The sequence below is a fragment of the Gordonia neofelifaecis NRRL B-59395 genome (genome assembly GCF_000192435.1).
Taxonomy (GTDB): Bacteria; Actinomycetota; Actinomycetes; order Mycobacteriales; family Mycobacteriaceae; genus Gordonia; species Gordonia neofelifaecis.
In genome coordinates this window covers 57,672-171,008 of sequence record NZ_AEUD01000002.1, presented here as the reverse complement: position 1 = coordinate 171,008, position 113,337 = coordinate 57,672, and the positions used below count along the sequence as shown (strand labels likewise).

Genomic DNA, 113,337 nt, shown 5'->3' with positions numbered 1-113,337 from the left:
GGACTGCTGCGTCTTGCGGAGCACGTTCGACGCGTGCGTCTCCACGGTCTTCACCGAGATGAACAATTCCTCGGCGATCTCCCGATAGGTGTAGCCGCGGGCCAGCAGCCGCAGCACCTCCATCTCCCGGCGGGTCAGGGAATCGAGCTCCGGGTCGAGCTGCGGCTCCGGCACCGGCGACCGGCCGGTGAACGAATCGAGGACGAAGCCCGCCAGCCGCGGGCTGAAGACCGCATCGCCCTCCGCGACCCGCCGCACCGCATCGGCGAGCTCGCCGCCGTCGATGGTCTTGGTCACGTACCCGCGGGCGCCGGCTCGGATGGTCGCGATCACGTCGGTCGCCGCGTCGGAGACGCTCAGCGCCAGGAACACCGGCGCGTCCGAGCCGAGCGCGTCGGTGACACCGCGCAGCACCGCCACCCCGCCCCCGCCAGGCATGTGCACGTCGAGCAGCACCACGTCGGGCCGCAGTTCGACGATCCCCGCCACCGACTCCGGCACGTTGCCCGCATCACCGACCACCTCGAGTCCCGCCTCACCGGCGAGCTCGGCGCGCACGCCGGAGCGGAACACGCCGTGGTCGTCGACCAGGAACACCCGGTAGGTCTTGTCGGACATTATGAGAACTCCTGTGTCTGTTGTGATTGCGAGTCGAGTACCGGCGACGATCCGTGGCCCCGTCCGCGCGGCAGCATGAGCGCGACGTTGGTTCCCCGGCCGGGCGTCGAAGTGATCCGCACCGAACCGCCGACCCGCTCCATCCGCGCCCGGATCGACTTCGCGATACCCTGCCGGTCCTGGTCCACGGAGTCGGGGTCGAAGCCCTTCCCCCGATCGCGGACGAACACCTCCACGTGCTCGTCGTCCACCTCGCAGTAGACGTCGACCTTGTCCGCTCCGGAGTGCTTGGCCGCGTTGACCAGTGCTTCGCGCGCTGCGGCGACCACCGCCTGCAGACTGTTCGCCACCGCTTCGTCGCGAAGTTCGTCCGGCGCGATGTCGCCGACCGTGACGGTCTCGATCTCGACGCCGTACGTGTCCTCCACCTCGGCGGACACCGCGGACACCGCCGCCGCCAACGACTCTCGCCGTCGCGCCTGGTCGCCGAAGAGCCACTGTCGCAGCTCACGTTCCTGACGCCGGGCCAGCTGGGCGACGGTGTCGGGCTGGTCGGCCCGCTTCTGAATCAGCGCGAGCGTCTGCAGCACCGAGTCGTGCAGATGGGAGGCGATCTCCTCCCGCTCCTGGTTCCGGATGCGGGCCGCACGCTCGGCGTTCAGCGTCCGCCACATCCGCATCCACAGCGGGATCGTCAGCAGCAGTACCCCGAAGAGCGTGCCGAGTACGGCGAGAAGCGTCGGATTCATCCCGGCGAGTGCGGTATCCGGTGCCGCGACCAGCACCACCAGCCCGCCGACCACGAGGAACGCGCCCGCGGCCAACCGGAGCCAGGTGACCACCCCGCCGCGCGCCGAGACCCCCGTGACGTCGACCTCGCGCCACACCAGCGCCGCTCCGCCGAGCACCACCACCAGCGCCAGCAGCGTCGAGGCCGGTGCGCTCGACGCCGCGATTCCGTTGAGCAGCAACGCGACCACGCCGATCACCATCAGGCCCTGTGCCTGCCGTCGTTCGCGCGGAGCCGGCCGTTCGACGTCCGTCCCGGTCGGGCAGAAGAACCAGAGCAGGCCGTACGCCGCCACCCCGGCCCCCGCCAGCGCCGCCAGCACCACGAAGACCACGCGCACCCGGAACACGTCGACGCCCAAATGGTCGGCGATCCCGCCGCACACCCCGCCCAGCACCTTGCCACCGTTGCGGCGGCGCACACGGTCGAGTCGCGGAGGGTCGGTCACATGAGTCATTGATTCGATAGTGGCACGTCTGCCGGACGCACACATCAGGGACTTTCCTGGTTTCCGGGCAGCGGTCGCCGCCGCCCTGCGCACAGCATTGACCACTCAGTCGTCCCGACCTCGATTCTCGACCGTTTCGAGCGGAAACGGTCAATGCTGTGCGTGCGTCCGCAGACACTCTGGTGTCCGACCGTCCCGAACTCCGCGAGATCAGGGCGCATCTCAGGGTTTAACCCGATTCACACCGTGGCCGGCCCGACAATCATTGAACGCATGGACACCAAGACTCTGATCGACCTCTGGAACACCCGGCCGGTCCGCCGCCGGTCCGGTAAATCCATCGGCGGCGTCTGTACCGGCATCGGCATGCGGTATCGGATCGATCCGACCCTGGTGAAGGTGGCGTTCGTCGTCGCAGCGTTGTTCGGTGGCAGCGGAATCCTGCTGTACATCGCGGCTCTCGTCGCGTTTCCCGCCGAAGACGAGACCGCGCCCCGCCGGATCCACTTGCCGCATCGGTCGCATCGCCGGATCCGGCACGACATGCCGTGGTACTGGATCGTCGTCGCCGTCATCGCGGTCATCATTCTCGGGAACATGGGCTCCTCCTCACCGTTCTGGGGCACCAGCGGACTCCTCGGACTGATTCTCATGCTGGGAGCGTGGTGGCTGCTGTACCAGCGGACGCCGGAGGCTCCCGCAGGCACCAGCGCAGACCAGCTGCGCCCCGGCGATCAGCCGTCGTACGCCCCGCCGGTCGTGGGGGCGTCAACGGTCTCGATGCCCGCAGCGACCGTGGTGACCGGAGACGTCGTTCCCTCCAGCACGACCGCCGGTCCCGACGCCCAGACGATCCCGATGGCGGCGAATGAGCCTCCGGCTCCGCCCGCCGACCCCGATGCGCCGCCGGCCTGGGACCCGCTCGGCACCGCTCGCTTCGCGTGGGACCTCCCCGAGCCGACGCCCCCACCGCAGCCTCCGGTCGTGAAGCCGCCGCGGTCACCGTTGACGCCCGTCTTCGCCGGGCTGGCACTCATCGCCGCCACCATCGGCATCGCGGCGCGCGTGCTCGGCGGCGTCGACTGGTTCACCACCGGCCGGATCGCCGGACTGGCCCTCGCGGTCCTCGGCGTCGGCATGCTGATCGACGCCCTGCAACGACGACAGACCAACACTCGGGCCTCGGGTCTGGTGCCGCTCGCCATGATCGTCGGGGTCGTCGCCGTGGTCTCGACCATCTTCTCCGGAGACCGGCCCTCATTCGCCTCCGGTGGCATCGGCGACCGGTCGTGGCATCCGCAGAGCGTCTCGCAGCTCAGCGACACCTATCAGCTGAGTGTCGGCACGACGACCCTCGACCTGCGCGACGTCGGACCACTCGACCACGACCGCACTGTCGAGATCCGCCAGGGTATCGGCGACATGACGATCTGGCTGCCCGACGACGTCCGCGTCAAGACCGAGTGCAGCACCGTCGTCGGCGACCAGACCTGCCCCGAAGGAATCGTCAACCCCGACGCCAAGACACCGACCCTGACGGTGAAGGCGAACGTCAACCTCGGAACCGTGGAGATGAAGCAATGATCGACGAGACCCCCGACCAGGCCGGAACCGCCGAGCCCGAACGCCACCGCTCCTTCATGATGGGACTCTCGGCCGTCGTCACGCTGCTGGTCGCGGCGTGGTGCCTGGCCGACGGCCCCTTCCTGCTCGACACGTCGTACCTGCCGTGGGCGCTCCTCGCCGTCGGCATCGTGGTCGGCGTCGGCCTCATCGCGAGCGGCTTCCGCCGAAAGTAGGGCGTCAGGTCGATCGAGTAGACGCACCGCGAGCTTGCGAGCGACGAGTCGTGTCGAGATCCACTCAGGCCCAACACGACTCGCCTCGCCTACCTCGGCCGCAGAAACAGGAAGTACCCGCCGAGGAAGACGAGCACGATCGCAACGTTCACGATCAACCGCAGCCCGGTCTGGTCGCGGAGGAACGCGAAATCGACGCCGACGATCAGCGCGATCATGACCAGCAGGTAGATCGCCGTGACGAGTTGTCTGCTCACCTTCGAATCATCCCACCCGCCACCGACATCGACCGACCGTTCGGGTCCGCCCGGCCGCCGCTCAGTACTGATCGTGCGCCCCTACCAGGCTGATCGTCCAATCCCTGATCGCCGGCGAATACACGCAGTGCCGCCCGCATCGACTGCGGGCGGCACTGCGTGTGAGTCAGCGGGAGATCACTCCCATTCGATGGTCCCCGGCGGCTTGCTCGTCACGTCGAGCACCACGCGGTTCACGTCCTCCACCTCGTTGGTGATGCGCGTCGAGATGGTCTCCAGGACCTCGTAGGGCACCCGGGTCCAGTCCGCGGTCATGGCGTCTTCGCTCGAGACCGGACGCAGCACGATCGGGTGACCGTAGGTACGACCGTCGCCCTGGACGCCGACGCTGCGGACGTCGGCCAGCAGCACCACCGGGCACTGCCAGATCTGGCCGTCGAGTCCGGCCGACGTCAGCTCCTCGCGCGCGATCAGGTCGGCTTTGCGCAGCAGCTCCAGGCGTTCCTTGTTCACCGCTCCGACGATGCGAATCGCGAGGCCGGGCCCGGGGAACGGCTGTCGTGCGACGATCTCCTCGGGCAGACCGAGTTCACGTCCGACGGCGCGAACCTCGTCCTTGAACAGCAGCCGGAGCGGCTCGACGAGCTTGAACTCGAGGTCCTCAGGCAGCCCGCCGACGTTGTGATGGCTCTTGATGTTCGCCGTGCCGCTGCCGCCGCCCGACTCGACCACGTCCGGGTACAGAGTGCCCTGGACGAGGAAGTCGACCTTCTTGCCCGCGGCGGCCTGGTCGCCCAGTACCTCGGACACCGCGCCCTCGAACGACCGGATGAACTCGCGGCCGATGATCTTGCGCTTGGTCTCCGGATCCGACACGCCGTCGAGATGACCGAGGAACACGTCCTCGGCGTCGACGGTCACCAGTCGCGCGCCGGTCGCCGCGACGAAGTCGGTCTGCACCTGCTCGCGCTCACCCGCACGCAGCAGCCCGTGGTCGACGAACACGCAGGTCAGACGATCGCCGATCGCCCGCTGGACCAGGGCGGCCGCGACCGCCGAATCGACGCCGCCGGACAATCCGCAGATCGCCAGGCCGTCGTCGCCGACCTGGGCCCGGACGTCGGCGATCAGCGCCTCGGCGATGTTCGCCGCGGTCCACGTGGGCTTGAGGTTCGCGATCTCGTACAGGAAGCGGGTCAGCACTTCTTGGCCGTGCGGGCTGTGCAGCACCTCGGGGTGGTACTGAACGCCGGCCATGCCGCGCTCGACGCACTCGAAGGCGGCGACCGGTGCGCCCGGCGTCGACGCGGTGACCGTGAAGCCCTCGGGCGCGACCTGCACGGCGTCGTTGTGGCTCATCCAGACCGGCTGGGTGTCGGGCAAGCCGCGGTGCAGCGAGCCCTCGCCGTTCGGGGTCAGCGTGGTGCGACCGAACTCGCGTCCGCCGGTGTTGGCGACCGTGCCGCCGAGCGCCGTGGTCATCTTCTGGAATCCATAGCAGATGCCGAACACCGGAATCCCCAGGTCGAAGATGCCCTCGTCGACGGCCGGCGCGTCGTCGGCGTACACCGACGCCGGTCCGCCGGACAGGATCAGCGCTGCCGGGTTCTTGGCCTTGATCTCCTCGATGGTCGCGTCGTGCGCGACCACTTCCGAGTAGATACGAGCCTCGCGAACGCGGCGAGCGATCAGCTGCGCGTACTGGGCTCCGAAGTCGACGACGAGTACGGGACGCGGGTGGTCGGGGGAAGTTTCCGTCACGGATGCATTCTAACGTCCCGCAGACGTCGAGTCGCCGCTGGTCAGTCGGACTTGTCAGAGGGCGGTCGTAGAGTCCGAATCATGGATTGACCGAACCGCGCGGCGGAGAAAGCGAGGCTGCGATGTCGTTCATGGGCAGCGTGAACACTCCCGAGGTCTACTATCTCGAAGACTCCCGATCCGCCTACGTCCGAATCACGCTGACGGACGACGCGTTCGGACTCATCGGCCAGAGCTTCAGCGGCGGTAGCGAATACGAATGGGGCCGAACCTTCGACGTGGCCGGCACTCGTCAGCTGAGCGAAGTCCTCGGCCTTCCCCTCGACGACCACTTCCTCGAAGCTGTGGCCGACCGCTTCGGGCGGTCGTACCGGTCGGTGGAAGGGTTCATCGTCGAGAACGACCTGCCCCACAAGTTCTGGAGTTTCCACGACTGGGCGTACGACGAATGACACCCAACCTCCCACCCGACGGGACAGACTGAAACACGTTCCACTTGCCGGTCGTAACGTGACGGCCATGGCACAGCGCACCGCCGACCTGACTCCGCTCCTCGCACCCGGCCGCATCGGTCCGGTGCGGCTGGACAATCGAGTCCTGATGTCGGCCATGGACATGAATCTCTCCGTCGACGGCGTAATCGAGGCGGAGGACGTCGAACACTTCGTCTCCCGCGCGGCGGGCGGCACCGGCATGATCATCACCGGATGCTGTTCGGTCGGCTATCCGGCGGGCAGCACCAGCACCAAGGAACCCGGGCTCTCGTCCGACCACTTCATCCCCGGCCTCAGAGCGCTCGCGGACGGCGTGCACGACGCCGGGTCGAAACTGTGCGTGCAAATGGTCCACCATGGCAAGGTCGCCCGCATCGACACCGTCTCCGACCGCCCGCTGCAGGTGGCCTCGGCGCCGCAGAGTTCCTATGACATGAGCGCACTCGCCGACAACACCCCGGCCGAACTCGGCAGGATGGGGGCGGTCACCGGCGGCAAGACGCCGACGTACCACGAGGTGACGCTCGACGACATCGCCGAGATCACGCGGCAGTACGTCGCCGCGGCGCGCCGGGTCCGTGAGGCGGGAGCCGACGCCGTGGAAATCCACTGCGCGCACGGATATCTCCTGAGCGGGTTCCTGTCGCGCGCCGACAACCGCCGCACCGACGAGTACGGCGGCTCGCTGGAGAACCGTGCTCGCTTCGCCTGCGAGGTGATCGCTGCGGTGAAGGGCGCCGTCGGCGACGATCTGGCCGTCCTGGTGCGTGTATCGGGCCGGGAGTTCGGCGAGGCAGGCGGTCTCTCGACCGACGAGGCGGCGCGGGCGGCGCGGATGTTCGAGTCGGCGGGTGCCGACGCGATCGACGTGACCGGCTGGGGCCGTAACCCGTTCAGCAACTTCACCGACGGGCCGCTGCCGGACCGTCTGGGTGCGTTCGTCGACCTCGCGGCCGTGGTCAAGGAGTCGGTGTCGATCCCGGTGATCACCGTCGGGCGGGTGCTGCCGGAGGTCGGCGCCGCGGCGATCGCCGATGGCAAAGCCGACTTCGTCGCGATGGGCCGACAGCTGCTCGCCGATCCGGACCTGGTCAACAAGCTGCGTGCGGGCACTCCGGAGCGGGTCCGACCGTGCATCAACTGCTACGTCTGCGTCCAGGAGAACTTCTGGGACGACGTCCCGGTCTGCGCGGTCAACCCGGCACTCGGAAACGACGGGGCCGCACCGCTGACCCTCACGAAGGCCCCCGAGTCGAAGAAGGTCGTCGTGGTGGGCGCAGGCCCGGCCGGCCTGGAGACCGCGCGCATCGCCGCCCAGCGCGGACACCGCGTCACCGTGCTCGACAAGTCCGATCGGCTCGGCGGCACCCTGTGGTTCTCCGCGCTGACCACACCGGCGAACTACCCGCTGCTCGACTGGCTGCGCACCGAGACCGCTCGGCTCGGGGTCGAGATCCGGTTGAACACGGAGGCGACGCCGGCGGCGATCGCCGAGCTCGCACCGGACGCGGTCATCGTCGCCACCGGCGCGGTGCGCGATCGCCCGGCCATCCCCGGCGGGGACCTGCCGCACGTGCACACCGGCGACACCATGCGCGCGTTGATGACCGGCGTCGGAGACACCGCCGGTCAGACCTGGTATCTGCGCGTGGCCGGACGACTCGGCAAGCTGACCGGTCTCACCAAGACACCGGCGCGCATCGCCGCGCTGACCCGCAAGATCCTGCCGGTCGGCAAGGACGTCGTCGTGATCGGCGGATCCCTGGTCGGGCTCGAACTGGCCGAGTTCCTCGCCGAACGCGGCCGGAATGTGACGCTCCTGCACGACAACCAGCAGCTCGGACTGCCGATGGCACTGCCCCGACGGTGGACGGCGGTCCGCCGCGCCAAGGAGGCCGGTGTGACGATCCATCGCCACGCACGCCCGGTCCGGATCACCGCGAGCTCCGTCGAGTTCAAGGAGGCGATCACCGACAAACGCGGTCAGGTCGTCGACACGAAGTCGTCGAGCGTCCCGGCGTCGATGGTCATCATGGCAGCAGGCGTGTCGGCGGCCGCCCCGCTCGCGCAGCGGTTGGACGGTCTGGTTCCGGAAGTGCACGTGGTGGGCGACGCAGGCAGCGTCGACTACATCCAGGGCGCGATCCACAGCGCATGGCAGGTCGCTTCGGCGCTCTAGAATCGTGCGCCGGATCGCGGGCTACGCCAGTGCGTCCGCGATCTCGCGCGCCGTCGCCCGGCCGAGATCCACGAGGAACGGGATCCGCTCCGGGATCATCAGTTCGGTGCTCCCCCGGATGCCGAGCGCGAACGTGACCCGACCGTCGTCGGCGAAGATCGGCAGGCCGACGGTCCGGAAATCGGGCATCAATTCCTCGTCGTTGAAGCCGTAGCCGCGCTCGCGAGTGAGGGCCAGTTCCTTCTCCAGGGCCTCGGCGTCGGCGACGGCGCGGTCGGTGCCCGCCTCGTATGACAGGCGGGCGAGCTCGTCGATGCCGGCATCGGAGTACGCGAGCAGCACCTTGCCGAGGGCCGACGCGTGCAGTGGCAGCCGCATCCCCTGCAGCACCTCGCCGTCGGTCTCGCGCCAGCGGCTGGTGCCGAGCAGCACCACCTCGTTGCCGTACCGCTTCGCCACCGAGGCCGACGCGCCGGTGGTGACCGCGAGCCTTTCGAGGTGCGGCTCGGTCAGGTAGATCCGATGCTGGCGGTATGCGATCTGCCCGTACCGGGCGAGCGCACCGCCGAGCCGATAGCGGCCCGAGACCGCATCCTTCTCCAGGAAGTCCGCGGAGACCAGCGCAGACAGCAGCCGATGCGTGGTGCTGAGCGGAAGGCCCTGATCCCGCGCGTCGTGATCGGCGCCGGTGACCTGCGCGTCCCCGTGAGGACTGTGCGTGGACTATACGTCCATCAGATGCGATGACGGGGACGCGCAGGTCACCAGCGTCTCGCACGCCGACTTCTGTTCCGTGCCTCCCGCCAAATACCCTTGCAACTGTGACGAACGTTTCCTCCGACACCGGTGAGCGCCGGTCCCCATGGTCGCTCGACCTGTCCGACCTCGCACAGGCGGCCGTCTTCGCGGCCCTGATCGCGGTCCTCGGACTGCCCGGACAGATCAACCTCGCGGCCGGCGTGCCGATCACCCTGCAGACGCTCGGCGTCATGCTGGCGGGCGCGGTTCTCGGACCGAAGAAGGGGACGCTCGCGGTCCTCATCTTCATGGTGCTGGCCATCGCCGGCCTGCCGATTCTGGCGGGCGGGCGAACGGGCATGGTCGCCCTGAACTCACCGACCGCGGGCTACTTCGTCGGGTTCCTCCCCGCGGTGATCGTCATCGGTCTGCTGACCGCGCTGATGATGCCGAAGTACAACATCATCCTCGGCATCGTCATCAACCTGCTCGGCGGCGTGCTCATCATCTACACCTGCGGTGTCATCGGCCTGCTGCTCCGCACCGACATGTCCCTGACCGCGGCGATCACCACCAACGGCCCATTCGTGGCGGGCGACGTGATCAAGGCGGTGGTGGCCGCGCTGGTCGCCGCGCCGGTCCACCGCGGCCGTCCCGGCCTCATCGCTCCGCTTCGTCCGGGCGCCCGCCGTCGTGCCTGAGTCCGCGCCACCCGCGATCGTCTTCGACGGCGTCGAGCACGCCTTCGGCGACCGCGTCGTGTTGCGCGGAATCACCCTCGAGATCCCCGAGCGCCGAGTGGGCGTCATCGGCGCGAACGGCAGCGGCAAGTCGACGCTCGCGCGGATGATCAACGGCCTGGTCCTCCCCGCCGGCGGCACGGTGACCGTCAACGGGCTCGACGTCCGCAAGAACAAGCGCAAGGTGCGCCGCGACGTCGGCTTCATCTTCTCCGACCCCGACCGGCAGATCATCATGCCGACGGTCGCCGAGGACATCGAGCTGTCGTTGTCGCGCATCGTCTCCGACAAGGCACAGCGTCGGGCCCGGGCTCGCGAGGTACTCGCGGACTTCGGGCTCGACGGCCACGCCGATCAACCGGCACATCAACTGTCCGGCGGACAGAAGCAGTTGCTCGCACTGGCCGCGGTGATGGTCGTCGGACCGAGCATCCTGGTGGCCGACGAACCCACCACGATGCTCGATCTCCGCAACGCCCTCATGCTCCGTCGCGTGTTCGCCGGGCTCGACGAACAACTGGTGGTGCTCACGCACGACCTGCCGATGCTCGACGACTTCGACCGCGTCATCGTGCTCGACGACGGCCGCGTTGTCGCCGACGACGAACCGGCCCCGGCGATCGCGTTCTACCGGAACCTGATGAGCCGATGATCGGCGTCTACGTCCCGGGCCACTCACTGCTGCATCGCCTGCCCGCCGGGTTCAAGATCGTCGCGCTGATGGCGTCGATCATCACCGTCGCCGTGGTGGTCCGATCCCCGCTGGCGGCGGGCGTCGCGCTGGCCGCGACCGCAGCGACCTTCGCGCTGGCCTGGATTCCACCGCGCAACGCCTGGTCGCAGGTGAAGGGCGTCGTGTGGGTATTGGCCGCACTGTTCGTCTTTCAATGGATCATCACCGACGCCGCGCGCGCCTTCGTGGTCTGCGCCGTCCTGCTGGCCTCGGTCGGACTCGCCGCCGTCGTCACCCTGACCACCCGGACCGCCGACATGCTCGACGCGATCATCACCGGACTGAGCCCGCTGAAGCGCCTCGGTGTCCGCACAGATCTCATCGCGATGGCCTTCGCGCTCACCATCCGCAGCATTCCACTGATCGCCGAAGTCCTCGCCCAGGTGGACCAGGCCCGGCGCGCCCGCGGCCTCCGCGCCGGACCGCGAGTCCTGCTGGCCCCGACCGTCCTCGCGGCGCTCCAGACCGCCGACGGTTTCGCCGAGACGCTCGCGGCGCGAGGGATGGACTGAGCCGGGCGGGAGTTCCCCGGATCGTCCGACGCGACGGTCTGTTAGCCTTCATCACAGACGGCTTGACGACTTCTAGGAGGATGCGGTGGACCCCTTCCCGCACCTGTCGCGTGCCCTCTTCGCCCACTCGGTGTACTTCCTCACCGATCACTGTCAGTAGGGCTCATCGCATCGTGCCGTCCCGCCTTCGGGATCGGTGCAGCCGGCATCAATCAGCACCACCGGTCTCTTCTTCCGGACCCTTCACGGACCCATTTCGCAAAGGAAAGCCCATGTCTCCCACCATTTTCGACGACGTCACCGCCCTGATGGGCCGCACCCCGCTGGTCCGCCTCAACCGGATCACCGACGGCGCCGAGGCCACCGTTCTCGCCAAGCTGGAGTACTACAACCCGACCAACTCGGTGAAGGACCGCATCGGCGTCGCGATCGTCGACGCCGCCGAGGCGTCGGGCGATCTGCCCGCGGGCGGCACCATCATCGAGGCCACCAGCGGCAACACCGGCATCGCCCTCGCGATGGTCGGCGCGGCGCGCGGCTACAACGTCGTGCTGACGATGCCGGAGTCGATGTCGAAGGAGCGCCGCGCGCTGCTCCGCGCCTTCGGTGCCGAACTCGTCCTCACGCCGGCCGCCGAGGGCATGGCCGGTGCGGTCAACGCCGCGGAGAAGATCGCCTCGGAGCGCCGCGGCTCGGTGCTGGCCCGGCAGTTCGCCAACCAGGCCAACGCGGAGATCCACCGTCGCACCACGGCCGAGGAGATCTGGGCCGACACCGACGGCGCCGTGGACGCCGTGGTCGCGGGCATCGGCACCGGCGGCACGATCACCGGCGTCGGCCAGGTGCTCAAGGAGCGCAAGCCCGAGGTGAAGATCTTCGCGGTGGAGCCCGAGGAGTCGGCCATCCTCAACGGCGGAGCACCCGGCCCCCACAAGATCCAGGGCCTCGGCGCGAACTTCGTCCCCGAAGTGCTCGACACCACCGTCTACGACGAGGTCATCGACGTCAACGCGGAGACCGCGGTGAAGTGGGCCCGTCGCGCCGCCACCGAGGAGGGCCTGCTGGTCGGCATCTCGTCCGGTGCGGCGCTGGCCGCCGCGGTCCAGATCGCGGCTCGTCCGGAGTCGAAGGGCAAGACGATCGTCGTCGTGCTCCCCGACTTCGGAGAGCGCTACCTGTCGACGCCGCTGTTCGAGGGCCTGGTCGACTGATGTCCGATTCGGCTCCTCTCCTGCGCGTGCTGCGCGAAGACCTGCGGGCGGCGCAGGAGCGGGATCCGGCGGCGCGGTCGATGTTCGAGGTCGCGCTCGCGTACCCCGGCGTTCACGCGCTGTGGATCCACCGTGTCTCGCACCAGATGTGGACCCGCGGTGGACTGACCAGGATGCCTGCGCGGCTGCTCTCGCAATTCGCCAGGTTCCTGACCGGCATCGAGATCCATCCCGGTGCGGTGATCGGACGCCGGATGTTCATCGACCACGGCATGGGCGTGGTGATCGGCGAGACCGCGGAGATCGGCGAGGATGTCGTGATGTTCCACGGCTCCACCCTCGGCGGCGTCAGCATGTCGAAGGGCAAGCGTCATCCCACCGTCGGCGACCGCGTGCTGATCGGCGCAGGCGCCAAGGTACTCGGCCCCATCACTCTCGGTGACGACGCCAAGGTCGGGGCCAATGCCGTTGTGGTGCATGACGTTCCGGCCGGTTACGTGGCCGTCGGCGTCGCCGCCGCGACGCGGCCCGGCAACGTCGTGGCCCACGACCCCTACGCCGACCCGGCGATCTACATCTGAATCATCGGACGGGATTCCCCGCTCAATCGCCGTCATCGCCCTCAGCGGCGGTGCCGAGCCTGAGCGGGGATCCCCTCCGTTCGACGTCTCACTCGGCCGACGCGAACTGGATCCGAAGCTCCCGCTTCAGGATCTTTCCCGCACCGGACATCGGGAACTGCTCGACGACGGACATCGACCGCGGCACCTTGTATCCCGCGATGTGCTCGCGGACATGATCGGCCAGTTCGTCGAGCGTCAACGTCTGACCGGGCATCAGGCCGACGACGGCGTGCACCCGTTCGCCCCAGCGGTCGTCCGGAATCCCGATCACCGCGCACTGTGCGACCGCCGGGTGCTTCGCGATCGCGTTCTCGACCTCCACCGAGTACACGTTCTCGCCACCGGTGATGATCATGTCCTTGATCCGGTCCACGACGTAGACGTAGCCGTCCTCGTCCAGGTACCCGCCGTCGCCGGTGTGCATCCACCCGTCGCGCAGCGCGGCCGCCGTCTCCTCCGGACGATTCCAATAACCCAGCATCACGTGGTCTCCGGCGCACACGATCTCGCCGACCGAGCCGGTCGGCAGATCCGCACCGTCCGGGTCGACGACGCGGACCAGGGCATGAGGCGCCGCTTGTCCGGCCGACCGCCGTCGCACCGGATGGTCGTGGTCCTCGTCGCGCAGCAGCGTCGCCACCGGCGACAGCTCCGTCATCCCGTAGGCCTGGTTCAGAGCCGCGCTGGGAAACGCGGCGCGCGTTCTCGCGAGCAGTGCTTCGGAGATCGGCGATGCGCCGTACATGATGTTCGCGAGACAGTCCGTCGGATAGTCCTTGACGTGCGGATCATCGACGAGGATCTGCATCATCGTCGGCACGAGCAATGCGTCTGTGACCTGGTGCTCGCCGATGGTTCGGCACACCGTCTCGGGGTCGAAGGTCGGCAGCATCACATGAGATCCGCCGAGCAGCATGCAACCGACGACCGACGCGAGGTCGGCGAGGTGGAACATCGGAGCGACGTGCAGCATCCGGCCGCGCACACCCCATATTCCCGCCGCCGCAGACCCCAATGCCGACGTCAGCAGATTCCGATGGCTGAGCATCACGCCCTTCGGGGTGCCGGTGGTGCCACCGGTGTAGAAGATGCCCGCGAGGGCGTCGCCACGCCGATGCGCATCCGGAACCGGCTCGGTGCGCGCGATCAGGTCCTCGTACTCCTCCAGCCCCGCGGGCGACGCCTGGTCGCCGGCGTGAATCACGCTTCGGACACCGGGACACGCGGACCGGAGGTCATCGACCATTCCGCTGAACGCGTCGTCGACGACCAGGACGCCGGCCTCCGCATCGGCGAGGGAGAAGGCTATCTCGGCGACGCTCCAGCGGGTGTTGACCGGCACCATCACGGCGTCGGCCCACGCCGTCGCCATGAGGACCTCGAAGTATCTGTCGGAGTTGAGGGCCAGAATCGCGACGCGGTCGTCCGGCCGGACGCCGAGGGCACCGAGCGCAGCCGCGAACCGGGCGATCCGATTGATCGTCTGATTGTGCGTCCTGGTGCGATCCCCGCAGATCGTGGCGATCTGATCCGGCTGTGCCTGAACGTTCCGATGCAATGCCTGAGTGAGATACATGATGTCCCTTCCGGACTCGGCCGGCGAGCGGCTAGCGCCGACTGAATCCGTCGACAGCGGTCAAGTGATCGGCTGACGACAACCCGATGACCTGGGCGCGCAGCTCGGATTCGAGGTGTTCGCGGTAACCGGTGCCGCGAACCGAGGCGTCGAGCAGTTTCTTGGTGAGCTGCACCGCGAGCGCCGGTTGCGCCGCGATCTCCGCGGCCCGTGCCCGGGCCGCCGCCAGCGGATCATCGGCGATCTTCTGCACGAGACCGTGGGCCATGGCGTCGTCGGCGTCGAGCTCGCCGGCGGTGTAGAGCAGTTCCGCGGCGTCCCCGGACCCGATGAGACGCGGCAGCATCCAGCTGAGTCCGAGGTCTCCCGCACTGACGCCGAGTGCGACGAACGGCGCACCGAATCGGGCATCCGGCGAGCAGTATCGGAAGTCCGATGCCGCGGCGAGCGCGAAGCCCGCCCCGCCCGCCGCACCGCGAACGGCGGCGATCACCGGCTGCGGGATCTCCCGGAGCGCGATCACCGCGTCGACCACCTGACGCATCCCGGTGTACGCGCCGCGAACCGGGTCCGCGTCAACGACGCCGAGACCGTCGCGCAAGTCCAGGCCCGCGCAGAACGCCCGTCCGGCGCCGGTCAGCACCACCGCGCGGCAGTTCGGATCGTCACCCAGTTCGCGAACTCGCGCGGTGAGCTCTTTGACGGCGCTCGCCGTCACGGCGTTGAGTCGGTCCGGCCGGTTGAGAGTCAGGACGCCGACTCCGTCCGACCCGATCTCGGCGAGCGCCTCAGGCATCGGCCTGCATCCAATACGGCTCCTTCAGGCGACGCTTGAACAGCTTGCCGGTCTCCTCTCGTGGCAGCTTCTCCTCGAAGACCACCACGCGTGGCACCTTGTATGCGGCCAGGTGCGACCTCACCCAGTCGCGGACCTCGTCCGGGGTGGGCTGAATGCCCTCGTCCGCCTCCAGATGCGCCGCCAGCGCCTCGCCGAACTCAGCGTCCGGGATGCCGAACACTGCGGCGTCGAGAATGCCCGGCATCGCCAGGAGACAGGCCTCGATCTCGGCCGGATAGATGTTCACTCCGCCGGAGATGACCATGTCGTTGCGACGGTCGCTGAGGAAGAGGAAGCCGTCCTCGTCGAGGTGGCCGATGTCGCCGACGGTGACGAAACCGTCCCTCTCCATATCGCGGCGCTTGGCGTCGTTTCCGATGTAGGTGAAGTCCGGCCACGCCGAGAACGGTTTGAGATAGACGTCGCCCGTCTCCCCCGCGGGCAGTTCCTCATCGTCGGGCCCGAGGATCCTGACTTCGGCGTCGGCGAACGGTCTGCCGACGGTCCCTGGATGGTCCAACCACTCCAGAGCGGTGCAGTACACCGCCATGCCCGTCTCCGAACCGCCGTAGTACTCCTCGACGATCGGTCCGAAGAGTTCGATCGCGCGACGTTTGGTGTCCACCGGGCACGGCGCCGCGGCATGAACTATCGCTCGCAGCGACGACAGGTCGTACGCGCGCAGCTTTTCCTCGGGAAGGCGCAGCACACGCAGGAACATCGTCGGCACCGCCTGGATGTGCTCGATGCGTCGGTCCTGGATGAGACGAAGGAACTCCTCCTCGTCGAACCGCGGCATGATCTCGAGGTCCAGTCCGAGACCGATCGCGAACACCGCGTGGGTGTTCGGCGCCGTGTGATACAGCGGCGCCGGGATCATCGTCGACCTGGCGGCCCCGAGCCCGAGCCCGATCGCCCCGACGCGGAACAACTCCGCGCTCTGCTCCGGCGTCAGCGGACTGCGGAGAATTCCCTTCGGCAGACCCGTGGTCCCCGATGTGTAGATGACGCTCAACGGCGGTGTGGCCGAGGGGGACGGCGGCGTCGACGACGCGATCAGGCTCTCGGTGTCGGGATACCTCCCGGTCAGGTCCGGGACCGCGAATCCGTACGCGCCGGCGACGGCCGACGGTACCGGTGCCTCGATCACGGCGACGCCGTCGGGCACGACCGCCTCGACTGCGGAGAGCAGATCCGAGTGAACGATGACCGCGGTCGCCGCGCTGTCGATGAGCAGGTGTGCCAGGTCGTCGCCGGTCCAATGCCAGTTGACCGCTACCGGGACCGCGCCGAGGATCGATCCCGCGAGCGTGGCCTCGATGAACCCGATCTCGTTCCGCATGACGATCCCGTACCGATCGCCGTGCTCGAGCCCGACGGCGGCGAGACCGCCGGCGAGCCGTGCCGCACGCGCTCTGACCTCGTCGTGTGTCCGAATCTGATCACCGCATCGGACGACCGCGACTCGCTCGGCCGTGGCGGCTGCCTCCGCTGTCGACGTCATCCCACTACCCCACGAACCCGCCGCCGGTGATCATCATCTGGCCGCTGACGTAGTCCGCCTCGGGATACGTCAGCATCACCACCGATCCCGCGGCCTCGTCCGGAGTACCCGGCCGGCCGAGCGGAATCATCATCTTCATCGCCTCGAGCAGCTGCGGGTTGACGCCGACCTTGATCTCGCGGCCCTCGATGTCGATGGTCGCGTCACCGTCGGCCGCCGCCGTCGTCAGCCGCGTCTCGATGAAGCCGAAGGCCACCGCGTTCACGTTGACGTTGTACCGGCCCCACTCCTTGGCCAGGGTGCGCGTCATTCCGACGATGCCCGCCTTCGCCGAGGAGTAGTTCACCTGTCCGGCATTGCCGTAGATCCCCGCGACCGACGAGATGTTCACGACCTTTCGGTGGACCGGCGTCCCCGCCGCTCGTTCGGCCTTGGCCGCCCTGCTGATCACCGGCTGCGCGGCCCGGAGGATGTGGAACGGCGCCTTGAGATGAACGTCGAGGATCGCGTCCCACTGGTCGTCGCCCATCTTCTGAATCACCGAGTCCCAGGTGTATCCGGCGTTGTTGATGATGATGTCGAGTCCACCGAACTCGTCGACCGCGGTGCCGACGAACCGTTCGCCGAAGTCCGCGTCGGTGACGTTCCCCGGGCAGCCGACCGCCGTGCCGCCCGCGGCGACGATCTCATCGACCACGGCTTTCGCCGGCTCGGGGTCGAGATCGTTCACCACCACTCGAGCGCCTTCGGCGGCGAGCTTGAGTGCGATGGACCGACCGATGCCGCGTCCCGACCCGCTGACGATCGCGGACTTGCCTTCGAGCTTTCCCATGTATTCAGGTCCTGTCTGTGAAGTGAGCTGGGCTGTGTTGCGAGCTAGTCGATCGCCAGCACGGCGTCGCCGAGCAGGGTCACGGTGCCGTCGTCGAGCGCGACGGCAAGTTCGACGGTCGCCCGGCGTTCGCCGTCGACGTCGTCGATCGCGGTGACCGTTCCGGTGCATGTCGGACGGCCGTGGACCGGAGTGATCGCCGCGAACCGCACCCGGTACGAGCGGATGGCGTCTTGCGGGACGGCGTCGGTCAGCAGTCTCCCGAGGTAGGCCATCGAGAGCATGCCGTGGGCGAAGACGTCGTCGAGTCCGGCACCGCGCGCGACGTCGAGGTCGACGTGGATCGGATTGTGGTCGCCGGAGGCTCCGGCGAACAGGGCGAGCGTGGTCCGGGAGATCGGATCGATCGCCGGCGGTGGCAGTGTGGCGCCGACTTCCGGCTCGAAGGTGTGGATCGAGGTCATGACGCGGCCTGCTCTCTCCGGCCCTCGGCGACCGGATTCTGGACGACGATGGAGCTTCGCAAGGTGGCGACCCTCGCGCCGTCGGCGTCGGAGACCTCGGTCTCCCGGACGATGAAGTCGAGCAGCCCGCCCTTCTTGTCGTAGACGTCGACGATGGTGCTCCGGGCGGTGAGTTCCTCTCCCGCGAACGCCATCCGGTGGTACTCGAAGCTCTGCTCACCGTGCAGCACTCGCCGCAGGTCGACGCCGAGCTCGGCGAGGTAGGCGAACGGGTCCGGGGCCTCCAATTCGATGCCGAACAGGAAGGTCGGCGGCACCGGCAGATCGGGGTGGCCCGCCGCGTTCGCGGCCGCGACGTCCAGATACTCCGGGTCGCGCTGACCGGTGGCCTTCGCGAACGCGCGCAACCTGCTGCGAGTGATGAGCAGGGTCTGCGGAGGGGTGTGCGAGCCGATGACCGTTCGGTCGATGCTCATCGGGCGTCCACTTTCTGGAACAGGGTGACGACGCACGCCCCGCCGAGACCGAGGTTGTGCTGGAGTCCGAGCGTCGCGCCCTCCGCCTGGCGTGCGCCCGCCTGTCCGCGAAGCTGCCACACCAGTTCGGCGCACTGGGCCAGGCCGGTCGCGCCGAGCGGGTGTCCCTTGGAGAGCAGTCCGCCCGACGGGTTCGTCACCACCCGTCCGCCATAGGTGTTGTCCCCGTCCTTGATGAACTTCTCGGCGGTGCCGGTGGGTGTGAGGCCGAGTGCTTCATAGGTGAGGAACTCGTTGGTGGTGAAGCAGTCGTGCAATTCGACCACCGGAACATCCTCGGGCCCGATGCCCGCGGCCTCATAGACCGCGTTCGCGGCGTTCACCGCCATGTCGTAGCCGACGACCTTCCGCAGATCACCGGACTCGAAGGTGGCCGGGGTGTCGGTGACGAGGCTCTGGGCGCGGATGACGATCTCCGTCGACAGGCCGTGCTTCCGGGCGAACGCCGGCGAGCACACGACCGCGGCCGCCGCACCGCAGGTGGGCGGACAGCACTGGAGCCGGGTCAATGGGCCGTAGATGGTCGGCGACGCGAGCACCTGCTCGGCGGTCACCAGGTCGCGGAACACCGCGTTCGGGTTGTTCGCCGCGTGCTTGCGTGCCTTCACCGAGATCTCGGCGAAGACCGCCGGGTCGATGCCGAACTCGTCGACATACGCCTGGCCCGCACCTCCGAAGAACTGCGCGGCCATCGGCGACTGGTCATCGGCTCCGAGGATCGCGTCGCGCGCGGCCTCCTGACGTGCCATCGGCCCGGGGCGATCGGTGTAGACCGAGCTCAGAGCGCCCGGCACCATCTGTTCGAAACCGAGTGCCAGTGCGCAGTCGACGATTCCGGCCTGTACCGCCTGCCGTGCCAACCACAACGCCGACGAACCCGTGGAGCAGTTGTTGTTGACGTTGATCACCGGGATTCCGGTCTGTCCCAGTCCGTACAGGGCTGCCTGACCCGAGGTTGAATCTCCGTATACATAGCCGACGTAGGCCTGCTGCACCAGCGAGTAATCGATGCCCGCATCGGTGAGGGCCGCGCGTGCCGCCTGCTCCCCCATCTCAGAATAACTTGCGCTTTTTCCCGGCTTCGTGAAGGGAATCATTCCCACACCGGCGACATGAACATTGTTCGGCATCTTCGCCCTCCAACTCTTGGTGATGCCGATCACCTTAATTGATATTTACTTCTTTGGGAAGGGGTCAGCCGGACCGAGCCGTAGCCGCAGGTCAGGCGTGAAGCAGCACCGCGATCGCCATGGCTGCGAGATCGGATTCGAACGAACCGCTCTCCGCGAGGTGGTCGATCCGCGTGAGGATGTTGATCAGGCCGAGCGCCGTGTGCACCCGGAGCCGCGCACCGATCTCCGTGAGTTCGGGCCTGGACGCAACCACCAGACCCGTCCATTCGGCGACGTACTCCCGCTGCCGCGCCCGCACCGAGTCACTGTGACCGACGACGTCGGTTCCGAGCACCGGCGTCAGAATGGTCTTGTCCACGGCCAGCCGGGCATAGCTTCGCACCACGGCGGCCAGCGCACGCCGCGGCTCGTCGTTCTCGGCGAGCACGTCATGCAACGTCAGCCACAGTGCGGTGGTGCCCCGGTCCAAGCACACCTCCATGAGCTCGGACTTGCTCGCGAAGTAGCTGTAGGTGTTCGGTCCGGACACTCCGGCGGCCGCACCGATGTCGCTGAGCGAGGTCGCGTCGTAGCCGTTGCGCGCGAACAGTTCGATCGCATGCCCGAGCATCGCCTCGCGCTTGGACACCGGCGTGAGTCCGCCGCCCCGCCTTCGTCTCGACGCGTCGGCAGGCCCCGGCGTGACCGCACAGACTCGCAGGCAGGCACTCGTGAGCAGGTCGACGTAGTCGGCCGGAGGCAGCCGGGTCGCATGGAAGCCCGGCGACGCCAGAATCGCCTGGACACCCCAGGCCAATTCGCGCGAGGCTCTGTCATCGACGTCGCCGCGCTCCACCCGGATCAAGCGCGCATATCGCTGGTTCACCTCGCGCAGTCGTGCGGCGAGTTCGGCACGCAGGTCGTCGGGCAGGCTGCGCGACTCGCGCCACCACAACACGCCGACATCCGGCCGCGCCACTACGCTCCGGCACGCCGCCTCGACCACGTCCCTCAGTCGGTCGTCGTCCTGATCCACGGGCATGACGTCGTCGAAGCTGGTGCCGATCACCGCAGCGAGAAGCACCGCCTTGTTCGCGAAGTGCCGGTAGAGCGCCCCCGCGGTGATGCCGACCTCGTCCGCGATCTGCGCCATCGACACGTTCGCGTAGCCGTCCGACACCACAAGCGTCCGTGCGGCGTCGAGAATCTGTGCCTTCCGGTCCTTCGGACGTCGGGCGATCGGCTTCGTCATGGCTCCGTCTCGAGGCGAGTGAATGGTCATACGAGCCTAGCGCCGACGACTCATGCCGTTCTCCGTTACCCGATTCGGGTCGCGGAGAACGGCATGAGTCCGTGTTGCGGTTCGGTCAGGAGGCGTCGTCGACCTTCGTCACCGGCGTGATCGACAGCCGCAGTGCACCGGGCGCGTCCGCAGGAACGACCGGCGCATTCGGCGCCACCGGCGACAACCGCTGGTACGACTGCCCCTGCGCCGGTCGCATGTCGTTCTCACCCTTGTTGGGCCACAGCGAGATCGCCCGCTCGGCCTGCGCCGAGATCGACAGCGACGGATTGACGCCGAGGTTCGCGGTGATCGCGGCACCGTCGGTGATGTGCAGCGTCGGGTAGTTCCACACGCGGTGGTAGGGGTCGATGACACCGGTCGCCGGATCATCGGAGATGACGCATCCGCCGAGGTAGTGCGCGGTGAGCGGCATGTTGAAGACGTCGCCCCAGGTACCGCCCGACAGCCCGCCGGGGAGCTTGGCCGCGATCCGGCGGGTCGCCTCGTTGCCCTCCGGGATCCACGTCGGGTTGGGCTCACCGATGCCCTGCTTGCTGGTGATGTACTTGAGTGGTCCGCGCTTGCGGACGAACGTGGTCAGCGAATTGTTGTTGTTCTGCATCACGAGCGCGATCACCGTCCGCTCGCTCCACTTGCGAACGAGCAGCAGCCGAACGAGCATGAACGGGTTCTTGAGCACCTGCTTCAGGAATTGACCGAAGCGATTCGCGACGCTGCCGCCGTCGGTCAGCAGGGTCTGCAGGTACGCCATGGCGTTGCTGCCCTTGCCGTACCGGACGGGCTCGATATGGGTGTTCGACGTCGGATGGAACGACGAGGTGATCGCGACACCCTCGGTGAAGTCGCTGCTCGGGTCGTACGACCGCGCCTGCGCACCGAGGATCGACTCGGAGTTGGTACGAGTCAGGACGCCCATCGCGTCGGACACCTTCGGCAGCGTCGAACCCTTGGCGCGGTGCATGATCTTCTGTGTGTTGAAGGTGCCTGCGGCGACGATCACCTGGTCCGCGGTGAACTGACGGCGGCGGGCGCCGAACGGGCCCCACGACAACGAGCCGTGCGTCGACACCAGCCACGAGCCGTCGCCGCGCTGCTCCAGACGGTCGACGGTGGTGCGGTCGACGATGGTCGCGCCGTTGCGCTCGGCCAGACCGAGGTAGTTCTTCATCAGCGTGTTCTTCGCACCCACCCGGCAGCCGGTCATGCACGCGCCACACTCGGTGCACGCCGTCCGCTCGGGACCCGCACCACCGAAGAACGGGTCGGCGACCTTCTCGCCGGGTGCGCCCTGGCCGCCGGTCTTGGCACCGAAGAAGACGCCGACCGGAGTCGAGGTGAAGGTGTCGCCGACACCCATCTCGTCGGCGACCTCCTTCATGATCCGGTCGGAGTTGGTGAAGGTCGGGTTCGTGACGACGCCCAGCATGCGGCGAGCCTGCTCGTAGTGCGGCGTGAGCTCGGCCTCCCAGTCGGTGATGTGGTTCCACTGGGGATCGGTGAAGAACGGAGTCGGCGGCTTGTACAGCGTGTTCGCGTAGTTCAGTGAGCCACCACCGACGCCGGCGCCGGCCAGCACCATCACGTCCTTGAGCATGTGCACGCGCTGGATGCCCATCAGGCCGAACTTCGGTGCCCAGACGAACTTGTTGAGACGCCAGCTGGTCTTGGCGAACTGATCGTCCTCGAAACGCCGGCCGGCTTCGATCACCCCGACCCGGTACCCCTTCTCGACGAGGCGGAGCGCGCTGACGCTGCCACCGAAACCGGAACCGATGATGAGGACGTCGAAGTCAGTCTGCGCCATAGCGGATCATACTAATGATCATTGTCTCATTGGTGAAAGTAAGCACAGGCTAAGTTGTCGTCAGGCTCGCCAGCACACTCGGCGTGACGAAGGTCGCGATCATCGCGCGCTCGTCCGCAGGCGATCCTCCCGGCACCACGAGCAGTGAGACGATCACCCGGATCACCCATCGCGCCGCGTCCTGCCCAGGCCGCCCGCCGACGCTCAGGAAGGTCGTAGCCGCAGTCTCGACGAACTCCGACGACAACGCGAGTTCACTGGTGGACCCCGCACCGCCCGGGGTGAACCACGCGGCGAGCGCCGGCTCACGTCGAACCTGATCCAGCGCCACTACGACTGCCTCGGTCAACCGGACCGCCGGGTCGGCCTCACCCGCGACGGCGGCCTCGACCGCCGCCCCGATGCGCCGCGCGACCCGGCCGATGTACTCCAGCTGCAGTGTCCGGCGACCGTCGAAGTAGCGATACAGCGTCGCCCGCGAGCAACCGACCGCCGCGGCGATGTCGGCCATCGATGCGTCCGCACCGCGCTCGGCGAACACGTCGCCGGCGATCTCGACGATCCGATCCTGGACCGCCGACCGTCGGGTGTCGCGCATCCAGTCCGCACGCTGTGCGACGCCGCCGTTCTCCGTCATCGGTCGCATCCGGTCATACGGAGAACGGTACCGAGACCGGCCGCCGCACGTAGTTCCCGGTAGCCCATTCGATTCCGTCGACGTCGACCTCGAAACCGGGACACCGTGCGAGCAACTCTTCGAGCGCCACGCGCGCCTGCATCCGTGCCGCCGCCGCGCCAAGACAGTGGTGCGAGCCATGACTGAAGGTGAGGATGTTCGCCGGATCGCGTCGCACGTCCAATCGGTCGGCGTCCTCGCCGTACATCCGCTCGTCACGATTGGCGGAGGCATAGCAGAGCAGCACCTTCCGGCCCGCCGGAACCGTCACCCCCTCGATCTCGACGTCGCGCGTGGTGGTGCGCGTGAGCCCCTGGACCGGCGAGGTCAGTCGCAGCAGTTCGTTGACGGCGACGGCCAGCAGCTCGGGTTCACGCAGCAGGATCTCGCGCTGATCACGTTCGACGGTCAGCAGGGCCGACGACCCGCCGAGCATGCCGGTGGTCGTGTCGTTGCCGCCGGCGACCATCGTGAACGCGAACGCCAGCACCGAGAGCACACCGCCGGGGTTCCCCTCCGGATCGTCGGCCACACCGGCCGCCACCAGATGCGAGACGGTGTCGTCGCCCGGATTCCGTCGCCGGTACTCGATGAGCTCCGAGAAGTACGCCATCAGTCCGACCACGGCGTCGGCGGCGGTCGTCGCGGCCGCGGACAGATCGGCGCCCGGATTCGCGGCGACGATCGCGTCGGTCCATCCGTCGAACTGGCTGCGGTCCGAGTCGGGTACACCGAGATAGTGCGCGACCACCATGCTCGGCAGTGGTTTGAACAGCTCCGCCGCGATGTCGCCGCTGCCGCGCGCAACGAGGTCCTCGAGTCGCTCGACCACGAACTGCCGGACCTTCGGCTCCAGAGTCGTCACCTGACGCGGCGTGAACCCGCGGGCGACCAGCCGCCGGAAGTCGGTGTGCGCCGGCGGATCCTGCATGACCATCGGCGGATTGGCTTGCAGACCGATCTTCTCCAGTTCGCCGTACGCGACGGTCAATCCCTGCGCGGACGAGAACGTCTCCCAGTCGCGCGCCGCCGCCATGACGTCGGCGTGGCGACTGAGGACGTAGTAGTCGGAGCTGGGATCGCGTTCCGGTACCACGTGATGCACCGGATCGTATGCCCGCAGCTGTGCGTACATACCGAACGGGTCCCGCCACGTCGAGCCGGACCGAAGGGTGAACTCAGGTGACATAGTTTCCATCATGTCACGACTATGAGACAGATACCAGATATTGTCAACGGCGAGATGCTGGCCCGGACGTGCCCGGCACAGGCGGGCCGAGGCAGTCGAGGCCGGCCGACCCGACGACGAAGAGGAGGACCCGGCTTCCGCCGGGTCCTCCTCTTCTGCGTTCTATGTCAGGCGCGGACCGAGAGTCCGACCTTCTGAAACTCCTTGAGGTCGGAGTATCCGGCCTTCGCCATCGACCGACGGAGTCCGCCGACGATGTTCAGCAGACCGTCCGGGTCGTCCGACGGCCCGTTGAGGACGGTCTCCAGCGAGGGACGCCCCTCGTCGAGCGCCACTTGCAGCATGGTGCCGCGCGGGGTGTCGGGATGAGCCGCGGCCGACGGCCAGAACCAGCCGTGGCCGGGCGCGGTGTCGGCGGCAGCCAGCGGCGTGCCGAGCACAGCGGCGTCGGCGCCGCAGGCGATGGCCTTCGCCAGATCACCCGAGGTGTGGATGTCGCCGTCGGCGATGACGTGCACGTATCGACCGCCGGTCTCATCGAGGTAGTCGCGACGGGCCGCGGCGGCATCGGCGATCGCGGTCGCCATCGGCACGCCGATCCCGAGCACCTCACCGGTCGTGGTGGAGCCCTCGGTGGAGCCGTAGCCCACGATGACGCCCGCCGCGCCGGTGCGCATCAGGTGCAGCGCGGTGCGATGATCGTGCACGCCACCCGCGATCACCGGGATGTCGAGGTCGGAGATGAAGGTCTTCAGGTTCAGCGGCTCGGCCACCAGCCCGTCGTCCGTGCCTCGGTCGACCAGGACCACGTGCTCGGCCGAGATGATGGTGCCGTGCACCACGAGGATCTCGGCACCCGCCTTGATCAGCGCGGGCGTCAACTCCGGAGCGTGCTGCGGGCTCACGCGGACCGCAGTCGTCACACCGGCCTCGCGGACCTTCGCGACCGCCTGCGAGAGCAGGTCGATGTTGATCGGCGCGCGGTGCAGTTCCTGCAGTCGGCGGATCGCCGCCGACGGATCCGGATTGTTCTCGGCGATCTCCACCAGTTCGGCGATCTTGTCCTCGACCTGTTCGTGGCGGGCCCATAAACCTTCACCGTTCAGCACGCCGAGCGCACCCAGCCTGCCCATGGCGATGGCCGACTCGGGCGAGCCGAGCGCATCGGTCGGGTGGTTCAGGATCGGCGATTCGAAGCGGTACGCATCGATCTGCCAGGCGGTCGACACATTCTTCGACGACCGCGTCCGACGGGACGGGATGATCGAGATGTCTTCCAGTTCGTACGTTCGGCGGGCCGTCCGGCCCATGCCGAATTCGACGAGGTCACGCACCATTGCGCCTTTCTAGTGGACTCTCCGATGAACGGGCCGCGGCGAACGCGCCGCAAACCTGCTCAGCGTGCATAGTAGTTGGGCGCCTCGGCGGTGAGCGTGATGTCGTGCGGGTGCGACTCCTTCAGACCGGCCGCGGTGATCTGAACGAACTGCGCGTTCTGGAGGTCGGCGATCGTCTGCGACCCGGTGTAGCCCATCGCCGCGCGGAGGCCACCGGTGAGCTGATGGATCACCTGAGCGAGCGGTCCGCGGAACGGCACCCGTCCCTCGATGCCCTCGGGAACCAGCTTGTCCTCGGCGAGCACGTCGTCCTGGAAGTAGCGGTCCTTCGAGTAGGACTTGCCCTGGCCACGGCCCTGCATCGCACCGAGCGAGCCCATGCCGCGGTAGCTCTTGAACTGCTTTCCGTTCACCAGGATCAACTCGCCGGGCGATTCCGCGGTGCCTGCGAGCAACGATCCGAGCATCGCGGTCGACGCACCGGCGGCCAGCGCCTTGGCGACGTCGCCCGAGTACTGCAGTCCGCCGTCGGCGACCACCGGGACGTCGGCGGCCTTGCACGCCGCCACGGCTTCCAGGATCGCGGTGATCTGCGGCGCGCCGACACCGGCGACCACCCGGGTGGTGCAGATGGAGCCCGGTCCGACGCCGACCTTGACCGCGTCGACACCTGCGTCGATCAGCGCCTGGGCACCCGATCGCGTGGCGACGTTTCCGCCGATCAGCTGCACACGGTCGCCGATCTCCGCCTTGAGCTTCGCGATCATCTCGAGGACGCCGCGAGAATGGCCGTGCGCGCTGTCGACGACGAGCACGTCGACGCCCACCTCGGCCAGTGCGAGCGCACGGCTCCACGCCTCATCGCCTGCGCCGACCGCCGCACCGACGAGGAGACGGCCGTCGGCGTCCTTGGTGGCGAGCGGGTGCTGCTCGGTCTTGACGAAGTCCTTGACGGTGATCAGGCCGGTGAGCCTGCCGTTGCCGTCGACGATCGGCAGCTTCTCGATCTTGTGCCGGCGGAGCAGGCCGAGCGCGGCGTCGGCGGAGACGCCCTCCGACGCGGTGATCAGCGGAGCCGGGGTCATCACCTCGGAGACCGGCCGGCTCTGGTCGTGCTCGAAGCGCATGTCGCGGTTGGTGATGATGCCGACCAGATCGCCTGCGGCGTCCACCACCGGCAGTCCGGAGATCCGGTAACGCGCGCACATCGCGTCGACCTCGGCGAGGGTGTTGGTCGGCAGACAGGTGACCGGATTGGTGACCATGCCGGCCTCGGAGCGCTTCACCGTCTCGACGGCGGCCGCCTGGGCCTCGATCGAGAGGTTGCGGTGGAGCACACCCATGCCGCCGGCGCGCGCCATCGCGATGGCCATGCGGGCTTCGGTGACCGTGTCCATCGCCGAACTCACAAGGGGCACTCGGAGGGAGATCTCACGGGTCAGTCTGGACGACGTGTCCACGGCGTTGGGGACGACGTCGGAAGCCGCCGGCAGCAGCAGTACGTCGTCGAAGGTGAGGCCGAGCATTGCGACCTTGTTTGGATCATCTCCACCAGTGCGAACCTGCGTCATCTGCACATCGTATCCGCTGTGCGCGGAGTAGGCCTCCGAGGCCGGTTATCGGCTACGGTGGAACACGTGCATGACCACTTCCCCGGGCTCCCGCCGGACCCCTTCGCCGATGACCCGAACGACCCCGCGTCGGCACTGGACGCGCTCGACCCGGGAATCCCCCTTGACGAGGGAGAACGCACCGCCGTGGAGGAGGATCTGGCCGACCTCGACGTGTACGAACGCCTGCTGGCCCCTCGCGGGGTCCGCGGCCTCGTGGTGATGTGCGAGGACTGTCGTGAAGATCACTACCATGACTGGGACATGCTGCGCTCCAACCTGCGCCAACTGCTGGTCGACGGAAGCGTCCGACCGCACGAGCCCGCGGTCGATCCCGAGCCCGACGACTACGTCACCTGGGACTACTGCCGCGGTTACGCCGACGCGTCGCTGCGCTACCACGAGCGGTACTGAACGGCATCTCGACGCCGCACCGGGCAACGACGAAGGGACCGTGATCAGCGATCACGGTCCCTTCGTCGTATATACGGTCAGCCACGATAGGCGGCAGCGCTGTTCGCCGAGGACACTCGACCAACCCGCGGCAGCCCGACAGCCGGGCCGGCGTCAGCGCACGGTCGACGACGAGGGCGACGCGGTCGTCGTCGCCGATGCCGTCGACGACGAAGGCTTCTCGGTCTCTGACTTCGTGGTCGACGGCGTCGACTTGGTGGTCGACGGAGGAGTCTTGCTCGGCGTCGTCGTGGACGACGGCGGGGTCTCCATCAACACCGTCGGGTTCGGCGTGTCGGACGTGACGGGCGGGGTCGTCGACTCGGAAGGGTTCGGCAACGACGGCAGCGACGGGATCAGCCGGCTGGGATCCTGCTTCCGGATCTCATCGATCAGCCCGCGGAGTTGATCGACCTCGTTCTTGTCGCGGATCGGACCGATGTCCTTCTCCGCCTTGGCGATGAGTTCACGCGCCTTGACGGTGTCGCCCGCGGCGAGCGCCTTCTTCGCCTCGGCGATGTTCTCCTGCGCGTTCAGTCGCGACTGCGTCTGCTGAGCCTGGTCGGCGAACACGACCTGCTTCACCGACCAGAGCGGATCGCCCGGGTTCGACCCCTCGGAGAGCACCAGGACACCGGCGCCGACGACGGCCAGGATCGCGGCCGCACCGGACACGATCCGGAGCCTGCGCGACAGTCCGCCGCGGCGCTCGCGCTCGTTGGCGCGCACGATCGCCGTCTCGATGTCGGCGATCGTCGGCGTCTCGGGCACGGGCCCCGACAGCGACTCGGTGCGCCACTGCGCCAGCAGGCCGGCGAGTTGGTACTCGGCGGCGTCACCGACGTCGGCCGCACGACCGGCGGCCAGATCATCGATGAATGCGTCGTCGCGGCGTACCGCGCCCACGTCGATGGGACCGGTCGACATTCCGTCTTCGCTCATCGACGTTCACCTCCTGGGATCATGAGTTTCTTGAGCTTGGTGAGAGCTCTGTGCTGTGCCACTCGGACCGCACCCGGGCTGCTGCCGACCATCTCGGCCGTCTCCTCCGCGGACAGTCCGACGACCAGGCGCAGGACGAGGATCTCGCGCTGCTTCTCCGGAAGCGTGCTGAGCAGATCGCGCATCTGACGCGAGGCGTCCGATTCGAGCGCAGCCTGCTCCGGCCCGTTCCCGAAGTCGAGCGAGTCCGGAACGTCCTCGACCGGGTCAGATTTGACGCGAGCGGCCGAGCGCATCGCGTCGGCGACCTTGTGGGAGGCGATGCCGTAGACGAATGCCATGAAGGGACGCCCCTGGTCTTCATACCGGGGCAAAGCCGTCATAACCGCCATCAACACCTCCTGAGCCACGTCGTCCGCGGAGAACAAGTGTCGTTCTCCAGATCCGATTCGCCCTCGGCAGTAGCGCAGGACTGGTTCCCGCACGCTTTCGAGCACTGAGGTCAGCGCAGCACGGTCGCCATCAGCTGCCGAACGGACCGCCTGGCCCAACGCCTCACCTGTAAGTTTCATCGCCGCTTGGGTGCCTGAGTGTTACGCATCTGTGAAAGAACTGACCGCGGTGCGCCGTGCGGTTCGCCTAGATCAGCCATTGGTCAAGCGTACCGATCCGATGTCGTCGAGCCTGTCAAGGGCACGAAGGCCATGCCCCGGGAAGCAAGTTTCGCCTGGAGATCGGCTACTTTCCCGCTCTCCTCCGGATCGTCGCGCAGACCGGCCAGCATTGTCCGCGCGGCCCATTCCAGCGGCAGCAGTCCCGCGGCCTCGCAGGTGCCCGCGATCCGTGCTGCCTCGACGGCAGCGACTTCGCCGTCGCCGGACGCCGCGGTGGCGGCGGCCACGATCAACGACGTCTTGGTGCGGTGGCGCGACGACGGCGCGGACTCCGCACGTTCGGCGGCTTCCGCGGCGAGTCCGCCGGCGGTGGCGTCGCCCGAATAGAGCGCCAGTTCCGTCCGGACCCACGCCTCACGGAGCCCGAGCCGTCCGTCGACGACCCATTGCGGGCGGTCGGCGCCGCCCCGGCCCGTCCCCCGGCGGCGCAGTTCCGCCTCGGCCCGGTCGAGCAGGCGACGCGAGCCCCCGAAGTCGCCGATCCCGAGTGCGTCCGCAGCGAGGCCGATCAATGCATCGACGCGAGCCGCAGTGGTCCATTCGTCGTGCGCGCAGCGTGCGAGCACCGACAGTGCGGCACCGTCGTCGACGCGCGCGGACGCATGCCGCCCCGCCTGACGGGTCAGAGACGCCCGGGTCGCCAGCGCCAGCGACACCACCGACACCGCCGTGCGGCGGTCGTTCACGAGTTCATCGATGATCGTGCGTGCGGCAGCCGCCCGACCCCGCGCTCCCAGATCGACCGCCTGCGCCCACCGTCGTGCTCCCGTCGGTGCCGACGGCGGTGCCGCCACCCCGAATGCGTCCTCCCACGGTCCCGACACTCGCAACACACCTTTCCGCACTCCGCTCCGCCGCGGAATGAGACATTTCATTTCGACTAACAAACGATGATCAAGCGGAACCAGAATTGCCACATCCGACAACTCCCGTTAGCGCCGCCGTAACCTTCGTACGATCGCCATACATCATCGCACCGCACTCTCGGCCGCCGAGAATCAGCCCGGACCATCAAGGAAGCTCCGACTCTTCGCAGTTCAGAGACCATATTCGAGGCGAAGTGGCAACGAATCAGACAGACCGAAGTGGTCCCGATCACGACACCTTTCGTTCATCTGTCACCGTTTAAATTCCGGTGATTCAGACACCACGACGAGTTTGACTCGCTTTTCCAGGCACACATACCGTGAGCGTCGTAGGTAAGAGCGTTTCTCATTCAGGAGCGAGATTTGACCACCACGATCGACAGACTTCCCGGCCCCAATTCAGACTTCTGGGACTGGCAGATGGAAGGCAGATGCCGAGGACTCGAATCGGCGGTCTTCTTTCACCCCGAGGGTGAGCGCGGTCAGGCACGCATGCAGCGTGAGCGACGCGCCAAACAGGTGTGCGCCGAGTGCCCGGTGCTGATGCAGTGCCGATCGCACGCACTGGCGGTCGACGAGCCGTACGGGATCTGGGGCGGACTCACCGAGTCCGAGCGCAATCTCATGCGGCGACGCGGCTCGCGGCGCCTGGCCTGACGGCCGTCGGCCGTGTCGCGACACCTCCCGACACGGCCGGCGTCCGGCGAACACGAAACAGCCCCGGCCTGAATCTCAGGCCGGGGCTGTTTCGTGTCTGTCTGCCGACCGGTGTCAGCCGACCACTGCGAGGATGTCGCGTGCCGACAGGATCAGGTATTCCTGACCTGCGTACTTGATCTCGGTGCCGCCGTACTTGCTGTACACGACGACGTCGCCTTCCTTGACGTCGACCGGGATGCGGGTGCCCTGGTCGGTGACGCGGCCTTCGCCCACGGCGATGACCTTGCCCTCCTGGGGCTTCTCCTTGGCCGAGTCCGGGATGACCAGGCCGGAGGCGGTGGTGGTCTCAGCCTCGACGGCCTGAACGAGGATCTTGTCCTCAAGCGGCTTGATGTTCACGCCTGCCACGATGTCAGTCCTTCTCTTCATGTAACTGATTGAAAGTTCGCGGCACCGGTTTGCAGAACCACGTCGTCGCGGGTGCCGCGGCGCTGCGTTTCGGAGCCAACTAGCACTCTACCCATGGGAGTGCCAGCTCTCAAGAGGACCGTCACGAACCGCGTCGGTGATCGCTCAGAGCTTACTGATCTGCACGCTCATTCCGGGGTCGGTGGCCACGGTCAGCGGCGACGGCTGCGCACCGCCACCGATCACGTGCGCACCCAGCGTCGCAATCATCACGCCGTTGTCCGTGCACAGCCGCGGCTTCGGCACTCGCAGCTCGATTCCGGCCGCCTCGGTGCGTTCCGCGGCGAGCGATCGAATCCGGGAGTTCGCGGTGGCGCCGCCGCCGAGCACCAGCGTCTCGACCCCGCGATCACGGCAGGCCCGGATGGCCTTGGCGGTGAGCACGTCGGCGACCGCCTCCTGGAACGAGGCGGCGACATCGGGCACCGAGACCGACTGTCCCGACCGCACGCGGCCCTCCACGTATCGCGCGACGGCGGTCTTGAGTCCGCTGAAGGAGAAGTCGTAGGGGGCGTCGCGCGGGCCCGTCATGCCACGGGGGAACGCGATCGCCTCGGGATCGCCGCCTCGAGCGGCGGCGTCGAGGGCCGGCCCGCCCGGGTAACCGAGGTCGAGCAGCCGCGCGACCTTGTCGAAGGCCTCACCCGCCGCGTCGTCGACGGTGGTGCCGAGTTCGACGATCGGCTGCGACAGGTCCTGCACGCCGAGCAGGTGCGTGTGCCCGCCCGAGACGAGCAGGGCGACGGCGGGCGGCATGGGTCCGTGCTCCAGAGTGTCGACGGCGACGTGTCCGCCGAGGTGGTTCACCGCGAACAGCGGGACGTCCCAGGCCAGCGCGTACGCCTTCGCCGCGGCGACGCCCACCAGGAGGGCTCCGGCCAGTCCGGGCCCGATGGTGACGGCGATGGCGTCGGGCCGATCGATGCCCGCGGCCTCGCGTGCGCGCCGCATGGTCGGCACGATCGCCTGCAGGTGCGCGCGCGAGGCGACCTCGGGGACCACGCCGCCGTAGCGGGCGTGCTCGTCGACGCTGGACGCGACCTCGTCGGCCAACAACGTCGCCGTCGCACCGTCCCATTCGACGATGCCGACGCCGGTCTCGTCGCAGGAACTCTCGATGCCCATCACGATCATGAGTTCGTGTGCCCTTCCGCAAATTCGGTGCGCGCCGCGCGCACCATCGTGAAAGCGTCCGCGCCGGACGGCTGATAGTAGTTCCGCCGAATCCCGGTGACCTCGAATCCGTTGCTCTTGTACAGCCCGACGGCGGGATCGTTATCGGTGCGCACCTCCAGGAATACCGGCGCCTCGGACGCGTCGGCAACCCGCAGCAGGGCGTCCATCAACACGCGGCCGTAGCCGCGCCCCTGATACTCCGAGGCGACGGCGATCGTGTGGACCTCGCACTCGTGGTCGCCGGGCCGCCCGAGAACACTGATCCCGGCGTAACCGGCGACAGGTGCCCCCGCGACGGTCCGAACCGCGAAGTAGGTGGTGTGCGCGGCGTTCAGCTCGGAGACGAACCCGCTGAGCGGCCACGGTGAGTCCGCCGCGAACAGTTCCTGCTCGATCTCGGCGCAGCGGACGAGGTCGGCCGGCGTCAGTGGATCGACGACGGGCGCGCCCGGCTCAGTCATCGGTCGCCGCCGGCAGCAGCGACTTGCGCTTCTGATCCTTGAGTTCGACGGCGTCGGGACGCCGCAGGTACAACGGCGCGAGCGGCTCGGCGGGTGCCTTCGCCAGCACATCCGCGGCGGCCACCGCAGTCAGCGACGCCGCGGTCGGCGTCACCAGATCGGCACCGGCGAACCCGAATCGCTCGGTGAACCGGGACTCCCCCAGCACGTCGCTGAGCCCGCGATCGGCCACCTGCGCCACCAGGCTGTCGGGGGCGTCGACGCCGGGGCCCGACACCCGGACCCCCGCGTCGTAGATCGCCCAGTAGACCTCGCGGCGGCGCGCGTCGGTCAAGACCAGGCGAGCACCCGTGTCGGGGGCGGGGACAGTGCCGTCGATCGCGTCGAGGGTGCACACCCCGTACGCGGGGACGCCGAGCGCGTCGGCGTACGCGGCTCCGGTCGCCATGCCGACCCGCAGTCCGGTGAACGGACCGGGTCCGCAGCCGACGACGACGGCGTCCAGGTCGGCGCCGGCGATCCCGGCCTCGGCGAGCACGTCGCGCATCAGCGAGGTGAGTACCTCCGCATGCCTGCGCTGATCGGTCACCACCCGCTCGGCGAGCGTCGTGACACCGCCGTCCGCATTCAGCTCCACCACCCCGGTGACGACGGCGGAGGTCGCCGTGTCCACCGCCAGCACTCGAATCGGCGTCTGCGCGGTCATCGGTTCACCCACTCCCAGCTCGCGTGCCGGGTCTCCGAGTCGTCGTCTCGACGGAGCCGCACGATCAAGTATTCGTCGACCAGGCGTTCCACCACGCCCTCACCCCATTCGACCACGACGACGCTGTCCTCGAGGTCGGTGTCGAGGTCGAGGGCGTCGAGGTCGTCGAGCCCACCGAGTCGGTAGGCGTCGACGTGGATCAGGCCGGTCCCACCCGCGGTCCCGGGCGCGTGCTGCCGCGCGATGATGAACGTGGGCGACGACACGCGGCCCGCGACACCGAGCCCCGCGGCGAGGCCCCGCGTCAACGCCGTCTTACCCGCGCCGAGCGGGCCGTCGAGGATCACCAGATCACCCGGGCCCAGCGTTGCGGCGAGTTCTCGGCCGAGGTCTTCGGTGTCGGCCACCTCCGGCAGGTCGCGACTTCCTGCGTTGCGCTGTCGGTCAGCCACCGGCCCGCCTCCACGGCATCACCGGGCGCCCCAGGGCGAGCCGGGATCGGGACACCAGGTCGTCGATCGCATCGGTCACCAGATCGGGCTCCTCCATCGGCAGCATGTGTCCACAGCCTTCCGCAATGATCATTCGAGAGTCCCTGCCGAGTCGGCCGTACATGTTGAGCGAGTTCGGCAGCGGAGTCAGTCGGTCCTCATCGCCGCACGCGACGACGGTCGGCACCTGGGCGATCACGGGCAGCGCTGTCGCCTCGTCGTGGCTCTCGAGCACGTGCAGGAAGTTCACCATCGTCGCGATCGACGTGTTCTGAATCATCGACTCCACCGCGTGCCCCGCACTCGGACTGTAGAAGTCGTGCCCGAAGCTCGCCGCGACCAAGACCGGTTCCACGGCGCGGCGGGTGATCCCGCGTCCGGCCTGGACGGCGCGCGGGACGTATCTCACCGACAGCCGAAGGGCGTCCACGATCGGATTGTTGAGCCCCTCGCCGAGACCGGCCTCGGTGATGCCGCGCGCGGCCGTCGAGACCAGTGCGACCCCGGCGATGCGGCCACTGTGCGAGAAGAGGCGCGAGTGCCTGCGTGCCAGAGACATGATCGACATGCCGCCCATCGAATGCCCCACCAGCACCACCGGTCCGGTGGGCGCCATCGTCCGGATGACCGCCGCGAGGTCGTCACCGAGCTGGTCCATCGTCGAACTCTCGGCCGACGCCGGATCGCTGGCTCCGTGACCGCGCTGGTCGTAGAAGACCATCTTGATGTGACGATCCGCCCACCGCTCCGCCAAGGCGAACCGCTGGAAATGCCAGGACGCCATGCGGAGTGTGAAGCCATGGACGAAGACGACGGTCAGTTCGGGTGTCGCTGTGCGGCCCCACTTGCGCCGGCCGTCGTCGCCGGGAGCGCCGGTGGTCACGGTGCGAACCGCCAACGAGACGCCGTCGTCCGCAGTCACCGTGGCCATGTCGTCGTCGTAGATCGCCTTGAAGTCGACACCGACGTGCGGGTCGACGCGGCCTTCGACCTTGCGGTGACGGCGGCGGCGGAAGGCTCCGCCCGCCGTCACCGCGCCGAGGGAACCCGCCTCCGACAACCCCGAGCGCCAGGCAGGCTTACGCCGACGATCTCTGTCGCGTTCACGCTTCCGATCACTCATCCGATTCCCCCGCCGGATCGTTCACGTATCGGCGGACGGCACGAGACCCGACTCGCGAGATGATCTCGTAGTCGATGGTGCCCGTCGCGTCCGCCCAGTCTGTCGCCGTCGGCACCGGCTCGCCCGCCGACGCACATGCGGGACCGAAGAGGATCGCGCGGTCGCCCTCGGCGACGCCGCCGCCGTCGGGCCCGAGGTCGATCACCAGCTGGTCCATGCAGATCCGGCCGACGCTCGGAAAGACGCGCCCGTTCACGTGCACGCCGAGCCTGCCCGACAGTCCTCGGGGGACGCCGTCGGCGTAGCCCGCCGGAACGACGCCGAGGAAGGTGTTGCGGGGGGCGACCCACGTGTGGTTGTACGAGACGCCCTGACCGGCGGGGATCCTCTTGATCAGTGAGATCCGGGTCTCCAGCGTCATCGCCGGGATCAGTCCGAAGTCGCCGATCTCGGGCACCGGGGAGTACCCGTACACCGACAGTCCGGGTCGGACGGCGTCGCGCGCCAGATCGGGCCGGGTCAACGCCGCGGGCGAGTTCGCGATGTGGACCAGCTCGGGCGTCACCCCGCGACGTGTCAGATCGGCGACCGCCTCGTCCAGCCGCTCCCCCTGCAGCGAGTTCAGCGGATGCTCCGGGACGTCGCCGAACGCGAGGTGGCACATCGCGCCGTGCAAGCTGATCGCACCCTCCGCCGACGCCGCGGCTATCGCCTCGGCCGTCGCATCCCATTCGTCGGGGGCGACGCCGCTGCGTGCCAGTCCGGTGTCGAGTTTGACCGACACGGTCGCTGTGCGACCGAGCCCCCGCGCGGCCTGCACGACGGCGGCCAGCTGGCGCGGCGAGGAGACCGCGATATCGATGCCGTCGGTGATCGCGCCCGCGAAATCGGCGTCGGTGGTGTGCAGCCAGGCGATCAGATGGCCGTCGAGACCTGCGGCGCGAAGTGCGCGCGCCTCCCGGATCTGAGCGACGCCGAGCGCGATCGCCCCCGCGCGCAGGGCGGTGCGGCCGACCGGGACCGCGCCGTGGGCGTAGCCGTCGGCCTTGACCACCGCGATCACATCGGCACCCGAGCGATCGCGCAGCACACCCACGTTGTGGGCGATCGCGCCGAGATCGACGGTGGCATAGAGGTTTGCGTGCGAATCCATCGCTTCTATTCTCGCAAATCCGAAAGCTCGCGCAGCGCCGGAGCGACCGCGGCGCGCAACGCGGAGGCTCCGATCGGGGCTCCGCCACTCGCGCGGGCGGCGGCCAGCCCGTGGACGCGCGCTGCGGCGACTCCCGCCGCGCGCGCGGGCAGCCCCGCCGACAGCAGTGCACCGGCGATACCGGTGAGCACATCTCCGGCGCCGGCGGTCGCGGCCCACGACGACCCGGCGTCGTTCCCGCTGACCCGCCCGTCGGGGTCGGCGACCAGCGTGATCCGCCCCTTGAGCAGCACCGTCGCATTCATCCGCTCCGCCAGCGCGCGCACGGCGGTCAATCGGTCCGGTGTGGGATCGGCACCCGCGAGTCTGGCGAACTCCCCCGCGTGCGGAGTCAGCAGCGTCGGTGCGGCGCGGCCGGCGAGCAGTCCCGGATCGCGGGCCAGCACAGTCAGTCCGTCGGCGTCGATCAACGTCGGCAGGTCGGCGGCGAGCACATCTGCCAGCAGTTCGTGCGCTTGGTCACCTGTCCCGATTCCGGGTCCGATCGCCCACGCCTGCACGCGACCGGCGGCCCCGACGCCGGCAGCGGTGACGACCTCGGGACAGACGGCGAGAACCTGCTCGGCCGCGGGCCCGATGTATCGGGTCATGCCGGAGGTGGCCGCGACCGCCGCTGCGGTCGAGAGCACGGCCGCACCGGGGTACGTCGCGGATCCGGCCACGATCCCGACCACTCCCTGCGAGTACTTGTCGTCGTGCGGTCCGGGCAGCGGCCACCACTGCGCCACCTCGGTGTTCGACGGACTGTCCACCGACGACTCCGGGAGGTCGATGCCGATGTCGGCGACGACCACCTCCCCGCACTGCGGACCGGCCAGCAGATGAGCGAGGCGGGGTGCGCCGAACGTGACGCTGACGTCGGCACGCACCGATGGCTGATGAACGACGCCGGTGTCCGGGTCGATGCCGGACGGGAGATCCACCGCGACGACTGTCGCCCCGGTCTGCGCGATCACATCGAATACCGCGGCCGCCTGCGGCCGCAGCGGGCCGCGGCCCCCGAGTCCGACCACCGCGTCGACCGCCACGTCGAGTGTCTGCGGGACGCCGTCGGTGACCCGGCCGCCCACCCGTCGGAAAGCACTCAGACCGGCGCGGTGCGCGCGGTCCGGATCGAGCAGCAGCGCCTCGACGCGCACGCCCCGGCGAACCAGCGTCGCCCCGGCGAACAGGGCGTCGCCGCCGTTGTTGCCCGCGCCGACCACCAGCAGCACGCGCCGACCGTAGACGCCCGCGCCGCGCCGCCGCAGTCGTGCCAGCACCGTGCCCGCCACGGCATTCGCCGCCCGCACCATGAGCACGCCGCCGCTCAGCAGGTCACCGGTCGCCTCCTCGGCGGCCCGGATCTGGGCGGCGGTGTAGTAGCCGGTCACGGTGCCGCCCCGCTACTCGACGGTGACGGACTTCGCGAGGTTGCGCGGCTTGTCGACGTCGTAGCCGCGGGCCTGCGCGACCGTCGCCGCGAACACCTGCAGCGGAATCGTCGAGACCAGGGGCTGCAGCAGCGTCGCCGTGTGCGGAATCGGGATCAGGTGGTCGGCGACCTCGGCCGCCGCCGAGTCGGTCGCCTCGGCGATGACGATGGTCCGCGCACCGCGCGCCTGGATCTCGCGGATGTTGCTGATCATCTTGGAGTGCAGCAGCGCGCGACCCTCGGGCGACGGCATCACGATGATCACCGGGAGTCCGTCTTCGATCAGCGCGATCGGGCCGTGCTTGAGCTCACCGGCGGCGAAGCCCTCGGCGTGGATGTACGCGAGTTCCTTGAGCTTGAGAGCGCCCTCGAGTGCCACCGGGTATCCGACGTGACGGCCGAGGAAGAGGATCGTGTCGGCCGAGGCGAGACCGCGCGCGAGTTCCCGGACGGGCTCCATCTGCTCGAGGACCTCTTCGACCGCGGCGGGAATCCGCTCGAGGGCCTCGAACTCGCGGGTCACCTCGTCGGCGTACTTGGTGCCGACGGCCTGCGCGAGCGCGAGTCCGACCATGTAGGCCGCAGCGATCTGCGCGAGGAAGCACTTGGTGGACGCGACGCCGATCTCGGGTCCGGCATGCGTGTAGAGCACGGCGTCCGACTCGCGCGGGATCTGCGCGCCGTTGGTGTTGCAGATCGCGAGGACCCTGGCCTTCTGGTCCTTGGCGTGCCGGACCGCCTCCAGGGTGTCCGCGGTCTCGCCCGACTGGCTGATGGCGACCACCAGCGTTGAGCGGTCGAGCACCGGGTCGCGGTAGCGGAACTCGCTCGCGAGCTCCACTTCGACGGGCAGCCGCGTCCAGTGCTCGATCGCGTACTTGGCGATCATGCCCGCGTGGTAGGCGGTGCCGCAGGCGACGACGAAGACCTTGTCGACGTCGCGCAGGTCCTGGTCGGTGAGCCGCTGCTCGTCGAGCACGATACGGCCGTTCTGCAGATGCCCGAGGAGCGTGTCGGACAGCGCGGCCGGCTGCTCCGCGATCTCCTTGAGCATGAAGTAGTCGTAGCCGCCCTTCTCCGCCGCGGCCAGGTCCCAGTCGATGTGGAACGGCTTGCCGCCGGTCGCGTTGCCGTCGAAATCGGTGACCGCGTAACTGTCGGCGGTGATCACGACCACCTCGTCCTGACCGAGCTCGACGGCGTCGCGGGTGTGCTCGATGAACGCGGTCACATCCGACGCGACGAACATCTCGCCGTCGCCGACACCGACCACCAGCGGGGTGGAGCGCCGCGCCGCGACAATGGTGTCCGCATGGTCGGCATGCGTGAACACCAGGGTGAACGCGCCCTCGAGTCGGCGCAGGGTGGCGTAGGCGGATGCCACGAAGTCGCCTGCGTGCTCACCGGAGGCGTACTCGCGCTCCATCAGATGCACGGCCGTCTCGGTGTCGGTGTCCGAGGAGAACTCGATGCCGGAGTCCTCCAACTCGGCGCGCAGCGGCGCGTAGTTCTCGATGATGCCGTTGTGGACGACGGCGATCTTATGGTCGGTGCTCACGTGCGGGTGCGCGTTCCGGTCCGTCGGCTGACCGTGCGTCGCCCAGCGCGTGTGCCCCATGCCGGTGGTCCCGGCCAGCGACTCCGGCCCCACCTCGGCGATCTGCTTGTCGAGGTTCTCCAGCCGCCCCGCCTTCTTCTCGACGGCGAGGTGCCCGGCACCGTCCAGAATCGCCACACCCGCGGAGTCGTAGCCGCGGTATTCCATCCGGCGGAGGGCGTCCACGACGATGTCCAGCGCGTCGCGCTTGCCCACATATCCCACGATTCCACACATGGGTACCAAGAATAGCGTCAGGCGGAGCGCGGTTTAGCGCCGAGCAACTGCGAGACGTGGTCCAGTTCCGGACGCTCGACCGCCGGAACGTCGACGGCCAGGGCATCCCCCATGGTCACCTCGGGGTCGGAGAAGGCCGCGTACTTCTCGTCACCGGTCAACCGGTGCAGGAAGAACCCGGTGAGCTGTGCCCGGACCGCTTTGTGCACGGCACGATTCGCGCCGTTGAGGCCGACCAGCGATCGGATCGACGGCGTCTCGATGAGGTCCTGCGAGGTGGCTCCGGGCAGTGTGCGCAATGCCACATCGCCGCCCAGGTTCTCGGCGAGATCGAGCGCATTTCCGGTCATCGACGACAGGTGCTCGGAACCCGCCAGCACCAGCGACGGGGCGTCGACCGTCTCGGCCGTGGTGTTGAGGTCGGCCGTCGTCGGGGCCGGAAAAACGGTCGCCAGCGCCCGGACGGGCATCGGCGGCCGGCCCAGGAGGACCGCATCCGATGCGGCGCGTACCGCCGCCGCGGCTCCGAATCCGTGTCCGACGAGTCCGACGCGGTCGCGGTCGACGCTGATCGCGCCAGAACCGAGCTGCACGCTCCCGACCACCGTCGCCGCGGCCCGCAGGTCGGTGCCGAGATCGATGTCGGAGGGGAATGGACCCCGGCTGCCGTCCGGCGCCGCGACGACGATCCCCCACGACGCCAGATGGAACAGCAGATCGCGGTACCGGGCGCTCCCGACCAGCCATCCGTGCGCGAAGGCGACCGCAGGCAGTCCGCGCCCGGTGCGGGGCGCGAAGACCTGACCGGTCATGCCGACGATCCCGAGGTCGCCGCGATCGACCTTGTTGGGACCGCGGCGCGCGAGCTCTTTCATCAGCTTGTCGGGCGGCGGGGCCACGACTTTCTTGTTCCCGGACACGATCCCAGCCTAGTGTCGCGTTTCGTTAATTCCTAGCGTGTTGCCGTGGGTCCGGCGGACGGCCGGCAGGGCGGAGGAGAGAGGCATAGCGGTAGCTATGTCGACCGACGACAACGCAGCCAGATGTTCGCCGAGCCGCGGCAATCGCCAAGGAATCAACGAAACGCGACACTAGGACATCCGATGGACTGCGGAACCACACGCCGACGGATCGGCGGTGTGGCGATCATCGGTTGCGGGCGTCCGGCCGCGCGGCGTCGAGGCCCGCCGACAGCAGCAGCCGTCCGAGTACCGCCCCCGCGGCATCGGCGTCGGCCTCGAGGTGTGCGCGCAGGCGCCGGACTCGCGTCGGCTCGCGACGGTCGGCCGTCCCGCCGGCGGCGAGACGGTCTCGATATCGGCGTTCGGCGTCGTCGAATCGGGCGGCGGACTCGGTTGCCAACTGCTCCAGTCGTCCGGCTCGGGCATTCATCGCAGGTCCGCCAGTGCGAGGTCGCCGTCGGTCTCGGCGTCGGCGGACCAGGCCGACGCCACCTCGGCGAGTGCAACGGCGATCGCATCCGCGGCCACGGCACCGGCGGTCTCCGCGAAGTCCAGCCGGGCGTGCAGCTCGGCCCGGAGATCGCCGGCGTCGAGCGCTCCGGAGTTCAGGGCCGCCGGCACCGCATCGAGATCGACGCCGCCGAGCCGCGGCCGGGACACCGTCCGCAGCACGGCGGCGTGCCGACCCAGCACTGCCTCGAGGATCTCGGCGGCGTGCGAGGTCGCCGCCGCCCCCGTCGACAGGCGGCGTCGCAGTTGCGCCACGTCTCCGGTCACCACCGTCAACGCTCCGAGCGCGGCGCGGCCGGATCGGCCCGACCAGTCGGACGCCGGTGCCGCACGGGTGCCGGACATGGCCAGTCGTTCGGCCAGGCCCCGCAGGCGCGTGGCATCCGCGGCCAAGGCCGCCAAGCGGAACTCGTCGACCGGCGCATGTGGTCGCCGTACCTCGTCGTCGACCACTCCGGTCAGCCCGAGGTCTCGACAGGCGGCGATCACGCCCACGAAACCTTCGGCACACGAACGACTTTCGGGCTCCGCGTGGATCGACGCGGTCACTGCGACCGTCCGCGCACCGCGACGACCGCCGTCGCCTCCGCCTCCTCGAAATCTCGGTTGGCGCGACCGAGGTCGGCGGCCACCGCGTCGACGGCGATTCCGCAGCCGCGCAGCCTCGCGGCCAGATCGTGCAGGCACTCGAGAGTCGTGTCGGCGGCACGGCGCGGCGGTCCGACATCACCCCAGTCGCACAGGTCGCCGTCGTCGAGCGCTGACGCGCAGTCGGCGAGGGTCGAGACGACTTCCCGCTGCGCCACGGTCAGCCGGGCGAGGTCGTCGAGATCGAGCCGGATCGTCTCGTGCTGTGCAATGTCCATGCTTCTTGGACGCGCGCACCGGCCGCTCGGTTCCACGACACGCCGAACGGGCCGGAGACGCCGTCGTCCCCCGCCGGAGAGAACTCCGGAGGGGGACGACGGGGTTCGTGCGTCAGACTCCCGCGACCACCGCGGCCACCCGCTCGGCGATGCCGCGTGCGGACTCCGGGGTGGGAGCTTCAACCATCACCCGGACGAGCTGTTCGGTGCCCGAGGGACGGAGCAGGATCCGGCCCTGACCGTCGAGTTCGGACTCGGCGACCTTGACCGCGGTCAAGACCTCCTCGGCCACCGCGACGGCGTGCTTGTCGGACACCGGGACGTTGATCAACTCCTGCGGCAGCACGGTCATCACGGCGGCCAGGTCGGCCAGGCGCCGACCCGTCTGCGCTACGCGTGCGGCCAGCATCAGACCGGTGAGGACGCCGTCACCGGTGGTGCCGACGGCCGGGACCACGATGTGTCCGGACTGCTCGCCGCCGAGGGCGTAGCCGCCGGCCCGCAGTTCCTCCAGGACGTAGCGGTCACCGACGCCGGTCACCTTGAGTTCGATTCCCGCGCTCTTCATCGCGAGGTGGAGACCGAGGTTGCTCATCACGGTCGCCACCAGGACGCCGTCGGTGAGGTCGCCGGACTCGTGCATCGCGAGCGCCAGGATCGCCATGATCATGTCGCCGTCGACCACCGCACCGGTCGAGTCGACCGCGAGGCAGCGGTCGGCGTCGCCGTCGTGCGCCAGGCCGAGGTCGGCTCCGTGCTCCAGCACCGCCGCCTGCAGCTTGTCCATGTGTGTGGAACCGCAGCCGTCGTTGATGTTGAGTCCGTCGGGATCGGCGTGGATCGCGATCACCTTGGCACCCGCGGCCTCGTAGGCGCGCGGCCCGACGTGCGATGCGGCGCCGTGCGCACAGTCGACGACGAGGGTCAGCCCGTCGAGCGATCCGGAGACCGCGCCGGCGAGGTGCGCGAGGTATCGGTCCGCGGCGTCGGTCGCGTCCACGATCCGGCCGACGGCCGCACCGATGGGCCGGACCGGCTCCTCGTGCATCGCGGACTCGATCGCGTCCTCGACGTCGTCGGGGAGCTTGTGACCGCCCGCTGCGAAGAATTTGATGCCGTTGTCGGGCATGGGATTGTGCGACGCGGAGATCATCACGCCGAAGTCGGCCCGATAATCGGCGGTCAGGAAGGCGACGGCCGGAGTCGGGACGACGCCCACTCGGATCGCGTCGGCCCCCGCGGCGGCGAGACCGGCGCAGAGTGCGGCCTCGAGCAGTTCGCCGGAGGCACGCGGGTCGCGGCCGACCACGACCCGGGGACGGAGTTTCGCATGTGCACCGAGAACGCGAACGGCGGCCGAGGCCAGGTCCAACGCCAGCTCTGCAGTGAGCTGGTCGTTGGCCCGGCCTCGGACGCCGTCGGTACCGAAAAGGCGAGCCACAGTATGCGAAGCGATCAGCGCTTGCTGTACTGCGAAGCCTTGCGGGCCTTCTTCAGGCCGTACTTCTTACGCTCGACAGCACGCGCGTCGCGGGTCAGGAAGCCTGCCTTCTTGAGGGCCGGACGGTCCTCCGGGCTGACCTCGATCAGGCCGCGGGCGATGGCCAGACGCAGGGCGCCTGCCTGACCCGACGGGCCGCCGCCGACCAGGCGAGCGTGGATGTCGAAGGCGTCGGTGCGCTCGACGGTGACCAGCGGAGCCTTGATCAGCTGCTGGTGCACCTTGTTCGGGAAGTAGTCCTCGAGGGTGCGGCCGTTGAGGGTGAACTCACCGGTGCCGGGAACCAGGCGGACGCGGACGACGGCCTCCTTGCGGCGGCCGACGGTCTGGATCGGGCGGTCGAGCACGACCGGGCCGCGGGTGACGGCCTCGGTCTCGACGACCTCGACCGACTCGGTGGTGTAGCTGCCGTCCTCGCTCAGGGTCTCTTCTTCGATGACCTCGACGTCGACGTCGTTAACGTTCTCGTTGCTCACTGGGCCACCTGCTTGATGTCGTAGTTGACCGGCTTCTGCGCGGTGTGCGGGTGGTTCGGGCCCGCGTAGACCTTGAGCTTGCCTGCGATGGCGTTGCCCAGCTTGTTCTTGGGGAGCATGCCCTTGACGGCGCTCTCGACGACGCGCTCCGGCTTGGTGGCCAGCAGCTCACCGATGCTCTGGGACTTCAGGCCGCCCGGGTGACCCGAGTGGCGGTAGAGACGCTTGTCGGTCAGCTTGTTGCCGCTGACGGCGACCTTCTCGGCGTTGATGATGATGACGTAGTCGCCGCCGTCGACATGCGGGGCGAAGGTGGGCTTGCCCTTGCCGCGGAGCAGGTTGGCGCTCGCAACGGCGAGGCGGCCGAGCACCACGTCGGTGGCGTCGATGACGTACCACTCGTGGGTGATGTCACCGGCCTTCGGGGTGTAGGTAGGCACAGTAGTCCTCACTAGATCGTTAACTGCTGGTCAGGCACTTCTGCAGAGGACTCTCCCGGCGACCAGTGGGGACCCGGGAGCTCTGTTGACGCAGGGCACCAGCGATCTAGGCTACGCGGGGGCCGTGGCCCCGGTCAAAACGCGGCGGCCTCGAGAACCGTATCGTCGGTCACATGACACGTGTGATTGGGATCGGTCCCGACGACGGCGAGCTCACCCTCCGCACCGGGGTCGCCGGACGCGCCGCCCGGACCGGCCATGCTCTGACGATCGGTTTCGACGACTGGCACGGCGAAGTGACGTTCGACGACGAGACGCCCGTCGCCGTCTCACTGCGGGTCGACGTCGAATCGATGCAGGTGCGCTCCGGTGAGGGCGGTCTGACGCCGATGACCGCACCCGAGCGGCTCGTCGCTCGCACCAACGCGCTCAAATCGCTGAAGTCGTCGAAGTTCGGCGAGATCGTCTTCACTGCGGACACGGTCACCGCGGTCGACGGCGGCTACCGCCTCGCCGGAAGCCTGACCGTCTGCGGCACCGCACGGCCGCACACCGTCGAGGTGACCGCCGACGGCACCACCGTCTCCGGCGAGTCCACGGTGACCCAGACCGACTTCGGCGTGAAGCCGTACTCGCTGATGATGGGCGCGCTGAAGGTCGCCGACGACGTCGTCGTCGCGCTGCGGGCGACGGTTGCTCAGTGATCTCACGAAGGCGGAGCACCCGGACGGCGATGCCCGTCGCCGGGAAGGTATTCGTCGTGACGGGCGCGGGCAACGGGATCGGCAAGCAGGTCGCGCTGGAGCTGGTGGCGCAGGGCGCGACCGTTGCCGCCGTCGACATCAACGCCGCCGGCCTGCAGCGGACGGCCGACTCGGCATCGTCGCGACTCACGACGCACGTGCTCGACATCGCCGACGGCCGCGCGGTGGCTGCTTTCCCGCGGGAGGTCCTCGACGCACACGGCGTGGTCGACGGGCTGTTCAACATCGCCGGCATCGCCCAGCCCGTCGAGACCACCCTCGATGTCACGCCTGAGCGCATCGATCAGCTGATGACCGTCAACTTCCGCGGCACCGTCGCGATGACGCAGGCCTTCCTCCCCCACCTCCTGGCGCGTCCCGACGGCGGCCGGATCATGCTGACCTCCAGCCTGTCGGCGATCGTCCCGGTGCCCGGCGCCGCCGTGTACGGCGCCTCCAAGGCCGCCGTCGCCTACTTCGGGTTCGGCTTGGCGCAGGACCTTCGACGACTGTCGCCGGCGGTGACGGCGACAACGGTGATTCCGGGAACCATCTGGACCGACATCGTGCGCGGCAGCGCCGAGAGCATGGGCATCCCAGTCGGCGTCGCGAAGGCCTTCGCCATGTCGCCGGAGAAGGCGGCGAAGAAGATGATCAGGGTGACGATGAAGGGACGGGCGTCGTCGGTCATCGGCAAGGACGCACACGTCTACCGGGCGCTGGGCCGGGTCAGCTCGCCGCTCGCCGACCGGGTCTCGTACCTCCAGGTCGGCAGCTTCGCCTACCGCACGAAGGTGTAGCGCCGCACGACGGTGCCGGCCATTCGCTGGATGAACTATGTCCGAGTGCGCGGCGGGAGCCGTCATTCACGCGGCGTAATCCCGGCGAGTCGAGACATCCTCGCCGCCAGTCGGAGAATTCGTCATATCGGCTGGTAGATAGGCATTTCCCCCTCGGTCCGAGTGGCCCGAGCCGGGCAGTTCCCCAGTGCTACGTTCAGCGCGCTTTCAGCACACACAGGAACTTCGTCGGCGGATGCCGAGTTGGGGAGAAGATTTGATGCGCTCAGTTCGCATAGCGGTTCTCGCGGTCTTGATGACCGCGATACTGGCCCTCACGTCGGGCGTCATCGCCTGGTCGCCGGCCTCGGCGGCGCCGGCCGATTGCACCACCTTGCAGAGCGACATCCAGGCGTACAACGGCGACGCGAACAGCCTCGCGAGCCGCATCAGCGCGCACAATGCACGCCAGGGCTCGGTCAATACCCGCGACGTCGGTGCGGTGAATGCGTACAACGCGGAGGCCGACCAGCTCGATGGCGAGCGCAGCGCACTCAAGGCCCGGGCCGGAGTTCTGCGCTCACGGGCAGCGCAGTGCGGTTCGGGCGACCAGGTCCGGGACGTTCCGAGCATGGAGAAGCCGGGTCAGCCGAACCCGCAGCGGCCCCAGAATCAGCAGAACCCCAGGCCGAGCACTCCGGCAGTCCCGCAGACGCCGAAACTCGACGTCGAGAAGCGCAATGCGCCCATGCACGAGAAGGTCCAGGACGCGGCATACCGCCAGAAGTACTATCGGGCCCAGGACTCGAACGGTGTGATGTACCGGCGCAATGCCGGTGCGCGTGACGCCAACGGCGAGCCGATCCCGAGGATCTACGAGGACCGGAGCAATCCGGGAACGTTCAAGCTGGCGTCGAACCGTCCGGTGGAGCCCGCACAGTACAAGTCGGTCGAGCGTCCGACACCCGTCAGCCCGCGCGACACGCAGTCGGTGGCCTCGGCGCTGAAGAAGCGGCGGGATGCGAACGCGGACGTGAAGCGATTCCAGGCCGACGAGGCACGCGAGACCGCCAACGGCGGGAAGATCTCGAATACGACGGCGGACAAGCTGAGGGACGCCTATGCACGCCAGACCCGCCACGGCGAGGAGCTGGGCGAAGCCGCCGGACGTCAGTCGATCGCCCGCGACTTCCCGTCGTCCAAGTACGACGTCCGGGAGCTCACGAATCCGAATGCACGCGGTGGTCAGGGCACGTTCGACCAGGTCTACAGCGTCAAGCCCAAGGCCGGCGGCCCGGAACGCATCGTCATCAACGAAGCGAAGGGTCCGAGTGCGGGACTCGGACAGCGCCGAGGTTGGGACAGCAAGGACTACCAGCAGGGCACCAGGGGCTATCTGGAACTCGTGCTGCAAGACCTGTTGAAGACGAACTTTCCGCTGGCGACCCGCATCGGGATGGCGTTGAACAACGGCACCCTCGACTACCGCATGGTCCAGGCCGTGTTGACCAAGACGGGCGAATGGGGCGGCTTCACCGTGAAGGTGTTCCAGTACTGACTACGGTTTCTTGAATCCCATCACTGACAGGAGGGCGACACGGTGAGAGTCGTATCTCGGCACGACAGCGGCCGAACGGACATCGATCGAATGGTCGAGGAGAGCACGGGAACACTGTCGGTGATCCCTGAGCTGATCGAGACCGATCCGGGATCGTCGATGCAGTTCGCCGTGGCGATGGCGGAGACGACGCTGAAATTCCAACTGGTCGACGACCCACAGGCGGAGCGCGTCGAGACGCGTCGGACGGCGCGTCTGGCGGCGCAGTTGAACTCCGCGCTGTTCCAGCTCGCGGGCACCGCGTCCGGAACCGTGGAACCCGTCGGCTACGAGTCCGGAGTCCTCGATCTGCCGACCACCGGTCCGACGTCGTACACGCACCTGCGGGCGTGGCTCAACGCGTACTGGTGGTCGCAGATCACGCGCAACAGTGTCGCCGAGAACGTGCTCGCCGAGTTCCGCCTCGACGACCTGGCCGAGGACGGACAGTTCGACGACTACTGGTGCCGGATGTTCGAGGCCCTTCGCGGATTCGACTCCGGCGACCACGACTGGCCCGGGTCCGTCAGTGCCGCACTGGAATCGATCGACCATCCGACGATGAGCACCCGCGAGGAGTCGACGCTGCTCGCGCTCGATCTATTCGGCATGCTCTCCGCCATCGGCGATCAGGACGAGTTCTCGACCCAGCTCGAGAGGGCCCTCGAAAGCCACAGGGCGTACTGGTCCGCGACTGCCGAACGCCGGGCCGACCCGGTCGGCTTCGCGTCCCTGCCGATTCTCGGACTGACGGCCAAGGCCTCGTACGAAGGGATGCGGATCGAAGTCGAATCGGACTATCTTCCGCGCGGACTGCTCGAGAATCCCCGCTGGATGTTCGATCTGGCGTGAGCGGCGCAGGACGGTGCGGGCCGCCACTCACCCGACCCGCACCGATCCGACCGCCGCACGACAGGCGTCCTCGACCGAGTCCTCCCCCGTCCCGCCCTGACACCCGACACTCACCTGAGAACCGGCGTCGACGGTGACGTACCAGGCGATCGGCGCACCGGACGCCGGCGTCTCGCGGTAGCCGATGACACGACGGCCCGCGTAACTCAGGTCGGCGGCGAACCCGGCGACCACGTCGTCGCCACGCTGACCGATCCGGTTCCGCAGACTCTCCGCGACCGTCGCGGACGTCGAGCCCGTCCGTAATCGGGACACTACGACGATCAGCCGCCGACCGTCGTCCGGTGCCGCGAACACCGCCCGCGTTCCGCTCCCGGAATCGGTGAGGTCACTGCGATGCCACCGACCGGGCACGCTGAGCTCCGCCCGCCCCACCTGGACGGTCTGCCGGTCCGGCGGTGCCGCTCGCGGCCAGTGCATCCATCCCGCCGCAACAGCCACCGCGATCAACAGCACCGCGGCGACCACGCCGGGCGCACGCGCCGTCCGCCGAGCCCTGGACTGCGGCGGACGCGATAGCCCCGCCAGCAGATCGGCACCCGTCGCCAACCCGGTACGACCGCCGTGGCGCTCGAGGACAGCGCGGTCGACGGCCACGGTCCGCACGCCGAACGACTCCGCGATGCAGCGCTGCGCCCGTCGAATCGAGTCGTGGTCCGGCCCGTCGACGAAGACCGCGTCGGCGTCCTCGAGCAGGGCCGCCCAGCTCGGATCCACCGGAATCCGCCGGGGCTGCGTGACCGCGCCGCGCCCCAGCAGCCAGCGGCCGTCGACACGGCTGACCGCGTGCACGCTCCAATGTCCGCCGGTGGCGGGCAGCAGACACGTCTCGACCACCGCGCATCGGTTGACCGTGGCGTCCGCGTGCGACGCCGCGATCGCGACCGCCCGCGGTATCGGGCGCACCACTGCGCCGATCGCCGCGAACTCCCCGACCAGCGCGGCCGTGCGCACGTCGCCCCAGACTGTCGGAACAAGCACGGCCTCGCGCTCGGTCGCTCGACGGACCACCGCACCGAGACCGGGACGGGCGACGCCGCGCCGTTCGGCGCAGTCGATGTCCTCCAGCATCGGCAGGACGTCGACGGCGCCGCCCGGTCCGCGCACCGTGCCGTACGCCAGGTCCAGCACCGGCGCCGTCATTCGCGGTCTCCGACCGCCACCTGCACGATCTCCGGAGTCCTGCTGCGCGACACCAGCTCTCCCCTGCCCGCCGGCAGTCGTTGCAGACGGTGTCTGCCGACCACATAGCCCTCGTCGGGGTCCCCGTTCATCAGGAAGACGTCGCACGAGAGGTCGCGCATGCCCGCGATCACCGGGTCGAACAGGGCACGCCCCAGTCCTCCGGAACGTCGCGCCAGAATCATCCGGAACCCGATGTCGCGACCGTGACCGAGCAGTTCCACCAACGGCAGCAACGGGTTTCCCGACGCCGTCGCGACCAGGTCGTAGTCGTCGACCACCAGATACACGGTCGGGCCCGACCACCACGAGCGGTCGTGCAGGTCCTGCGGCGTGACGTCGTCGCCCGGCAGACGGGCCGCGAAGTACTCAGCGAGCTGCGCCATCATCGGCTGCGCCGTGCGTTCGGAACTCGCATACCCGCCGCGATACTCGTCGGGCACCACGCCGAGCAGTCCGCGGCGGTAGTCGACGAGCACGATCTTGACCTCGTCGGGCTCCCCTCCCGCGACAAGGCCCTCCACCAGCGTCCGCAGTGTCTCGGTCTTACCGGATTCGACGTCGGCGAACACGAGCAGGTGCGGCTGGAGATCGAAGTCCAGCACGCACGGGCCCAAATCCGTCTCCGACAGTCCCAGCGCGACCCGCCCCGGCCCGAACTCGGTTCGGCGCTCGGCCGCAATCGAACTCAGCTCGTCCCGGCCGATCACCCGCGCCAGGGTTCGGACGCCCGGCGCCCGTCGATCGCCGTAGATCTCGACGCAGTGGTCGACGAGCCGCGTGGTGCCGACCGACACGTCGGCCGCAGAGGCGACCCCGTCGACACGCGGCAGGGCGACCAGCAGGTGCTTCTCCTGAGCCGTCAGGCCGCGACCGGGCCGACCCTCCGGCACGCCTGCCGCGGCGCGTCGACTCATCTCCGAATCCAGCGCGTCGCCGAGCCGCAGTTCGACGCGGCCGCCCATCAGGTCCTTCATGGCCGGCCGGATCTCGCCCCATCGCGCGGCCGTCACCACCACGTGGACGCCGTACGAGAGCCCGGTCGAGACGAGTGCGTTCACCTTCTCCTCGAGCAGTTCGAACTCGGCCCGCAGCACACCCACTCCGTCGATCACCAGGAAGAGATCGCCGTACGGATCGTCGGCGTACTCGCCGCGGGCCCGAGCCGCACGGTACTCGCGCATCGACTCGATGCCGCGGTCGGCGAAGAGCGTCTCCCTGGTGGCGAGCACCGACTCGATCTCCGCCAGCGTGCGACGGATCCGGTCTGGCTGAGTCTTGGTCGCCACCGATCCGACGTGCGGCAGACCGGCCAGTGCCGACAGCGTGCCGCCGCCGAAGTCCAGACAGTAGAACTGCACCTGCTCGGGCGCATGAGTCAGCGCCGCACCACAGATCAGGGTGCGGAGCGTCGTCGACTTCCCCGACTGCGGGCCGCCGACCACCGCGACGTGCCCGGCCGCGCCGGACACGTCGAGCCACGCGGTGTCGCGGCGCTGCTCGAACGGCAGGGGAGCCACGCGGTGTCGCGGCGCTGCTCGAACGGCAGGTCGACCACCCCGTACGGGATCCGCAGCCCACCGGCCCCGGGTTCGTCGCAGCCGACGATCGCGTCGAGGGCGATGGCACCCTCCAGCGGCGGCAGCCACACCTGGTGCGGTGTCGAGCCGTGTCCGGCGAGCGCGCCGACCATCGTCTCCAGCACCGTCGACGACGGTCCCTCGTCGGCCTGCTCATCGGCGTCGGCGCCGGCCGACTCGACGATCGGGACCTCGGCGTTGGTGAACCGCAGCAGCGGTCGGACCCCCGAGACGCCCCGGCTCCCGGCATCGACGATCGTCGCCGGTGGGCGATATCGGTCGGAGACGAAGCAGGTGTTGAACCGGGTGGGCGCCGAAGAATCGCACTTGAGGTATGCCGCGCCGGGCGAACTCGGCAGGTGATAGGCATCCGGGACGCCGAGTACCGTCCGGGATTCGTTGGCGGAGAAGGTCTTCAACCCGATCCGATAGGAGAGGTGACTGTCGAGTCCGCGCAGCCGCCCCTCCTCCAATCGCTGCGACGCCAGGAGCAGGTGGATGTGCAACGACCGCCCCAGCCTGCCGATCGCGACGAACAGGTCGGCGAACTCCGGCTTCTGTGCGAGAAGCTCCGAGAACTCGTCGACGACGATGAACAACGCGGGCAGCGGGGCCAGCGGCGCACCGGCCCGTCGCGCTTGCTCGTAGTCGGTGACGTTGGCGAAGTTGCCCGCCGCCCGCAGCAGTTCCTGGCGACGGTTCAGTTCCCCGGACAGCGCGTCGCCCATCCGGTCCACCATCGCCAGCTCCTGCTCGAGGTTGGTGATCACCGCCGCGGTGTGATGCGCGCTCTCCAACCCGAGAAACGTTGCGCCGCCTTTGAAGTCGACGAGAACCAGGTTCAGCTCGTCGGGCGAGTGGGTGGCGATCAAGGCCAGCACCAGGGTCCGCAGCAGCTCGCTCTTGCCGCTGCCCGTGGCGCCGATACACAGCCCGTGCGGTCCCATGCCGCCGTGCGCACTCTCCTTGAGGTCGAGGTGCACGGGCGCCCCGTCGGGGGTGTAGCCGATCGGCACGCGCAGCCGATCGACGCCCGACCGGCCCCGCCACATGCTCACCGGGTCGAACATCGCCGCGTCCGATCTGCCCAGCAGTGCGGGCAGTCCGGGGTCGCCCGCGACGAACGGCGTGTCCACGTCGAGCATCGCATCGATCGACGCCGGCCGGAATCGGGCGAGCCTGCGCGCCAGCGCATCCGCGCCCGCCAGGGCGAGTCGGTCGACGACGGCGAACTCCTCGAGGCCGGCCGCGGTCTGCGCGGCGACCCGTCCTTCGGACACCACCAGCTGCAGTCCGCGGTGGACTGCCAACGGACTCGCCGCGCTGCCCAGTCCCACCACGGTCACCCCGTCGAGTCCGACACCGCTGATCAGCTCGTCGTCGACGTCCACCCGATCGGTGTCGACGACGATCACCAAGTGCGAAGTCGCGACCGACTCCGCGGCGCGGCTGAATCCCGCCCGGGCCGCCAGGTCGTCGGCGAGGTCGGCCGTCAGCGCTGGAAGCGTCGGATAGATCATCCGCACCGGTCCCAGCGCGTCGCGGCGCTGCGGATGCCCGGCATGCGGCAGCCATTTGATCCAATCCCATTCCGCGGCAAGGGGGTCGTCGGCGACGACCGCGATTCGCAGGTGATCCGGACCGTGCAGCACAACCGCCGAACACAGCATGGAGCGCAGCAGGGCGCGCACCTGAGCCGGGTCCCCCAGGAGACTCATCGCGGGGAATCCACGCAGCGAGACCGCGGTGGGCAAGTCGTCCACCGCAGCATGAGCCGCCGAGAATCGGCGCAGCGCCGCCGCCGAGACGGGTTCCAGGTCGTCGCCCGGCGGCGTCTCCGGCGGCACCAGCGCGGTCGCCAGCCGATGTGCGCCCCGGCCGACCCGCACGTGGCCGAAATCGTCGTCGCCGAAGCGGCGCTCCCACATCCGGCGGCCGCCGACCAGGCCGATCAGCGAGTCCGGCGACGGGTGCACCCATTCGGCCGACTTCCGTTGCAGCGCCGCGGTCTCGGCCACGTCGGAGCGCAGTTGGCCGAGGTGGCGGAGGTAGTCCTTTCGCGTCTCGTTGAGTTCTGCGGTCCGTTCGGGCCCACCGCGACCACCCGACGCGAGCATGCCGACCATCGACATCACCATCATCAGCGGGAACATCAGGAACATCGGGTTCGCCAGCGCACCGGCGCCGCCCGTCACGATCATCATCGCGACCATTCCGACCACGGCGACCACCATCACCACCGGCAGCAGACGGACCAGTAGATTCGGCGGCACCGCCCGCGACAGTTCCGGTGGCGGCGTCAGCTCCACATCGCCGTCCGACGGAGCGGGCACCGAGATTCGCGGTCGCCGAGCGAAACTGATTGTCGCACTGTTCATTCGAGCCCCCCAGCTCCAGTAGACGCGTCCGCGGACCGATGGGCGATTTCCCCGTTTCGCCGACCGTGACGGCATTGTCGTGGTTACCTCGACGCCATCCTCGCCTCGCGGGCGATGGATGAGGTTGTATCAGGAACCTTGGGGGAAGGTTTGCGGAATGACCGTGTTCGCTGAGCCGGACGTGATCCGGACATCGATTCTGGGCGGCAGCACTCAACTCGACGTCGGACTGCCCGCCGACATACCCGTCGTGGCACTGATTCCGGAGCTGCTCGCCGCGCTGCGAGTGCCCGTCGACGACGACGGCGTCGAGCCCACCGAGTGGACGCTCACCCGCCTGGGCGGCGAGCGGCTGCACCCCGAGCAGACCCTGGCGCAGGCCGGAGTCCTGGACGGCGATCTGCTCATGATCCGCGCCGACCGGCCCGACGGCGGCTCGATGCTGATCGACGACGTGGCCGACGGCGTGGCCTCGGCACTGCAGCGGGACCGCGTCGGCTGGTCCGCGGAGGCCGCCCGCTGGACCGGATATCTGATGTTCGTGCTCGCGGCGCTGGCCGCCGTTCCCGCCGGACGATGGGCCGCGGCGTCCGGGGCCCGGCCGGTGGTGCTCGCTGTCGCGGTGGCCGCGGCGGTCGTCGCGTCGGCTGCGGCACTGGGTGCGCAACGGCTGCGCCTGGACCCGCGCACCGGGGCGGCCCTGAGCATCGCCGGGACCGCGCCGGCCGCACTCGCCGCCTCGTTGACCGTCTCACCGGCCGGCGCGCAACTGGCACTGGCGGCGATCGCCGCGGGCGGCTTCGCGGTCGTCGGGTATCGCGGCACCGGAGAGGCGGCGGCGCTGCACGCGGCGATCATCGCCGTCGCACTTCCCGCCGCGGTCGCGGGCGTGCTGATCGCTGTGTGGTCGCCGGCAGCGACGGAGGTCGCGGCAGTGGTGGCGATCGTCGGGGTCGGCGAGGTGCTCCTCGCCCCGCGGCTGGCCATCGCCGCGGGCCGACTGCCGCTGCCGTCCGTACCGCACACCGCCCCGCCGCCGGACGACGTCGACCCGGGGACCGTCGACGGCGTGGACGCGATCAATCTGACCAGTCGTGATCCGATCGACGCGATCGCCGCTCTGGCGCTCGGCGACCTCGACTCTCTCGCCCGGCGAGCGGCCGTCAGCGCGTCTCTGCTGACCGGGGCGATCGCGGGCGCCACCCTCTCGACGGGTGCGGCGGTCGTCGCTCTGGCCGCGTGGGCCGACGGCTCCGCGGTCGTGCTCGCGTACTGCGGGTGTCTGCTGATCGCGCTCTCCGCTCGTGGGCGGACACACGCCGACCGCTTGCAATCGGCGATCCTGGTCGCCGGGTCGGGTGTCGCGGCGATCGTCGCCGCGCTCGCGACGATTCCCGGACCGGGCGGCCCGGACCCGGTCTGGGTCTTCCTGGCGATCGTTTCGGCGGCGGTCGGAGCGCTCGTGGCCGGGACCGCGGTCGCCGGTGGCGAATACTCTCCGCCAGCGGTCCGGACGGCGGAGATCGTCGAGTACACGGTGCTCGCCGCCCTGTTCCCGCTGCTCCTGTGGGTGCTGGATGCCTACCAGGCGGTGCGGACCAGGTGATCGTCCGGGCCGCGGCGGTCGTCGCGGCGGCGGCCGTGACCGCGGCGTCGAGCTGCGGTGCCGCCGTCGCGCTGCCGAGGCCGGTGGTCGTACGGGTGCCGGTGTCCGCCGCGCCCATCGCCCCGCTCGAGGAGACCGAACAACGAGCGAACTGCGCCGTCGGCGTGGACGCCGTGAGCCGCGAGGAACCGCTCGGGCATCGCCTCCTCGATGTGCGCGCCGCGCATCGCCTCAGTCGCGGTGCGGGAGTCAGGGTCGCCGTGATCGACACCGGTGTCGCGCCCCATGCACGACTGCCGCGGGTGGTCGCGGGCGGCGACTACGTCGGGACCGGCGACGGGCTGTCGGACTGCGACGCCCACGGAACGCTGGTCGCGGGGGTCATCGCGGGACAGCCGTCGGCGGACGACGACGTCGTCGGCGTGGCGCCGGAGTCGACGATCATCTCGATCAGGCAGTCCAGCGGCGCGTACGGCGCCAAACGGTCCGATCGAGACGCCACCGTGGTCGGTGCCGGATACGGACCGATCGCGACGCTCGCGCGAGCGGTGGTCCGCGCGGTCGATCTCGGGGCCCGGGTGATCAACATCTCCGAAGTCGCGTGCACCGATGCGGCGCGTCCGCCGGACGACGGCGTGCTCGGTTCCGCACTCGCGTTCGCGCGTGATCGCGACGTCGTCGTGGTCGCGGCGGCCGGGAATCTCACGGAGACCACCGCGTGCCGCGAGCAGAATCCGTCGGGCGCGGCGTCGACCGACCGGGGGTGGGCACAGGTCCGCACGCTCGTCACACCCGCACGGTTCGCGCCCCTCGTGCTGACCGTCGGCGCGGTGAAGGCAATCGATGGCACGCCTGCCGATTTCAGCCTTCGCGGCCCGTGGGTCGGCGTCGCGGCGCCGGGAACCGACGTCGTCGGTCTGGCGCCGGGGCCGCGCGGCCCGCGTCTGGTGGGCGGGCTGAACACCGTCGAGGGAACCGCGCCGCTGGCGGGCACCAGCTATGCGGCACCGTACGTCTCGGGGCTCGCAGCGCTCATCCGATCCCGGTACCCGCAGCTCACCGCGACGCAGGTGATCGACCGGATCGTGACGACCGCGCACGGCGGCGGGCACGACAGCGCCGTCGGGAGCGGCGTCGTCGACCCGGTCGCCGCACTCACCGACGACGACGATCCGTCGCCCGAGCCCATCTCGCGACCGCTGGCGCTGCCCGAGGACCGCCCGCAAACCGATTCCGGGACCGGCGCGATCGTCGTCGGACTCGGTGCCGCGGCGGTCGTGCTGGCGGGGGTCGCGCTCCAGCGACGACGCGACTGAGGTATCCGCGTGGTTCGCCGTCAGAAGCCGGGTTCTGAAGCCGGCTTCTGACGGCGGATTACGCGGATGCGCGGGTCAGCGCGGGTTGCGCGCCGGGCGGAGTTCGCGCGGGAGGGCGAACGTCAGGGTCTCCTCGGCGGTGGTGACGGTCTGCACGTCGCCGTAGCCGTGCTCGGCGAGCAGGTCGACGACGCCGCGGACCAGCACCTCGGGCACCGACGCGCCGGACGTCACGCCGACCGTGCTGACGCCGTCGAGCCAGGCCAGGTCGATGTCGCGGGCGTAGTCGACCAGGTACGACGCCTCGGCGCCGTTCTGCAGCGCGACCTCCACCAGACGCTGGGAGTTCGACGAGTTCTGCGAGCCCACGACGATCACCAGCTCGCACTGCGGGGCCATCGCCTTGACCGCCACCTGACGGTTCTGGGTGGCGTAGCAGATGTCATCCGACGGCGGATCGTTCAAGTCCGGGAACCGCTCGCGCAGGCGGCTGACGGTCTCCATGGTCTCGTCCACCGACAGGGTGGTCTGCGACAGCCAGATCACCCGCGACTCGTCGCGCACCTGGACGTCGTCGACCGCGTCGGGACCGTCGACCACCTGGATGTGCTCGGGGGCCTCACCCGCGGTGCCCTCGACCTCCTCGTGGCCCTCGTGACCGATGAGCACGATGTCGTAGTCGTCGCGGGCGAAGCGCTTGGCCTCCTGATGGACCTTCGTGACCAGCGGGCACGTCGCGTCGATGGTCTTGAGGCTGCGCTCGGCGGCCGTCTTATGGACCTCCGGCGAGACGCCGTGGGCGGAGAACACCACGATCGCGCCCTCGGGGACCTCATCGGTCTCGTCGACGAAGATCGCGCCCCGCTCGGTCAGCGTGTCGACCACGTGCCGGTTGTGCACGATCTCCTTGCGGACGTACACCGGGGCACCGTGCTTGTCGAGGGTCCGCTCGACAGTCTCCACGGCCCGATCGACGCCTGCACAATAACCACGGGGCGACGCGAGAAGGACGCGCTTACTATCAGCCATGAGCTCCAGGGTACGGCTGTGAGACAGTAAGTACATGAGCCGTCCTCCGTATCCCGCCCGCGTGGCCGCCGGTCTGGTCGTCGTGACCCTCGAGGAGACCCGTCGCCTGCCGACGCGCGTGATCACTCTGCCGATGAGCGCCGTGAGCCGCACCCTGCAGGCGGGCATGCGTCTGCAGCAGAACATCGCCGAGCTCGCCATCAAGGGCGACGAGTTCCTGGCACCGCTGTGCGACAAGTCCGAGGAGCAGCCCGAGTGGGCTCGCTTCGACGAGGACGAGGCCCCCGTCGACAGTGAGCCGCTGCGCGCCGATGCGCCCGGAACGATCCCGCAGGCGCCGGCTCGGATCGCGCCGGTCGCCACGAAGCCGGCGAAGAAGTCGCAGGTCACGAAGCCTGCGGAGGCGGCCGGCGAGGCACCGGTGAACGGCACCGTCGCCACCGGCCGGTTCGCGCTGTACAGCTCGGCTCCGGCCGACGTCGCGCCCGGCACCACCGCCGCGCCGGCCGACGCCGACGACTCCGGTGAGCCGCTGCCCGCGGCCGTCGAAGCGCTCGACTACCCCAATCTGACGCTCGCCCAGCTGCGCGCGAAGGTGCGTTCCCTGAGCACCGACGAGCTCGGCGAACTGCTCGCGTTCGAGAAGGCCGGCCGCAACCGGACCCCGTTCGTGACGATGCTCGACAACCGCATCGCCAGCCAGCAGAAGAAGTCCGAATCCGCCCAGTGATCGTGACCACAGCGGTCGTCGCGGCGGTCGCAGATCCGGGTGCCCGTCGACCATGACGGCACCTGATCAGGCGAACTCCGCGGAGAGTCCGTGGCCGGTCCGCACTCTCAGCTTCAAGATCGCCGACTGGATCCACCGGCTCGGCCAGGTGTGGGTGGAGGGCCAGCTCACGCAGATCAACGCGCGGCGCGGCACCCGCACCGCGTTCCTCACGCTGCGCGACCCCGCCGCCGACATCTCCATGTCGGTCACCTGCGACCCGGGACTCCTGCAGCGCAGCCCGGTGCCGCTCACCGAGGGCACCCGGGTGGTCGTCTACGGGCGGCCCAGCTTCTACGCCGGACGCGGCACGCTGTCGTTGCGGATCACCGACATCCGCCCGGTCGGCATCGGTGAACTGCTCGCCCGCATCGAGCGGGTCAAGGGACTGCTGGCCGCCGAAGGCCTCTTCGACGCGCGGCGCAAACGCCCGCTGCCGTTCCTGCCGCACACCATCGGCCTGATCTCCGGGCGGGCGAGCGCCGCCCAGCGCGACGTGCTCGCCGTCGCCGCCGCGCGGTGGGACGCGGTGAAGTTCGACGTCCGCGACTCCCCCGTGCAGGGGCCGACCGCCGTGCCGTCGATCATCGAACAGCTCGCGGCGCTCGACGCCGACCCACACGTCCAGGTGATCATCATCGCCCGCGGCGGCGGAAGCGTGGAGGACCTGCTCCCCTTCTCCGACGAGACGCTGCTGCGCGCCGTCGCCGCCTGCCGGACCCCGGTGGTGAGCGCGATCGGACACGAGCCGGACAGCCCACTGCTCGACCTGGTGGCCGACCTGCGCGCGGCGACACCCACCGACGCCGCCAAGCAGGTGGTCCCGGACGTCGCCGCCGAGCTCGACGGCATCGCCGAGCTCCGCAGGCGCAGCGCCCATGCCCTGCGGAACTGGGTGCACCGTGAACAACATGTGCTCGACGGTCTGCGCGCGCGGCCGGTTCTGGCGAATCCGCTGCGGATGGTGGACGATCGGCTCGACCGGGTCGACGGCGCCGTCCGCGACATCCGGCGCAGCGTGCGTCACCTGGTGACGGTCGAGGAACATCGGACCCAGCGACTCGCGTCGCAGCTGTCCACTCTGGGTCCTGCGCAGACGCTCGCCCGCGGTTACGCCGTGGTGCAGCGGACCGACGGCGACGACCGGCACGCCGTGCGATCGGTCGACGACCTCCCCGTCGGAGCCGCAGTCCGCATCCGCGTCGCGGACGGATCGGCGACGGCAGCCATCACCCCGACCACCGAGGAGAACGACCAGTGACCGAACCGGCCGACTTCACCCCCGTCGCCGAACTCGACTACGAGCAGGCACGCGACGAGCTCGCCGACGTGGTCACCACGCTCGAACGCGGCGGCCTGGGGCTCGACGCCTCGCTGTCACTGTGGGAGCGGGGCGAGGCGCTGGCGAAACGGTGCACCGAGCACCTCGAAGGCGCGCGTACCCGGATCGAGGCCGCGCTCAACTCCGATGAGGACGAGGACGACTGAACCGTCGGCCCGCGCGCCTGCCGACCGTCAGGGATGAGCCTTCGACGGCAGCGGCTGCGCGTCCGTCGTCGCCTTCGCCAGCGTCAACATGTCGTCGTCGGAGCCGCGGCTGACGACGGCGACACGCACGTCGCCCATGTCGGCGACCCACGCCTTGCGGTGGTCGTCCGCGGTGTACATGACCCAGTTCTGACCGTCGATGCTGCGCACGCCCTCACCGGTGGCGTCGTCGCCCAGCACCTTGCGGACCAGCTGTTCCTCGGTGGCGGCGGTCTGTGTGAGCTGGATGTAGACGCCGCTCGGCGTGATCCATCCGACGTTGCTGGACACCGAGCTGCCGATCTCCTGCGTCGACCCCGAATTCGCCTTCCAATCCGACGGCACCTGCGGCTCGCGGATCGGGAACGGCATCGAGTCGGCGTCGGCCTGCAGGCCCGCACCGACGTTGAAGCTCGGCACCTTCTCATCCGTCGCCGAGCTGCCGAAACCCCAGGAGCAGCTGCCGCTCACACCCGCGACGATCAGCGCGATCAGCAGCAGCGGAATGAGCGACCAGACGAGATCTCGTCCGTCTTGCAGGATCCGGGGTTTGGCGGCCATGGCTTCGATTATCGCAGTCGGGTACTGCCCCCAGCCAATCGCCGACCGTGCTCGTGAAAGAATTGAGGCCAAGACCTCATAAAAGGTGCGCAACGAAAGTGGAGTCCGCATGACCAAGCAAGCCCCCGATCGCAACCTGGCCATGGAGCTGGTCCGTGTCACCGAGGCCGCGGCGCTGGCCGCCGGACGCTGGGTCGGACGCGGCGACAAGAACTCCGGCGACGGTGCAGCCGTGGATGCGATGCGCGAGCTGCTGTCGACCGTCTCGATGCGCGGCACCGTCGTGATCGGCGAGGGCGAGAAGGACGAAGCGCCGATGCTGTACAACGGCGAGGTCGTCGGTAACGGCGAAGGCCCCGAGGTCGACGTCGCCGTCGACCCCATCGACGGCACCACCCTGATGGCCGAAGGCCGCCCGAACTCGATCGCCGTCATCGCGGTCTCCGAGCGCGGCACCATGTACGACCCGTCCGCGGTCTTCTACATGAACAAGATCGCCGTCGGCCCCGCCGCCAAGGGCGCGATCGACATCGAGCAGTCGGTGGAGTGGAACATCAACTCCGTCGCCGCGGCCAAAGGCATCGACGTCGCCGATCTCACCGTCGTCGTCCTCGACCGCCCGCGCCACGCGGACCTCATCCGGGAGATCCGCGAGGCCGGAGCCAAGATCCGCCTCATCTCCGACGGCGACGTCGCGGGCGCGATCGCCGCGGCGGGCGACTACAGCACCGTCGACATGCTGATGGGCATCGGCGGCACCCCCGAGGGCATCATCAGCGCCGTCGCCATGAAGTGCATGGGCGGCGAGATCCAGGGCAAGCTGGCCCCGAAGGACGACGCTGAGCGCCAGAAGGCGATCGACGCCGGTCTGGACCCCGACATGGTCCTCACCAACGACATCCTGGTCCGCGGCGAGAACTCCTTCTTCTGCGCCACCGGCGTCACCAACGGCGACATGCTGCGCGGTGTCACCTACCGTCCCAACGGCGCGACCACCCGGTCGCTGGTCATGCGGTCCAAGTCGGGCACCATCCGCACCATCGAAGCGGTTCACCAGACCTCGAAGCTGCGCGAGTACGCACGCCTCGACCTCTGATCGACGCCACCACGACGACTGTGCCCCTCGGATCGCGACGATCCGAGGGGCACAGTCGTTTCGCGCCGGAGTGCTCAGGACACGGCCGCGGCCTCGGCGACCAGCGCACCGTCCTTCATGTGCAGAACGGTGTCGGCGTCGCCCACCGTTCCGAGGTCGTGCGTGACGAGCAGCGACGCGACCTCGCGTTCGCGCGTGACCTCGCGCAGCAGGTCCATCACCTCCGCGCCTCGCCGCGAGTCGAGCGCCGACGTCGGCTCGTCGATCAGCAGCACGTCGGGCTCCATGATGAGGGCCCGGGCGATGTTCACGCGCTGCCGCATTCCGCCCGACAGCTGGCCGGGGAGCCTGCCGAACGCGCCGTCGAGGCCGACCGCGGCGAGCAGTTCCCTGGCCTGCCCGCGGTGCCGCGACGGTCGTCGCCCACCGACGTGCACCGCGAGAAGCACCTGCTCCTCGGCTGTGAGTCCGGGGACCAGATTGTCGTGCTGGAACACCAGCCCGACGTGTTCGCGGCGGACCGCGGCGAGTTCTTCGACGCTCAGGCCGTCGACGCGGATTCCGCCGATCTCGACGCGGCCCGAGTCCGGTCGGATCAGGGTGCCCGCCACCGCGAGCACGCTCGACTTGCCGCAGCCGGACGGACCGGTCAGCACCACCGTCGTGCCGCGCGGCACCTCGAGGCTGACGCCGTCGACCGCGCGCACCGCGGAGCCGTCTCCGTCGGTGTACGACAGGTGGACATCGCTCATGGAGAGACTCATCGTCGTCCTTTCATCGATTCAACGCACTGAGGGCGTCGACCTTCACCAGGGGCCGCAGCGCCAGTGCGACGCCGAGCAGACCCAACACACCCATGGCGCCGAGAACCACGGCCACCGCCGCCGGATCCACCGCGACCGGAACCGTCCCGTTCGCCAGCGCGACCACCGCCAGCCCCACCGAAGCTCCCACCGCGAGACCGCCGATCAGTACCAGGCCCGCCTGCGACAGACCGTCGCGGACCAGGTACCAGCGACCCGCGCCCATCGCTCGCACCACGGCCAGGGCCGGTGCTCGCTGACCGGTCCACACCGCGAAGAACGCGCAGACCACGACCGCGGAGATCACCAGGAGAAGCAACTGGATGAGCAGCAGGGACGAATGCTCGGACGAGTAGCCGGGGACGAGCGCCGCGGTCCCGGATCGCTCCACCCACCGGGTGCCCTCCACGCCCGACGGAGATCCGCTCGCGATCACGGCGTTGACGGTGTCGCGCCCCGCGGCGTCATGCCACAGCTCGAGCGGCATGTCGACCACCGGCTGGTGGGCGTAGTGTCCGACGTCGGCGATACGGTCGATCCGCACCGGCACACCGCCGATGCGCACGGTGTCGCCGACGGACGCGCCCAGTGACTCACCGATGTCCGGAGACATCGTGACGCCCTCCGCGCCTTCGCTGCCGAATGCCGCCACCGTCGTGTTGCGGTCACCGGCTCCGGCGCGCAGGGTCGCGACGCCGAGTTCGCGGGCGCCGCTGTCCGAGGCGCGCACGGCCTGCACCGTCTGCGCGTCGAGTTCGCTGTCGGACAGCAATGCGGGCGTCCCGCCGTCGTCCTGCACGACGAGTCCGTTGCCCGGCAGTCCCTCGACCGCGGACACCGATTGCAGTCGAAGCCCCTCGGTCAACGCCGACAGGCTCACGACCATGCACGCCATCAGCGCGACCACTCCGCCGACCAGCGCGAACCGTCCGATCGCAGAACGGATCTCACGCAATCCCAGATACACCTGCTACCTCCTCTGAGCCGATGTCTCCAGCCTTCCGAAATCGCGACGCCCGGGCATCGCACCGGATCGGGATCTCGGCATCCGCCGGACGATGACGTCGTATCCATCGAAAGTCGTAGACGGCGGGAGCCGACGCCCACACCGGTGATACTGGAGCGGTGAGCTCCGACCATCGCACCGATCGCTACGCCGAATGGGGCGGTCATGTCCTGTTCGTGACGCTGCTGGCGATCGGGCTGCGGCAGGCGCTGGCAGGTCAGGCGCCGATCGCCGTCGGCGGGGACGTCGCGGTGGTCGTGGGCACGGTGGTCGTCGGCGGTTGGTACCTGTTCGGGGCGATCACGGTGACGCGCCGGAAGCCGTCCGTCCGCGCAGGCTGGGTGCTGGCCCTGACCGCCGGCTGGGTCGCGCTCGTGCTCTTGTCCCCCGGATTCGTCTGGGTCGCCTTCGTGCTGGCGATGCTCTGCTGGCGTTTCCTGACGATCCCCCTGTCGGTCGTCGCGGAGATCGTCATCGCCGCGACGTCCGTGTCCGCGACTCTCCTGCACACCCCCGACATCGGCATCGGCGGGATCATCGGACCGGTCATCGGCATCTGCACCGCGGCCGCGGTCACCGAGGTGTACGGCCGGGTGTCGCGGATGGTCGACGAGCGCGATGACCTGATCGGCGACCTGATCGCCACCCGTGAGCGCCTCGCGCAACAGGAACGAGAGGCGGGAACCCTCGCCGAACGCGAGCGTCTCGGCGACGAGATCCACGACGGCACCGGTCAGGCGCTGGCCAGCATCGTGCTGCTTCTGCGCGCCGCGACCAGCCCGGACACGCCAGAAGACCAGCGCGGCCTCCAGATCGAGACCGCTCTCGACACCGCGCAGACCGCGCTCGCCGAGTCGCGACGCTTCCTGCGCGGTCTGCACGGTTCCGATCTCGAGCCCGATGGGCTCACCGACGCGCTGTCGCGCGCCGCGGCGCAGCAGTCGGTGGCCGGACTGCCGACCGTCTTCGAGGTCCACGGGACACCCCAGGAACTGCCCGCGCAGGCTCGGCACGCGCTGCTCCGGGTCGCCCAGGAGTCGCTGACCAACGTCGCCAAGCACGCCGAGGCCCGGCGCGCCGTGATCACCCTGACTCACCTGCCGGGCGAGATCTACCTCGACGTCTCCGATGACGGCCGCGGTTTCGATCCCGGCGCGGTCGACGCCGACGAGCACAGCGGATCCGGACGCGGCCTGCACACCATGCGACGTCGAATGTCCGAGGCCGGAGGTACGGTGACCGTCGAATCCCGGCCCGGCGACGGGGCGGTCGTGCACGCACGCATTCGACTGGACGAGGCGAAATGATCCGCATCATGCTGGTCGACGACCACCCCATCGTTCGCGCCGGACTGCGCGCCGTGCTCAGCACCGCACCCGATCTGGACGTCGTCGCCGAGGCGGGCACCGCCGCCGAGGCGATCGACCGCGCTGAGGCCGAGCGTCTCGACGTCGTGCTCATGGACCTCCGGCTGCACGGCACCGAGGCCCACGAGGCCGACGGCGTCTATGCCACGCAGGCCATCAGGGCTCTGGCCGATCCTCCGCGAGTGCTCATCCTGACCACCTACGAGTCCGACGCCGACATCGTGCGGGCCGTCAGCGCCGGCGCCATCGGCTACCTGTTGAAGGACGCCGCACCCGAAACTCTCATCGCCGCGATCCGGTCCGCGGCCGCCGGCGAGACCGTGCTCGGCCCGGCGGTAGCCGCCAAGCTCCTCACCCGAGTCACCGATACCCGTCCGTCACTGACCGCCCGTGAACTCGAGGTGGTCGTCCTCCTCGACGCCGGCCTGACCAATCGCGAGATCGCCAAGCGCCTCTTCATCTCGGAGGCCACCGTCAAATCGCATCTCGTCCACATCTTCGACAAGCTCGACGTCACCAGCCGCAGCAAGGTGGTCGCCACCGCGCGGCAGCGCGGGCTGATCGGGTGACGGGCGCGTCGGGAATCCGACGCCCGGCCCGCGTCCCGCGTACCGTGACCACCATGAGCCTCACGCCGTTCCCGACGGACTGGTCCACCGCCCTCGTTCGCGACCGAGCGTCGATCAACCTCGGACGCCACCCGACGCCCCCGAATACGGAAGGGCGGCCGCCGTCGCGCGGTGGACGTCGGAGGGGAAGCGCGTGGTGTACGGCCTCGCGACCAGCGGCGAGGTCGGCATCCAGGGGATGCCCGCAGCGGAGGCCGGTCCGCTCCGCGAGGGCGAGCAGGTCGCGTCGGCCGCGGTCGTCGGTGTGAACGAGGTCGAATTCTGGGGATTCCCGGACAGCGACCTGCACAACTCGCCTGAGCTACGCGCGAAGATCACCGAAGTGATCGAACGCGTCGCACCCGATCTGATCCTGGCGACGTACGGCGGCCCCGAGTGGGCGCCCGGATTCCCGAACCAGCGCGATCACATGGAGTTCGCCGCCGCGGTGATCGACGCCTACGACGAGCTGCCCGACCCGCCCGCGCAGCTGTTCTGGAACAGCCCGACCCGGACTCACGCCGTCGACGTCACCGGTTTCGTCGAGGCCGCGGTCGAGTCGCTGTCGTGCCATCGCGTCTACCTCGAGGTGCTGGACCCGGAGACCCCGGTCGTCGAACAGGCTCGCAAACAGGTCGACATGTTCACCGCACCCCTCGACGGCTTCGCCGCGACCAACGCCACCGGCTTCGAACTCGTCCGTCCCCGCTGACAGCACCGGAGCCGCACGCTGAACGCATACGGCTCCGGGATCATTCGATCAGGCTGTGATCACCTCAACGGGCTGCACCGTTCAGGATGTTCGGGATGAGCGCGGCCAGGTTGCCGAGGACTCCGCCGAGCAGGTCGGCGCCCGGCATCTTCTGCTCGGCCGGCGCATCCTTCGGGGCGTCGACGTTCACGCCGATGGTCATCTTCGGGTTCTTGGCCGGGTCGAGCCACTTCAGGATCTCGACCATCTTGTCGCGATCGATCGCCACGCAACCCTGAGTCGGCTCACCGTTGGTGACATGCAGGAAGATCGCCGACGCGTCACCCGGGGTGTTGGTCGGGTTGTGGTTGATGTTGACCGCGTAGTCGTACACCGGGCCGGCGTTGTACAGGTTCTCGCTGTCACCGCCGGGACTGGTCGACGACTTCACATGTGTGTTGTAGGTCGGCGACTTCTCGTTCGAGTCCCACCAGTCCTGCGTCGTCGTCTGGAAGTACGGCATCTTGGTGCCGGGGTTCTCCTGGCGGCCGAAAGCCTGGTTCAGCGGGAACGTGCCCTCCGGAGTCCGGTAGACGTTGTCCTGCGCCTTGCCCATGCCCTTCTCGCCGAGGAAGGCCTTGGTGGGGCCGATGACCGGCTTCCACTGTCCCGACGCGTCCTTCTCGAACGCCGTCAGGGTCGCGGTCTGCGACGACGCCACCGGCGCCGTCGCGACGATCATCTGGCTCGTCTCCTGCGCACCGGGCACGGCGGGGGTACCCGGATCCTTCAACCCCTTGAGCAGATTGTCGATCAACGTCGTGATGCTGTCGGATCCTGTCTGCGGAGATCCTGTCTGCGGCGCGGTCTGAGGGACCGCGGACGCTTGTCCGGCACCCACGACGAGTGCTCCGAGGAGCGCAGTCAGCGCAAACCCCACTTGCAACATTCGCCTCATCAGTAACTTCAGCACCACCACAGTCTGCCAGCCGTTCGGGCGACCCCGCCACCCGGCGAGACCATCGTCACCGTTCCGCAACTGTTCTGTGAGGCGGAGTCGGCACCCGATCCACGACCGCCGCGACCGCGAGCGAAGGCGCACCCCGAACGATCCATCAGGGCTTCTGCCAGTGCATACCTCGCCGGGGATCGGACTACCATCGGTGACCATGACACCTGCTCCCCGATGGATCACCGACACCGAACCCGGCCACAGCGAGTGGTACATCGAGCGCTTCCGCGAGATGGCCGCGAACGGCCAGGACCTGTTCGGCGAGGCACGCTTCATCGACGCGATGGTCGGTCGCGGATCGCGAATCCTCGACGCCGGCTGCGGCCCGGGGCGGGTCGGCGGCTACCTCCACACCGTCGGCCACGACGTCACGGGAGTCGACGTCGATCCGAAACTGATCGGCGCCGCCGAGGAGGACTATCCGGGACCGGATTGGCAGGTCGGCGATCTCGCCGACCTCGACCTCCGCGACGCCGACGGCAGCCGAACCGGCTTCGACGCGATCGTCTGTGCGGGCAATGTGTTGGCATTCGTCGCACCGAACACCGAGGCGGTCGTGCTGCAGCGCCTGTCCGACCATCTGCGGCCCGACGGCTTCGTCGCCGTCGGGTTCCATACGGCCAAACTGGCGGTCGAGACCTTCGACGCCGCTCTCGCCGAGACCGACCTGTCGCTCGACCTCCGGCTGTCGACCTGGGACGTCCGCCCGTGGCACGACGACGCCGACTTCGCCGTTTCGATACTGCGGCGCGCATGAGATCGACCGCTGAGCGGAGTCGGGCCGAATCAGCGACCTGACTCCGCTGAGCGGTCAATCCTGTGCGCCTGTGGACAAGGAGCAATCGATCCACAATCGCGCTCCCGCGCGGAGGAAACCCGGAACGCGGTTCCCGAGGTACGCATCATCTGCGCATGAACGCGATCAGATCCGGGGTGTACCCGTACCGAGAGATCGAGCGGATGATCGGCCGCGCTCGCTTGAACGAGCTGATCCGGCGCGGTCACGCCGAACAGCTCCGTCGGGGCTGGTACCGAATCGGCGAGGCGCGCGGTGACGACGTCGCCGCGGTCCGCCGCGGCGGTGTAGTGAGCTGTCTGTCGGCCCTCGAACGCCACGGCGTCTGGGTTCCCGCCGACGACCGGCTCCACGTCCGCGGCAACTCCTGGGCGGTGCAGCACCTTCGAGGACCGTTCTGCAGGCAGTTCGGGCGCCCCGTTCCGGAGGCCGGCGCCGTCGACGACCTCCCGACCGCACTGCGACACGCGGCTCGCTGCCTCGATGCGGAGGGATTCGTGGTCGTCTGCGATTCGGTGCTGAACCTGCGACTGATGCACGTAGAGGAGCTCGAGTACCTGTTCCGCGACGCTCCGAAGTCCGTCCGACTGCTGATCGATGAGTGCGATCCGAATGCCGAGTCCGGCCCGGAGTCGATGGCTCGCCGACGACTGCGTGCTCACCGCGTCCCGGTGCGAACACAGGTGACCATCGATGAAGTCGGCCGGGTCGACCTCCTCATCGGCGACTTTCTGATCATCGAGATCGACGGCTGGGAGATCCACGGCGATCGGCCCCACTTCCAGTCCGACCGGACGCGCGACGCGACCGCCTTCGACCTCGGCTATCACACGCTCCGCTTCACCTACGACGACATCGTGTTCAGATGGCGGGCGACCTTGGAGAAGATTCTCCGGGCCGTCCGCAACGGCACTCACATGCGTCCAGCGCAGCGCGCACAGCATTGACCGCTCACGCGCGTCGCCCGGGTTTCCCGGTCGGAATACGCCGGATCGGTCAATGCTGTGCGCGAGCCGCGAATTACACCCCGGCGCCCGGGGCGAACTCCTCGAGCATGTCGGTCACGAGTGCCGCGATCGGCGACCGCTCGCTGCGGGTCAGTGTGACGTGCGCGAAGAGCGGGTGCCCCTTGAGCTTCTCGATCACGGCGGCGACGCCGTCGTGTCGGCCGACGCGCAGATTGTCGCGCTGCGCGACATCGTGGGTCAGCACCACCCGGGATCCCGAACCGAGCCGCGAGAGCACCGTGAGCAGCACGTTCCGCTCCAACGACTGCGCCTCGTCGACGATCACGAACGAGTCGTGCAACGACCGTCCGCGGATATGGGTCAGCGGGAGCACCTCGAGCATTCCGCGGGAGAGGACTTCGTCGACCACCTCGGTGGAGACCAGACCCTCCAGCGTGTCGAACACGGCCTGCGCCCACGGCCCCATCTTCTCCGCCTCGCCGCCGGGAAGGTAGCCGAGTTGCTGACCGCCGACCGCGTACAGCGGCCGGAACACCACGACCTTCCGTTGCGTGCGGCGTTCGAGGACGGCTTCGAGGCCGGCGCAGAGCGCGAGGGCCGACTTGCCCGTGCCCGCCTTGCCGCCGAGTGAGACGATGCCGACCGAATCGTCGAGCAGGAGGTCGAGCGCCACCCGCTGTTCGGCCGATCGTCCGCGGAGGCCGAACGCCTCACGATCGCCGCGCACCAGCTGGACCTGCTTGTTCTCAGTGATCCGACCGAGCGCGCTCTGGCCGTTCCCGACCATCCGCAGACCGGTGTGACACGGCAGCTCGCGTGCCTCGTCGAGGTCGATCTGCCCGTCCGCGAACAGGGCGTCGATCGCGGTGTCGGCGACGTCGATCTCGTCCATTCCGGTCCAGCCCGACACCACGACGTCCTGGGCGTGGTACTCGTCGGCGGCCAGGCCGACAGCACCGGCCTTGACTCGCAACGGGGTGTCCTTCGAGACCAGCGTGACGTCGCGGCCCTCCGCGCGCAGGTTGAGCGCGCACGCGAGGATCCGCGAGTCGTTGGTGTCGTTGCGGAAGCCCGCGGGCAGCACGGTCGGATCGGTGTGGTTGAGCTCCACCTGCACGGTGCCGCCGTCGTCGCCGATGGCGATCGGCAGGTCGAGGCGCTCGTGCTTGACTCGCAGGTCGTCGAGCAGACGCAGGGCCTGCCGCGCGAACCAGCCGAGTTCACTGTGGTGGCGTTTGCCCTCGAGCTCGCTGATGACGACCAACGGCAGCACCACATCGTGCTCGGCGAAGCGGGTCACCGCCCATGGGTCGGACAACAGAACGGAGGTATCGAGGACGTAGGTGCGAACGGTCACGTCGGACTCCTAGTCGCCCGTGCGGCCCCGCACGGAACCAGTTGGTCTAGAGCAGCCGGTCGGCTCATGCCTGTCGGTCCTCCACTGGATCAGTGGTCAACCGAGCTCGACGAGAGCCGGGGCCGGCCCTCTCGTGACACCTGTGTCGTTCACGAATCGAACCTCCCGAACGAACCGCTTCCCCACGGCCCGTTACGGCTCAACGTACGCCGCGTCACATCGCCGACCGGCCAAGCGCAGTCGGCGCGTCGGTGAAGGTTGAGTTACCGAGAGGGAGACGAGCGGGCCTCACCAGAGCCGGATCGAGCGCTTTCGGGAAGCACGCGGCGGCTCGGCGCGCGAAGCCTTCCGGAACCGAGCGTCAGTGAATCGAGTCGGGCCCGGGATCACGAACTCCCGGGCCCGGTCTCGTGGTCTGCAGTGACTCAGTGTCCGGCAGCCTTTGCGAGGATGCGCTGACGTGCGGCTTCCGCGTCGGCGCTGAGCTCCTGCAGGCTGTCGAGCTTCAGCTCGTCGGCCAGCTTCTTGGCGATTGCGGCGTCGGTCGACGAGTCCTCGAAGTCCGAGATGAACGACCCCGGCACGTCGAAGTCGGCGATGTCCGAGCCGACGTGCTCGATCGTCGCGAGCGCCTTGTCGACGGCCAGCACGGTGGCCTCCTGGTCGGCGACGAGGCCGGCGATCAGGAAGGCCTGGAAGGTCGCGGCCTGCACGGCGTCGTCGGTGCGGACCTTGTTCAGGATCTGCGTGAGATGCTTGTCGTCGACGTAGCCGATCAGCTTGTCGATGAAGGTGACGCACTGGTTCTCGTGGACCGCCAGCAGTGCGAGCACGTCCATCGGACCGAGGTCGGCGACCGCCTCCTCGGTCTGCCGCCAGCCGGCGACGACGTGGATGCGACGACGGTTCTCCGCCTCCACCGGGTCCAGCGCGCGGGTGACCACGAGGTAGTCGCGCAGGACGATCGAGTGGCGGTTGTCCTCGGCGGTCCACACGCCGACCAGCTGACGCCAGTCGGAGAACGCCGGGAAGTGCATCGCCAGCACGCGGTGGAACGACGGCAGGTTGTCCTTGGTGAGCAGCAGCGCCTGCAGGCCTGCCGCGGCCGTCTCCGAGAGCTTCGACTCGGACGGGTCGTAGTCCGTCCCGCCGAGGAACGCGAAGTTCCGGCCCAGGTCCCAGGGAACCCAGTCCGACGGCGTCCACGAGATCGCGCCTTCGGCGTGCTCCTCGGCGATCTCCGGGAGCGCCTTCTCCAGCGCGTTGATCAAGTCGTCATTGCTCAGTACAGCCACGGCAACCACCCTAAACGACGGAGCTCCCCTCGCCCAACCAGCGAGGGGAGCTCATCCGACGAGACGAGAGCCCTTACGAGCTCATCAGGCCCCAGTCCTCCAGACCTTCGTACAGCGGCAGGTCGAGCGCGAGCTTGCTGACGCGGGCGCGGAGCGCCGAGACGTCGGCGCCCTTGCCAGCGGCGAGCGCGGTGCCGATGATGTCGGCGACCTCGGTGAACTCGGCGTCGCCGAAGCCGCGGGTGGCGAGCGCCGGGGTGCCGATGCGCAGACCGGAGGTGACCATCGGCGGGCGCGGATCGAACGGCACGGCGTTGCGGTTCACCGTGATCCCGACCTCGTGCAGCAGATCCTCGGCCTGCTGGCCGTCGAGGTCCGAGTTGCGCAGGTCGACGAGGACCAGGTGGACGTCGGTACCGCCGGTCAGAACCGACACGCCGGCCTTCGCGACGTCGTCGGCCATCAGCCGCTCGGCGAGGATCTTGGCGCCCGACAGCGTGCGGCGCTGACGCTCGGCGAACTCCTCGCTCGCCGCGATCTTCAGCGCGACGGCCTTGGCCGCGATCACGTGCATGAGCGGACCGCCCTGCTGCCCGGGGAACACCGCGGAGTTGAGCTTCTTGGCCCACTCCTGCTTGGCGAGGATCAGACCCGAACGCGGACCGCCGAGCGTCTTGTGGACGGTGGTCGAGACGACGTCGGCGTGCGGCACGGGGCTCGGGTGCAGGCCGGCGGCGACCAGGCCCGCGAAGTGCGCCATGTCGACCCACAGATGGGCGCCGACCTCGTCGGCGATCTCGCGGAACGCCGCGAAGTCGAGGGTGCGCGGGTACGCCGACCAGCCGGCGACGATCACCTTCGGCTTGGTGTCGAGGGCGATCTTGCGCACCTCGTCCATGTCGACCCGGAAGTCCTCCTTGCTGACCCCGTAGAAGGCGTTCTCGTAGAGCTTGCCCGAGAAGTTGAGCCGCATGCCGTGGGTGAGGTGACCGCCGTGCGCCAGGTCGAGGCCGAGCAGCGTCTCGCCCGGCTCCATCAGGGCCTGCAGCACCGCGGCGTTGGCCTGTGCACCCGCGTGCGGCTGAACGTTGGCGAAGTCGGCGCCGAAGAGCGCCTTGGCGCGGTCGCGAGCGATGTCTTCGACGACGTCGACGTGCTCACAGCCTCCGTAGTAGCGGCGACCCGGGTAGCCCTCGGCGTACTTGTTGGTCAGCACGCTGCCCTGCGCCTGCAGGACGGCGCGGGGAACGAAGTTCTCCGAGGCGATCATCTCGAGCGTGTCGCGCTGACGCGACAGCTCACCGCTCATGGCGGCGGCGACATCGGGATCCAGGTCGGCAAGGGACTGCGAAAACAGGCTCATGGCCTCCGATTCTACCTGCGCGCGTCCGGTCTACGGCGCGTCGGGTTGACCCGGTGATCGACGCCATGCCGCGCGGCGCGAGGCATGTCTCGCGCCGCCGGAACGACGGACCCGGAGGACACTCACTGGAGCTCTGCTCGCAATGTCGCAGGCGTCAGCGGCTCGTCGAGCAGGCGGCCGAACCGCGCGAGGCGCTCGGGACCCGCGGGGCCTGCGACGTCGAGCCACTCGCCGAGGAGCGCGTACCCCTCGACGTAGGTCGAGATGTAGGCGCGCCACAACGGCGAGGTGAGGAATCGCAGCATCTGCCGCGACCGGTCCGGTGCAACCAGCAACCAGCGCTGCAGGAACATCGCGACCTCGTCGGCATCGACGCCGCGGTCGTGCAGGGCGAGCGCGGCGTCCTGCCGGACGCGGATCAGTCCGGCGGCCGCGGTCGAGACGGCTCGGGCGCGCTCGGCATCGAACCGGAGCCCGAAGTCGGCGTAGATCTCCGCCGCCCACTCCTGCCACGCGGTGCCCATGGCCGCGGCGAGGGCGTGGTCGGCCAGTCCCTCGGCCATGAGGCACTGCGGCGTATTGACGAGGAAGATCGTGTGCTCGGCCTGGCCGGAGCCGACCAGCCCCTGCTCCTTGCGGCAGTGCTCGGTGTGATGCCCCGGATACGCCTCGTGCGCGATCAGCCCCGGCAGCGACGACATGTACTGCGGCAGGTCGGTGTTCACCGCCACCTTCGATCGGAAGTCGCCCAGGTAGTAGTTGAAGCCCGACCAGGGTTTGTCGCTGACCACCTCGAACTCGACGACTTCGGCGTCCGGCAACGGGAATTCGCGCCGGACCGTCTCCCGGAGGCTGCCCGCGAACTCGGCGATCAGCTGCGACACCAGATCGGCCGGGATCTCGTCGCCGTGCCGGTAGTCGGCATACGCCTCGCGCAGGCGATCGCCGGTGGCGCCGGGCGCGCCGAGTGCGTCGGCCATCCGCGCATGGGCATCGCGGTAGACGGCTTCGTCCCCCGGCTCGATCCGGACGTCGAAGTAGGCGCTGACCTCGTCGACGAAACCGATCTCCGCACCCGCGAACTTACGGGCGGAGCACTCGAGCGCGCGCAGATGCGATCCGACGAACTCCGCACGGTCGGCGGACAGCCCGCTCGGCAGTTCGTTGAGCAGCGCGCGGGCCCGCCGGGCCAGCTCCGCGGGTTCGGGCGCGGGTGCGTTCTCCACCTCGGTGCGCAACGCCGGATCACCGGTGTACGCGTCGACGAAGCCCTCCTCGATGCGGTCGAAGGCCAGTCCCAGGCGCAGATACTCGGTCACCGGGTCGGCAGCGGTGCCACGGATTGTCATGTGACTCACGCTACCGGCGTCCCCCGGCTATCGTCTCCGCGACATCGACGCCCCTGTAGCCTTACCGTCCATGGCGCGTCTACCCCACGACCGCGACCCCGGCCTGTACCTCGAACTCGACCGCAAGCAGTGGCGTGAACTGCGGCAGAAGATGCCGATGGTGCTGAACGAGTCAGAGCTCGACAAGCTCGTCGGCCTGGGCGAGCAGATCGACCTCAACGAGGTCGCCGAGGTCTACCTGCCGCTGTCGCGTCTGATCCATCTTCAGGTGGAGGCCCGACAGCGACTGTTCGCGGCGACGTCGACCTTCCTCGGCGAACGTCAGCGGAACCGGCAGGTGCCGTTCGTGATCGGCATCGCCGGCTCGGTCGCCGTCGGCAAGTCGACCACCGCGCGTGTGCTCGCGACGCTGCTGTCCCGCTGGGAGACGCACCCGAAGGTCGACCTCATCACCACCGACGGCTTCCTCCTGCCGACTGCGGAACTGGAGCGTCGGGGCATCATGCACCGCAAGGGTTTTCCCGAGTCGTACGACCGTCGCGCGTTGTTGCGCTTCGTCACCGAGGTGAAGTCCGGCACCCCCGAGGTCACCGCGCCCGTCTACGACCACGTCAGCTACGACATCGTCCCGGACGTGGTCCACTCGGTCCGCCAGCCGGACATCCTGATCGTCGAAGGTCTGAACGTGCTGCAGACCGGGCCGACGCTCACCGTCTCGGACCTGTTCGACTTCTCGATCTACGTCGACGCCAAGACCTCCGACATCGAGAAGTGGTACATCTCCCGGTTCCTGCAGATGCGGACCGGATCGTTCGCCGACCCGGAGTCGCACTTCCACTACTACTCGTCACTGACCGATGATCAGGCGACCATCGCCGCCCGTGACATCTGGACGTCGATCAACCGCCCGAACCTGATCGAGAACATCCTGCCGACCCGCCCGCGCGCGACCCTCGTGCTCCGCAAGGACGGCAATCACGCGATCAATCGCGTCCGACTGCGAAAGCTGTAGCCGGACGGGCCGGGCTAGGCGGTCACCTCGGCGACCACCGCATCGGTCGCCGCCACCAGGTCCGCGGGCGCCAGCCGGATCTCCAAACCGCGGCGACCGCCGCTGCACAGCACCGAATCCCATTCCAGCGCAGACACGTCGACGACGGTGGGCAGCACCGTCTTCTGCCCGAGCGGTGACACCCCGCCGAGCACGTAACCGGTGGCTCGGGTGACCTTCGCGGCCTGCGCCATCTCGGCCTTCGACGCGCCGAGCGCCTTGGCCGCCGACTTCAACGACAGCTTCGCGGGCACCGGGATCACGGCCACACCGAGTCGCCCGTCCCCCAGATCGACCACCAGGGTCTTGAGGATCTGGGCCGCTTCCACACCGAGGGTCGACATCGTCACGGCGACGGCCTCGTCGCCGTAGTCGTCGCGACGGCGGTCGTGCTTGTACTTGTGCACGTCGAACGGCAGACCGGCCTTCTCCAGCGCGGCGATCGCCGGGGTCGCAGCCGCCATCAGCGACCGGCCAGCCACTGCTCGAAGGTCGTCGAGGTGGTGACGTCGGGGTCGGCCGGCACCAGTCCACCGGACCGCAGCCCGGCTCCGCCGTAATTGACCCCGAGCACCCATCTCGGCGAACCACGATGCGCGGCAACGGCCTTTGCGACATCGGCCAGGTCCATCTCCGCCGGACCGGCCACGGTGACGCGGGACGGTCGTGCCGGATCGAGCACGACGTCGGCCATCGCCTCAGCGACGTCCTCGACCGCCGCGGGCCTACTGTGCATGTGGGGCGCCACGGCGATCGGGCCGAAGGTCGTCTGGCTCATGAACTTCTCCGGCAGGGAGTACCACTGCGTCGAGAGCAGCGCGGTGGCGTCGTCGCCGAGCATCTGCTCGTAGACCACCGCCTGCTCGGCCTTGCCGCGATAGTGGCCCATCTTCTTGTTCACCACGGGGTCGGACGCCCCGTAGATTCCGAGGTAGACCACCCTGGCGCCGGTGGCATCGGCGGCGGTCGAGATGTTCCGCGCCACCGCGCTGAAGAACGCGACGGATTCATCGGCGCTGCGGGACATGAGACTGGTCGCGTCGACGATCACGTCCGATCCCTCGCACGCCTCGGTCAGACCGTCGCCGGTGACCGCGTCGACGCCGGTCGCGCGATGAGCGCGCACCACGTCGACGCCCCGCCCTTCCAGTACGCGACTCAGGACCGAACCGAACTCTCCACTGGCACCGACCACGGTGACGCGCATCGACGAATCCCCCTCCCAGGTAGTCACTTTCCCGACAGTCACTTTCCGAAACGACGGTTCCGCGCCGCGAAGTCGCGCAGCGCACGCAGGAAGTCCACGCGGCGGAACTCAGGCCAGTAGGCGTCAGTGAACCAGATCTCCGAGTACGCGGACTGCCACAGCAGAAAACCGCTCAGCCGCTGTTCCCCGGACGTGCGGATCACCAGGTCGGGATCCGGCGTACCGCTGGTGTACAGATGCGAATCGATGCCTTCGACGCTGATCGCGCGGACCATCTCCTCGCGCGAGGCTCCGGCCTCCACCGCTTCGACGAGGAGCTGCTGCACCGCGTCGACGATCTCCTGCCGACCGCCGTAGCCGACCGCGACGTTGACCGTCATGTCGGCGGCACCCTCGGTGCGGCTCGACGCCTCGCGCAGTCGTTGCGCCACCGGCGCGGGCAGCTGATCGAGGTTGCCGACTATACGGACGCGCCAATCGGCGTCGACGTCGGAGATCTCGTCGACGATGTCGGGCACGATCTCCATCAGTGCGTCGAGCTCGTCGGACTCGCGCGTGAGGTTCTCGGTCGACAGCAGGTAGATGGTGACGGCCTCGATGCCCAGTTCCGAGCACCAGCCGAGCATGTCCGCGATGCGCTGCGCACCGACGCGATGCCCGTGGCTGACGTCTTCGAAGCCCGCCTCTCGCGCCCACCGCCGGTTGCCGTCGCAGATGATCGCCACGTGGCGCGGGATCCGCTCGGGGTCCATCAGCTGCACGAGTCGGTGTTCGTACACGCGCAGCATGCCGCCGCGAAGCCGATCTGGGAGCAGTTTCACAGCCGCGATCCTACTCCGCCGGTAAGTTACCGCGACGAAACTTACGGTACCGTAGGTTTCATGACGGAGCCCTCCCCCGCAGTCCGGATCGTCGAACCCGATCCCGAAGCCAGACCTGCGCTGCGCGGGGTGATTCACAAGTACTCGTCGTTCATCGCGGGCGCGGTCGGAATCGTGCTGATCGTCGGCACCGCCATGCACCAGAGCGCGGTCGCCGTGGCGTCGGTGGTCGTCTACGTGATCACGATCTGCGGGCTCTTCACCACCAGCACCGTGTATCACCGGATCAACTGGCGCAGTCCGAAGGCACGGATCGCGATGAAGCGGGCCGACCATTCGATGATCTTCGTCTTCATCGCGGGCACGTACAGCCCGTTCTGCGTGATGGGGCTCGACTCGCCGACGCGATGGTGGGTGCTCGGTCTGGTCTGGGCGGGTGCGATCGCCGGGGTGGCCCTGAAGGTGATCTGGCCGGGCTCCCCGCGATGGCTGGGCGTGGTGCTCTACATCGTTCTCGGATGGGTGATCGTCTGGGTCTCGCCGATGCTGGTGCACAACACCGGCGTGGCGGTGATCGTGCTGCTGGCCCTCGGCGGTGTCCTCTACAGCGTCGGCGGAGTCCTGTACGCCCTGCGGTGGCCCGAACCGTGGCCTGGCGTCTTCGGCCACCACGAGGTCTTCCACTCCTGCACCGCCGTCGCGGCACTCCTCCACTACATCGCCGTCTGGCTGGTCGTGATCGGCTGACCACGCCCGGCTAGTCTGACCTGGTGACCACGCCGACAACGCTCTCGCGCCTACGCGGCGCAGTCGTCGGCGGAACCTCGGCGGTCACCGGCGTGGCCGCCCACGCCGCGGCACAGGGCATGCTCCCCGACACCTCGGTGCTGGTCCTGGTCGCGGCGACCGCAGTCGTCCTCGGCCTGGGCGCCACCGCAGCACCGGGACTGGGCGCCCTGCCCGCGCTGATCGTCGGACAGGGGCTGGTCCACCTCCTGCTGGTGGTCACCTCCGGTCATCACCACGACATGCTCACCGCGCCGATGGCGGCCACGCACGCGGCGGGCACCGTCGCGGCACTGTTGTTCCTCTGCGGCGCCGAGATCCTCGTCCGGGCCGCCTCCGCCTTCGCGATCCGCGCGATCGCGCCGGCCTTCGCCCCGCGCGCGCCGGAGCTCGCCGCCGTCGTCGTCCGGACGCGGGTGGTCGTGCCTGCGTCGCTGCTCTTTCTCGGCGCCGTCGGACGCCGCGGTCCACCCCTGTCGGTCTAGCAATCTCGCTTATCTCATCGCACGCCGCGACGGCGTGCGATCACTGCTGCTTTGACCGAAAGGCACCTGTAGTGTCCACAACCGTCTCTTCGACGACCCCGAAATCCCCCGGCTCCCCGCCGGAACGACCGCCCGTCGGCGCGGCCGCGACCCGGGCGATCAAACGACTCCACTTCTACGCGGGACTCGCGATCGCGCCGTTCCTGCTGATCGCCGCCGTCACCGGCGCGCTGTACGCGATGTCGCCGACCGCCGAACAGCTGATCTACCGACAGCAACTGCACACCGATTCGACGGGGCCGGCCGCGTCGATCGCCGAACAGGTCCGCGCCGCCCAGGCCGTGCGGCCCGATCTGCCGGTCAGCGCCGTCCAGCCGGCCACCGACCCGGGCGACACCACCCGGGTCCTCTTCAACGACCCGACGCTCGGCGACTCCGAGCGGCTCGCCGTCTTCATCGACCCGGTGACCCGCGAATCGCTCGGGCAACTCGTCAGTTACGGATCCAGCGGCGCGCTGCCCGTCCGCACGTGGATCGACCGCCTGCATCGTGACCTGCATTTGGGCGAGCCCGGACGTGTCTACTCCGAACTCGCCGCCTCCTGGTTGTGGGTGGTCGCGTTGGGCGGCCTGGTGCTGTGGGTCGCGCAGGTCCGCAAGCGCCGTCGGGCCACCGACACCGGCTCACTTCTGCGCGGGCTGCCCGGAGCTCGCGGTCGAGGACGCACCGTCAGCAGGCACGGCGTGATCGGCACCTGGATCATCGTGGCCCTGCTGTTCCTGTCCGCAACCGGGCTGACCTGGTCGACCTATGCGGGCAAGCACGTCACCGACCTGCGGTCCGCGCTCAGTTGGACCACCCCCGCGGTCGACGCCTCGCTCACCGGCACCCCGCAGACCGCCGGCGGCGAGCACGCCGGGCACCAGATGTCGGGTCCGGCGGACATGGCCGCGCCCGAGGTCGACACCGTCGCCGGAGTCGACGGCGCCGTCGCCATCGCCCGGGCGAACGGGGTCGACGGTGCCGTCGAGGTCTCGATTCCGTCGGACGACGCGACCGCCTTCGTCGTCTCCCAACGACGCATCCCGTGGCGTGCGTCGACCAGTTCGATCGCCGTCGACCCGTCGCGCGACGCCGTGGTCGACGTGTCGAGGTTCGCCGACTGGCCGCTGGCCGCGAAACTGTCGGCGTGGGGCGTCCAGGTGCACATGGGCATCATGTTCGGGCTGCCGAATCAGCTTCTGCTGCTGGCGGTCATGATCGCCCTCGTGGTCGCCATCGTCCTCGGCTACCGCAGCTGGTGGCAGCGCCGGTCGCGGGACGGCCGGGTCGGGGCACCGCCGTCCCGAGGCGCTCTTCGCGAGCTTCCGCCCGCGGTGGTCGTGGCTGTCGTGGTCGTGGCGGCGGCGGTCGGCTGGTTCATCCCGCTCCTCGGCTGGCCGCTCCTGGCGTTCCTGGTGATCGACACCGCCCTCGGCTGGGTGCGGGCCCGCCCCGTCGCTTAGCGAGCCGGGCTTGTCGAGCCGCCGTGATGGCTGCTCGGCAAGCCCGAGCCCGAGCTGATCGCCCGTACGACCGTCCCAAGTAGGCTGATTCTCCGTCCACCGGAATCGGGCGAAAGGTGACTCGGATGGCCCGCATCGAAGCCTCGGTCCGCGCAAAGCAGTTGGTCGCGGCCGCCCGCAGCGTGCTGTCCCGAGAGGGAGTCGCCAAGACACCGCTTCGCGCCGTCGCCGCCGAGGGGAAGGTTCCTCTCGGCACCCTCCAGTACGCCTTCCCGACCCGGGAGGAGTTACTGCGCAAGGTGATCGAAGATGTCGTCGACGAGATCAGCCAGGTCTTCGCCGATTCGGTTCACACCGGGGACGGAGTGGCGACGGCCATCCGCCACGGACTCCGCGCATTCTGGTCCACCCTCGCGGGCAATCGCGACTTGCAGATCATGCAGTACGAACTCACCACGTACTCCCTTCGTGAACCCGGCCAGGAAGATCTGGCTCGGTGGCAGTACGAGTCGTACACGGCGGTGACGGCACGCTGGTGCGAGTCGGCGGCGAACAGCGCCGGAGAGGTCTGTGCCATTCCATTCGACCAACTCGCACGAATCATCGTCGCGAACATCGACGGCCTGATCCTGCAGTTCATCTGCGATCCGGACACGGCACGCGCGGACCGCGACTTGGACACGATCATCGAGATGCTCGTGACTCTCGCGGCACCCGCACCCCGCTAGACAGAATCCGCTCAAGCCTTGCGCACCCTTCGAAGTGTGTCCTACGCTACATTTCAGTCAGTCGTATGACTGGAAAGTCGTAGGAGGTATTGCATCCAATGGAACGTGTAGACACCGTCATCGTCGGCGCCGGACTCGCCGGACTCAGCGCGGCACGCAGACTCACCCAGGCCGGGCAGACGGTCAAGGTACTCGAGGCGCGTGACCGCGTCGCGGGACGCAATCTGGGTGGCGTGCTCAGCAACGGAGTTCCGGTCGAGATGGGCGGCCAGTGGGTCGGACCGACGCAGGACGTGATCCTCGCGCTGATCGATGAACTCGGTCTCGAGACCTTCACGACGTATGACGACGGCGACGCCATCACCGTCCACGGCGGCGCGATCCACCGCTACTCCGACGAGACCTTCGGGCTCGACGACAACGACCTCGCCGAAGTCGGTCGCATCTGGGCCTCGATCAGCGAACTCGCCGAGACCATCGACCTGCCCCAGCCGTGGACCACGGCCGCTGCGACCGATCTCGATCGCCAGACCCTCGACCAATGGCTCGTCGGACAGACGGCCAACCAGACCGCCCTCGGGTTCTTCCGGCTCGTCGTGCCCGCATTGTTCTCGGCCGAATCACCCGAGATGTCGCTGCTGCACTTCCTCTTCTATGTGAAGTCCGGAACGAGTCTGGAACTGCTTCTGTCGACCACCGCTGGAGCCCAGGAATCACGTGTCGTCGGCGGCACCCACCAGATCTCGGAGCGGATGGCCGCCGCGCTCGACGCCGGCACAGTGATGCTCAACACTGTCGTCACCGGAATCTCCCAGGACGAGTCCGGCGTCGTCGTGAAGCACGAGGACGGCGCGATCGCCGCGGACCACGTCGTCGTCGCGATCCCGCAGACGCTGGCGGGCAGGCTCCGGTACTCGCCTCCGATGCCCGCATCGCGCGACGCCCTGACCCAGCAATTCCCAGCGGGTTCGGTGATCAAATTCAACGTCGGCTACCGGACGCCCTTCTGGCGGGAAGACGGACTCTGCGGCCTGGTGATGAGCATGGACGATGACTTCAACATCGTCCTCGACAACTCGCCCGCAGACGGATCGTGCGGCGTGCTCGTCGGATTCCTCGAAGGCAGACACGCCCGCACCGCGGCCGAGAAGACAGTCGACGAACGCAAGAAGCTCATCGTCGACGCACTCGTCAAGTACTTCGGTCCACAGGCGGCCGAACCCTTCGACATCATCGAACAGGACTGGACCGCCGAGGAGTTCACGCGCGGGTGCTACGGCGGTCGCCTCGGTGCCGGCGTGTGGACTCAGTACGGCAAGTCCGTCTCAGCGCCCGTCGGGCGGATCCACTGGGCCGGAGCCGAGACCTCCGACGTCTGGAACGGCTACATGGACGGCGCGGTCCGTTCCGGATACCGGGCGGCCGCCGCGATCCTCGACGACGCCCGGTGACGGACGCCGTGATGGCCGACAGCGCACGGACCGACGTCGTGATCATCGGCGCGGGAGTATCGGGCCTGATCGCCGCGCGCGACCTTCGGCGACGCGGCGCCGACGTCGTAGTCCTGGAGGCCGCGGACCGCGTCGGTGGCCGGCTGATGACGGCGACGTCGAGCCTCGGCTCCCGTCTCGACCTCGGTGGTCAGTGGATCGGTGCGGACCACTACCGCTTCAAGGCGCTCGCCGACGAACTCGGCGCGACTCGGTTTCCCATGCACACGCCGAAGGCGCCGATCATCGGGGACGGCCGGCGTCGCATCTCGAATCTCTCGCTCACCATGCTCGTCGCGAGCAGTGCGCTGGTGGGAATCGAGGTGCTGTCACGGCTGCCGACACCGCGATCGTCTACCACCGTCCGGAGTTGGATCGGCAGAGTCCCCAACCGTCGCGCACGCCGCCTGCTCCACCTGTTGGTCGCGGTGACCACGTGCGCCGACGCGGACCGATTGTCGATGCAGGCGTTCGGATCGATCATCCGATTCCAAGGCGGTCTGACCGGAATGATGCAGACGCGCGGTGGCGCTCAGGACGGTCTGATCGTCGAGAGCGCCGCAGAGCTGCCGACCCGGCTCGCCGCCGATCTCGGCAGCCACGTCCGCCTGAACAGCAGAGTCACCGCGATCCGCCGGGACGACGACGGTGTGGCGGTCGAGACGGCGACAGGCGCGGTGCTCGCCGAGCATGCGATCGTGACGGTACCGCCGCCGATGCTGCGGGAGGTTCTCTTCGATCCACCACTCCCGTCGCACGAGTCGCGGCTCCAGAACAACACGTACATGGGTTCGGTGTACAAGGCGTTCGCTGTCTACGACGCTCCGTTCTGGCGCTCCGAAGGCGACATCGAAGCCCTTCTCCTCGGCGACCCCGGCGTGGCGGTGTTCGACACCTCCCCGCCAGGCGGGCCGGGGCACCTGTGTCTGTTGGTCGGCGGCCCGGACGCGCGGACACTCGACGATCTCGACGCCGCTGACCGGCAGCGCACGCTCCTCGAACAACTCGTTCCATATGCCGGCCGCAAGGTGCTCTCACCTGTCGATTGGCACGAGAAGTCTTGGCACAATGATGCTTTCGCGGGGGGAGGTTACTCGGCGCTACCCGAACCCGGTGCCGATGAGGGTTGCTTCCCCATCGCCACGACGCCATCGGGCCGCATCCACTGGGCGGGTACCGAGCGTGCGACCGAGCACGCCGGTTACGTCGAGGGCGCCATCCAGTCCGGCGAGCGCGTCGCTGCGGAGGTGACCATCGGGCCTGGCGGTTAGCCGATCCCGCAGCCCTGACGCGCCCTATCGCGCGGCGCGGGCCAGCGCGGCGAGCACCGATGCCGAGGCGTCCCAGCCCATGCACTTGTCGGTGACCGACTGACCGTAGACCAGATCGCCGCCGAGCGGCTGCGCCCCGGGCACCAGGAAGCTCTCGAGCATCACGCCCGACAGGATCGGCCCCTCGCCGTCACGGCGAGCGGCGGCGAACATCTCGGCGACCTCCACCGCGACCTCCGCCTGCCGCTCGTGGTCCTTGCCCGAGTTCGCGTGCGAGCAGTCGACCATCACCTTCGGAGACAGCCCGGCCTTCGTGAGCGTCTCGGCCGCGGCGTGCACCGACTGCACGTCGTAGTTCGGCCCCGGGGTGCCACCACGCAGGATGATGTGGCAGTCCTCGTTGCCCGAGGTGTGCACCACGGCGCCACGACCGAAGTCGTCGACTCCGAAGAAGACGTGCTCGGCCGCAGCCGCCTTCACGCCGTCGATCGCCACCTGGACGTTGCCGTCGGTGCCGTTCTTGAAGCCGACGGGCATCGACAGACCGGACACCAGCTGGCGGTGCACCTGGGACTCGGTGGTGCGGGCGCCGATCGCGCCCCACGCGACCGTGTCCGCGATGTACTGCGGGCTGGTCGGCTCGAGGAACTCGCAGCCCACCGGCAGGCCGAGGTCGATCACGTCGAGCAGCAGGGCACGTGCCGTCCGCAATCCGCGTTCCACGTCGAACGAGCCGTCCATGCCCGGATCGTTGATCAGGCCCTTCCATCCGACGGTGGTGCGCGGCTTCTCGAAGTACACCCGCATCACGATCTTGAGCGAGTCGCTGTACTCCTTGGCCAGCGGCGCGAGGCGTCGCGCGTAGTCGAGCGCGGCCACCGGGTCGTGAACCGAGCAGGGACCGACCACGACGATCATCCGGTCGTCCTGTCCGGCGAGGATCGCGGCGATCTCCTCGCGGTCGCGCTGCACCATCTCGGCGCGACGCGCGGTCAGCGGAAGTTCGGTGCGCAACGCCTCCGGCGACGGGATCGGCGAGAACGCGGTCACCCGCCGATCAGAGGTCGAGCTCTGGGTCGCGCTGGTGCCGGTGGTGATAGTCAAGGGAATGCCTTTCAGGTGTCATCCGCGAAATCGGTGCTGGTCCGCCGCTTCCGGAACTACGCCTGGGGCGCTGAAATGATTCCCGAAACGACGAGAGCAGTGACCGACAGGTCACTGCTCAGGCTCCGGGAAGGTTTGATGCGTGCGCGCGCTATCGCTTCATCTCGGCCCCACCCGGAGCCTTGATAAAGAAACGCCAATAGCGTGCTGACTGCATCACAGGACCGAGGCTAGCACAGCCGAGCTCGTACTCGCCAAACCGGACACCAGCTCGATTCAGGCCGTGGCGCGTGCGGCCGCGCGTCCCGCCACCCGTCCCGAGTACAGACATCCACCGAGGAACGTGCCCTCCAGCGCCCGGTAGCCGTGCACGCCTCCGCCGCCGAAACCGGACGCCTCACCCGCGGCGTACAGCCCCGGAACCACGCCTCCGCCGTCGTTCATCACTTGACCCGCCAGGTTGGTCTGTAGACCGCCGAGAGTCTTGCGAGTCAGGATGTTCATTCGGACCGCGATCAGCGGGCCGGCCGCCGGATCCAGGATCCGGTGCGGCTCGACCGTGCGGACGATGTTGTCCCCCAGGTAGTTCCGCGAATTGTGGATGCCCATCACCTGTGCGTCCTTGGTGAACGGGTTGTCGATCTGCCGATCTCGGTCGGCGATCTGCTTGCGCAGCAGCCCCGCGTCGATCAGATCGTTGCGCGCGAGCCGGTTCATCTTGCGCGCGAGGTCGTCGACCGTCCGTGCCGTGACCACGTCGGCACCCTTGTCGATGAACTTCTGCACCGGCACGGGGACGTCGTCCAGGGCGCGCCGGGCCAGGTATGCAGCCAGATCCTTGCGGGTGAGCTCCGGGTTCTGCTCCGATCCCGACAGGATGAACTCCTTGGCGATGATCCGCTTGTTCAGCACGAACCACGAGTAGTCGTACCCGGTCCGCTTGATCATCTCGAGAGTCGCCATGGTGTCGTAGCTGGGGATCGCCGGGCTCCCGAACCGGCGTCCGCGAGCGTCGAACCACATCGACGACGGCGCGGCCAGCACCCGGATGCCGTGGTCGGGCCAGATCGAGCTGTGGTTCGCCAGGCCTTCGGTGTAGTGCCACATGCGGTCGCGGTTGACCAGTCGCCCACCCGCGGACTCGGTGATTCCGAGCATCCGTCCGTCGACGTAGGCGGGCACTCCGGTCACCATCGTCTTGGGCGGTGTCCCGAGGTTCGACGGCCAGTTGGCACGGATCAGGTCATGGTTGGCACCGATCCCGCCCGACGCGACGATCGTGACGGGTGCGCGCAGCTCGAAGTCGCCGACGACTCTCCGCGACGACGCGACACCCCGCGGAGCGTTCGACTCGGCGAGCCGCTTGCCCCGAATCCCGACCACCCGACCGCCCGAGGTGACGATCTCGTCGACGCGGTGCCGGAACCGGAAGGAGATACGACGACGCCGCTCGGCGTCGAGCGCCTTGTTCCGGAACGGCTCGACCACTCCGGGGCCGGTGCCGAGGGTCATGTGAAAACGCGGCACCGAGTTTCCGGTCCCTGACGCGGAATCGCCGCCGCGTTCGGCCCAGCCGACCACGGGAACCCACCTGACGCCCATCCGCTCGAGCCAGCGACGCTTCTCGCCTGCGGCGAAGTCGATGTAGTGCTCGGCCCACTGTCGCGCCCAGAAATCCTCGCCGAGCCGGTCGTGCGGCCGACGGTCGAAGCCCGCGGTCCCGAACCAGTCCGAACGCGCGAGCTCCACCGAATCCCGGATCTGGCACTGACGCTGCTCCGGGGAGTCGACGAAGAACAGCCCGCCGAGCGACCAGTGCGCCTGACCTCCCAGGTTCTGACGCGACTCCTGATCGACGACGATGACCCGGCGGCCCGCCGCGGCCAGTTCGGTGGCCGCGACCAGCCCGGACAGCCCGTGTCCGACGACGATCACGTCGGCGTCCTGTCGCGGTGCCGCGCCGGCCTCTCCCGCGAGCGACCCGGCCATCAGACCGGCCGCCATCAGCCCACCGCCGACGAGTACCTGCCGCCGCCCGAGGTCCGATCCTGGGTTCTCGCCCTCTGCCACTTCGCACCTCCGAAACAGGCCGTGGAGCGCGCCCCCGCGACGCGCTGCTGCACAGCGTCTCGGACTCTAAGTGAACTGGATCAATCGATCGACTCTCGATCCCGCGGGTGTCACGGAATCGTGGTCGGCGCACCGCGTGCCGATCCGAGACTGTTCGGTCCCGGCCCGAATGGCCCCGACCTCCACCGATGGATCCCGCGACGCGCACAAGGTTGACCGCTCAGGCCCGAGAGGGCCGCTGAGGAGTCCGACGTCGCTGAGCGGTCAACCTTGTGCACGAACCGACAGGCATCGGTCACCGCGCAAGGGATTCAGGCCATCCGCAGCAGCGCGACTGCCGCCTCGACGACCGGAAGATCGCAGACCGTGCCGCGACAGACGTAGGCCGCGTCGGCGTCGCCCACGGGTCCGCGATCCTCAAGCAGCGGCAGCGAATCCTTCGCGCCCGCAACGATCACCACCCCGCCCGGTGCTCCGCGTCGAATCGCGGCGGCCATTGCACCATCGCTGTTCGCGTTCTGTGCGACAGCGACCTGGATCGGGCCGGCGACGCGCGCGAATGCCACCGAGAGCCAATGTCCCGCCGAGCGCGGCGCCTTCGCGAGAATCAGGCCCGACCGTCCCAGCGTGGCATCGAGCAGTTCGCCGTAGCGTGCCGCATCATCGATGTCCGGGGCGAGAGTCGAGGCCAGCAGCAGCGCTTCGGCGGCCAGCGACGCACCGGAGGGAGTCGCGCCGTCGACCGGGTCGCGGGGGCGCAGGAGGAGTCCGGTGCCGTGCGCGTCGTACCAGGCGCCCTCGGCCTCCTGGTCTGCGAACACTTCGACCATTCGCTCGACGATCTCCAGAGCAGTGTCGCGCCAACCGATCTCGCCCGTCACCTGGTGCAGCGTCAGCAACGCTGTCGCCAGCGCGGCGTAGTCGTCGAGGCCGCCCAGCGGGACCGCCGCACGACCGTCCAGCGACGACCGTCGCAGATCGCCGTCCACCAGGTGCACCTCGACCAGGGTTCGCGCGCACTCGGCTGCCCTGGCGATCCACGCCGGTCGGCCCAGCGCGGCGCCGCTCTCGGCGAGCGCGGTCACCGCCATCGCGTTCCATGCCGTCACGACCTTGTCGTCGCGCTCCGGCTGGGGCCGCTGGTCGCGTACGGCGCGCAGTCGTGCCCGCACCGAGGCGTACCGGATCCGGTCGTCGGGGTCGCGCCGCAGCTGCAGCGTGGACGTGCCGTGCTCGAACGTCCCCGGTCCGGTCACCGTGAACAGTTCGGCTGCCCAGGCGCCGTCGTCATCGCCGAGGACCGAGGTCAGTTCGTCGGGTCGCCACACATACGTGAGTCCCTCAACCCCCTCGGTGTCGGCATCGAGGGACGACGCGAAACCCGTTCCGGTCCACAGCTGTTGGTCGAGAAACTCCACGGTCTCGTCGACGATGCGCAGCGCCAGCGAGTCGCCGCGCCGCGCGAGGTGGGCGTACGCCCGCAGTAACAGCGCGTTGTCGTAGAGCATCTTCTCGAAATGCGGGATCACCCAGTCCGCGTCGACCGCGTACCTGGCGAACCCGCCCGCGAGCTGGTCGTAGATGCCGCCGCGCGCCATCGCGTGGGCGGTCCGGGTCGCGACCGCCGCGGCGTCTTCGAGGCCGCCGAGTTCGTCCGCGCGCAGCAGGGCTTCGAGCAGCGCCGTCGGCGGGAACTTGGGGGCTCCGCCGAAACCGGACGACCGCGGATCCTCGTCGGCCAGGACGGCCCGGATCGCGTCGGCCAGCAGCTGCCCGTCGAGCGCGGGCCCCGGCGGGAGCGACTCGGAGTTGGCGCGCAGGTGCTCGGCGATCTTGTCGCCGGCTACGAGCACCTCGTCGCGACGCTGCTCCCAGGTGCGACTGATCGCGTCCATCACCTCACCGAATCCCGGCTGGCCGTTACGGGGCTCGGGCGGGAAGTAGGTGCCGCAGTAGAACGGATCCCCGTCGGGCGTCAGAAACGAGGTCATCGGCCAGCCGCCCTGCCCGGTCATCGCCACGGTTGCAGCCATGTAGATCGAGTCGATGTCGGGCCGCTCCTCACGGTCCACCTTGATGCAGACGAAGTCGCGGTTCATCTGCGCAGCGAGGTCGACGTCCTCGAACGTCTCGTGCGCCATCACATGACACCAGTGACACGCCGCATATCCGACGGAGAGCAGGACCGGAACGTCTCGTCGACGAGCCTCGTCGAAGGCCTCGTCGCCCCATTCCTGCCACGCCACCGGATTGCCGGCGTGCTGCCGCAGGTAAGGACTGGACGACTGCGCGAGGCGGTTCATGACTTCCATCCTGCCTCAGCCCGCCCGGCCGTCGCGGCTACCGCTACGTGCGGTCCGCCGATCCCCCGTCGTCCTGGCTCCCCTCACCGGCGCCGTTCTCACTGCCGGTCTGCGGCGAGTCCGGGTTCGGCTCATCGTCCACCCGATCCGTGCCGTCGTCGAAGGCCTGGTCCGCCGCGGGGTTGTCGGCGTCGAAGCTGTCGGGCAGCTTGCGCAGTTGCTTGTTCATCGACCGGATCAGCAGGAACACCGCGACCAGCAACAGCAAGATGATCAGCAGACCGAGCGGCGACGCCTTGCCGAACTCGGGCCCTTTCGCCGGCTCGTCGGCCAAGAACATCACGGCGTCGGAGGACAAGGACAGGACGTTCATTGCTGCTCGATTCCGGCGAAGAGGTCGTTCTCGGGGAGGTCCGTGTGGACCCGAGTGTGCGCCAACTCGAACTCCTCGGTCGGCCACAGACGCTGCTGCCACTCGAGGGGCACAGCGAAGAAGAAGCCGTTGGGATCGATCTGCGTGGCGTGCGCGCGGAGGGCGTCGTCGCGCTGGGTGAAGTAGTCGCCGCACTCCACCTGCGTGGTGACGCGGCCCATCATGTCGCCCTGATTACGGCGCCACTTGTTGAGCCACTCCTGGAAAGGATTCTCCTGGCCGGCCTTCTCGAACTCCTCGGAGAACGCCAGGATCCGGTCACGGATGAAGCCGTGCGTGTAGTAGATCTTCAGCGGCGTCCACGGCTCGCCGGCGTCGGGGAACGCCTCGGGGTCGCCCGACGACTCCCACGCCGCCATCGAGACCTCGTGGCATTTGATGTGGTCGGGGTGCGGATAGCCGCCGTTCTCGTCGTACGTGATGATCACGTGCGGACGGAATTCGCGGATCACCTTCACCAGCCGCTCATTGGCCTCCTCCAGCGGAACCAGCGCGAAGCAGCCCTCCGGCAGCGGCGGCAGCGGGTCGCCCTCGGGCAGCCCGGAGTCGACGAACCCGAGCCAGTGATGCTGAACACCGAGTGCCTTGGCCGCCGCGGCCATCTCGTCGCGCCGAACCTGCGTGATGTTCTCCATCACGCCGGGCCGGTCCATCGCGGGATTCAGGATGTCGCCGCGCTCACCGCCCGTGAGGGTGACGACCATGACGTCGTGCCCCTCAGCAGCGTATTTGGCCAGGGTCGCCGCCGCTTTGCTCGACTCGTCGTCCGGATGGGCGTGCACCGCCATGAGTCGCAGCCCGTTCGCGCGTTCGGTCACGCTTCCTCACCTTCGCTCAGCTTCTATAGAACATGGTAGGTATTGACGCGTGAGCACATCAGACGGGGGCGGCGACCAGCAGAAGCCGCGCAGTGGCCCGCGCGCGACCTATCCGGCAGAACGGTCGCGCAGCAGCAAGCGCCGTTGGTTCCTCGGACTCGCCGTGCTCGTCGTCGTCGCGGGCATCGGAGTCGCCTACCTCGGCTTCCGGCAGTTCGGCGATCCGGACGTGTCTGGTCAGGCGACCGGGTACGAGTTGGTCTCCTCCGACCGCGTCGCCGTTCAGTTCACCGTCAACCGCAACGATCCCAGCGACGCCGTCGTCTGCATCGTCCGCGCTCGCGCCAAGGACGGCTCCGAGGTCGGCCGCCGCGAAGTACTCGTCCCGTCGGGTTCCGACGTGCAGGTCGGTGCACGCACAGAGGTCGCCACTTCGAAGCCGCCGGTGATCGGCGAGGTCTTCGGCTGCAGCCTCAACATTCCGCCCTACCTCTCTCCGAACGCGTGACCGGCACCGGGAAGGCGGTCTTCGCCAAGCTCGCCAGTCCGTACTACCCGGCACTGACCGCGGTGTTCGTCGGCATCATGCTGATCAGCAACATCGCCGCCACCAAAGCGGTGGTCCTGTTCGACGACTGGCTGCACTTCGACCTCGGTCCCCTGCATATCAACGGCCTCGTCACCGACGGTGCGTTCTTCCTGTTCCCGCTGAGCTACGTGATCGGCGACGTGATCAGCGAGGTGTACGGGTTCCGCGCGATGCGCCGCACCATCGCCTCCGGCTTCGCGGTGATCGTCCTCGCCTCCCTGTGCTTCTGGATCGCGATCAAGCTCCCCGCCGCCGGCTTCTACGACGGTCAGGCCGGCTTCGAATCGGTCCTCGGCACCGTGCCCCGCATCGTCGCCGCGGGGCTCGCCGGCTACGTCGTCGGCGAACTGCTCAACTCGTTCGTGCTCGTCAAGATGAAGGAGCGCGCGGGCGAACGACGTCTGTGGGCGCGACTGATCGGCTCGACGGTCGTCGGCGAGTTCTTCGACACGCTCGTGTTCTGTTCGATTGCGGCCACCGCGATCGGAATCAGCACGTGGTCGGACTTCTTCAACTACGTCGCCATCGGATTCATCTGGAAGACCCTGGTGGAGATGCTGGTCATGCCGATCACCTACGCCGTGGTCCGCTATCTCAAACGCGCCGAACCGACCTATCGCGAGGCACTCGAGAAAGTTACGCACGTCACCTCGAATGTGCCTTAGAACACAGGGGCTGGTACGCTGGGTGTCGCACGGCTCCGAAAGGGGCCGTGTTGCTGCATTTAGAGCAGTCCAGTAGCGGACAGATCGTCCAGGAGCGGACAGCAAAGGAGACCACAATGACCGATGCAGGTGTGACCTGGTTGACGCCGGAGTCGTACGACCGATTGAAGGGCGAGCTCGACTCGCTCATCGCGAATCGGCCGGTCATTGCCGCCGAGATCAACGAGCGTCGCGAAGAGGGCGACCTCAAGGAGAACGGTGGCTACCACGCTGCGCGTGAGGAGCAGGGCCAGCAGGAAGCGCGTATTCGCCAGCTGCAGGACCTGCTGAACAAGGCGAAGGTCGGCGAAGCCCCGAAGCAGTCGGGCGTCGCGCTGCCCGGTTCCGTCGTGACCGTCTACTACGACGGTGACGAGTCGGACAAGGAGACCTTCCTCATCGCCACGCGCGAAGAGGGCTCCGGCGACATCGAGATCTACTCGCCGAGCTCGCCGCTCGGCGCCGCACTCATCGACGCGAAGGTCGGAGAGTCGCGGACGTACACGGTGCCGAGCGGTGCGGAGATCAGCGTGACGCTGGTCAGCGCCGAGCCGTACCACCCGTAGCAAGGCCGCGAGAGGGCCGGACTGCAGTCGCAGTCCGGCCCTCTCGTCATGGTCAGATGTCTTGCGGTTCTCCGTGCACGACGCCGCGCCGGGCGACCGCGCTACGCCGCGAGTACCCGATTCTCGTCGGACTCACGACTCCTGGTGCGCACCGAAGTCGGCGGCCAGCATCGCCAGCAACTCGGCCTCCACCTCGGACAGCGCCTGATTGGTCTCCTGCTCCGCCGCGCGCAGCCCGATCCTGGAGTCGGCTCCGGGCATCAGATAGGTCGGCGGCACCTCGAGCGCCCGAGCCAGCCGGTACACCGTCGACAGCAGCGGATCGGCGATTCCCGACGCACTGTTGCTCGTCGCGCGTTCCAGGTTCGACACCGCGTTGCGATGCAGCCCACATCGCTCGGCGAGCTCTTCCTGTGACAGACCGCGTGCCTTCCGAACGGTCACCAGCCGGTGACCGAACGCGAACGCATAGGTATCCCACTCGAGGGATCCACGGTCGGTCGGCAGCACACCACCTAATCTGACGACTGCACACGGGAATGTCCGCACACATCAGTGTGTGTACGTGGCGACCTGCGACAACGCCGCGAGATTACTTGTCACAAAGGCATTTTCGAGATCGTCGCGCGCGTGAACGCAAGCGCGCGATCGCAGATCTCGGCGGGTGGCGGTGGGGTCAACCCGGAGTAGGTCACAAGGGTGGTGACAGCAGCAGCTCCAGATTGGACGTAAGTGTCGCAATTCTGACCACTTATCGTGCGGTGGAGACCCACTACCCGCCCTTCGATCAAAACGTCCGCGAGCCACACGTCAACCCGAGTCGACTTGCTCAGCTTGTCCGTTACGAGTCCAGGCGAATTCCCCACGAACTGGCCAACACGCCATCGCGACGCGTAGGTACCCCCAGCGAAGGACCACTTGCACCCACGCAGGGTCTGGCCATTCGTGCCAGCCGCATCGCTAACGCTATTGGGGTCAATCCCCTCGCCCAGTAACTCAGTCGCTGTAAGCGCCGTACATGGTTCATACTCCGATCCGCTGTTAGCACTGTTCCAGCGATCAGAATTCACAACATCGAATGGCAACCGCCGGCCCTGATCATCAGATTGTCGCATTGATGCGCTCGAAACTGACACATCGGTCGGGGACTCCACGGCTCCGCATGCGGCAACGGATAACACCGCAAGCAACAATCCCCCGCGCACACGCTGACGACTAATCAATGCGTTCGGCCCCGGCGCTATCGGCTTCGTGGAGTACCGGACCAGCCTGCTGGGCGACTCTGCTGAGCTCAGCCGCAGAACGACTGCCGTCCTGAAGATCGGCCATGCCATTGTCAATCACGTTTCTCAAGCGCTCGAACAACGCTGCGCCTTCGTCACATCCATTGCCGAAGTAGTTCCGTGACAACACAGCTCCGAGCGCGTACCCCAACTCCCCCAACTCATCCGCACACTCCTGCGCGACGTCCGCGCGCTTCTGCCAGAGCTCCCGCACGTACACAAGCTCGCTCACAAGGCTCCTCCGGTGCGCCGAACGCGGCTGGTCGAACATTCCGTAGCGGAGACCGTCACCCCCCAAATAGAGACGGTCTCCGCTAAGGAATCCCCCTGCGCCAGCTAAGTCTGTTTTTCGGTGTTCATGAAATTAGACGCACGGGAGCACAGATCGGTTCCACGATTCGCGAAATTTCTTCTAAATCAACGGTTTTCGCAGGTCGGGCGGTCGTTCGAGCTGTACCGGCGTGTCGCCCATGGCTAGACTTCGGAGCCATGGCCTACGACCTGCAACCGTTTGACGAGACCTACTTCGACAGCGCTCCGATGAGCTACACGATCGACGTGAACATCCCCGTCGCGCCGGAGACGGCGTGGGCGGAGTTCACCCGGCAGAACACCCTCAACTGGTGCCGGGCGCTGAAATCCGTCACCTACACGTCGCCCGCTCCGTACACCGTCGGGACCACCCGCTCGGTGGCCTTGGCGCCGGGGTTCATCAAGATGGACGAGTTCTTCTTCCTGTGGGACGAGAACTCCGTGACGTCGACCTACAAGCACGCATTCCACGGCATTCGCGCGAGTATCCCCGGCCTCAAGAAGTTCGGCGAGTACACGGAGGTCTCACCGACTGAGCACGGCTCACGACTGATCTGGAAGTTCGCGATGGAACTCGGCGGCACCGGACTGCCACCGTTCCTGTCGGGCCCGATCGCCAACGGCGCGTTCGGAACGGTGAAGACCGACACCATCAAACATTTCGCCACCTTCTGACCGCTCACGAGCGCGCCCAGAAACAACAGTGTTCCGCGTGACCACCAGGTGGTCACGCGGAACACTGTCGATGAGAACGGCGGCTACGCCAGTGCCTGGCGCACGTCCTCGAGCAGGTCGTCGACGTCCTCGATGCCGACCGAGAGGCGGACGAGGTTGTCGGGGACCTCGAGCAGCGAGCCCGCGGTCGAAGCGTGCGTCATCGCGCCCGGGTGCTCGATCAGCGACTCGATACCGCCGAGCGACTCGGCCAGTGTGAAGATCTTCGTCCGTGCACAGAAGTCGAGCGCCGCCTCACGACCACCTGCGAGCTGCACCGAGATCATGCCGCCGTAGCGTCGCATCTGCTTGGCTGCGGCCTCATGGCCCGGGTGATCGGCGAGGCCCGGGTACAGGACCTTCTCGATCTTCGGGTGCGCACTGAAGAACGCGACGAGCTCCTCGGCGTTGTCGCAATGGCGGTCCATGCGCACCGCGAGGGTCTTGATGCCTCGCATGGTCAGGTAGGCGTCGAACGGCCCGGGGACCGCGCCGGCGCCGTTCTGCAGGAAGGCGATGTCCGCGTCGAGCTGCTCATCGTCGGTGACGATCGCGCCGCCGACGACGTCCGAATGCCCGCCGAGGTACTTGGTCGTCGAATGAACGACGACGTCGGCGCCGAGCGTGAGCGGCTGCTGCAGGTACGGCGTGGCAAAGGTGTTGTCCACCACCAGCTTCGCGCCGGCCGCGTGGGCGACCTCCGCGACCGCGGCGATGTCGCCCACGTTGAGCAGCGGGTTGGTCGGGGTCTCGACCCACACGAGCTTGGTCTTCGGGGTGATCGCCGCACGAATGGCGTCGACGTCGACCACCGGAGCCACCGAATAGGTGATCCCCCACTCGGAGAAGACCTTGTCGATCAGCCGGAACGTGCCGCCGTAGGCGTCGTTCGGGATCACCAGGTGGTCGCCCGGGCGCAGCGTGGCACGCAGCAGCGCGTCGGTGGCCGCCATACCCGAGGAGAATCCGCGACCGAACCGACCGGCCTCGAGCGCGGCGATATTCGCCTCGAGCACCCGCCGGGTCGGGTTGCCGGTCCGCGCGTACTCGAACCCGTCGCGCATGCCGCCGACGCCGTCCTGCGCGAACGTCGAACTCGCGTAGATCGGCACGTTCACCGCGCCGGTACGCGCGTCGGGATCCCATCCCGCATGGATCGCCTTGGTCGAAAACCCTTGATCGGTCACTACTTCTCCTCCTGCTGACGGATGGCGATGGGATGGGTGCTCGCGAACGCGAGCAGGTCGTGCCGGGTGATCACGCCGACCGGCTTACCGTCCTCCACCACCATCAACGCGTCGGCAGTGCTCAAAGCTTCCATCGCCGACGACACCGGCTCGCCCGCGCCGATCAGCCGGAACGGCTCACCCATGTGGGCGGAGACCGGGTCGGCCAGATTGGCACGACCCTCGAAGACTGCACTGAGCAGATCGCGCTCGGACACCGCGCCCGCGACCTCGCCCGCGGTGATGGGCGGCTCGGCGCCGACCACCGGCATCTGCGAGACGCCGAACTCGCGCAGGATCTCGATCGCGTCGCGCAGCGTCTCCTGCGGGTGGGTGTGCACCAGATCGGGCAGGGTTCCGCTCTTACCCCGCAGGACGTCGCCGACCGTCGACTCGGTCCGCGCGACGCCGTCGAGCGGGGTGCGGAGGAAGCCGTAGCTGCTCATCCAGTCGTCGTTGAAGATCTTCGACAGGTAGCCACGACCGCCGTCCGGCAGCAGCACGACCACCACGGCGTCCGACCCCTCGCGCTCGGCGATGCGCAGCGCGGCGACGACCGCCATGCCGCACGACCCGCCGACCAGCAGTCCCTCCTCACGCGCCAGACGACGGGTCATCTCGAAGGAGTCCGCGTCGGAGACGGCGACGATCTCGTCGGGCACGGTCGGGTCGTAGGCGTCCGGCCAGAAGTCCTCGCCGACGCCCTCGACGAGGTACGGCCGCCCCGAGCCGCCCGAGTACACCGAACCCTCCGGATCGACGCCGACGACCTTGACGCGGCCATCGGAGATCTCCTTGAGGTATCGGCCGGTGCCGGTGATGGTGCCTCCGGTGCCGACGCCGGCGACGAAGTGAGTCACGGTGCCGTCGGTGTCGCGCCAGATCTCCGGACCGGTGGTCTCGTAGTGGCTGAGCGGACCGTTCGGGTTCGCGTACTGATTCGGCTTCCAGGCGCCCGGAATGTCACGGGTCAGGCGATCGGACACGTTGTAGTAGCTGTCCGGATGCTCCGGCGGCACCGCCGTCGGGCACACGACCACCTCGGCGCCATAGGCGCGCAGCACGTTCCGCTTGTCCTCGGCGACCTTGTCCGGGCACACGAACACGCACTTGTAACCGCGCTGCTGCGCGACCAGCGCCAGACCCACACCGGTGTTGCCCGACGTCGGCTCGACGATCGTGCCGCCCGGCTTCAGCTCACCGGACGCCTCGGCCGCGTCGATCATGCGGGTGGCGATCCGGTCCTTGGAGCTGCCACCGGGATTCAGGTACTCGACCTTGGCCGCGACCAGGCCGGACCCCGGCTGCACGACCTTGTTGAGCTTGACGAGCGGAGTGTTCCCGACCAGGTCTACAACGTGATTGGCGATGCGCATACCGTCCATGGTCCCATCTACGCGCAAAGCGCGCCCGATCGGGCGCTTATAGGATCACCCGACTTATGCCGCAGCACGCTGGAGTAACCTGGCGCACATGTCTGAAGCAGTCATTGTCTCCACCGCACGTTCCCCGATCGGCCGCGCCGGGAAGGGCTCCCTGAAGGACGTCCGTCCCGACGAGCTCGCTCGCCAGATGGTCGCCGCCGCTCTCGCCAAGGTCCCCGAGCTCGATGTCACCGACATCGAGGACATCCACATGGGCATCGGCCAGCCCGGCGGCCAGGGTGCCTACAACATCGGCCGCGTGGTCGCCGTCGAGCTCGGTCTCGACCACGTGCCCGGCGTCACCGTCAACCGCTACTGCTCGTCGTCGCTGCAGACCACCCGTATGGCTCTGCACGCGATCAAGGCCGGCGAGGGCGACGTGTTCATCTCCGGCGGCGTCGAGAGCGTCTCCAGCTTCGGCGTCTCCGGCGGCGCCGACGGCGCACCGAACTCGAAGAACGCACTCTTCGCCGACGCCCAGGCGCGCACCGCGAAGACCGCTGAGGGCGGCGCGGGCAAGTGGCACGATCCCCGCGAGGACGGCCTCCTCCCCGACGTGTACATCGCGATGGGCGAGACCGCAGAGAACGTGGCGTCGTACACCGGCATCTCGCGCGAGGACCAGGACCGCTGGGGCGTCCTGAGCCAGAACCGCGCCGAGAAGGCGATCGCCGACGGCTTCTTCGCCCGCGAGATCACCCCGGTCACCCTCGCCGACGGCAGCCAGGTCACCGCCGACGACGGCCCCCGCGCAGGCACCACCTACGAGAAGATCTCGCAGCTGAAGCCGGTGTTCCGCCCCGACGGCACCATCACCGCCGGTAACGCCTGCCCGCTGAACGACGGTGCCGCCGCACTGGTCATCATGAGCGACACCAAGGCCAAGGCCCTCGGCCTGAAGCCCCTCGCGCGCATCGTCGCGACCGCGGCCACCGGCCTCTCCCCCGAGATCATGGGCCTCGGCCCGATCGAGGCGGTGCGCAAGGTGCTCCGCGTCGCAGGCATGTCGATCTCCGACATCGACCTGTTCGAGATCAACGAGGCCTTCGCGGTTCAGGTGCTCGGCTCGGCCGCCGAGCTCGGTATCGACCACGACAAGCTGAACGTCTCGGGCGGCGCGATCGCGCTGGGCCACCCGTTCGGCATGACCGGTGCCCGCATCACCACCACGCTGCTGAACAACCTCAACACCTACGACGGCCAGTTCGGCATCGAGACCATGTGTGTCGGTGGCGGCCAGGGCATGGCGATGGTGCTCGAGCGCCTCTGATCAGGCTCCCCTGCGGCAGAAGACGGCCGGGCCCGGATGATTCCGGGCCCGGCCGTTTCGTCGTCTGACCTCCTCGAAAGAGGTCAGCCGACGGTCGACGCCTCGACCAGCTCCGGCTCGTCCTCGGTCTCGGTCGGATTCTTGACCAGCAGGGACAACGCGATCAGCACCAGTCCGAGCACACCGGCGACGATGAACACCATCCGCACGCCGTTGGTGATCGCCTCCGGCGTCGCGGTACCGGCCTTCTCATCGGCCGTGGCCACCACGGTCATCAGCGTGATGAACAGGGCGGTGCCCGCGGCGCCCGCCACCTGCTGCAGCGTCCCGAGAACCGCCGATCCGTGCGCGTAGAGGCTCGGCTTCAGCGATCCGAGGCTCAGCGTCATCAGCGGCGTGAAGGTCGCGGCGAGACCGATGCACAGCACCGCGTTCGACCCCAGGAGCAACCACGCCGACGTGTTCGTGTTCACCAGCGTCAGCAACCAGACGCCGGACGCGATGAGCACGGTGCCGGGGATGACCAGCACACGCGCGCCGCGCACGTCGTAGATCCGCCCGATCAGCGGCGACGCCAGCCCCATCAGCAGACCGCCCGGCAGGGTCAGGAGTCCGGTGGTGAAGGCACTGAGCCCGAGTACCTGCTGGGCGAAGTACGGGACGACGATGAACGTGCCCATCATCGTGGCCATCGCCGCGATCACGAGAACGATCGACAGACTGAATGCGGGTACCGCGAAGACCCTCAGGTCGAGCAGCGCACGGTCGGAGCGCTGCAACTGCACCTGCCGGGCGATGAAGGCGAGCAGCCCGGCACCGCCGATCACGAACGGAATCCACACCGGCATCGCCGCACTGCCCTCGGCTGCCTGACCGATCGCGACCAGCCCGTACACGAATCCGCCGAACCCGAACACCGCCAACGGCAGCGACAGGTAGTCGATGCGCTCCGAGGTCCGGTCGCCGACCGGCTGGACGAAGACCGCGCCGACGATCAACGCGACGACCGCGATCGGCAGCACGAAACCGAAGATCCACCGCCAGTGCCAGTGGTCGAGAATGAAGCCCGACAGCGTCGGGCCGAGCGCAGGCGCCACCGCGATGACGACGGAGATGTTGCCCATCATCGCGCCGCGCCGATGCTCCGGGACCAGAGACATCACCGTGGTCATCAGCAAGGGCAGCATGATCGCGGTGCCCAGTGCCTGGACGACGCGGGCCACCAGCAGCACCTCGAAGCCCGGCGCGACGATCGCGAGAGCGGTGCCCGCGACGAACAGGGTCATCGCCGCCAGATACATCGTGCGCGTGCCGAACCGCTGAATCAGGAAGCCCGTCAACGGGATCACCACTGCCATCGTCAGCATGAAGATGGTGGTGAGCCACTGTCCTTCGGTCGGGTCGACGCCGAGATCCTTCTGCAGCACCGGGATCGCGACGCTCATCACGGTCTCGTTCAGGATCACGACGAAGGTCGCGACGATCAGCGTCGCGATGATCGTCAGGTCCTTCCGCGTCATCGCGTCGTCGGACGTGTGCGCGGTGTTTTCGGAGGTCATCGCTGCCAATCGCTAGAAATGAACTTAGAACCGTTCCAGCGAACTCCATGGCCGCTTTATTCCGCAACCGGATTTCCCGACGTCCGGTCGATCCGGGGTCACGGCACCGCGATCGTCGCGAACCCCGGCGTCACGATTCCGCTTGTGGTCAGCGCGAGCACCACCTGACCGCGCCCGGTCGACAGGGTCGCCTCGGCCGGTCGACCGTTGAGTCCGGCGCTCAGTCGCGCGACACCCGTCCTCCCCGTCGAGAGATTGGCCCACCGCACTTGCGCGAACGGCGGGCAGCCCCACCGGCCGGGAGCGATTCCGGTCACGGTCAGCTGACCCGATCGCACGCCGGTCTCGAGACCGCAGCGGATCGGCGGCGCGTCGAAGCTGCCGTTGGGGTTTCCGAACGGTGCCGCTTGGATCTGGAACGGCTGCACCGTCGACGCAGCGGCGACGCCCGGCGCCGCCATCGCTGCACCGATGCCTGCGCCGACCGCTGCTGCGGCGACGCCCACCCGCCGCCACGTATTCGTTCCGGTCATGTCCGTCTCCCCTCGATTCGACTCAGGTCGCCTCCAAGCACACAACGAATGAGCCCGGTCGCGCAATGGGTGCGCAACCGGGCTCGTCCGGATTCGGGCCGTCATGGGCCCCGATTCACTAGTCGCTGTTGATGTAGCTCAACAGTCGCAGGATCTCGACGTAGAGCCAGACCAGCGTGACCGTGAGGCCGAGGGCGACACCCCAAGCGGCCTTCGACGGCGCGCCGGCGCGGATCAGTTCGTCGGCCTGGTCGAAGTCGAGCAGGAACGAGAACGCAGCGAGCGCGATGCAGACCAGCGAGAAGATGATCGCGATCGGACCGCCGTCGCGGAGTCCGCTGTTGACGCCGAAGAGGCCGAGGACCAGGTTGCCGAGCATCAGGACGAGCACGCCGACCATGCCGGCCATCAGCATGCGCGTGAAGCGCGGCGTGACACGGATGGCGCCGACCTTGTAGACCACGAGCATGCCGACGAACACACCGACCGTGCCCAGCACAGCCTGGCCGATCAGCACGCCGGCGGAGGTGCCGCCGCTGATCACCCAGTTGCCGAAGACGTACGAGATGGAACCGACGAACAGTCCCTCGAACGCCGCATAGGTCAGGACGATCGCAGGGTTGTCCTGCTTGCGGCCGAAGCTCGCGATCAGGACGAGGACCAGGCCGCCGATCGCGCCGACCGCCATCAGCGGCGACGCCAGCGTCGCCTGCTGCGAGATCGCGTAGTAGGCGCACGCGGCGACGACGATGAGCACGCCGAGCGTCATCGCGGTCTTGGTGACCACGTCGTCGATCGTCATCGGGCGGGTGTCGGTCCGCGGCGCGTAGCCCTGGGTGTACTGCTCGGTGTACTGCTGCTGCCCGGTCGCCATCGAGGCCTGACCGGCGCCGGCGAGTCCCTGACCGAAGGAGGCGTAGCCGCCTGCCTCCTTCTTGTTGTCACGGACCACGCCACGCATGATCGGGTTACTGCTCTCTCGCACTGGTGCTCCTTAGGAAAGATGTGCGCATCAGTTGACTTGGCTGATTCACGTGTTCAACGATCGTCGAGCCGATTCAGTTCCGACTTTACCTATTCTTGACCGAGACCATGGCACACGGCGCGCAGCGCCGACTCCGCGAGGTCGTATCCCTCACCCCACGGCAGCCCCGGTTTGGCGATCATCAGCGACGCGAGTCCGTGCGCCGTCGCCCACAATTTCAGCACGGTCTGCACGGTGTCCGTCCGCGGAATGAGCCCCTGGTCCATCAATGCCTCGACCGTGTCGGAGAAGTGCATGAATGCCGACGACAGCAGCACCTGGTCAGTGAGCGTCGGCTCCCCTGGAGGGGTCACCCGAGCGAAGGTGATTCGGTACATCACCGCACTGTCGATGGCGAACCGCACGTACGCCAGACCCTGCGCGAGGCCACGTTCGAAGAGGTCGTCGATGCCGTCCGAGGCGCGCATCATCACCTCGTCGAATTGTTCGAAGAACCGGGCGCAGACCGCGTCGAGCAGCGCCTCCTTGTCCTCGAAGTGCAGGTAGATCGACGGTGGCGTGACACCGACCCGGCCGGCGACGGCGCGGATCGAGACCTTCTCCTCGCTGCCGGTCTCGATCAGCAGGTCGGTGGTGGCGGAGATGATCTCCTCGGCCAGCTGCTCACCCGATCCGCGCGGTGAGCGCGGTCGCGGCGACACATGATCGTTCATGACCGCAGTTCACTCCTCCTTGAAGCCGATCCGGTCGTGCAGTTTGCGAAGCGGAGCCGGTGCCCACCAGTTTCCCACTCCCATCAAACGCATGAACGCCGGAACCAGGAGCATGCGAATGAATGTGGCGTCCATCAGCACCGCGATGGTCAGCCCGACGCCGAACATCCGCATGAACGACACCTCCGACGCGGCGATCCCCGCGAAGACGATGCTCATCAGCAGAGCCGCCGCCGTCACCACGCGCCCCGTCCGCGCGAGGCCCACCGCGACCGCATGATCGTTGGCCGCCCGGGTCCGATCGGATTTCAGCCATTCCTCCCGGATGCGACCGAGCAGGAAGACCTCGTAGTCCATCGACAGGCCGAACGCGATGCAGAACATCAGCACCGGCATCGTCGCCACCAGATAGCCGGTCGGCGTGGTGCCGAATCCGTCGAGGTGCCCGTCCTGGAAGATCCACACCATCGCCCCGAAGGTCGCCGACAACGAGAGCACGTTCAGCACCAGCGCCTTCAGCGGAAGCACCACGCTGCCGCTGAACAGGAACAGCAGCACATAGGTCAGCACCGCGATCACGCCGAGCACCCACGGCAGGTACTTGTACAGCGCGGCCACCACGTCGTGATTCATCGCCGCGAGTCCGGTGAAGCTGACCGCGGTCCCGGTCGGCGTGGGCACGGCCCGGAGCGCGACGATCTGGTCGTCGCCCGCGTCGCTCAGCGGCTCGACGTCGCTCGAGACCGTCACCAGCGCGTACTCGCCGGCCCTGTCGGCGGGATCGCCGGGCGCGACCTTCCCGCCGTCGACGTACACCCCGGCGGGCGAGGTCACCGCGCCGGTGCCGTCGACCATCGAGAGCTCGGCCGCGTACTGCCCGAGCGCCTCGTCGGAGACGTGCCCCGCCACGACCGCCGTCGCCGACCCGCCGGAGTCCTGCGCGTACTGATCGCGGATCTCCTGCTGTACCGAGTGCGCCGTCGCCGACGCCGGGAGCACGCGGTCGTCGGGGAAGCCGAACTTGATACCCAGGAACGGCGCACCGAGCACGAGCAGCACTGCGGGAACGATGATCGCCACCGGGACCGCGCGCCGCAACACACTCGTCGCCATGCGGTACCAGCCGGTCTGCTCGACGGGTTTGGGTTCCGGATCCGGCAGGCCGCGCCGATGGCGGATCCACGCGCGCACGTCGAGCGAGTCGACGCGGTCGCCGAGCACCATCAGCAGGGCGGGTGTGATGATCAGCGCGGCCGCGACCGCCACGATCACCACGCCGACACCCGCATACGCGAACGACCGCAGGAAGTACATCGGGAAGATCGCAAGGGCGGCGAGTGAGAGTCCGACGGTGATGCCCGAGAAGAAGACCGTGCGTCCGGCCGTGTCCATGGTGCGGAGAATCGCCGCGCGGCGGTCGAGACCGCGGTCCACCTCTTCGCGGTAGCGCGTCACGATGAGCAGGGTGTAGTCGATGGCCAGCGCGAGGCCCATCGCGGTCGTGAGGTTGAGCGCGAAGATGGAGACGTCGGCGAATCCGGCGATCAACCGCAGCAGCGCCAGGGTGCCGAGAATCGCCGAGACACCGACGACGATCGGCAGAGCCGCCGCGACGAGCCCGCCGAAGACCACGATCAACAGCACGAAGCTGATCGGGATGGCGATCGCCTCGGCCACCGCGAGGTCCTTGGACGTCTGCTCGTTGACCTGGTTGTACATCAGGCCCTGGCCGCCGACCTGGATCTCGAACCCGTCCGTGGTGCCGGTCAACTGCTCCGACAGCGCGGTCGCGTGGGCCGGCGCCTCCTCGTCGCCACCATCGAGACCGGCGATGATGAGCGTCGACGCCTTGTCCCGGCTGAGGAGTTCACCGACGAGGCCGGGATTCGCCCAGATGCTCAGGATCGGCTGCTGCACGTATCCCGCGGCGTCGAGTTCGGCGGTGATCTTCCGTCCGACCGCGGCCGCCTGGGGGCTGGTCGACATGTCGGTGCCGGGCGGTCCGTCGATCTTGACCACGACGGTGGCACCGCCGCGGTGAAAGTGCTGGTCGAGGATGTCGCGGGCCTGCGAGGACTCGGCATGCGGATCGTCGTATCCGCCGGCGAGCATCCGATCCGCGGCGCCCAGCCCGTAGACGCCGCAGAGTGCGAGTACCACCACCGCGAGTCCGAGCACCAGCTTCGGCGCGGCGACGACTCCCCGGGTCAATCGTGTCAGCATCGGCCCTCCCGATCGGTTGACTTTCTACCGTTAACTTAACACCGGTATCCCATTGAGCGGAAGAATCACGTCGCCTGGGTGATTCGCGACACAGGCAAAATAGAACATGTTTCAATCGACGGCATGGCGGCGATCGACGAAGAAGACAGCGCACAGGTAGCACGTCCGAGCGAGTCCAGGCGGGACCCCGAATGGCTCCGCGAACGACTCAGCGAATGGCTGCAGCAACACGAGGGCTCCGACGCACAGGTCACCGAGGTGACCGTGCCGGAATCGAACGGCATGTCGAGCGAGACCCTGCTCGCGGAGGCGTCGTGGGGCGGGCAGCAGCGCTCCCTCGTGGTCCGCGTCGCGCCGGTCGCCGACAGCGATCCGGTGTTCCCCAGCTACGACCTCGACGGGCAGTACCGACTCGTGGAACACGTGCGCGCGCACGCGAACATCCCATTGCCGCGACTCTGGTGGTCTGAACCGGGAACCGACGCGCTGGGTGCGCCGTTCTTCGTCATGGACCGGGTCGACGGCGAAGTACCGCCCGACGTGATGCCCTACAACTTCGGATCGTGGGTCAGCGAGGCCTCGGCCGAGGACCGTACGCGACTCATGCGGTCGTCGGTGGCAGTGCTCGCCGAGGTGCATGGGGTTCCGGTCCCCGACGACATCATCGAGTTGCCCGCCGACGGCGAATCGCCCCTGCGCGCGCACATCCGCAGGCTGCGCGCGTTCTACGACTGGGCCAGCGCGGGACGCGCCGGCTCACCGTTGATCGAGCGCGCGTTCGCGTGGGTCGAGGAGAATGCGCCCGAATCCGCCGACAACGTCCTCACCTGGGGCGACGCCCGGATCGGCAACATCATGTACCGCGACTTCGAGCCGGTGGCGGTGCTTGACTGGGAGATGGCGGCGGTCGGCCCGCGCGAGCTCGACATCGCGTGGATGATCTTCCTGCACCGCTTCTTCCAGGATCTCGCCGAGATGGCGGGCCTGGAGGGACTGCCGGACTTCCTGCGCCGCGAGGACGTCGCCGCCGAGTATCTCGAACAGACCGGCCACGAGCCCGTCGACCTCGACTTCTACACCGCGTACTCGGCCCTGATTCACGCCGTGATCATGTTCCGAATTCAATGTCGGGCAATCCATTTCGGTCAGGCGCAGGAGCCGGCCGATCCGGACGAGATGATCATGCACCGAGTGACGCTGGACGCGATGCTCAACGGAACCTACTGGGCGGGAGTGAAGTAGATGCTGTCGGAGATGGACGACTACCCCATCCACCAGGTCGCCGAGGTCATCCGGCACGTCGGGACGTCGGACCGGAACTTCTACGACCGCTACTACTTCAACTGCCATCACGGCGACCCGGACGACCCGTGGCTCATCATCGGCCTCGGCGTGTACCCGAACCTCGGGGTCACCGACTGCTTCGCCGTGGTGCGTTACCACGACGAGCACATCGTCGTCCGCGGGTCCCGGGCACTCGGCGCGAATCGCAATGAGCTCCAGGTCGGTCCGTTCACCGTCGAGATCCTCGACGGACTGAAGCGGCTTCACGTGAAACTCGAACCGGGCCACGGCGATCTCTCGTTCGACCTGGTCTTCGACGCCGACGGCCCCGCCGCCTTGGAGCCCAGACACTTTCAGCGGCAGCTGGAGCGCGTCACGTTCGACACCATGCGCTTCGTCCAGACCGGCCGGTGGACCGGGTCGATGACGGTCGACGGTCAGGACTTCGACGTCGAGCCGGAGACCTGGCGCGGCAACCGTGACCGGTCATGGGGTGTGCGCCCCGTCGGCGAGGCCGAACCGCCCGGGCGTCGGGCCGCGAACACCGATGCGACGTCGTTCTTCTGGATCTACTCGGTGATGCGGTTCGAGGACTACGCGGTCAGCGTGATCGTGCAGGAACTGCGGACCGGAGAACGGATCATGGGCGATGCCCGGCGGATCTGGAACGACCCGGAGCGCGAGCCCGAATGGCTCGGGCGGGTGGAGCACGACGTCCAGTTCGTCTCCGGCGGTCGTGAACCCGCCTCGGCGACACTGCGTTTCATCAAGCCCAGCGGGGAGGAGATCGTCGTCCGCTGCGCTCCGCAGCTGGCCAACTTCATCGGCTTCGGCACCGGTTACGGACTGGAGCAGGACTGGCGTCACGGTATGTGGCAGGGAGAGGAGAAGGTGGAGGCCCTCCACCAGAAGATCTCCGAGCTCGACGCGACCATGAAACTGTTCTGCCCGGCCGACTACCTGGCGACCTTCGAGCTGTCGGAGAACGGCGAGACCGTCCAGGGACGGGGCCTGTTCGAGTTCTCCGTGATCGGCCCGCACGACCAGTACGGGTTCACCGAGTACACCGACGTGGCACCGTAGAGAACTCTGTCGAGTTGTGCACCCTGGGGATGCACAACTCGACAGAATTCGCGGGTCAGTTCTGCGGGACCGCGCAGCCGTCGGGACCGCAGGCGTCACTGTCGGCGAGCAGCGTCGGCTGCGGACGTTCGCCCCATGCTTGACTGAGAGCCTGCGCGAACAATTCCTTGGGTTGGGCGCCGGAGACCGCGTACTTGCGGTCGAAGACGTAGAACGGCACGCCGTTCACGCCGAACTCCTGGGCCTGGCGCTCGTCGGCTCGCACCTCGTCGGCGTACCGCTGCTCGTCGGCGAGCACCTCGCGTGTCGCGGCCTCGTCGAATCCGGCACCGACCGCCACCCGGACCAGTCGCTCGGTGTCGCCGAAGAGCGGCTCGGCGTCGGCGAAGTTGGCCGCGTACAGCGCGTCGAGCATCTGCTCCTGTTGGCCGAGTTCCTTGGCCCAGTGGAGGAGCCTGTGCATGTCGAAGGAATTACCGACGTCTCGGCCCGTCACGACGTACTCCAAGCCGGCCTCATTCGCGGCCGCGCCCAGCTGTCGTTCGCCGGCTTCGGCCTCTTCCAGGGTCCGGCCGTACTTCTTGGCCAGATGGTCGATGACGTTGCCCGAGGTGCCGGTCGGCGCGGTGGGATCGAGTTCGAACGACCGGTGGACCACGTCCACCTGGTCTGCGTGATCGAACTCGATCAGCGCGTCGTTGAACCGCTTCTTCCCGAGGTAGCAGAAAGGACAGTTGACGTCGGTCCAGATCTCGACCTGCATGATGTGCGCCTCCAAGCGTGGGTTTCGTACAGGTGTAACAGCCGCGATGACGGCGATGTTCCCTCACGCCCTCGCCGAGGCGGGTTCGCGGCCCACGGCGACGGGTTCCGGCCGGTTCGGGAGGGCGAGTGCGAGCACGCCGCCGACCACCGCCAGCGCCGTCGCCCACCAGAAGGCGTCGCGGAATCCACTCTCGGCGGTCGCGCCCGCGGTCAGGACCACCGCGATGACGGCAGTCCCGAATGAACCGCCCACCTGCTGAAACGTCCGCGTGACGATACTGACGTCGTGTCGCTCCGCGTTGTCGATCCCGAAGAATCCCGATGCCATCAACGGACTCAGCAGGGTGCCCAACCCCAGACCCCGCACGAAGAGCGCGACCATCAGCCCGACCAGGCTCGCCGATTCACCGACCACGGCGAACGGAACCGTGGCCGCGGCCACGATCCCGAAGCCCGCCACCGCGACCCACCGCGCACCGATCCGGTCGGTCAGGGCGCCCGCGAGCGAACGCGACAGCAGCGCACCCACGCCCTGCGGAATCAGCACCAGCGCGGCGTCGAGCACCGACTCGCCCCTGATCTGCTGGAGGTACAGGGGCAGGGCCAGCATTGCGCCGAAAGACGCGACGCCGAAGAAGAACAGGCCGACAGCCGATGCCGACACCGCACGTTTCGCCAGCACCCTGACGTCGACGAGCGTCGGGGCGGAGGACCGCACGGACCGCAGGGCGAACAGCGCCAGCAGCGCCACCCCGACGACGAGCGGGAGCACGACATCGGTACGCCACAGTCCGCGGTGCGTGTTCGACAGGCCCAGCAAGACCCCGACGAGTCCGGGCGCGAGCAGGCAGAGCCCGAGGGCGTCGAGCCGAGCACGCGAGGAGTCAGTCGACCTGTCGTCGGGGATCCGGCGCGACAGCGCAAGGGCGACGGCACACACCGGGACGTTGACGACGAACAGCCACTGCCAGTCGAGCCAGTGCAGGATCAGTCCGCCGATCACCGGTCCGAGAATCGGGCCGAGCGCCGTCGGCAGGCTCACCATCGCCACCAGTCGGCCCAGGGCCCGACCGCCGCTCGCGGCGACGAGCACCGAAGTCATCAGCGGGAACAGCAGTCCACCGCCGAGGCCCTGCAGGACGCGGAAGACGATGAGCGCCTGGACGTTCCACGACAGAGCACAGAGGATCGAGCCCGCCAGGAAGAGTGTGAGCCCGGCCTGCCAGGCGGCGCGTGAGCCGAATCGCGTAGCCGCCCAACCGGCGAGCGGCACCGCCACTGCGACCGCGAGCAGATAGCCGGTACTCACCCACTGGACCGTGTCGACGGTCGCATCCAACGCCGTCGTCAGACGATCGAACGCGATCGTCACGATAGTCGTATCGAGGATCGGCGCGATGAGTCCGGCGATCACCGCCACGGCGACGCGCTTGGCCTCCGGCGGAATGGTGCCACTCTCGTGGTTCGACATCGCCACTCCTTTTAGGTTCACCTATGTATCTAATGTTCGCACCAACATAGGCCGATGCGATAAGATACGCAAGTGGATCTAAAGGAGAACGGTGGGCGCGCGTCGAGACGCCGCGGCGCGGAACTCGAGGACGCCATCCTCACCGCGGCGTGGGATCAACTGACCGAACGCGGCTACGGAGGCCTGTCGTTCGAGGCGGTCGCCGATCGTGCGGGCACGAGCCGACCCGTCCTCTACCGGAGGTGGGCGTCCAGGGCAGAGCTGCTCGAAGCCACGGTTCGGCACCACGGTGCCGGCGAGGACACCGCCGCACCGGACACCGGGAGCCTCCGCGGCGACCTGCTCACGGCGCTGCGGCGGTCGAACGAGCGACGGTCGAACTTCCTGGTGCTGCTGAGCGCCAGCCTCGGCGAGTACTACGCCGAGACCGGCACCAGCCCGCGGGATGTGCGCGAATACCTGCTCGGCGAACACCGCCTGGCGATCGACGACATCCTCGAGCGCGCCGTCGCACGCGGCGAGGCGGACCCGGCCCGGCTGACCCCCCTGGTCCGGGACGTGCCGTTCAACTTGTTCCGCCACGAGGTGTTGATGTCGCTGACGTCGGTTCCCGACGCGACCCTCGAGGCGATCGTCGACGACGTCTTCCTGCCTCTCGTGACGCCGCGATAGTCCGCAGCCGCTACCGGTACTTGTAGAAGCCCTCGCCCGCGGCGAGTCCCAGCTTGCCCTTGTCCATGTAGTTCTCCTTGAGCCACGCGGCCATCCGCTGCGCATGCTCGTCGCCGTTGACCATGATGTTGTACGGCGTGTTCAGGCCGATCACGTCATAGATCTGGAACGGGCCCATCGGCGCGCCCGTCGCGATCCGCCACGTGTTGTCCACGTCTTTCGGCTCGGCGTAGTCGCCTGCCGCCAGTTCGAGCGCGGCGTTGAGGAACGGCACGAGCAGCGAGTTGAGGACGTAGCCCGCCTTCTCCTTGTGAATCGGGATCGCGACCATGCCGATCTCACCGGCGAACTCGACGAGCCTGTCGAAGACGTCCGGAGAGGTCTGCGCCGTCCCCATGACCTCCGCGGTGTTGAACTGCCACACGCGATTCGCGAAGTGCAGCGCCAGGAACCGATCCGGACGGTCGGTGGCGCCGACGATGTCGCTGGGCAGCAGGGTCGACGAGTTGGTCGCGAAGATCGTCTTCTCCGGAGCGGCCGCCGAGAGCTTCCGATAGATCTCGCGCTTGAGGTCGAGGATCTCGGGGACGGCCTCGATCACCAGGTCCGCATCCGTCACCGCGGCCGCCAGGTCCGACGAGTAGGTCAGCCTGCCGAGCGCGGCGTCGGCCTTTCCGTCTGCGGCTCCCGGCACCTCGTTCCGGTAGGTGGTCACGAGACCGGCGAAGCGTTCTTTCGCGGCGGCGAGCGCGTCGTCGTCGATGTCGTAGGCGGTCACCTCGAACCCGCTGTACGCGGTCTGGAACGCGATCTGCGATCCGAGCACGCCGGTTCCCAGAACCACTACCTTCTTGATGTCGGACATAGTCAGTTCCTCTCATCGTTGTCGGCTAAGAATCCGTCGACGATCTGCCGCAGTTGCCTGCGGAGGTCGTCCTCGGGGTCGGACACGGACTCAGCAGGGGTGAGTGTCGCGGCGATCCGGGCGACGTCGAGATGCACCGCGGCGAACACCGAGCGACTCGCCGCCCGCACCGCCCCGGGTGTGGTCGTGATGCCCCGACGGTCCGCTTCGGCAGCCAGCACTCGACCCAGCGCCGCCTCGGTGAGACGCACCAACTCGATCCCCGCCGCCCGGTGCGGCTCGCTCTGCGCGCCGAAGATCAGCTCGCGCTGGTAGGCCGCGGCGTTCTCCGGCCGCATCGCCGCGCTCCGCAGTATCGGATCGACCACGGCGAGCAACCTGTCGATCACATCGCCCGCCTGTCCCGACCGCTCCTCCCCCGCCTCCAGCGACAGTCGGAACTGCTCGTTGTAGACCATCAGCAGCAGTTCCACCTTCGATGAGGCATAGCGGAACAGGGTGCCCGCGGCGACGTCGGCGCGGTCGGAGACCTCTCGCGTGGTCACCGCGTCGTACCCCTTCTCGGCGAATAGCTCGGCGGCGGCGGCGAAGATCCGGTCGCGCTTCTCCTGCATGTTGCGGTCGCGGCGCCCGGGCAGTCCGGAATCGGTGTCGGCCATCCGCCCACCTCCCACTTTCTGAGTTCGCTCATTATTGAGCATACTCCGTTTTCCATTGGACTAAAGGACTAAGAACCGCAACGCGGCCGGGCACGGACCGATGCGTCGCCCCCACCCTCGGCCTGGCATGCTGGTCTCCGCGCCCCCATAGCCCAACTGGCAGAGGCAGCGGACTTAAAATCCGCAAAGTCAGGGTTCGAATCCCTGTGGGGGCACTTGGTTCGACTCGTTCGATCGCGACATCGCAGCGCGCGCGATCGTGGCGCTCCGCCACCGGATGAGCGGACTTCAGCCGGTTCGGCAGCCGCTCAGCGCCTCGGACGAGGATCGCCCAGGGACCTGCGGAGCGCGTTGACGCGGCGGCCCAGCCGCCAGCACGACCTCGCCCACTCCACTGCGCACAAGGTTTACCGATCAGCGACGAGAACCCCGGAAATGGGCGACGTCGGCGCTGAGCGGTCAATCCTGTGTCGATACCCGCTCCAGTCCGCAACGGGTCGGTCCCGCCCGCACAGCCGCATGCAGCTGACGCCTCCGTAGCGTCACGAGCAAGGGAGCGGGAACACGGCCTAACGTGCGGCCGGATCGATTCGAAAGACGGCGCAACGTCCCGCCAGCGCCTCGAACTCGTCGGGGGTGCCCTCAGTAACCAGGCCCGCGTCGCGCATGAGTGGAACTCCGGTCGGGACGAGGGTCGGGAACTGACGGAGCAGCGGCCTCGCCTCAGCTTCCGACATCTCGACGAGCCGCACACTCGTGGCGCGACGACCCTGCCCGAGAGTGGCCTCCGGGTCGGCCCGCGCATTGCGGACCCAGTCGGCGCCGGGGAATCCGCCGACGACGTAGCGCCGGCCATCGACGGTCATCGGAGTCACCGGCGTCTTGCGCGGCTTCCCCGACTTGCGCCCGACGACAGTGAGGACGACTGGCCCCTTGTCGCCGAGCACGCCCAGCCTGCCCACAGCGATCATCACCTTGTTCACCGGCTTGAGCCACCACGGCGGCTTCGGGTTACTGGCCATCGAATCAGCCCGCCATGCGCGCTTTCACCGCGTTGGTCGCCAGGTACGCGCCGTAGAGACCGAGACCGACGACGCCGACCTTGCGCGTCCGGGGAATCGCGATGGCGGTGCCGACGGCCGTCTCGATCGCGCCGTTGACCTGCATCGCCTGGTCGACGTTGTCGGGGAACGCGGTGGCGGTCAACGCGCGGAATGGTCCGGGAACCACGAAATGCGCGACACCGGTCGCCGCGAGAACCGCACCGCCGACGGTGGCGAGTCGATTCGATGTCGCACAGGAACAGTTTTCAGCGGATTCGGTCATTGCAATTCTCGCTTTCGTCTGACGCACCGTCGACGACGGCGACACCCTCATGTCTACCCGAACCGTGGCCTCGCGCAAGGGCGGTGGAACCGCGGACCTCGGCCACGGACGGCCGGAGAGCCCGTCGACGGCCGGCCCGCGCGCGAATCCCGCGGATGGGGCGATCCTGTGCCGCCACAACACTTCCCGAGACCGAATCGTCTACCCTGAGCCGATCCGCCCGTCGAGGAGAACCGTGAACTCTGTCAGTCGCCGCCCCCGCCGCACCCGTCTCGTCCGTGCAGCCTTCGCCGGACTCGTCGCCGCCACCGCCCTGACCGGAGCACCGATGGTCGCTGCGCAGGGAATCGCGCACGCGACGCCGACCACCGTCGCCGCACCGATCCGCCTCGACGGCGCCTCCAACTTCCGCGACATCGGCGGCTA

Annotated in this window: 113 protein-coding genes, 1 tRNA gene and 2 pseudogenes (2 of these 116 running past the window's edge); 43 read left to right on the top strand and 73 right to left on the bottom strand. The window is 68.5% G+C overall.

Going from position 1 to position 113,337, the window contains the following annotated elements; genetic code table 11:
- Window positions 1-618, bottom strand: the 5' portion of a protein-coding gene (locus SCNU_RS03130; protein ID WP_009677902.1) for a LuxR C-terminal-related transcriptional regulator. 48 nt of this gene lie to the left of the window's left edge; 618 of the gene's 666 nt are visible here — the first part of the coding sequence; the start codon lies at window positions 616-618; its stop codon lies off the left edge, out of view.
- Window positions 618-1,865, bottom strand: a complete 1,248-nt coding sequence (locus SCNU_RS03125) for an ATP-binding protein (RefSeq protein ID WP_040517492.1) — start codon at window positions 1,863-1,865, stop codon at window positions 618-620. The genes SCNU_RS03130 and SCNU_RS03125 overlap by 1 nt, the downstream gene beginning before the upstream one ends.
- 264 nt (window positions 1,866-2,129) lie before the next feature.
- Between SCNU_RS03125 and SCNU_RS03120 the strand changes: the two genes are divergently transcribed.
- On the top strand, window positions 2,130-3,440 hold the full coding sequence (locus SCNU_RS03120; protein WP_009677900.1) for a PspC domain-containing protein: 1,311 nt from the start codon (window positions 2,130-2,132) through the stop codon (window positions 3,438-3,440).
- Entirely contained in the window at window positions 3,437-3,655 is a 219-nt protein-coding gene (locus SCNU_RS03115) for a hypothetical protein (RefSeq protein ID WP_009677899.1), read from the top strand. The genes SCNU_RS03120 and SCNU_RS03115 overlap by 4 nt, the downstream gene beginning before the upstream one ends.
- A gap of 89 nt (window positions 3,656-3,744) precedes the next feature.
- Here SCNU_RS03115 and SCNU_RS20545 read toward each other — a convergent pair whose 3' ends face one another.
- Both SCNU_RS20545 and guaA read right to left on the bottom strand, forming a co-directional pair.
- Window positions 3,745-3,912, bottom strand: coding sequence for a hypothetical protein (locus SCNU_RS20545; protein WP_009677898.1), 168 nt, complete (start codon window positions 3,910-3,912; stop codon window positions 3,745-3,747).
- A gap of 177 nt (window positions 3,913-4,089) precedes the next feature.
- On the bottom strand, window positions 4,090-5,673 hold the full coding sequence (gene guaA / locus SCNU_RS03110; RefSeq protein ID WP_009677897.1) for a glutamine-hydrolyzing GMP synthase: 1,584 nt from the start codon (window positions 5,671-5,673) through the stop codon (window positions 4,090-4,092).
- A 131-nt stretch (window positions 5,674-5,804) separates the two neighbouring features.
- On the opposite strand from guaA, the gene SCNU_RS03105 reads away from it, so the two are divergent.
- Both SCNU_RS03105 and SCNU_RS03100 read left to right on the top strand, forming a co-directional pair.
- Entirely contained in the window at window positions 5,805-6,125 is a 321-nt protein-coding gene (locus SCNU_RS03105; protein WP_238526285.1) for a hypothetical protein, read from the top strand.
- A gap of 67 nt (window positions 6,126-6,192) precedes the next feature.
- A complete protein-coding gene (locus tag SCNU_RS03100; RefSeq protein WP_009677895.1) occupies window positions 6,193-8,346 on the top strand; it encodes an NAD(P)/FAD-dependent oxidoreductase in 2,154 nt (717 codons plus the stop codon).
- Between the two features lie 21 nt (window positions 8,347-8,367).
- On the opposite strand, the pseudogene SCNU_RS03095 reads toward SCNU_RS03100, so the two are convergent.
- A pseudogene (locus tag SCNU_RS03095) lies at window positions 8,368-9,033 on the bottom strand (IclR family transcriptional regulator); the annotation flags it as partial.
- 134 nt (window positions 9,034-9,167) lie between these two features.
- On the opposite strand from SCNU_RS03095, the gene SCNU_RS03090 reads away from it, so the two are divergent.
- The 5 genes from SCNU_RS03090 to epsC all read left to right on the top strand — a co-directional run bounded on the left by SCNU_RS03090 (window position 9,168) and on the right by epsC (window position 12,861).
- Entirely contained in the window at window positions 9,168-9,785 is a 618-nt protein-coding gene (locus SCNU_RS03090; protein ID WP_009677892.1) for a biotin transporter BioY, read from the top strand.
- Window positions 9,778-10,476 carry an energy-coupling factor ABC transporter ATP-binding protein gene (locus SCNU_RS03085; RefSeq protein ID WP_009677891.1) on the top strand — a complete coding sequence of 233 codons (699 nt, stop codon included), beginning with the start codon at window positions 9,778-9,780 and terminating at the stop codon, window positions 10,474-10,476. The genes SCNU_RS03090 and SCNU_RS03085 overlap by 8 nt, the downstream gene beginning before the upstream one ends.
- Complete coding sequence (locus SCNU_RS03080) at window positions 10,473-11,069, top strand: energy-coupling factor transporter transmembrane component T family protein (protein ID WP_009677890.1); 597 nt, start codon at window positions 10,473-10,475, stop codon at window positions 11,067-11,069. The genes SCNU_RS03085 and SCNU_RS03080 overlap by 4 nt, the downstream gene beginning before the upstream one ends.
- 272 nt (window positions 11,070-11,341) lie before the next feature.
- Entirely contained in the window at window positions 11,342-12,280 is a 939-nt protein-coding gene (gene cysK, locus SCNU_RS03075; RefSeq protein WP_009677889.1) for a cysteine synthase A, read from the top strand.
- Window positions 12,280-12,861, top strand: a complete 582-nt coding sequence (gene epsC, locus SCNU_RS03070) for a serine O-acetyltransferase EpsC (RefSeq protein WP_009677888.1) — start codon at window positions 12,280-12,282, stop codon at window positions 12,859-12,861. The genes cysK and epsC overlap by 1 nt, the downstream gene beginning before the upstream one ends.
- Window positions 12,862-12,949: 88 nt before the next feature.
- Here the strand turns inward: epsC and SCNU_RS03065 are convergent, their stop codons facing one another.
- From SCNU_RS03065 to guaB, 13 genes are all read right to left on the bottom strand, one after another.
- Window positions 12,950-14,479 (bottom strand): long-chain-fatty-acid--CoA ligase, encoded by a 1,530-nt coding sequence (locus tag SCNU_RS03065; RefSeq protein ID WP_009677887.1) that lies wholly within the window; start codon window positions 14,477-14,479, stop codon window positions 12,950-12,952.
- A gap of 31 nt (window positions 14,480-14,510) precedes the next feature.
- Complete coding sequence (locus SCNU_RS03060) at window positions 14,511-15,275, bottom strand: enoyl-CoA hydratase/isomerase family protein (RefSeq protein WP_009677886.1); 765 nt, start codon at window positions 15,273-15,275, stop codon at window positions 14,511-14,513.
- Window positions 15,268-16,821, bottom strand: coding sequence for an AMP-binding protein (locus SCNU_RS03055; protein ID WP_009677885.1), 1,554 nt, complete (start codon window positions 16,819-16,821; stop codon window positions 15,268-15,270). Before SCNU_RS03055 ends, SCNU_RS03060 begins: the two co-directional genes overlap by 8 nt.
- A gap of 4 nt (window positions 16,822-16,825) precedes the next feature.
- Window positions 16,826-17,653, bottom strand: coding sequence for an SDR family NAD(P)-dependent oxidoreductase (locus SCNU_RS03050; RefSeq protein ID WP_009677884.1), 828 nt, complete (start codon window positions 17,651-17,653; stop codon window positions 16,826-16,828).
- A 44-nt stretch (window positions 17,654-17,697) separates the two neighbouring features.
- Window positions 17,698-18,117, bottom strand: coding sequence for a MaoC/PaaZ C-terminal domain-containing protein (locus tag SCNU_RS03045; protein ID WP_009677883.1), 420 nt, complete (start codon window positions 18,115-18,117; stop codon window positions 17,698-17,700).
- Entirely contained in the window at window positions 18,114-18,593 is a 480-nt protein-coding gene (locus SCNU_RS03040) for a MaoC family dehydratase N-terminal domain-containing protein (RefSeq protein WP_009677882.1), read from the bottom strand. The genes SCNU_RS03045 and SCNU_RS03040 overlap by 4 nt, the downstream gene beginning before the upstream one ends.
- A complete protein-coding gene (locus SCNU_RS03035; RefSeq protein ID WP_040517552.1) occupies window positions 18,590-19,783 on the bottom strand; it encodes a lipid-transfer protein in 1,194 nt (397 codons plus the stop codon). The genes SCNU_RS03040 and SCNU_RS03035 overlap by 4 nt, the downstream gene beginning before the upstream one ends.
- Before the next feature lie 91 nt (window positions 19,784-19,874).
- Window positions 19,875-21,017 (bottom strand): TetR/AcrR family transcriptional regulator, encoded by a 1,143-nt coding sequence (locus SCNU_RS03030; RefSeq protein WP_009677880.1) that lies wholly within the window; start codon window positions 21,015-21,017, stop codon window positions 19,875-19,877.
- A gap of 115 nt (window positions 21,018-21,132) precedes the next feature.
- A complete protein-coding gene (locus SCNU_RS03025; protein WP_009677879.1) occupies window positions 21,133-22,875 on the bottom strand; it encodes a GMC family oxidoreductase in 1,743 nt (580 codons plus the stop codon).
- A gap of 49 nt (window positions 22,876-22,924) precedes the next feature.
- Window positions 22,925-23,512, bottom strand: coding sequence for a TetR/AcrR family transcriptional regulator (locus SCNU_RS03020; protein ID WP_040517550.1), 588 nt, complete (start codon window positions 23,510-23,512; stop codon window positions 22,925-22,927).
- A gap of 13 nt (window positions 23,513-23,525) precedes the next feature.
- On the bottom strand, window positions 23,526-24,752 hold the full coding sequence (locus SCNU_RS03015) for a cytochrome P450 (protein WP_040517489.1): 1,227 nt from the start codon (window positions 24,750-24,752) through the stop codon (window positions 23,526-23,528).
- 155 nt (window positions 24,753-24,907) lie between these two features.
- Window positions 24,908-26,074 (bottom strand): GuaB3 family IMP dehydrogenase-related protein, encoded by a 1,167-nt coding sequence (locus SCNU_RS03010; protein ID WP_009677876.1) that lies wholly within the window; start codon window positions 26,072-26,074, stop codon window positions 24,908-24,910.
- A gap of 62 nt (window positions 26,075-26,136) precedes the next feature.
- The gene (gene guaB / locus SCNU_RS03005) at window positions 26,137-27,648 is read right to left on the bottom strand and encodes an IMP dehydrogenase (RefSeq protein WP_040517549.1); all 1,512 of its coding nucleotides are present in this window, start codon (window positions 27,646-27,648) and stop codon (window positions 26,137-26,139) included.
- Window positions 27,649-27,714: 66 nt separating this feature from the next.
- Between guaB and SCNU_RS03000 the strand changes: the two genes are divergently transcribed.
- Window positions 27,715-28,101: a DUF5319 domain-containing protein gene (locus tag SCNU_RS03000; protein WP_009677874.1), complete on the top strand. Its 387-nt coding sequence runs from the start codon at window positions 27,715-27,717 to the stop codon at window positions 28,099-28,101.
- Between the two features lie 153 nt (window positions 28,102-28,254).
- On the opposite strand, the gene SCNU_RS02995 is transcribed toward SCNU_RS03000, so the two are convergent.
- The 3 genes from SCNU_RS02995 to SCNU_RS02985 form a co-directional block, all read right to left on the bottom strand.
- On the bottom strand, window positions 28,255-29,082 hold the full coding sequence (locus tag SCNU_RS02995; RefSeq protein ID WP_083812538.1) for an anti-sigma-D factor RsdA: 828 nt from the start codon (window positions 29,080-29,082) through the stop codon (window positions 28,255-28,257).
- On the bottom strand, window positions 29,079-29,654 hold the full coding sequence (locus SCNU_RS02990) for a sigma-70 family RNA polymerase sigma factor (RefSeq protein ID WP_009677872.1): 576 nt from the start codon (window positions 29,652-29,654) through the stop codon (window positions 29,079-29,081). The genes SCNU_RS02995 and SCNU_RS02990 overlap by 4 nt, the downstream gene beginning before the upstream one ends.
- Window positions 29,655-29,737: 83 nt before the next feature.
- Complete coding sequence (locus tag SCNU_RS02985; RefSeq protein ID WP_009677871.1) at window positions 29,738-30,580, bottom strand: hypothetical protein; 843 nt, start codon at window positions 30,578-30,580, stop codon at window positions 29,738-29,740.
- 462 nt (window positions 30,581-31,042) lie between these two features.
- Here SCNU_RS02985 and SCNU_RS02980 point away from each other — a divergent pair, with 462 nt between their 5' ends.
- Entirely contained in the window at window positions 31,043-31,279 is a 237-nt protein-coding gene (locus SCNU_RS02980; RefSeq protein WP_050792744.1) for a WhiB family transcriptional regulator, read from the top strand.
- A gap of 114 nt (window positions 31,280-31,393) precedes the next feature.
- On the opposite strand, the gene groES is transcribed toward SCNU_RS02980, so the two are convergent.
- From groES to rplM, 16 genes are all read right to left on the bottom strand, one after another.
- Window positions 31,394-31,690, bottom strand: a complete 297-nt coding sequence (groES, locus tag SCNU_RS02975) for a co-chaperone GroES (RefSeq protein ID WP_009677869.1) — start codon at window positions 31,688-31,690, stop codon at window positions 31,394-31,396.
- Between the two features lie 165 nt (window positions 31,691-31,855).
- Window positions 31,856-32,884, bottom strand: a complete 1,029-nt coding sequence (gene tsaD, locus SCNU_RS02970; protein ID WP_009677868.1) for a tRNA (adenosine(37)-N6)-threonylcarbamoyltransferase complex transferase subunit TsaD — start codon at window positions 32,882-32,884, stop codon at window positions 31,856-31,858.
- On the bottom strand, window positions 32,881-33,387 hold the full coding sequence (rimI, locus tag SCNU_RS02965; protein WP_009677867.1) for a ribosomal protein S18-alanine N-acetyltransferase: 507 nt from the start codon (window positions 33,385-33,387) through the stop codon (window positions 32,881-32,883). Before rimI ends, tsaD begins: the two co-directional genes overlap by 4 nt.
- Window positions 33,380-34,093: a tRNA (adenosine(37)-N6)-threonylcarbamoyltransferase complex dimerization subunit type 1 TsaB gene (gene tsaB, locus SCNU_RS02960; RefSeq protein WP_040517543.1), complete on the bottom strand. Its 714-nt coding sequence runs from the start codon at window positions 34,091-34,093 to the stop codon at window positions 33,380-33,382. Before tsaB ends, rimI begins: the two co-directional genes overlap by 8 nt.
- Window positions 34,090-34,545 carry a tRNA (adenosine(37)-N6)-threonylcarbamoyltransferase complex ATPase subunit type 1 TsaE gene (tsaE, locus tag SCNU_RS02955; RefSeq protein ID WP_009677865.1) on the bottom strand — a complete coding sequence of 152 codons (456 nt, stop codon included), beginning with the start codon at window positions 34,543-34,545 and terminating at the stop codon, window positions 34,090-34,092. Before tsaE ends, tsaB begins: the two co-directional genes overlap by 4 nt.
- On the bottom strand, window positions 34,538-35,707 hold the full coding sequence (locus tag SCNU_RS02950) for an alpha/beta fold hydrolase (protein WP_040517486.1): 1,170 nt from the start codon (window positions 35,705-35,707) through the stop codon (window positions 34,538-34,540). Before SCNU_RS02950 ends, tsaE begins: the two co-directional genes overlap by 8 nt.
- On the bottom strand, window positions 35,700-36,860 hold the full coding sequence (gene alr / locus SCNU_RS02945; protein WP_009677863.1) for an alanine racemase: 1,161 nt from the start codon (window positions 36,858-36,860) through the stop codon (window positions 35,700-35,702). Before alr ends, SCNU_RS02950 begins: the two co-directional genes overlap by 8 nt.
- A 5-nt stretch (window positions 36,861-36,865) precedes the next feature.
- Entirely contained in the window at window positions 36,866-38,293 is a 1,428-nt protein-coding gene (locus tag SCNU_RS02940) for a bifunctional ADP-dependent NAD(P)H-hydrate dehydratase/NAD(P)H-hydrate epimerase (RefSeq protein ID WP_009677862.1), read from the bottom strand.
- A 12-nt stretch (window positions 38,294-38,305) separates the two neighbouring features.
- Complete coding sequence (gene glmS, locus SCNU_RS02935; RefSeq protein WP_009677861.1) at window positions 38,306-40,168, bottom strand: glutamine--fructose-6-phosphate transaminase (isomerizing); 1,863 nt, start codon at window positions 40,166-40,168, stop codon at window positions 38,306-38,308.
- Window positions 40,169-40,185: 17 nt separating this feature from the next.
- Window positions 40,186-41,088, bottom strand: coding sequence for a dienelactone hydrolase family protein (locus tag SCNU_RS02930; protein WP_009677860.1), 903 nt, complete (start codon window positions 41,086-41,088; stop codon window positions 40,186-40,188).
- A 226-nt stretch (window positions 41,089-41,314) separates the two neighbouring features.
- A complete protein-coding gene (locus SCNU_RS02925; RefSeq protein WP_009677859.1) occupies window positions 41,315-41,560 on the bottom strand; it encodes a hypothetical protein in 246 nt (81 codons plus the stop codon).
- Window positions 41,557-42,129 carry a hypothetical protein gene (locus tag SCNU_RS02920; RefSeq protein ID WP_238526284.1) on the bottom strand — a complete coding sequence of 191 codons (573 nt, stop codon included), beginning with the start codon at window positions 42,127-42,129 and terminating at the stop codon, window positions 41,557-41,559. The genes SCNU_RS02925 and SCNU_RS02920 overlap by 4 nt, the downstream gene beginning before the upstream one ends.
- Window positions 42,130-42,185: 56 nt before the next feature.
- The gene (locus tag SCNU_RS02915) at window positions 42,186-42,506 is read right to left on the bottom strand and encodes a hypothetical protein (protein ID WP_009677857.1); all 321 of its coding nucleotides are present in this window, start codon (window positions 42,504-42,506) and stop codon (window positions 42,186-42,188) included.
- A gap of 112 nt (window positions 42,507-42,618) precedes the next feature.
- The gene (glmM, locus tag SCNU_RS02910; protein ID WP_040517484.1) at window positions 42,619-43,947 is read right to left on the bottom strand and encodes a phosphoglucosamine mutase; all 1,329 of its coding nucleotides are present in this window, start codon (window positions 43,945-43,947) and stop codon (window positions 42,619-42,621) included.
- A gap of 14 nt (window positions 43,948-43,961) precedes the next feature.
- Window positions 43,962-44,483, bottom strand: coding sequence for a 30S ribosomal protein S9 (gene rpsI, locus SCNU_RS02905; protein ID WP_009677855.1), 522 nt, complete (start codon window positions 44,481-44,483; stop codon window positions 43,962-43,964).
- Window positions 44,480-44,923 carry a 50S ribosomal protein L13 gene (rplM, locus tag SCNU_RS02900; RefSeq protein ID WP_009677854.1) on the bottom strand — a complete coding sequence of 148 codons (444 nt, stop codon included), beginning with the start codon at window positions 44,921-44,923 and terminating at the stop codon, window positions 44,480-44,482. The genes rpsI and rplM overlap by 4 nt, the downstream gene beginning before the upstream one ends.
- Window positions 44,924-45,096: 173 nt before the next feature.
- Between rplM and SCNU_RS02895 the strand changes: the two genes are divergently transcribed.
- The 4 genes from SCNU_RS02895 (at window position 45,097) to SCNU_RS02880 (ending at window position 48,894) form a co-directional block, all read left to right on the top strand.
- Window positions 45,097-45,627, top strand: coding sequence for a YceI family protein (locus SCNU_RS02895; protein ID WP_009677853.1), 531 nt, complete (start codon window positions 45,097-45,099; stop codon window positions 45,625-45,627).
- Window positions 45,624-46,466 (top strand): SDR family NAD(P)-dependent oxidoreductase, encoded by an 843-nt coding sequence (locus SCNU_RS02890; protein ID WP_238526283.1) that lies wholly within the window; start codon window positions 45,624-45,626, stop codon window positions 46,464-46,466. Before SCNU_RS02895 ends, SCNU_RS02890 begins: the two co-directional genes overlap by 4 nt.
- A 259-nt stretch (window positions 46,467-46,725) precedes the next feature.
- Window positions 46,726-48,003, top strand: a complete 1,278-nt coding sequence (locus tag SCNU_RS02885; protein WP_009677851.1) for a hypothetical protein — start codon at window positions 46,726-46,728, stop codon at window positions 48,001-48,003.
- A gap of 42 nt (window positions 48,004-48,045) precedes the next feature.
- Window positions 48,046-48,894 (top strand): immunity 49 family protein, encoded by an 849-nt coding sequence (locus tag SCNU_RS02880; protein WP_040517481.1) that lies wholly within the window; start codon window positions 48,046-48,048, stop codon window positions 48,892-48,894.
- Window positions 48,895-48,921: 27 nt separating this feature from the next.
- On the opposite strand, the gene SCNU_RS02875 is transcribed toward SCNU_RS02880, so the two are convergent.
- Genes SCNU_RS02875 through eccCa form a run of 3 tightly spaced genes read right to left on the bottom strand, consistent with a single transcriptional unit; the run spans window position 48,922 to window position 54,094 of the window.
- Window positions 48,922-50,097 (bottom strand): type VII secretion-associated protein, encoded by a 1,176-nt coding sequence (locus tag SCNU_RS02875; protein WP_040517480.1) that lies wholly within the window; start codon window positions 50,095-50,097, stop codon window positions 48,922-48,924.
- Window positions 50,094-51,647 (bottom strand): type VII secretion protein EccCb, encoded by a 1,554-nt coding sequence (gene eccCb / locus SCNU_RS21090; protein ID WP_420795015.1) that lies wholly within the window; start codon window positions 51,645-51,647, stop codon window positions 50,094-50,096. The genes SCNU_RS02875 and eccCb overlap by 4 nt, the downstream gene beginning before the upstream one ends.
- Window positions 51,533-54,094, bottom strand: a complete 2,562-nt coding sequence (gene eccCa / locus SCNU_RS21085; RefSeq protein WP_420795011.1) for a type VII secretion protein EccCa — start codon at window positions 54,092-54,094, stop codon at window positions 51,533-51,535. The genes eccCb and eccCa overlap by 115 nt, the downstream gene beginning before the upstream one ends.
- Window positions 54,095-54,251: 157 nt before the next feature.
- Between eccCa and eccD the strand changes: the two genes are divergently transcribed.
- Both eccD and mycP read left to right on the top strand, forming a co-directional pair.
- Entirely contained in the window at window positions 54,252-55,700 is a 1,449-nt protein-coding gene (gene eccD, locus SCNU_RS02865) for a type VII secretion integral membrane protein EccD (RefSeq protein WP_009677848.1), read from the top strand.
- Complete coding sequence (gene mycP / locus SCNU_RS02860) at window positions 55,697-57,016, top strand: type VII secretion-associated serine protease mycosin (RefSeq protein ID WP_009677847.1); 1,320 nt, start codon at window positions 55,697-55,699, stop codon at window positions 57,014-57,016. Before eccD ends, mycP begins: the two co-directional genes overlap by 4 nt.
- Window positions 57,017-57,091: 75 nt before the next feature.
- On the opposite strand, the gene SCNU_RS02855 is transcribed toward mycP, so the two are convergent.
- Window positions 57,092-58,045 (bottom strand): 4-hydroxy-3-methylbut-2-enyl diphosphate reductase, encoded by a 954-nt coding sequence (locus SCNU_RS02855; RefSeq protein WP_083812536.1) that lies wholly within the window; start codon window positions 58,043-58,045, stop codon window positions 57,092-57,094.
- Window positions 58,046-58,079: 34 nt separating this feature from the next.
- Between SCNU_RS02855 and SCNU_RS02850 the strand changes: the two genes are divergently transcribed.
- Genes SCNU_RS02850 through SCNU_RS02840 form a run of 3 tightly spaced genes read left to right on the top strand, consistent with a single transcriptional unit; the run spans window position 58,080 to window position 60,302 of the window.
- Window positions 58,080-58,775, top strand: coding sequence for a lipid droplet-associated protein (locus SCNU_RS02850; protein WP_009677845.1), 696 nt, complete (start codon window positions 58,080-58,082; stop codon window positions 58,773-58,775).
- A gap of 52 nt (window positions 58,776-58,827) precedes the next feature.
- On the top strand, window positions 58,828-60,075 hold the full coding sequence (xseA, locus tag SCNU_RS02845) for an exodeoxyribonuclease VII large subunit (protein WP_009677844.1): 1,248 nt from the start codon (window positions 58,828-58,830) through the stop codon (window positions 60,073-60,075).
- Window positions 60,072-60,302 carry an exodeoxyribonuclease VII small subunit gene (locus SCNU_RS02840; protein ID WP_009677843.1) on the top strand — a complete coding sequence of 77 codons (231 nt, stop codon included), beginning with the start codon at window positions 60,072-60,074 and terminating at the stop codon, window positions 60,300-60,302. Before xseA ends, SCNU_RS02840 begins: the two co-directional genes overlap by 4 nt.
- Window positions 60,303-60,329: 27 nt before the next feature.
- Here the strand turns inward: SCNU_RS02840 and SCNU_RS02835 are convergent, their stop codons facing one another.
- The gene (locus tag SCNU_RS02835) at window positions 60,330-60,902 is read right to left on the bottom strand and encodes a DUF4245 domain-containing protein (RefSeq protein ID WP_009677842.1); all 573 of its coding nucleotides are present in this window, start codon (window positions 60,900-60,902) and stop codon (window positions 60,330-60,332) included.
- A gap of 109 nt (window positions 60,903-61,011) precedes the next feature.
- Between SCNU_RS02835 and glpX the strand changes: the two genes are divergently transcribed.
- Complete coding sequence (gene glpX / locus SCNU_RS02830; protein ID WP_009677841.1) at window positions 61,012-61,998, top strand: class II fructose-bisphosphatase; 987 nt, start codon at window positions 61,012-61,014, stop codon at window positions 61,996-61,998.
- A 74-nt stretch (window positions 61,999-62,072) separates the two neighbouring features.
- Here the strand turns inward: glpX and SCNU_RS02825 are convergent, their stop codons facing one another.
- Window positions 62,073-62,750, bottom strand: coding sequence for an ABC transporter ATP-binding protein (locus SCNU_RS02825; RefSeq protein WP_009677840.1), 678 nt, complete (start codon window positions 62,748-62,750; stop codon window positions 62,073-62,075).
- Between the two features lie 22 nt (window positions 62,751-62,772).
- The gene (locus SCNU_RS02820; protein WP_009677839.1) at window positions 62,773-63,768 is read right to left on the bottom strand and encodes an FtsX-like permease family protein; all 996 of its coding nucleotides are present in this window, start codon (window positions 63,766-63,768) and stop codon (window positions 62,773-62,775) included.
- Between the two features lie 158 nt (window positions 63,769-63,926).
- Here SCNU_RS02820 and SCNU_RS02815 point away from each other — a divergent pair, with 158 nt between their 5' ends.
- The 3 genes and pseudogenes from SCNU_RS02815 (at window position 63,927) to SCNU_RS02805 (ending at window position 66,494) form a co-directional block, all read left to right on the top strand.
- Complete coding sequence (locus SCNU_RS02815) at window positions 63,927-65,114, top strand: sensor histidine kinase (protein ID WP_009677838.1); 1,188 nt, start codon at window positions 63,927-63,929, stop codon at window positions 65,112-65,114.
- Entirely contained in the window at window positions 65,111-65,743 is a 633-nt protein-coding gene (locus tag SCNU_RS02810) for a response regulator (protein ID WP_009677837.1), read from the top strand. Before SCNU_RS02815 ends, SCNU_RS02810 begins: the two co-directional genes overlap by 4 nt.
- Before the next feature lie 53 nt (window positions 65,744-65,796).
- A pseudogene (locus SCNU_RS02805) lies at window positions 65,797-66,494 on the top strand (PIG-L deacetylase family protein).
- 64 nt (window positions 66,495-66,558) lie between these two features.
- Here SCNU_RS02805 and SCNU_RS02800 read toward each other — a convergent pair.
- Entirely contained in the window at window positions 66,559-67,422 is an 864-nt protein-coding gene (locus tag SCNU_RS02800; RefSeq protein WP_040517477.1) for a L,D-transpeptidase family protein, read from the bottom strand.
- 220 nt (window positions 67,423-67,642) lie between these two features.
- Here SCNU_RS02800 and SCNU_RS02795 point away from each other — a divergent pair, with 220 nt between their 5' ends.
- Window positions 67,643-68,242 (top strand): class I SAM-dependent methyltransferase, encoded by a 600-nt coding sequence (locus SCNU_RS02795; RefSeq protein ID WP_009677834.1) that lies wholly within the window; start codon window positions 67,643-67,645, stop codon window positions 68,240-68,242.
- Window positions 68,243-68,397: 155 nt separating this feature from the next.
- Window positions 68,398-69,228: a DUF559 domain-containing protein gene (locus SCNU_RS02790; protein WP_009677833.1), complete on the top strand. Its 831-nt coding sequence runs from the start codon at window positions 68,398-68,400 to the stop codon at window positions 69,226-69,228.
- A gap of 73 nt (window positions 69,229-69,301) precedes the next feature.
- Here the strand turns inward: SCNU_RS02790 and SCNU_RS02785 are convergent, their stop codons facing one another.
- The 4 genes from SCNU_RS02785 to SCNU_RS02770 all read right to left on the bottom strand — a co-directional run bounded on the left by SCNU_RS02785 (window position 69,302) and on the right by SCNU_RS02770 (window position 74,613).
- A complete protein-coding gene (locus SCNU_RS02785; protein ID WP_009677832.1) occupies window positions 69,302-70,606 on the bottom strand; it encodes a PhoH family protein in 1,305 nt (434 codons plus the stop codon).
- A gap of 425 nt (window positions 70,607-71,031) precedes the next feature.
- On the bottom strand, window positions 71,032-71,901 hold the full coding sequence (locus SCNU_RS02780; protein ID WP_009677831.1) for an acyl-ACP desaturase: 870 nt from the start codon (window positions 71,899-71,901) through the stop codon (window positions 71,032-71,034).
- 73 nt (window positions 71,902-71,974) lie between these two features.
- Window positions 71,975-73,264 carry a serine hydroxymethyltransferase gene (gene glyA, locus SCNU_RS02775; RefSeq protein WP_009677830.1) on the bottom strand — a complete coding sequence of 430 codons (1,290 nt, stop codon included), beginning with the start codon at window positions 73,262-73,264 and terminating at the stop codon, window positions 71,975-71,977.
- Between the two features lie 122 nt (window positions 73,265-73,386).
- Entirely contained in the window at window positions 73,387-74,613 is a 1,227-nt protein-coding gene (locus tag SCNU_RS02770; protein WP_040517475.1) for a hypothetical protein, read from the bottom strand.
- Between the two features lie 70 nt (window positions 74,614-74,683).
- On the opposite strand from SCNU_RS02770, the gene coaA reads away from it, so the two are divergent.
- Window positions 74,684-75,625, top strand: coding sequence for a type I pantothenate kinase (coaA, locus tag SCNU_RS02765; RefSeq protein ID WP_009677828.1), 942 nt, complete (start codon window positions 74,684-74,686; stop codon window positions 75,623-75,625).
- Between the two features lie 14 nt (window positions 75,626-75,639).
- On the opposite strand, the gene ybaK is transcribed toward coaA, so the two are convergent.
- From ybaK to SCNU_RS02750, 3 genes are read right to left on the bottom strand one after another with little or no spacing between them, the layout of a single operon-like run.
- Window positions 75,640-76,128, bottom strand: a complete 489-nt coding sequence (gene ybaK, locus SCNU_RS02760; RefSeq protein WP_040517474.1) for a Cys-tRNA(Pro) deacylase — start codon at window positions 76,126-76,128, stop codon at window positions 75,640-75,642.
- Window positions 76,128-76,871 (bottom strand): SDR family oxidoreductase, encoded by a 744-nt coding sequence (locus tag SCNU_RS02755; RefSeq protein WP_009677826.1) that lies wholly within the window; start codon window positions 76,869-76,871, stop codon window positions 76,128-76,130. The genes ybaK and SCNU_RS02755 overlap by 1 nt, the downstream gene beginning before the upstream one ends.
- Window positions 76,872-76,909: 38 nt before the next feature.
- Entirely contained in the window at window positions 76,910-77,692 is a 783-nt protein-coding gene (locus SCNU_RS02750) for an isoprenyl transferase (RefSeq protein ID WP_009677825.1), read from the bottom strand.
- Between the two features lie 60 nt (window positions 77,693-77,752).
- On the opposite strand from SCNU_RS02750, the gene trhA reads away from it, so the two are divergent.
- The 6 genes from trhA (at window position 77,753) to SCNU_RS02720 (ending at window position 83,957) form a co-directional block, all read left to right on the top strand.
- The gene (gene trhA, locus SCNU_RS02745; protein ID WP_009677824.1) at window positions 77,753-78,439 is read left to right on the top strand and encodes a PAQR family membrane homeostasis protein TrhA; all 687 of its coding nucleotides are present in this window, start codon (window positions 77,753-77,755) and stop codon (window positions 78,437-78,439) included.
- A gap of 23 nt (window positions 78,440-78,462) precedes the next feature.
- Window positions 78,463-78,963, top strand: a complete 501-nt coding sequence (locus SCNU_RS02740) for a hypothetical protein (RefSeq protein WP_009677823.1) — start codon at window positions 78,463-78,465, stop codon at window positions 78,961-78,963.
- Window positions 78,964-79,034: 71 nt separating this feature from the next.
- On the top strand, window positions 79,035-80,468 hold the full coding sequence (locus tag SCNU_RS02735; RefSeq protein ID WP_009677822.1) for a PepSY-associated TM helix domain-containing protein: 1,434 nt from the start codon (window positions 79,035-79,037) through the stop codon (window positions 80,466-80,468).
- 125 nt (window positions 80,469-80,593) lie between these two features.
- Window positions 80,594-81,196 carry a TetR/AcrR family transcriptional regulator gene (locus SCNU_RS02730; protein ID WP_009677821.1) on the top strand — a complete coding sequence of 201 codons (603 nt, stop codon included), beginning with the start codon at window positions 80,594-80,596 and terminating at the stop codon, window positions 81,194-81,196.
- 98 nt (window positions 81,197-81,294) lie between these two features.
- Window positions 81,295-82,647 (top strand): flavin monoamine oxidase family protein, encoded by a 1,353-nt coding sequence (locus SCNU_RS02725; RefSeq protein WP_009677820.1) that lies wholly within the window; start codon window positions 81,295-81,297, stop codon window positions 82,645-82,647.
- An 11-nt stretch (window positions 82,648-82,658) separates the two neighbouring features.
- The gene (locus SCNU_RS02720; RefSeq protein ID WP_040517540.1) at window positions 82,659-83,957 is read left to right on the top strand and encodes a flavin monoamine oxidase family protein; all 1,299 of its coding nucleotides are present in this window, start codon (window positions 82,659-82,661) and stop codon (window positions 83,955-83,957) included.
- Between the two features lie 24 nt (window positions 83,958-83,981).
- Here SCNU_RS02720 and SCNU_RS02715 read toward each other — a convergent pair whose 3' ends face one another.
- From SCNU_RS02715 to mca, 5 genes are all read right to left on the bottom strand, one after another.
- Window positions 83,982-85,061, bottom strand: coding sequence for a 3-deoxy-7-phosphoheptulonate synthase (locus tag SCNU_RS02715; RefSeq protein ID WP_238526282.1), 1,080 nt, complete (start codon window positions 85,059-85,061; stop codon window positions 83,982-83,984).
- 276 nt (window positions 85,062-85,337) lie between these two features.
- Window positions 85,338-87,050: an FAD-binding dehydrogenase gene (locus SCNU_RS02710; RefSeq protein ID WP_238526293.1), complete on the bottom strand. Its 1,713-nt coding sequence runs from the start codon at window positions 87,048-87,050 to the stop codon at window positions 85,338-85,340.
- A gap of 392 nt (window positions 87,051-87,442) precedes the next feature.
- On the bottom strand, window positions 87,443-89,434 hold the full coding sequence (locus SCNU_RS02705) for a thioredoxin domain-containing protein (protein ID WP_009677816.1): 1,992 nt from the start codon (window positions 89,432-89,434) through the stop codon (window positions 87,443-87,445).
- 43 nt (window positions 89,435-89,477) lie between these two features.
- Window positions 89,478-89,807, bottom strand: coding sequence for a hypothetical protein (locus SCNU_RS02700; RefSeq protein ID WP_009677815.1), 330 nt, complete (start codon window positions 89,805-89,807; stop codon window positions 89,478-89,480).
- Complete coding sequence (gene mca, locus SCNU_RS02695) at window positions 89,804-90,655, bottom strand: mycothiol conjugate amidase Mca (protein ID WP_050792743.1); 852 nt, start codon at window positions 90,653-90,655, stop codon at window positions 89,804-89,806. Before mca ends, SCNU_RS02700 begins: the two co-directional genes overlap by 4 nt.
- 79 nt (window positions 90,656-90,734) lie before the next feature.
- Between mca and SCNU_RS02690 the strand changes: the two genes are divergently transcribed.
- The 3 genes from SCNU_RS02690 (at window position 90,735) to greA (ending at window position 92,544) form a co-directional block, all read left to right on the top strand.
- Window positions 90,735-91,193 (top strand): DUF4307 domain-containing protein, encoded by a 459-nt coding sequence (locus SCNU_RS02690; protein WP_009677813.1) that lies wholly within the window; start codon window positions 90,735-90,737, stop codon window positions 91,191-91,193.
- A complete protein-coding gene (locus SCNU_RS02685; protein ID WP_009677812.1) occupies window positions 91,190-91,939 on the top strand; it encodes a queuosine precursor transporter in 750 nt (249 codons plus the stop codon). Before SCNU_RS02690 ends, SCNU_RS02685 begins: the two co-directional genes overlap by 4 nt.
- A 116-nt stretch (window positions 91,940-92,055) precedes the next feature.
- Entirely contained in the window at window positions 92,056-92,544 is a 489-nt protein-coding gene (gene greA / locus SCNU_RS02680) for a transcription elongation factor GreA (RefSeq protein ID WP_009677811.1), read from the top strand.
- A 132-nt stretch (window positions 92,545-92,676) separates the two neighbouring features.
- Here the strand turns inward: greA and SCNU_RS02675 are convergent, their stop codons facing one another.
- The 3 genes from SCNU_RS02675 to SCNU_RS20540 all read right to left on the bottom strand — a co-directional run bounded on the left by SCNU_RS02675 (window position 92,677) and on the right by SCNU_RS20540 (window position 94,059).
- Window positions 92,677-93,054 (bottom strand): helix-turn-helix domain-containing protein, encoded by a 378-nt coding sequence (locus tag SCNU_RS02675; protein ID WP_009677810.1) that lies wholly within the window; start codon window positions 93,052-93,054, stop codon window positions 92,677-92,679.
- An 89-nt stretch (window positions 93,055-93,143) separates the two neighbouring features.
- Window positions 93,144-93,878: a DUF3558 family protein gene (locus SCNU_RS21080; RefSeq protein ID WP_083812534.1), complete on the bottom strand. Its 735-nt coding sequence runs from the start codon at window positions 93,876-93,878 to the stop codon at window positions 93,144-93,146.
- A complete protein-coding gene (locus SCNU_RS20540) occupies window positions 93,760-94,059 on the bottom strand; it encodes a hypothetical protein (RefSeq protein WP_009677809.1) in 300 nt (99 codons plus the stop codon). The genes SCNU_RS21080 and SCNU_RS20540 overlap by 119 nt, the downstream gene beginning before the upstream one ends.
- Window positions 94,060-94,316: 257 nt before the next feature.
- Between SCNU_RS20540 and SCNU_RS02665 the strand changes: the two genes are divergently transcribed.
- Window positions 94,317-94,814 carry an SRPBCC family protein gene (locus tag SCNU_RS02665; protein WP_009677808.1) on the top strand — a complete coding sequence of 166 codons (498 nt, stop codon included), beginning with the start codon at window positions 94,317-94,319 and terminating at the stop codon, window positions 94,812-94,814.
- 83 nt (window positions 94,815-94,897) lie between these two features.
- Here the strand turns inward: SCNU_RS02665 and SCNU_RS02660 are convergent, their stop codons facing one another.
- Window positions 94,898-96,040 carry a cystathionine gamma-synthase gene (locus SCNU_RS02660; RefSeq protein WP_009677807.1) on the bottom strand — a complete coding sequence of 381 codons (1,143 nt, stop codon included), beginning with the start codon at window positions 96,038-96,040 and terminating at the stop codon, window positions 94,898-94,900.
- Complete coding sequence (locus tag SCNU_RS02655; protein WP_009677806.1) at window positions 96,040-97,455, bottom strand: cystathionine beta-synthase; 1,416 nt, start codon at window positions 97,453-97,455, stop codon at window positions 96,040-96,042. Before SCNU_RS02655 ends, SCNU_RS02660 begins: the two co-directional genes overlap by 1 nt.
- Before the next feature lie 97 nt (window positions 97,456-97,552).
- On the opposite strand from SCNU_RS02655, the gene SCNU_RS02650 reads away from it, so the two are divergent.
- On the top strand, window positions 97,553-98,773 hold the full coding sequence (locus SCNU_RS02650) for an acetyl-CoA C-acetyltransferase (protein ID WP_009677805.1): 1,221 nt from the start codon (window positions 97,553-97,555) through the stop codon (window positions 98,771-98,773).
- Between the two features lie 83 nt (window positions 98,774-98,856).
- Here SCNU_RS02650 and SCNU_RS02645 read toward each other — a convergent pair whose 3' ends face one another.
- From SCNU_RS02645 to SCNU_RS02625, 5 genes are all read right to left on the bottom strand, one after another.
- Window positions 98,857-100,332 carry an MDR family MFS transporter gene (locus SCNU_RS02645; protein ID WP_009677804.1) on the bottom strand — a complete coding sequence of 492 codons (1,476 nt, stop codon included), beginning with the start codon at window positions 100,330-100,332 and terminating at the stop codon, window positions 98,857-98,859.
- Between the two features lie 98 nt (window positions 100,333-100,430).
- Window positions 100,431-100,865: a hypothetical protein gene (locus SCNU_RS02640; RefSeq protein WP_040517471.1), complete on the bottom strand. Its 435-nt coding sequence runs from the start codon at window positions 100,863-100,865 to the stop codon at window positions 100,431-100,433.
- 118 nt (window positions 100,866-100,983) lie between these two features.
- Window positions 100,984-101,850, bottom strand: coding sequence for a Bax inhibitor-1/YccA family protein (locus tag SCNU_RS02635; protein ID WP_009677802.1), 867 nt, complete (start codon window positions 101,848-101,850; stop codon window positions 100,984-100,986).
- Between the two features lie 89 nt (window positions 101,851-101,939).
- On the bottom strand, window positions 101,940-102,563 hold the full coding sequence (locus SCNU_RS02630; RefSeq protein WP_009677801.1) for a TetR/AcrR family transcriptional regulator: 624 nt from the start codon (window positions 102,561-102,563) through the stop codon (window positions 101,940-101,942).
- Between the two features lie 9 nt (window positions 102,564-102,572).
- On the bottom strand, window positions 102,573-104,786 hold the full coding sequence (locus SCNU_RS02625) for an MMPL family transporter (protein WP_009677800.1): 2,214 nt from the start codon (window positions 104,784-104,786) through the stop codon (window positions 102,573-102,575).
- Between the two features lie 123 nt (window positions 104,787-104,909).
- On the opposite strand from SCNU_RS02625, the gene SCNU_RS02620 reads away from it, so the two are divergent.
- Window positions 104,910-106,028 carry a phosphotransferase family protein gene (locus SCNU_RS02620; protein ID WP_009677799.1) on the top strand — a complete coding sequence of 373 codons (1,119 nt, stop codon included), beginning with the start codon at window positions 104,910-104,912 and terminating at the stop codon, window positions 106,026-106,028.
- On the top strand, window positions 106,029-107,153 hold the full coding sequence (locus SCNU_RS02615; RefSeq protein ID WP_009677798.1) for an Rv3169 family protein: 1,125 nt from the start codon (window positions 106,029-106,031) through the stop codon (window positions 107,151-107,153).
- Between the two features lie 55 nt (window positions 107,154-107,208).
- Here the strand turns inward: SCNU_RS02615 and SCNU_RS02610 are convergent, their stop codons facing one another.
- Window positions 107,209-107,916: a DsbA family oxidoreductase gene (locus tag SCNU_RS02610; protein WP_040517538.1), complete on the bottom strand. Its 708-nt coding sequence runs from the start codon at window positions 107,914-107,916 to the stop codon at window positions 107,209-107,211.
- Window positions 107,917-107,979: 63 nt separating this feature from the next.
- Entirely contained in the window at window positions 107,980-109,389 is a 1,410-nt protein-coding gene (locus SCNU_RS02605) for a DHA2 family efflux MFS transporter permease subunit (RefSeq protein WP_009677796.1), read from the bottom strand.
- Window positions 109,390-109,461: 72 nt separating this feature from the next.
- Here SCNU_RS02605 and SCNU_RS02600 point away from each other — a divergent pair, with 72 nt between their 5' ends.
- On the top strand, window positions 109,462-110,061 hold the full coding sequence (locus tag SCNU_RS02600) for a TetR/AcrR family transcriptional regulator (protein WP_009677795.1): 600 nt from the start codon (window positions 109,462-109,464) through the stop codon (window positions 110,059-110,061).
- Window positions 110,062-110,071: 10 nt separating this feature from the next.
- On the opposite strand, the gene SCNU_RS02595 is transcribed toward SCNU_RS02600, so the two are convergent.
- Window positions 110,072-110,926: a 3-hydroxyacyl-CoA dehydrogenase gene (locus tag SCNU_RS02595; RefSeq protein ID WP_009677794.1), complete on the bottom strand. Its 855-nt coding sequence runs from the start codon at window positions 110,924-110,926 to the stop codon at window positions 110,072-110,074.
- Between the two features lie 2 nt (window positions 110,927-110,928).
- On the bottom strand, window positions 110,929-111,585 hold the full coding sequence (locus tag SCNU_RS02590) for a TetR/AcrR family transcriptional regulator (protein ID WP_009677793.1): 657 nt from the start codon (window positions 111,583-111,585) through the stop codon (window positions 110,929-110,931).
- 141 nt (window positions 111,586-111,726) lie between these two features.
- Here SCNU_RS02590 and SCNU_RS02585 point away from each other — a divergent pair.
- A tRNA-Leu gene (locus SCNU_RS02585) sits at window positions 111,727-111,800 on the top strand.
- 354 nt (window positions 111,801-112,154) lie between these two features.
- Here SCNU_RS02585 and SCNU_RS02580 read toward each other — a convergent pair.
- Both SCNU_RS02580 and SCNU_RS02575 read right to left on the bottom strand, forming a co-directional pair.
- Window positions 112,155-112,607, bottom strand: a complete 453-nt coding sequence (locus tag SCNU_RS02580; RefSeq protein ID WP_009677792.1) for a nitroreductase family deazaflavin-dependent oxidoreductase — start codon at window positions 112,605-112,607, stop codon at window positions 112,155-112,157.
- A 4-nt stretch (window positions 112,608-112,611) separates the two neighbouring features.
- Window positions 112,612-112,911 (bottom strand): hypothetical protein, encoded by a 300-nt coding sequence (locus SCNU_RS02575; RefSeq protein WP_009677791.1) that lies wholly within the window; start codon window positions 112,909-112,911, stop codon window positions 112,612-112,614.
- A gap of 235 nt (window positions 112,912-113,146) precedes the next feature.
- Between SCNU_RS02575 and SCNU_RS02570 the strand changes: the two genes are divergently transcribed.
- Window positions 113,147-113,337, top strand: the 5' end (the start) of a protein-coding gene (locus SCNU_RS02570) for a tyrosine-protein phosphatase (protein ID WP_009677790.1). 661 nt of this gene lie beyond the right edge of the window; 191 of the gene's 852 nt are visible here — the first part of the coding sequence; its start codon is at window positions 113,147-113,149; the stop codon falls past the right edge of the window.

Coding starts and splice junctions, on each gene's coding strand:
- SCNU_RS02995 (WP_083812538.1), bottom strand. CDS start 29,082: ATGAGCGAAGACGGAATGTCGACCGGTCCCATCGACGTGGGCGCGGTA.
- SCNU_RS02770 (WP_040517475.1), bottom strand. CDS start 74,613: ATGACAATCCGTGGCACCGCTGCCGACCCGGTGACCGAGTATCTGCGC.
- eccD (WP_009677848.1), top strand. CDS start 54,252: ATGACCGTGTTCGCTGAGCCGGACGTGATCCGGACATCGATTCTGGGC.
- glpX (WP_009677841.1), top strand. CDS start 61,012: ATGACCAAGCAAGCCCCCGATCGCAACCTGGCCATGGAGCTGGTCCGT.
- SCNU_RS02705 (WP_009677816.1), bottom strand. CDS start 89,434: ATGAACCGCCTCGCGCAGTCGTCCAGTCCTTACCTGCGGCAGCACGCC.
- SCNU_RS03060 (WP_009677886.1), bottom strand. CDS start 15,275: ATGCCTGAGGCGCTCGCCGAGATCGGGTCGGACGGAGTCGGCGTCCTG.
- SCNU_RS02655 (WP_009677806.1), bottom strand. CDS start 97,455: ATGCGCATCGCCAATCACGTTGTAGACCTGGTCGGGAACACTCCGCTC.
- SCNU_RS03050 (WP_009677884.1), bottom strand. CDS start 17,653: ATGGGAAAGCTCGAAGGCAAGTCCGCGATCGTCAGCGGGTCGGGACGC.
- SCNU_RS02720 (WP_040517540.1), top strand. CDS start 82,659: ATGGCCGACAGCGCACGGACCGACGTCGTGATCATCGGCGCGGGAGTA.
- SCNU_RS03030 (WP_009677880.1), bottom strand. CDS start 21,017: ATGACGAAGCCGATCGCCCGACGTCCGAAGGACCGGAAGGCACAGATT.
- tsaB (WP_040517543.1), bottom strand. CDS start 34,093: ATGACCGCGCAGACGCCGATTCGAGTGCTGGCGGTGGACACGGCGACC.
- SCNU_RS02645 (WP_009677804.1), bottom strand. CDS start 100,332: ATGACCTCCGAAAACACCGCGCACACGTCCGACGACGCGATGACGCGG.
- SCNU_RS02850 (WP_009677845.1), top strand. CDS start 58,080: ATGAGCCGTCCTCCGTATCCCGCCCGCGTGGCCGCCGGTCTGGTCGTC.
- guaB (WP_040517549.1), bottom strand. CDS start 27,648: ATGACGCAGGTTCGCACTGGTGGAGATGATCCAAACAAGGTCGCAATG.
- SCNU_RS03115 (WP_009677899.1), top strand. CDS start 3,437: ATGATCGACGAGACCCCCGACCAGGCCGGAACCGCCGAGCCCGAACGC.
- SCNU_RS03015 (WP_040517489.1), bottom strand. CDS start 24,752: ATGATGGAAACTATGTCACCTGAGTTCACCCTTCGGTCCGGCTCGACG.
- SCNU_RS02630 (WP_009677801.1), bottom strand. CDS start 102,563: ATGAACGATCATGTGTCGCCGCGACCGCGCTCACCGCGCGGATCGGGT.
- tsaD (WP_009677868.1), bottom strand. CDS start 32,884: ATGATCGTGATGGGCATCGAGAGTTCCTGCGACGAGACCGGCGTCGGC.
- SCNU_RS02825 (WP_009677840.1), bottom strand. CDS start 62,750: ATGAGCGATGTCCACCTGTCGTACACCGACGGAGACGGCTCCGCGGTG.
- SCNU_RS02700 (WP_009677815.1), bottom strand. CDS start 89,807: ATGAACGTCCTGTCCTTGTCCTCCGACGCCGTGATGTTCTTGGCCGAC.
- SCNU_RS02950 (WP_040517486.1), bottom strand. CDS start 35,707: ATGAGTGATCGGAAGCGTGAACGCGACAGAGATCGTCGGCGTAAGCCT.
- SCNU_RS02605 (WP_009677796.1), bottom strand. CDS start 109,389: ATGTCGAACCACGAGAGTGGCACCATTCCGCCGGAGGCCAAGCGCGTC.
- SCNU_RS02615 (WP_009677798.1), top strand. CDS start 106,029: ATGCTGTCGGAGATGGACGACTACCCCATCCACCAGGTCGCCGAGGTC.
- SCNU_RS03045 (WP_009677883.1), bottom strand. CDS start 18,117: ATGACCTCGATCCACACCTTCGAGCCGGAAGTCGGCGCCACACTGCCA.
- SCNU_RS02650 (WP_009677805.1), top strand. CDS start 97,553: ATGTCTGAAGCAGTCATTGTCTCCACCGCACGTTCCCCGATCGGCCGC.
- SCNU_RS03100 (WP_009677895.1), top strand. CDS start 6,193: ATGGCACAGCGCACCGCCGACCTGACTCCGCTCCTCGCACCCGGCCGC.
- ybaK (WP_040517474.1), bottom strand. CDS start 76,128: ATGGCGGCTGCGACCCCGGCGATCGCCGCGCTGGAGAAGGCCGGTCTG.
- SCNU_RS02895 (WP_009677853.1), top strand. CDS start 45,097: ATGACACGTGTGATTGGGATCGGTCCCGACGACGGCGAGCTCACCCTC.
- SCNU_RS03055 (WP_009677885.1), bottom strand. CDS start 16,821: ATGACGTCGACAGCGGAGGCAGCCGCCACGGCCGAGCGAGTCGCGGTC.
- SCNU_RS03105 (WP_238526285.1), top strand. CDS start 5,805: ATGGGCAGCGTGAACACTCCCGAGGTCTACTATCTCGAAGACTCCCGA.
- SCNU_RS02855 (WP_083812536.1), bottom strand. CDS start 58,045: ATGGCTGATAGTAAGCGCGTCCTTCTCGCGTCGCCCCGTGGTTATTGT.
- SCNU_RS03040 (WP_009677882.1), bottom strand. CDS start 18,593: ATGAGCATCGACCGAACGGTCATCGGCTCGCACACCCCTCCGCAGACC.
- SCNU_RS02795 (WP_009677834.1), top strand. CDS start 67,643: ATGACACCTGCTCCCCGATGGATCACCGACACCGAACCCGGCCACAGC.
- SCNU_RS03120 (WP_009677900.1), top strand. CDS start 2,130: ATGGACACCAAGACTCTGATCGACCTCTGGAACACCCGGCCGGTCCGC.
- greA (WP_009677811.1), top strand. CDS start 92,056: ATGACCGATGCAGGTGTGACCTGGTTGACGCCGGAGTCGTACGACCGA.
- mca (WP_050792743.1), bottom strand. CDS start 90,655: ATGGCGGTGCACGCCCATCCGGACGACGAGTCGAGCAAAGCGGCGGCG.
- SCNU_RS02665 (WP_009677808.1), top strand. CDS start 94,317: ATGGCCTACGACCTGCAACCGTTTGACGAGACCTACTTCGACAGCGCT.
- SCNU_RS02790 (WP_009677833.1), top strand. CDS start 68,398: ATGAACGCGATCAGATCCGGGGTGTACCCGTACCGAGAGATCGAGCGG.
- SCNU_RS02640 (WP_040517471.1), bottom strand. CDS start 100,865: ATGACCGGAACGAATACGTGGCGGCGGGTGGGCGTCGCCGCAGCAGCG.
- glyA (WP_009677830.1), bottom strand. CDS start 73,264: ATGAGCCTGTTTTCGCAGTCCCTTGCCGACCTGGATCCCGATGTCGCC.
- SCNU_RS02625 (WP_009677800.1), bottom strand. CDS start 104,786: ATGCTGACACGATTGACCCGGGGAGTCGTCGCCGCGCCGAAGCTGGTG.
- alr (WP_009677863.1), bottom strand. CDS start 36,860: ATGGATTCGCACGCAAACCTCTATGCCACCGTCGATCTCGGCGCGATC.
- SCNU_RS02575 (WP_009677791.1), bottom strand. CDS start 112,911: ATGACCGAATCCGCTGAAAACTGTTCCTGTGCGACATCGAATCGACTC.
- SCNU_RS02915 (WP_009677857.1), bottom strand. CDS start 42,506: ATGGACATTGCACAGCACGAGACGATCCGGCTCGATCTCGACGACCTC.
- SCNU_RS02730 (WP_009677821.1), top strand. CDS start 80,594: ATGGCCCGCATCGAAGCCTCGGTCCGCGCAAAGCAGTTGGTCGCGGCC.
- SCNU_RS02590 (WP_009677793.1), bottom strand. CDS start 111,585: ATGGCCGACACCGATTCCGGACTGCCCGGGCGCCGCGACCGCAACATG.
- SCNU_RS02800 (WP_040517477.1), bottom strand. CDS start 67,422: ATGTTGCAAGTGGGGTTTGCGCTGACTGCGCTCCTCGGAGCACTCGTC.
- SCNU_RS02755 (WP_009677826.1), bottom strand. CDS start 76,871: ATGCGCGTCACCGTGGTCGGTGCCAGTGGAGAGTTCGGTTCGGTCCTG.
- SCNU_RS03025 (WP_009677879.1), bottom strand. CDS start 22,875: ATGGCGCAGACTGACTTCGACGTCCTCATCATCGGTTCCGGTTTCGGT.
- trhA (WP_009677824.1), top strand. CDS start 77,753: ATGACGGAGCCCTCCCCCGCAGTCCGGATCGTCGAACCCGATCCCGAA.
- xseA (WP_009677844.1), top strand. CDS start 58,828: ATGACGGCACCTGATCAGGCGAACTCCGCGGAGAGTCCGTGGCCGGTC.
- SCNU_RS02610 (WP_040517538.1), bottom strand. CDS start 107,916: ATGCAGGTCGAGATCTGGACCGACGTCAACTGTCCTTTCTGCTACCTC.
- SCNU_RS03065 (WP_009677887.1), bottom strand. CDS start 14,479: ATGTATCTCACTCAGGCATTGCATCGGAACGTTCAGGCACAGCCGGAT.
- SCNU_RS03035 (WP_040517552.1), bottom strand. CDS start 19,783: ATGCCGAACAATGTTCATGTCGCCGGTGTGGGAATGATTCCCTTCACG.
- rimI (WP_009677867.1), bottom strand. CDS start 33,387: ATGACTGAGCCGGGCGCGCCCGTCGTCGATCCACTGACGCCGGCCGAC.
- SCNU_RS02810 (WP_009677837.1), top strand. CDS start 65,111: ATGATCCGCATCATGCTGGTCGACGACCACCCCATCGTTCGCGCCGGA.
- SCNU_RS02925 (WP_009677859.1), bottom strand. CDS start 41,560: ATGAATGCCCGAGCCGGACGACTGGAGCAGTTGGCAACCGAGTCCGCC.
- cysK (WP_009677889.1), top strand. CDS start 11,342: ATGTCTCCCACCATTTTCGACGACGTCACCGCCCTGATGGGCCGCACC.
- SCNU_RS21080 (WP_083812534.1), bottom strand. CDS start 93,878: ATGGCATGGCCGATCTTCAGGACGGCAGTCGTTCTGCGGCTGAGCTCA.
- SCNU_RS02725 (WP_009677820.1), top strand. CDS start 81,295: ATGGAACGTGTAGACACCGTCATCGTCGGCGCCGGACTCGCCGGACTC.
- SCNU_RS02990 (WP_009677872.1), bottom strand. CDS start 29,654: ATGAAACTTACAGGTGAGGCGTTGGGCCAGGCGGTCCGTTCGGCAGCT.
- SCNU_RS02620 (WP_009677799.1), top strand. CDS start 104,910: ATGGCGGCGATCGACGAAGAAGACAGCGCACAGGTAGCACGTCCGAGC.
- SCNU_RS02980 (WP_050792744.1), top strand. CDS start 31,043: ATGGAAGGCAGATGCCGAGGACTCGAATCGGCGGTCTTCTTTCACCCC.
- SCNU_RS03125 (WP_040517492.1), bottom strand. CDS start 1,865: ATGACTCATGTGACCGACCCTCCGCGACTCGACCGTGTGCGCCGCCGC.
- SCNU_RS02885 (WP_009677851.1), top strand. CDS start 46,726: ATGCGCTCAGTTCGCATAGCGGTTCTCGCGGTCTTGATGACCGCGATA.
- glmS (WP_009677861.1), bottom strand. CDS start 40,168: ATGTGTGGAATCGTGGGATATGTGGGCAAGCGCGACGCGCTGGACATC.
- coaA (WP_009677828.1), top strand. CDS start 74,684: ATGGCGCGTCTACCCCACGACCGCGACCCCGGCCTGTACCTCGAACTC.
- SCNU_RS02875 (WP_040517480.1), bottom strand. CDS start 50,097: ATGACGGCGCCGGTGCTGGACCTGGCGTACGGCACGGTGCGCGGACCG.
- SCNU_RS02835 (WP_009677842.1), bottom strand. CDS start 60,902: ATGGCCGCCAAACCCCGGATCCTGCAAGACGGACGAGATCTCGTCTGG.
- SCNU_RS03020 (WP_040517550.1), bottom strand. CDS start 23,512: ATGACGGAGAACGGCGGCGTCGCACAGCGTGCGGACTGGATGCGCGAC.
- epsC (WP_009677888.1), top strand. CDS start 12,280: ATGTCCGATTCGGCTCCTCTCCTGCGCGTGCTGCGCGAAGACCTGCGG.
- eccCa (WP_420795011.1), bottom strand. CDS start 54,094: ATGAACAGTGCGACAATCAGTTTCGCTCGGCGACCGCGAATCTCGGTG.
- SCNU_RS03080 (WP_009677890.1), top strand. CDS start 10,473: ATGATCGGCGTCTACGTCCCGGGCCACTCACTGCTGCATCGCCTGCCC.
- SCNU_RS02580 (WP_009677792.1), bottom strand. CDS start 112,607: ATGGCCAGTAACCCGAAGCCGCCGTGGTGGCTCAAGCCGGTGAACAAG.
- SCNU_RS02595 (WP_009677794.1), bottom strand. CDS start 110,926: ATGTCCGACATCAAGAAGGTAGTGGTTCTGGGAACCGGCGTGCTCGGA.
- SCNU_RS02710 (WP_238526293.1), bottom strand. CDS start 87,050: ATGGCCGGGTCGCTCGCGGGAGAGGCCGGCGCGGCACCGCGACAGGAC.